Source organism: Streptomyces sp. NPDC005004 (genome assembly GCF_053600675.1).
Genome location: NZ_JBSGAH010000001.1, coordinates 114,160 through 226,508, shown reverse-complemented (window position 1 = coordinate 226,508; position 112,349 = coordinate 114,160). Strand labels below are relative to the sequence as shown.

The 112,349-nt window shown below is 72.1% G+C and carries 102 protein-coding genes, 3 tRNA genes and 2 pseudogenes (1 of these 107 running past the window's edge); 59 read left to right on the top strand and 48 right to left on the bottom strand.

Annotated features, from left to right (window positions below):
* Positions 1 to 2 precede the first annotated feature (2 nt).
* A complete protein-coding gene (locus ACWEEU_RS01030) occupies positions 3 to 194 on the top strand; it encodes a DUF397 domain-containing protein (RefSeq protein WP_161182085.1) in 192 nt (63 codons plus the stop codon).
* A gap of 210 nt (positions 195 to 404) precedes the next feature.
* Here the strand turns inward: ACWEEU_RS01030 and ACWEEU_RS01025 are convergent, their stop codons facing one another.
* Positions 405 to 911: a glutathione peroxidase gene (locus ACWEEU_RS01025; RefSeq protein WP_451727118.1), complete on the bottom strand. Its 507-nt coding sequence runs from the start codon at positions 909 to 911 to the stop codon at positions 405 to 407.
* Positions 912 to 958: 47 nt separating this feature from the next.
* Positions 959 to 1,942: a helix-turn-helix domain-containing protein gene (locus ACWEEU_RS01020; protein ID WP_451727115.1), complete on the bottom strand. Its 984-nt coding sequence runs from the start codon at positions 1,940 to 1,942 to the stop codon at positions 959 to 961.
* A gap of 76 nt (positions 1,943 to 2,018) precedes the next feature.
* Here ACWEEU_RS01020 and ACWEEU_RS01015 point away from each other — a divergent pair, with 76 nt between their 5' ends.
* Positions 2,019 to 3,203 (top strand): MFS transporter, encoded by a 1,185-nt coding sequence (locus ACWEEU_RS01015; RefSeq protein WP_385745866.1) that lies wholly within the window; start codon positions 2,019 to 2,021, stop codon positions 3,201 to 3,203.
* On the opposite strand, the gene ACWEEU_RS01010 is transcribed toward ACWEEU_RS01015, so the two are convergent.
* The gene (locus tag ACWEEU_RS01010; protein WP_451727112.1) at positions 3,154 to 4,086 is read right to left on the bottom strand and encodes a slipin family protein; all 933 of its coding nucleotides are present in this window, start codon (positions 4,084 to 4,086) and stop codon (positions 3,154 to 3,156) included. The genes ACWEEU_RS01015 and ACWEEU_RS01010 overlap by 50 nt on opposite strands.
* Positions 4,087 to 4,259: 173 nt before the next feature.
* Here ACWEEU_RS01010 and ACWEEU_RS01005 point away from each other — a divergent pair, with 173 nt between their 5' ends.
* From ACWEEU_RS01005 to ACWEEU_RS00995, 3 genes are all read left to right on the top strand, one after another.
* The gene (locus ACWEEU_RS01005) at positions 4,260 to 4,622 is read left to right on the top strand and encodes a TraR/DksA family transcriptional regulator (RefSeq protein ID WP_385745870.1); all 363 of its coding nucleotides are present in this window, start codon (positions 4,260 to 4,262) and stop codon (positions 4,620 to 4,622) included.
* A gap of 213 nt (positions 4,623 to 4,835) precedes the next feature.
* Entirely contained in the window at positions 4,836 to 6,434 is a 1,599-nt protein-coding gene (locus ACWEEU_RS01000) for a sulfite oxidase (RefSeq protein ID WP_451727108.1), read from the top strand.
* A 92-nt stretch (positions 6,435 to 6,526) separates the two neighbouring features.
* Entirely contained in the window at positions 6,527 to 7,183 is a 657-nt protein-coding gene (locus ACWEEU_RS00995) for a fasciclin domain-containing protein (RefSeq protein ID WP_385745873.1), read from the top strand.
* A gap of 97 nt (positions 7,184 to 7,280) precedes the next feature.
* Here ACWEEU_RS00995 and ACWEEU_RS00990 read toward each other — a convergent pair whose 3' ends face one another.
* Together ACWEEU_RS00990 and ACWEEU_RS00985 are read right to left on the bottom strand one after the other, a co-directional pair.
* Complete coding sequence (locus ACWEEU_RS00990; RefSeq protein WP_451727105.1) at positions 7,281 to 8,030, bottom strand: anti-sigma factor; 750 nt, start codon at positions 8,028 to 8,030, stop codon at positions 7,281 to 7,283.
* A complete protein-coding gene (locus ACWEEU_RS00985) occupies positions 8,027 to 8,611 on the bottom strand; it encodes a sigma-70 family RNA polymerase sigma factor (RefSeq protein WP_385749308.1) in 585 nt (194 codons plus the stop codon). The genes ACWEEU_RS00990 and ACWEEU_RS00985 overlap by 4 nt, the downstream gene beginning before the upstream one ends.
* Positions 8,612 to 8,756: 145 nt before the next feature.
* Between ACWEEU_RS00985 and ACWEEU_RS00980 the strand changes: the two genes are divergently transcribed.
* Positions 8,757 to 10,166, top strand: coding sequence for a hypothetical protein (locus tag ACWEEU_RS00980; protein WP_451727102.1), 1,410 nt, complete (start codon positions 8,757 to 8,759; stop codon positions 10,164 to 10,166).
* Positions 10,167 to 10,228: 62 nt separating this feature from the next.
* Here ACWEEU_RS00980 and ACWEEU_RS00975 read toward each other — a convergent pair whose 3' ends face one another.
* Complete coding sequence (locus ACWEEU_RS00975) at positions 10,229 to 10,846, bottom strand: hypothetical protein (protein WP_451727099.1); 618 nt, start codon at positions 10,844 to 10,846, stop codon at positions 10,229 to 10,231.
* 229 nt (positions 10,847 to 11,075) lie between these two features.
* On the opposite strand from ACWEEU_RS00975, the gene ACWEEU_RS00970 reads away from it, so the two are divergent.
* Positions 11,076 to 11,693, top strand: coding sequence for a hypothetical protein (locus ACWEEU_RS00970; RefSeq protein WP_451727096.1), 618 nt, complete (start codon positions 11,076 to 11,078; stop codon positions 11,691 to 11,693).
* Positions 11,694 to 11,752: 59 nt separating this feature from the next.
* On the opposite strand, the gene ACWEEU_RS00965 is transcribed toward ACWEEU_RS00970, so the two are convergent.
* Positions 11,753 to 11,828, bottom strand: a tRNA-Arg gene (locus tag ACWEEU_RS00965).
* Positions 11,829 to 12,034: 206 nt separating this feature from the next.
* On the opposite strand from ACWEEU_RS00965, the gene ACWEEU_RS00960 reads away from it, so the two are divergent.
* Entirely contained in the window at positions 12,035 to 12,796 is a 762-nt protein-coding gene (locus tag ACWEEU_RS00960; RefSeq protein ID WP_451727093.1) for an SDR family NAD(P)-dependent oxidoreductase, read from the top strand.
* 6 nt (positions 12,797 to 12,802) lie between these two features.
* Here ACWEEU_RS00960 and ACWEEU_RS00955 read toward each other — a convergent pair whose 3' ends face one another.
* On the bottom strand, positions 12,803 to 14,140 hold the full coding sequence (locus tag ACWEEU_RS00955) for a M6 family metalloprotease domain-containing protein (protein WP_385749295.1): 1,338 nt from the start codon (positions 14,138 to 14,140) through the stop codon (positions 12,803 to 12,805).
* A 341-nt stretch (positions 14,141 to 14,481) separates the two neighbouring features.
* Here ACWEEU_RS00955 and ACWEEU_RS00950 point away from each other — a divergent pair, with 341 nt between their 5' ends.
* Both ACWEEU_RS00950 and ACWEEU_RS00945 read left to right on the top strand, forming a co-directional pair.
* A complete protein-coding gene (locus tag ACWEEU_RS00950) occupies positions 14,482 to 15,123 on the top strand; it encodes a TetR/AcrR family transcriptional regulator (protein ID WP_385749292.1) in 642 nt (213 codons plus the stop codon).
* Between the two features lie 221 nt (positions 15,124 to 15,344).
* Positions 15,345 to 16,886, top strand: a complete 1,542-nt coding sequence (locus ACWEEU_RS00945) for an MFS transporter (RefSeq protein WP_385749290.1) — start codon at positions 15,345 to 15,347, stop codon at positions 16,884 to 16,886.
* Between the two features lie 36 nt (positions 16,887 to 16,922).
* Here ACWEEU_RS00945 and ACWEEU_RS00940 read toward each other — a convergent pair whose 3' ends face one another.
* Positions 16,923 to 17,432, bottom strand: a complete 510-nt coding sequence (locus tag ACWEEU_RS00940) for a MarR family winged helix-turn-helix transcriptional regulator (RefSeq protein WP_451727088.1) — start codon at positions 17,430 to 17,432, stop codon at positions 16,923 to 16,925.
* 119 nt (positions 17,433 to 17,551) lie between these two features.
* Here ACWEEU_RS00940 and ACWEEU_RS00935 point away from each other — a divergent pair, with 119 nt between their 5' ends.
* Entirely contained in the window at positions 17,552 to 18,358 is an 807-nt protein-coding gene (locus ACWEEU_RS00935; protein WP_451727085.1) for a dioxygenase family protein, read from the top strand.
* Between the two features lie 22 nt (positions 18,359 to 18,380).
* Here the strand turns inward: ACWEEU_RS00935 and ACWEEU_RS00930 are convergent, their stop codons facing one another.
* On the bottom strand, positions 18,381 to 18,905 hold the full coding sequence (locus ACWEEU_RS00930; RefSeq protein WP_451727082.1) for an N-acetyltransferase family protein: 525 nt from the start codon (positions 18,903 to 18,905) through the stop codon (positions 18,381 to 18,383).
* 193 nt (positions 18,906 to 19,098) lie between these two features.
* Here ACWEEU_RS00930 and ACWEEU_RS00925 point away from each other — a divergent pair, with 193 nt between their 5' ends.
* Together ACWEEU_RS00925 and ACWEEU_RS00920 are read left to right on the top strand one after the other, a co-directional pair.
* The gene (locus tag ACWEEU_RS00925) at positions 19,099 to 20,097 is read left to right on the top strand and encodes a sigma-70 family RNA polymerase sigma factor (RefSeq protein WP_385749283.1); all 999 of its coding nucleotides are present in this window, start codon (positions 19,099 to 19,101) and stop codon (positions 20,095 to 20,097) included.
* A gap of 487 nt (positions 20,098 to 20,584) precedes the next feature.
* Positions 20,585 to 21,409 carry a TetR/AcrR family transcriptional regulator gene (locus ACWEEU_RS00920; RefSeq protein ID WP_451727576.1) on the top strand — a complete coding sequence of 275 codons (825 nt, stop codon included), beginning with the start codon at positions 20,585 to 20,587 and terminating at the stop codon, positions 21,407 to 21,409.
* A 34-nt stretch (positions 21,410 to 21,443) separates the two neighbouring features.
* Here the strand turns inward: ACWEEU_RS00920 and ACWEEU_RS00915 are convergent, their stop codons facing one another.
* Positions 21,444 to 22,418, bottom strand: a complete 975-nt coding sequence (locus ACWEEU_RS00915; protein WP_451727079.1) for a helix-turn-helix transcriptional regulator — start codon at positions 22,416 to 22,418, stop codon at positions 21,444 to 21,446.
* Positions 22,419 to 22,655: 237 nt separating this feature from the next.
* On the opposite strand from ACWEEU_RS00915, the gene ACWEEU_RS00910 reads away from it, so the two are divergent.
* The 4 genes from ACWEEU_RS00910 to ACWEEU_RS00895 are packed head-to-tail and all read left to right on the top strand — an operon-like array spanning position 22,656 to position 26,639.
* Positions 22,656 to 23,417 carry a DeoR/GlpR family DNA-binding transcription regulator gene (locus ACWEEU_RS00910; RefSeq protein WP_385749274.1) on the top strand — a complete coding sequence of 254 codons (762 nt, stop codon included), beginning with the start codon at positions 22,656 to 22,658 and terminating at the stop codon, positions 23,415 to 23,417.
* The gene (pfkB, locus tag ACWEEU_RS00905; protein ID WP_385749271.1) at positions 23,414 to 24,361 is read left to right on the top strand and encodes a 1-phosphofructokinase; all 948 of its coding nucleotides are present in this window, start codon (positions 23,414 to 23,416) and stop codon (positions 24,359 to 24,361) included. The genes ACWEEU_RS00910 and pfkB overlap by 4 nt, the downstream gene beginning before the upstream one ends.
* Positions 24,358 to 24,513: a hypothetical protein gene (locus ACWEEU_RS00900; protein ID WP_451727074.1), complete on the top strand. Its 156-nt coding sequence runs from the start codon at positions 24,358 to 24,360 to the stop codon at positions 24,511 to 24,513. The genes pfkB and ACWEEU_RS00900 overlap by 4 nt, the downstream gene beginning before the upstream one ends.
* Positions 24,510 to 26,639 (top strand): PTS fructose transporter subunit IIABC, encoded by a 2,130-nt coding sequence (locus ACWEEU_RS00895; RefSeq protein ID WP_451727071.1) that lies wholly within the window; start codon positions 24,510 to 24,512, stop codon positions 26,637 to 26,639. The genes ACWEEU_RS00900 and ACWEEU_RS00895 overlap by 4 nt, the downstream gene beginning before the upstream one ends.
* 101 nt (positions 26,640 to 26,740) lie before the next feature.
* Here ACWEEU_RS00895 and ACWEEU_RS00890 read toward each other — a convergent pair whose 3' ends face one another.
* The 3 genes and pseudogenes from ACWEEU_RS00890 to ACWEEU_RS00880 form a co-directional block, all read right to left on the bottom strand.
* A complete protein-coding gene (locus tag ACWEEU_RS00890; RefSeq protein WP_385743275.1) occupies positions 26,741 to 27,490 on the bottom strand; it encodes a DUF6227 family protein in 750 nt (249 codons plus the stop codon).
* A 202-nt stretch (positions 27,491 to 27,692) separates the two neighbouring features.
* Positions 27,693 to 27,905, bottom strand: a pseudogene (locus ACWEEU_RS00885) (P1 family peptidase); the annotation flags it as partial.
* Positions 27,906 to 27,945: 40 nt separating this feature from the next.
* A complete protein-coding gene (locus tag ACWEEU_RS00880) occupies positions 27,946 to 28,590 on the bottom strand; it encodes a flavin reductase family protein (RefSeq protein ID WP_451727068.1) in 645 nt (214 codons plus the stop codon).
* 74 nt (positions 28,591 to 28,664) lie between these two features.
* Here ACWEEU_RS00880 and ACWEEU_RS00875 point away from each other — a divergent pair, with 74 nt between their 5' ends.
* Positions 28,665 to 28,841, top strand: a complete 177-nt coding sequence (locus ACWEEU_RS00875) for a hypothetical protein (protein ID WP_199585518.1) — start codon at positions 28,665 to 28,667, stop codon at positions 28,839 to 28,841.
* 19 nt (positions 28,842 to 28,860) lie between these two features.
* Here the strand turns inward: ACWEEU_RS00875 and mscL are convergent, their stop codons facing one another.
* The 6 genes from mscL to ACWEEU_RS00845 form a co-directional block, all read right to left on the bottom strand.
* Positions 28,861 to 29,385: a large conductance mechanosensitive channel protein MscL gene (gene mscL, locus ACWEEU_RS00870; protein ID WP_451727063.1), complete on the bottom strand. Its 525-nt coding sequence runs from the start codon at positions 29,383 to 29,385 to the stop codon at positions 28,861 to 28,863.
* Between the two features lie 141 nt (positions 29,386 to 29,526).
* Positions 29,527 to 30,117: a hypothetical protein gene (locus ACWEEU_RS00865; protein ID WP_451727060.1), complete on the bottom strand. Its 591-nt coding sequence runs from the start codon at positions 30,115 to 30,117 to the stop codon at positions 29,527 to 29,529.
* A gap of 239 nt (positions 30,118 to 30,356) precedes the next feature.
* A complete protein-coding gene (locus tag ACWEEU_RS00860; protein ID WP_385743265.1) occupies positions 30,357 to 31,190 on the bottom strand; it encodes an S-methyl-5'-thioadenosine phosphorylase in 834 nt (277 codons plus the stop codon).
* A 148-nt stretch (positions 31,191 to 31,338) separates the two neighbouring features.
* Positions 31,339 to 31,650: an FmdB family zinc ribbon protein gene (locus ACWEEU_RS00855; protein ID WP_385743263.1), complete on the bottom strand. Its 312-nt coding sequence runs from the start codon at positions 31,648 to 31,650 to the stop codon at positions 31,339 to 31,341.
* 67 nt (positions 31,651 to 31,717) lie between these two features.
* On the bottom strand, positions 31,718 to 33,019 hold the full coding sequence (locus tag ACWEEU_RS00850) for an MFS transporter (protein ID WP_451727055.1): 1,302 nt from the start codon (positions 33,017 to 33,019) through the stop codon (positions 31,718 to 31,720).
* Positions 33,020 to 33,293: 274 nt separating this feature from the next.
* Positions 33,294 to 34,808 (bottom strand): potassium/proton antiporter, encoded by a 1,515-nt coding sequence (locus ACWEEU_RS00845; protein WP_451727573.1) that lies wholly within the window; start codon positions 34,806 to 34,808, stop codon positions 33,294 to 33,296.
* 271 nt (positions 34,809 to 35,079) lie between these two features.
* Between ACWEEU_RS00845 and ACWEEU_RS00840 the strand changes: the two genes are divergently transcribed.
* Complete coding sequence (locus ACWEEU_RS00840; protein ID WP_451727052.1) at positions 35,080 to 37,878, top strand: penicillin acylase family protein; 2,799 nt, start codon at positions 35,080 to 35,082, stop codon at positions 37,876 to 37,878.
* A gap of 93 nt (positions 37,879 to 37,971) precedes the next feature.
* Here ACWEEU_RS00840 and ACWEEU_RS00835 read toward each other — a convergent pair whose 3' ends face one another.
* On the bottom strand, positions 37,972 to 38,616 hold the full coding sequence (locus ACWEEU_RS00835; protein ID WP_451727049.1) for a 5-formyltetrahydrofolate cyclo-ligase: 645 nt from the start codon (positions 38,614 to 38,616) through the stop codon (positions 37,972 to 37,974).
* Between the two features lie 79 nt (positions 38,617 to 38,695).
* On the opposite strand from ACWEEU_RS00835, the gene galU reads away from it, so the two are divergent.
* The 8 genes from galU (at position 38,696) to ACWEEU_RS00795 (ending at position 45,242) form a co-directional block, all read left to right on the top strand.
* A complete protein-coding gene (galU, locus tag ACWEEU_RS00830; RefSeq protein ID WP_385743255.1) occupies positions 38,696 to 39,607 on the top strand; it encodes a UTP--glucose-1-phosphate uridylyltransferase GalU in 912 nt (303 codons plus the stop codon).
* Complete coding sequence (gene glp / locus ACWEEU_RS00825) at positions 39,604 to 40,926, top strand: molybdotransferase-like divisome protein Glp (protein WP_385743253.1); 1,323 nt, start codon at positions 39,604 to 39,606, stop codon at positions 40,924 to 40,926. Before galU ends, glp begins: the two co-directional genes overlap by 4 nt.
* A gap of 142 nt (positions 40,927 to 41,068) precedes the next feature.
* Positions 41,069 to 41,548, top strand: a complete 480-nt coding sequence (moaC, locus tag ACWEEU_RS00820) for a cyclic pyranopterin monophosphate synthase MoaC (protein WP_018548209.1) — start codon at positions 41,069 to 41,071, stop codon at positions 41,546 to 41,548.
* Entirely contained in the window at positions 41,545 to 42,102 is a 558-nt protein-coding gene (locus ACWEEU_RS00815) for a MogA/MoaB family molybdenum cofactor biosynthesis protein (RefSeq protein WP_385743251.1), read from the top strand. Before moaC ends, ACWEEU_RS00815 begins: the two co-directional genes overlap by 4 nt.
* On the top strand, positions 42,099 to 42,746 hold the full coding sequence (locus ACWEEU_RS00810; protein WP_199585675.1) for a GNAT family N-acetyltransferase: 648 nt from the start codon (positions 42,099 to 42,101) through the stop codon (positions 42,744 to 42,746). The genes ACWEEU_RS00815 and ACWEEU_RS00810 overlap by 4 nt, the downstream gene beginning before the upstream one ends.
* 173 nt (positions 42,747 to 42,919) lie before the next feature.
* Positions 42,920 to 44,140, top strand: coding sequence for a divisome protein SepX/GlpR (sepX, locus tag ACWEEU_RS00805; RefSeq protein WP_451727043.1), 1,221 nt, complete (start codon positions 42,920 to 42,922; stop codon positions 44,138 to 44,140).
* Positions 44,141 to 44,213: 73 nt separating this feature from the next.
* Positions 44,214 to 44,287: transfer RNA gene (locus tag ACWEEU_RS00800), tRNA-Ala, on the top strand.
* A gap of 103 nt (positions 44,288 to 44,390) precedes the next feature.
* A complete protein-coding gene (locus ACWEEU_RS00795; RefSeq protein WP_451727040.1) occupies positions 44,391 to 45,242 on the top strand; it encodes a DUF1963 domain-containing protein in 852 nt (283 codons plus the stop codon).
* Positions 45,243 to 45,251: 9 nt separating this feature from the next.
* Here the strand turns inward: ACWEEU_RS00795 and ACWEEU_RS00790 are convergent, their stop codons facing one another.
* A complete protein-coding gene (locus tag ACWEEU_RS00790) occupies positions 45,252 to 45,728 on the bottom strand; it encodes a GNAT family N-acetyltransferase (protein WP_385743245.1) in 477 nt (158 codons plus the stop codon).
* A 69-nt stretch (positions 45,729 to 45,797) separates the two neighbouring features.
* Here ACWEEU_RS00790 and ACWEEU_RS00785 point away from each other — a divergent pair, with 69 nt between their 5' ends.
* On the top strand, positions 45,798 to 46,604 hold the full coding sequence (locus ACWEEU_RS00785; protein ID WP_385743244.1) for an exodeoxyribonuclease III: 807 nt from the start codon (positions 45,798 to 45,800) through the stop codon (positions 46,602 to 46,604).
* 16 nt (positions 46,605 to 46,620) lie between these two features.
* Here ACWEEU_RS00785 and ACWEEU_RS00780 read toward each other — a convergent pair whose 3' ends face one another.
* The gene (locus tag ACWEEU_RS00780) at positions 46,621 to 47,241 is read right to left on the bottom strand and encodes a MerR family transcriptional regulator (protein WP_199585676.1); all 621 of its coding nucleotides are present in this window, start codon (positions 47,239 to 47,241) and stop codon (positions 46,621 to 46,623) included.
* A gap of 188 nt (positions 47,242 to 47,429) precedes the next feature.
* Between ACWEEU_RS00780 and ACWEEU_RS00775 the strand changes: the two genes are divergently transcribed.
* The 4 genes from ACWEEU_RS00775 (at position 47,430) to ACWEEU_RS00760 (ending at position 51,135) form a co-directional block, all read left to right on the top strand.
* A complete protein-coding gene (locus ACWEEU_RS00775; protein WP_385743243.1) occupies positions 47,430 to 48,980 on the top strand; it encodes a flavin-containing monooxygenase in 1,551 nt (516 codons plus the stop codon).
* Positions 48,977 to 49,912: an alpha/beta fold hydrolase gene (locus tag ACWEEU_RS00770; protein ID WP_385743242.1), complete on the top strand. Its 936-nt coding sequence runs from the start codon at positions 48,977 to 48,979 to the stop codon at positions 49,910 to 49,912. The genes ACWEEU_RS00775 and ACWEEU_RS00770 overlap by 4 nt, the downstream gene beginning before the upstream one ends.
* Positions 49,909 to 50,793: an SDR family oxidoreductase gene (locus tag ACWEEU_RS00765; RefSeq protein ID WP_385743241.1), complete on the top strand. Its 885-nt coding sequence runs from the start codon at positions 49,909 to 49,911 to the stop codon at positions 50,791 to 50,793. Before ACWEEU_RS00770 ends, ACWEEU_RS00765 begins: the two co-directional genes overlap by 4 nt.
* Before the next feature lie 90 nt (positions 50,794 to 50,883).
* A complete protein-coding gene (locus tag ACWEEU_RS00760; protein ID WP_385743239.1) occupies positions 50,884 to 51,135 on the top strand; it encodes a hypothetical protein in 252 nt (83 codons plus the stop codon).
* Between the two features lie 75 nt (positions 51,136 to 51,210).
* Here ACWEEU_RS00760 and helR read toward each other — a convergent pair whose 3' ends face one another.
* Together helR and ACWEEU_RS00750 are read right to left on the bottom strand one after the other, a co-directional pair.
* A complete protein-coding gene (gene helR / locus ACWEEU_RS00755) occupies positions 51,211 to 53,391 on the bottom strand; it encodes an RNA polymerase recycling motor ATPase HelR (RefSeq protein WP_385743279.1) in 2,181 nt (726 codons plus the stop codon).
* Positions 53,392 to 53,564: 173 nt separating this feature from the next.
* On the bottom strand, positions 53,565 to 56,846 hold the full coding sequence (locus ACWEEU_RS00750) for a S41 family peptidase (protein WP_451727032.1): 3,282 nt from the start codon (positions 56,844 to 56,846) through the stop codon (positions 53,565 to 53,567).
* Positions 56,847 to 57,106: 260 nt separating this feature from the next.
* Between ACWEEU_RS00750 and ACWEEU_RS00745 the strand changes: the two genes are divergently transcribed.
* From ACWEEU_RS00745 to ACWEEU_RS00720, 6 genes are all read left to right on the top strand, one after another.
* Positions 57,107 to 57,706, top strand: a complete 600-nt coding sequence (locus ACWEEU_RS00745) for a TetR/AcrR family transcriptional regulator (RefSeq protein WP_385743235.1) — start codon at positions 57,107 to 57,109, stop codon at positions 57,704 to 57,706.
* A 127-nt stretch (positions 57,707 to 57,833) separates the two neighbouring features.
* A complete protein-coding gene (locus ACWEEU_RS00740) occupies positions 57,834 to 60,038 on the top strand; it encodes an MMPL family transporter (protein WP_451727028.1) in 2,205 nt (734 codons plus the stop codon).
* Positions 60,039 to 60,223: 185 nt separating this feature from the next.
* Entirely contained in the window at positions 60,224 to 61,069 is an 846-nt protein-coding gene (locus ACWEEU_RS00735; protein WP_451727025.1) for an EamA family transporter, read from the top strand.
* Between the two features lie 144 nt (positions 61,070 to 61,213).
* Positions 61,214 to 62,335: an FAD-dependent oxidoreductase gene (locus tag ACWEEU_RS00730; RefSeq protein WP_451727022.1), complete on the top strand. Its 1,122-nt coding sequence runs from the start codon at positions 61,214 to 61,216 to the stop codon at positions 62,333 to 62,335.
* 46 nt (positions 62,336 to 62,381) lie between these two features.
* Positions 62,382 to 63,341 (top strand): NAD(P)-dependent oxidoreductase, encoded by a 960-nt coding sequence (locus ACWEEU_RS00725; protein ID WP_385743277.1) that lies wholly within the window; start codon positions 62,382 to 62,384, stop codon positions 63,339 to 63,341.
* Between the two features lie 84 nt (positions 63,342 to 63,425).
* Positions 63,426 to 63,701, top strand: a complete 276-nt coding sequence (locus ACWEEU_RS00720) for a DUF1876 domain-containing protein (protein ID WP_199585545.1) — start codon at positions 63,426 to 63,428, stop codon at positions 63,699 to 63,701.
* A gap of 194 nt (positions 63,702 to 63,895) precedes the next feature.
* Here ACWEEU_RS00720 and ACWEEU_RS00715 read toward each other — a convergent pair whose 3' ends face one another.
* The 4 genes from ACWEEU_RS00715 to ACWEEU_RS00700 all read right to left on the bottom strand — a co-directional run bounded on the left by ACWEEU_RS00715 (position 63,896) and on the right by ACWEEU_RS00700 (position 67,716).
* Positions 63,896 to 65,065, bottom strand: a complete 1,170-nt coding sequence (locus tag ACWEEU_RS00715) for a serine hydrolase domain-containing protein (protein ID WP_451727018.1) — start codon at positions 65,063 to 65,065, stop codon at positions 63,896 to 63,898.
* 84 nt (positions 65,066 to 65,149) lie between these two features.
* Complete coding sequence (locus ACWEEU_RS00710; RefSeq protein ID WP_451727015.1) at positions 65,150 to 65,911, bottom strand: energy-coupling factor ABC transporter ATP-binding protein; 762 nt, start codon at positions 65,909 to 65,911, stop codon at positions 65,150 to 65,152.
* Positions 65,912 to 65,924: 13 nt separating this feature from the next.
* Entirely contained in the window at positions 65,925 to 66,686 is a 762-nt protein-coding gene (gene cbiQ / locus ACWEEU_RS00705) for a cobalt ECF transporter T component CbiQ (RefSeq protein ID WP_451727012.1), read from the bottom strand.
* Position 66,687: 1 nt separating this feature from the next.
* Positions 66,688 to 67,716, bottom strand: coding sequence for an energy-coupling factor ABC transporter permease (locus ACWEEU_RS00700; RefSeq protein ID WP_451727009.1), 1,029 nt, complete (start codon positions 67,714 to 67,716; stop codon positions 66,688 to 66,690).
* 162 nt (positions 67,717 to 67,878) lie between these two features.
* Between ACWEEU_RS00700 and ACWEEU_RS00695 the strand changes: the two genes are divergently transcribed.
* On the top strand, positions 67,879 to 68,223 hold the full coding sequence (locus ACWEEU_RS00695) for an SsgA family sporulation/cell division regulator (protein WP_385743220.1): 345 nt from the start codon (positions 67,879 to 67,881) through the stop codon (positions 68,221 to 68,223).
* A 42-nt stretch (positions 68,224 to 68,265) separates the two neighbouring features.
* On the opposite strand, the gene ACWEEU_RS00690 is transcribed toward ACWEEU_RS00695, so the two are convergent.
* The 3 genes from ACWEEU_RS00690 to hchA all read right to left on the bottom strand — a co-directional run bounded on the left by ACWEEU_RS00690 (position 68,266) and on the right by hchA (position 73,112).
* Positions 68,266 to 69,927 (bottom strand): penicillin-binding transpeptidase domain-containing protein, encoded by a 1,662-nt coding sequence (locus tag ACWEEU_RS00690; protein ID WP_451727006.1) that lies wholly within the window; start codon positions 69,925 to 69,927, stop codon positions 68,266 to 68,268.
* A 95-nt stretch (positions 69,928 to 70,022) separates the two neighbouring features.
* Positions 70,023 to 71,654 carry a penicillin-binding transpeptidase domain-containing protein gene (locus ACWEEU_RS00685; protein ID WP_451727003.1) on the bottom strand — a complete coding sequence of 544 codons (1,632 nt, stop codon included), beginning with the start codon at positions 71,652 to 71,654 and terminating at the stop codon, positions 70,023 to 70,025.
* A gap of 579 nt (positions 71,655 to 72,233) precedes the next feature.
* Complete coding sequence (gene hchA / locus ACWEEU_RS00680) at positions 72,234 to 73,112, bottom strand: glyoxalase III HchA (protein WP_385743214.1); 879 nt, start codon at positions 73,110 to 73,112, stop codon at positions 72,234 to 72,236.
* Positions 73,113 to 73,630: 518 nt separating this feature from the next.
* Here hchA and ACWEEU_RS00675 point away from each other — a divergent pair.
* Positions 73,631 to 74,014 carry a hypothetical protein gene (locus ACWEEU_RS00675; protein ID WP_385743212.1) on the top strand — a complete coding sequence of 128 codons (384 nt, stop codon included), beginning with the start codon at positions 73,631 to 73,633 and terminating at the stop codon, positions 74,012 to 74,014.
* 264 nt (positions 74,015 to 74,278) lie between these two features.
* Here the strand turns inward: ACWEEU_RS00675 and ACWEEU_RS00670 are convergent, their stop codons facing one another.
* Positions 74,279 to 76,024 (bottom strand): dolichyl-phosphate-mannose--protein mannosyltransferase, encoded by a 1,746-nt coding sequence (locus tag ACWEEU_RS00670; RefSeq protein ID WP_451726998.1) that lies wholly within the window; start codon positions 76,022 to 76,024, stop codon positions 74,279 to 74,281.
* A gap of 105 nt (positions 76,025 to 76,129) precedes the next feature.
* Between ACWEEU_RS00670 and rsmI the strand changes: the two genes are divergently transcribed.
* From rsmI to ACWEEU_RS00640, 6 genes are all read left to right on the top strand, one after another.
* The gene (rsmI, locus tag ACWEEU_RS00665) at positions 76,130 to 76,978 is read left to right on the top strand and encodes a 16S rRNA (cytidine(1402)-2'-O)-methyltransferase (RefSeq protein WP_385743208.1); all 849 of its coding nucleotides are present in this window, start codon (positions 76,130 to 76,132) and stop codon (positions 76,976 to 76,978) included.
* Positions 76,979 to 77,413: 435 nt separating this feature from the next.
* Complete coding sequence (locus tag ACWEEU_RS00660; RefSeq protein WP_385743206.1) at positions 77,414 to 77,800, top strand: hypothetical protein; 387 nt, start codon at positions 77,414 to 77,416, stop codon at positions 77,798 to 77,800.
* 25 nt (positions 77,801 to 77,825) lie between these two features.
* Entirely contained in the window at positions 77,826 to 78,719 is an 894-nt protein-coding gene (locus ACWEEU_RS00655) for a TatD family hydrolase (RefSeq protein ID WP_451726993.1), read from the top strand.
* 114 nt (positions 78,720 to 78,833) lie between these two features.
* The gene (locus tag ACWEEU_RS00650; protein ID WP_451726990.1) at positions 78,834 to 80,234 is read left to right on the top strand and encodes a ubiquitin-like domain-containing protein; all 1,401 of its coding nucleotides are present in this window, start codon (positions 78,834 to 78,836) and stop codon (positions 80,232 to 80,234) included.
* A 115-nt stretch (positions 80,235 to 80,349) separates the two neighbouring features.
* Complete coding sequence (gene rsmA, locus ACWEEU_RS00645) at positions 80,350 to 81,219, top strand: 16S rRNA (adenine(1518)-N(6)/adenine(1519)-N(6))-dimethyltransferase RsmA (RefSeq protein ID WP_385743200.1); 870 nt, start codon at positions 80,350 to 80,352, stop codon at positions 81,217 to 81,219.
* Positions 81,216 to 82,109 (top strand): 4-(cytidine 5'-diphospho)-2-C-methyl-D-erythritol kinase, encoded by an 894-nt coding sequence (locus ACWEEU_RS00640; RefSeq protein WP_385743198.1) that lies wholly within the window; start codon positions 81,216 to 81,218, stop codon positions 82,107 to 82,109. Before rsmA ends, ACWEEU_RS00640 begins: the two co-directional genes overlap by 4 nt.
* Before the next feature lie 5 nt (positions 82,110 to 82,114).
* On the opposite strand, the gene ACWEEU_RS00635 is transcribed toward ACWEEU_RS00640, so the two are convergent.
* Positions 82,115 to 82,708, bottom strand: coding sequence for a Uma2 family endonuclease (locus tag ACWEEU_RS00635; protein ID WP_385743196.1), 594 nt, complete (start codon positions 82,706 to 82,708; stop codon positions 82,115 to 82,117).
* 124 nt (positions 82,709 to 82,832) lie between these two features.
* On the opposite strand from ACWEEU_RS00635, the gene ACWEEU_RS00630 reads away from it, so the two are divergent.
* From ACWEEU_RS00630 to ACWEEU_RS00610, 5 genes and pseudogenes are all read left to right on the top strand, one after another.
* A complete protein-coding gene (locus tag ACWEEU_RS00630) occupies positions 82,833 to 83,804 on the top strand; it encodes a hypothetical protein (RefSeq protein WP_451726985.1) in 972 nt (323 codons plus the stop codon).
* A 1-nt stretch (position 83,805) separates the two neighbouring features.
* Positions 83,806 to 85,611, top strand: coding sequence for an ABC-F family ATP-binding cassette domain-containing protein (locus ACWEEU_RS00625; RefSeq protein ID WP_385743192.1), 1,806 nt, complete (start codon positions 83,806 to 83,808; stop codon positions 85,609 to 85,611).
* Between the two features lie 183 nt (positions 85,612 to 85,794).
* On the top strand, positions 85,795 to 87,618 hold the full coding sequence (locus ACWEEU_RS00620) for an outer membrane protein assembly factor BamB family protein (RefSeq protein ID WP_451726980.1): 1,824 nt from the start codon (positions 85,795 to 85,797) through the stop codon (positions 87,616 to 87,618).
* Between the two features lie 607 nt (positions 87,619 to 88,225).
* Positions 88,226 to 90,115, top strand: a pseudogene (locus ACWEEU_RS00615) (outer membrane protein assembly factor BamB family protein); the annotation flags it as partial.
* 193 nt (positions 90,116 to 90,308) lie between these two features.
* Complete coding sequence (locus ACWEEU_RS00610) at positions 90,309 to 91,004, top strand: response regulator transcription factor (RefSeq protein WP_451726977.1); 696 nt, start codon at positions 90,309 to 90,311, stop codon at positions 91,002 to 91,004.
* A gap of 85 nt (positions 91,005 to 91,089) precedes the next feature.
* Here the strand turns inward: ACWEEU_RS00610 and ACWEEU_RS00605 are convergent, their stop codons facing one another.
* The gene (locus ACWEEU_RS00605; RefSeq protein ID WP_385751231.1) at positions 91,090 to 91,428 is read right to left on the bottom strand and encodes a hypothetical protein; all 339 of its coding nucleotides are present in this window, start codon (positions 91,426 to 91,428) and stop codon (positions 91,090 to 91,092) included.
* 21 nt (positions 91,429 to 91,449) lie between these two features.
* Positions 91,450 to 93,162, bottom strand: coding sequence for a sodium:solute symporter family protein (locus tag ACWEEU_RS00600; RefSeq protein WP_385751228.1), 1,713 nt, complete (start codon positions 93,160 to 93,162; stop codon positions 91,450 to 91,452).
* 194 nt (positions 93,163 to 93,356) lie between these two features.
* On the opposite strand from ACWEEU_RS00600, the gene galT reads away from it, so the two are divergent.
* From galT to galK, 3 genes are read left to right on the top strand one after another with little or no spacing between them, the layout of a single operon-like run.
* Positions 93,357 to 94,448 carry a galactose-1-phosphate uridylyltransferase gene (gene galT, locus ACWEEU_RS00595; RefSeq protein ID WP_385751234.1) on the top strand — a complete coding sequence of 364 codons (1,092 nt, stop codon included), beginning with the start codon at positions 93,357 to 93,359 and terminating at the stop codon, positions 94,446 to 94,448.
* Entirely contained in the window at positions 94,445 to 95,407 is a 963-nt protein-coding gene (gene galE / locus ACWEEU_RS00590; protein WP_451726973.1) for a UDP-glucose 4-epimerase GalE, read from the top strand. The genes galT and galE overlap by 4 nt, the downstream gene beginning before the upstream one ends.
* Entirely contained in the window at positions 95,407 to 96,561 is a 1,155-nt protein-coding gene (galK, locus tag ACWEEU_RS00585; protein ID WP_451726970.1) for a galactokinase, read from the top strand. Before galE ends, galK begins: the two co-directional genes overlap by 1 nt.
* Positions 96,562 to 96,570: 9 nt before the next feature.
* On the opposite strand, the gene ACWEEU_RS00580 is transcribed toward galK, so the two are convergent.
* Complete coding sequence (locus ACWEEU_RS00580) at positions 96,571 to 97,023, bottom strand: GNAT family N-acetyltransferase (RefSeq protein ID WP_451726967.1); 453 nt, start codon at positions 97,021 to 97,023, stop codon at positions 96,571 to 96,573.
* Positions 97,024 to 97,290: 267 nt separating this feature from the next.
* On the opposite strand from ACWEEU_RS00580, the gene ACWEEU_RS00575 reads away from it, so the two are divergent.
* On the top strand, positions 97,291 to 98,058 hold the full coding sequence (locus ACWEEU_RS00575) for a LuxR C-terminal-related transcriptional regulator (protein WP_385748567.1): 768 nt from the start codon (positions 97,291 to 97,293) through the stop codon (positions 98,056 to 98,058).
* Here ACWEEU_RS00575 and tamR read toward each other — a convergent pair.
* Positions 98,017 to 98,514: a MarR family transcriptional regulator TamR gene (gene tamR, locus ACWEEU_RS00570; protein WP_199585574.1), complete on the bottom strand. Its 498-nt coding sequence runs from the start codon at positions 98,512 to 98,514 to the stop codon at positions 98,017 to 98,019. The two genes, ACWEEU_RS00575 and tamR, sit on opposite strands and share 42 nt — an antisense overlap.
* Before the next feature lie 89 nt (positions 98,515 to 98,603).
* On the opposite strand from tamR, the gene ACWEEU_RS00565 reads away from it, so the two are divergent.
* Together ACWEEU_RS00565 and ACWEEU_RS00560 are read left to right on the top strand one after the other, a co-directional pair.
* A complete protein-coding gene (locus tag ACWEEU_RS00565; RefSeq protein WP_451726962.1) occupies positions 98,604 to 99,416 on the top strand; it encodes a trans-aconitate 2-methyltransferase in 813 nt (270 codons plus the stop codon).
* 3 nt (positions 99,417 to 99,419) lie between these two features.
* Positions 99,420 to 99,824: a VOC family protein gene (locus ACWEEU_RS00560; protein ID WP_385748572.1), complete on the top strand. Its 405-nt coding sequence runs from the start codon at positions 99,420 to 99,422 to the stop codon at positions 99,822 to 99,824.
* On the opposite strand, the gene ACWEEU_RS00555 is transcribed toward ACWEEU_RS00560, so the two are convergent.
* On the bottom strand, positions 99,821 to 100,498 hold the full coding sequence (locus tag ACWEEU_RS00555) for a TetR family transcriptional regulator (protein ID WP_385748575.1): 678 nt from the start codon (positions 100,496 to 100,498) through the stop codon (positions 99,821 to 99,823). The genes ACWEEU_RS00560 and ACWEEU_RS00555 overlap by 4 nt on opposite strands.
* Positions 100,495 to 101,490 carry an acyl-CoA desaturase gene (locus tag ACWEEU_RS00550; protein WP_385748577.1) on the bottom strand — a complete coding sequence of 332 codons (996 nt, stop codon included), beginning with the start codon at positions 101,488 to 101,490 and terminating at the stop codon, positions 100,495 to 100,497. Before ACWEEU_RS00550 ends, ACWEEU_RS00555 begins: the two co-directional genes overlap by 4 nt.
* A 309-nt stretch (positions 101,491 to 101,799) precedes the next feature.
* On the opposite strand from ACWEEU_RS00550, the gene ppc reads away from it, so the two are divergent.
* Positions 101,800 to 104,532 carry a phosphoenolpyruvate carboxylase gene (gene ppc / locus ACWEEU_RS00545; protein WP_451726957.1) on the top strand — a complete coding sequence of 911 codons (2,733 nt, stop codon included), beginning with the start codon at positions 101,800 to 101,802 and terminating at the stop codon, positions 104,530 to 104,532.
* A gap of 76 nt (positions 104,533 to 104,608) precedes the next feature.
* Here the strand turns inward: ppc and ACWEEU_RS00540 are convergent, their stop codons facing one another.
* The 7 genes from ACWEEU_RS00540 to ACWEEU_RS00510 all read right to left on the bottom strand — a co-directional run bounded on the left by ACWEEU_RS00540 (position 104,609) and on the right by ACWEEU_RS00510 (position 110,359).
* Positions 104,609 to 105,103, bottom strand: a complete 495-nt coding sequence (locus tag ACWEEU_RS00540; RefSeq protein ID WP_385748582.1) for a hypothetical protein — start codon at positions 105,101 to 105,103, stop codon at positions 104,609 to 104,611.
* 63 nt (positions 105,104 to 105,166) lie between these two features.
* Positions 105,167 to 105,763: an aminoacyl-tRNA hydrolase gene (pth, locus tag ACWEEU_RS00535; RefSeq protein WP_385748584.1), complete on the bottom strand. Its 597-nt coding sequence runs from the start codon at positions 105,761 to 105,763 to the stop codon at positions 105,167 to 105,169.
* Positions 105,764 to 105,864: 101 nt separating this feature from the next.
* On the bottom strand, positions 105,865 to 106,461 hold the full coding sequence (locus ACWEEU_RS00530; protein WP_385748587.1) for a 50S ribosomal protein L25/general stress protein Ctc: 597 nt from the start codon (positions 106,459 to 106,461) through the stop codon (positions 105,865 to 105,867).
* Between the two features lie 203 nt (positions 106,462 to 106,664).
* A complete protein-coding gene (locus ACWEEU_RS00525; RefSeq protein WP_385748590.1) occupies positions 106,665 to 107,645 on the bottom strand; it encodes a ribose-phosphate diphosphokinase in 981 nt (326 codons plus the stop codon).
* 172 nt (positions 107,646 to 107,817) lie between these two features.
* On the bottom strand, positions 107,818 to 109,266 hold the full coding sequence (gene glmU, locus ACWEEU_RS00520; protein WP_385748593.1) for a bifunctional UDP-N-acetylglucosamine diphosphorylase/glucosamine-1-phosphate N-acetyltransferase GlmU: 1,449 nt from the start codon (positions 109,264 to 109,266) through the stop codon (positions 107,818 to 107,820).
* A gap of 133 nt (positions 109,267 to 109,399) precedes the next feature.
* A tRNA-Gln gene (locus ACWEEU_RS00515) sits at positions 109,400 to 109,475 on the bottom strand.
* A gap of 14 nt (positions 109,476 to 109,489) precedes the next feature.
* Complete coding sequence (locus ACWEEU_RS00510) at positions 109,490 to 110,359, bottom strand: hypothetical protein (protein ID WP_451726951.1); 870 nt, start codon at positions 110,357 to 110,359, stop codon at positions 109,490 to 109,492.
* Between the two features lie 165 nt (positions 110,360 to 110,524).
* Between ACWEEU_RS00510 and ACWEEU_RS00505 the strand changes: the two genes are divergently transcribed.
* The gene (locus ACWEEU_RS00505; protein ID WP_385748598.1) at positions 110,525 to 111,832 is read left to right on the top strand and encodes a sensor histidine kinase; all 1,308 of its coding nucleotides are present in this window, start codon (positions 110,525 to 110,527) and stop codon (positions 111,830 to 111,832) included.
* A gap of 43 nt (positions 111,833 to 111,875) precedes the next feature.
* Here ACWEEU_RS00505 and ACWEEU_RS00500 read toward each other — a convergent pair whose 3' ends face one another.
* Positions 111,876 to 112,349, bottom strand: partial view of an SUKH-3 domain-containing protein gene (locus ACWEEU_RS00500; protein ID WP_451726947.1) — the 3' portion only. Its footprint extends 57 nt past the window's final position; only the last 474 of its 531 coding nucleotides appear in the window; the start codon falls outside the window, past its right edge; the stop codon is at positions 111,876 to 111,878.

The following is a 112,349-nucleotide window of genomic DNA, read 5'->3' as shown; positions in this document are numbered from 1 at the left end:
ACATGGCACTGATTCAGGGCGCTTCGGAGACGTGGATGAAGTCCTCCTATTCCGCGGGCAACGGCGCCTGCGTCGAGGTCAAGTCGCCGACCGCCGCCGAACTCGCCGTTCGCGACTCCAAGGTCACCGAGGGGCCCGTGCTGGCCTTCCCGGCCGCGGCCTGGAACACCTTCGTGGCCTCGGTCAAGGCGTAAGGGACCGTCCCCGGTCCTCCGCCCTCGTAGAAGCGCGACCCATGCTTCGACGACAACAGCACACGCACCACCCCGTGAAGCCCTCTCGGCCTGACGCCGTCCTCGCCGAGGGGGCTCCGCGTTCCGAGTGAGCGGCCTCGGCCGTCCGGACACCCGCACGCCGGCCTCCCCGCCGACACCCTTGGTGCCCGGACCGCCCGAGGCGACCGCTCAGCCGAGCTGGGCCTCGATCGCGGTCACGATCTCCGCCGACTCCGGCTCGGTCTGCGGGGAGAAGCGGGCGACGACGCCGCCGTCGCGGCCGATCAGGAACTTCTCGAAGTTCCAGCGGATGTCACCGGTGTGGCCCTCGGCGTCCGTGACCTCCACGAGCCGCTGGTAGAGCGGGTGACGGTCGGCGCCGTTCACCTCGACCTTCTCGGTCAGCGGGAAGGTCACGCCGTACGTCGCCGAGCAGAACTCCGCGATCTCCTCGGCGGAGCCGGGCTCCTGCCCCATGAACTGGTTGCAGGGCACCCCGACCACGGTGAACCCGCGGTCGCGGTAGCGCTCCTGCAGCCGCTCGAGACCGGTGTACTGCGGGGTCAGCCCGCACTTGGAGGCCACGTTCACGATGAGGACGGCCCCGCCCGCGTACTGCGCGAGATCGGCTTCGCCGCCCTGGAGGGCGCCGATGGGGGTGTCCAGTACGGCGGTGTTGTCATCGGTTGTCGTCATGGGCGGATGCTAACCGGGGGAGTGGCCGTCGGGGGTGACCAGCCCGGTCACCCCGCCCTGGCGGCGGGCCGTCCCGCCGCCACCAGCCCGTCCCCGGCCGCCGTGCGCTCGTACAGCACCGAGCGGCCCGCCCGGCGGCGTACCAGCAGGCCCGCGTCCAGGAGCACCTTCAGGTGGCGGCCGACCGAGCCGAGGGTCTGGCCGGTGACGGCGGTCAGCTGGGTGGTGCTCATGGGGGAGTCCAGGAGGAGCAGGACGCTCGCGCGACCGGAGCCGAGCAGGGTGGCCAGGGCGGCGGGGGCCGAGCGGTCCCGGTGCCAGGCGAGGGAACCGGCGCAGGGGTAGATCTTGGCGTAGCGCAGCCCGTCCTCCCAGGCCACCCAGCCACCGCGCTGCGCGGTCACGGGAACGAAGGACAGCTCGGCGCCCGTGATGTCGCGCGGGGGGTACGACTGAAGGTTGACCTGGAGCCGGCTGTCCCCGAGCCACCGCGTCCGTCCCGGCCGGAGCGAGTCGAGCACCCCGGCCCAGCCCTCCCGGCTCACCCGCGCCGTGCGCGCCAGCACATCCGCCTCCAGGACCTTCCGGCGCCGCTCCCAGGTGGGCCGCACCGTCTCCTCCCACACCCACTCGAGGAGCGCGGCCGCCCGCTCGGGCAGGTCGTCGCGCTCCAGTACGGCGGGGAGCGGTCCCTCCAGCGAGAGCAGGAGGTGGGCGCGGGCGTCCGCGGGACGGGCGGCGCGTACCCGCGCGACCTCGGTGGCGAAGTCCTCGCCGGGGCGGGGAGCCGGGGTCAGGAAGTCGGCGGTCCAGTTACGGCCGAGCCCGGCCCGGACGAGGCGTGCGGTGACCGGCTCCGAGTCCAACAGGGCGCGGTAGCCCGGGAGATGCGTCGTCAGCCACTCCCGCTCCCCGGGATGCGAGCCACTCCCCGTGTGCAGCAGCCACAGCGCCGCGAAGGTCTCGGCGAGCGGTGAGATCACGAACCGTCCGCGTGCGAGCGTGTCGGCGTCGAGCTGCCACCATCCCAAGTCGGCGTCCCCTCACTACCTTTCGCGCACCGGCGAAACAATATCGGCGCGGGCGAGGGCCTTCGAGACTCCCGGCATGTCCAGTTACCGATCCCTGTTCCGCACCCCGGAGTTCACCCCGCTCTTCCTCGGCTCGGCCGCCCAGACCGCCGCCCAGACCCTCGGCGGACTCGCCCTCGGCACCCTCGTCTACCGCGCCACCGGCTCCCCGCTGCTCGCGGCGGTCAGCATGTTCGGCTCCTCCCTCGCCCAGGTCCTCGGCGCGACCGTGCTGCTCTCCGGCGCCGACCGGCTGCCCCCGCGCACCGCCCTGTCCGTCATCGCGCTGACCTTCGCGGCGGGTACGGCACTCCAGGCGCTGCCCGGCCTGCCCGCGGGGCTCCTCGTCCTGATCGTCCTGCTGCTGGGCCTCGTCGCCTCGCTCGGCGTCGGCGTCCGCTGGGGCCTGCTGAACGAGATCCTGACCAAGGACGGCTATCTGCCCGGGCGTTCGCTGTTCAACATGATGAGCGGCCTGACGCAGATCACCGGGTACGTCACCGGCGGCGCCCTGCTGACCGCCCTCTCCCCGCGCGTCTGCCTGCTCCTGGCCGCGGCCCTGTATCTGTCGGCCGCGCTGCTGCTGCGCCTCGGCCTGACCCCTCGCCCGCCCCGCCTCGGCGGCCGCCCGTCCCCGGCGGTGACCTGGCGCACCAACGCCCGCCTGTGGGCGGACCGTTCGCGCCGCCTGACCTATCTGGGACTGTGGGTGCCCAACGGCCTGGTCGTCGGCTGCGAATCGCTCTACGTGTCGTACGCCCCCGGCGCGGCCGGCACGCTGTTCGCCTGCGCGGCGCTCGGCATGTTCGCCGGGGACGTGTCCGTGGGCCGCCTGATCCCGCCCGGGGTGCGTACCCGCCTCGCGACCCCGCTGCTGCTCCTGCTGGCGGGCCCGTATCTGCTCTTCGCCGCGCACCCGCCGCTGCCGGTGGCGGTGGTGTGCGTGACGCTCGCCTCCGTCGGCTTCGGCGCGAGCCTGGTCCAGCAGGAGCGGCTGATGAGCCTGACCCCGGACGAACTCGCCGGTCACGCCCTGGGGTTGCACTCGGCGGGAATGCTGACCCTCCAGGGCGTGAGCGCGACACTGGCCGGTACGGTCGCCCAGCTCACCTCTCCGGCGACGGCGATGACCGTGATGGCGGCGGCCTCGGCGACCGTGACGCTGGCCCTCGCTACGGCCGGCCGGAGTCTTCCCGCGGCCGCGGCTCGGGAAGCTGCTTAGCCTCGGGCGAGGTCAGCTCGGGAGCGGCGGGAGAGGGGGCGACCTCGGGAGCGGCGGCGACTTCGGGAGCCGGAGCCGGCTGGGGTGCGGCGGCACCGGAGCCGGCCCCCGACCCGCCCGCGAACTGCTGCGCCGCCTTGTCGAAGTACCGCAGCAGCTCGACCGGGAACGGCATGACCAGCGTCGAGTTCTTCTCCGCGGCCACCTCGACGACCGTCTGGAGCAGCCGGAGCTGCATCGCCTCCGGCGTGTCCGACATGATCCGCGAGGCGTTGGCGAGCTGCTGCGCGGCCTGGAACTCGCCGTCGGCCGTGATGACCCGCGCCCGCCGCTCCCGCTCGGCCTCGGCCTGGCGGGACATCGACCGCTTCAGCGACTCGGGCAGCTGGACGTCCTTGATCTCGACCCGGTCGATGTGGATGCCCCAGCCCGCTGCCGGACTGTCGATCATCAGGGCGAGCCCCTCGTGCAGCCGCTCACGGTCGCTGAGCAGGTCGTCCAGGTCGCTCTTGCCGATGATGGAGCGCAGCGAGGACTGGGCGACCTGGCCGACGGCGAACACGTAGTCCTGCACCTCGATGGCGGCCCGCACCGGGTCGACCACCCGGAAGTACACGACGGCGTCGACCTTCACCGAGACGTTGTCCTTGGTGATGCCCTCCTGCGTGGGCACCGGCATCGTCACGACCTGCACGTTCACCTTGCGCATCCGGTCGGCGAACGGCACCAGGAAGGTGATCCCCGGCTGCCGTGCCCCCGGCAGCGCCTTCCCCAGCCGGAACACCACCCCGCGCTCCACCTGGTTGACCACCCGCATCCCGCTCTTCAGCACGAGCAGCAGGAACACGGCCACGACCACCACTGCGACGACGGCGCCGTCCATGGCACTCCATTCTCCGACGCGACTTGTCCGGTCGGCCCGGACAAGGAGAAGGACTCGACAGGGAGGCGCACGGATGCGAGCGCGCGGGTCATGACCGCGCAAAGAATCAGCGCACGGCATACGCCCGCGCGACGGAACGGAATACGCCCGCGAAAGGCATCGTTTGCGGTGAAATGACCGACTGGACGACGGAGGTCCGCGACCGCCTGGCAGCGGAGCGCGAGGCCACGAACGCCCGGATCAAGGCGCTGAGCAGGGACTTCCAGGCGATCGTCGAGGCGAACGCCCTGGTGGCGGTGGACGACGAACACGACCCGGACGGCTCCAGCACCGCCTTCGAGCGGGCCCACGTCGCCTCCCTGCTCAAGCAGGCCGAGGCTCACCTGGACACCCTGGACGACGCCCTGACCCGCCTCGCCGAGGGCACCTACGGCCACTGCGAGACGTGCGGCCGCCCGATCCCGCCGGAACGGCTGGCGATCCGGCCCGCCGCCACGATGTGCGTGGAGTGCGCGGGCGCGAAGCGGCGGCGTTAGCGGGGGCGGAGGCTGATCCCGAGGGCGGCAGCGCCGGCGGCCCGGCGCGGGCGACGAACAGGGTCCTTGCCCTCGGGACCCCGAGCAGGTGACCCTCACGACCCCGAACAGGTAATACGTGGCCGCGCACCGGCCCGGATGGGTCCCGGATCGATTTTCACCTGATCCGGGGAACGCACCCATCCGCCCAGGTCACAGCGCCGGATTCCCCTCGTGAGAGACGAGGAGAAAGATCCCGCGGCCCACCCGGGCCCGCTGCGCCGGGCACTTGGCGCGCTGAGCGGGCTGCTCGCCGGTTTCGGCGCGCTGGCGACGGCCGAGCTGACCGCCGCCGCCGTGCGTCCGCAGTCCGGTCCCGTCGTCGCCGTGGGCGGCGCGGCCATCGACGGCACGCCCGCCGCCGTGAAGGACTGGGCGATCCGCCAGTTCGGGACCGCCGACAAGCTGGTGCTCCAGGCGGGCATCGTGGTCGTGCTGGCCGTCCTGGCGGCCGGGCTGGGCGCGCTGGCGTCACGGTTCCGGCGCGCGGGGGCGGCCGGGGTCCTGCTCTTCGGGGCCGTCGGCGCGGTGGCCGCGACCGGCCGCCCCGACTCCACGGGACTCACCGACGCCCTGCCGTCCCTGGTCGGCGCCGCGGCGGGAGCGCTGCTCCTGTACGCCCTCGCGGGCCGCCTCCGGCACCGGCGCGACGAGTCCGGCCCCACCCGCGCGACCACCGGCGCCTTCGACCGCCGCGGCTTCGTCCTCACGGCGGCGGCCACCGCGGCCGCGTCGACCGCCGCCGGGGCGACCGGCAGGTACCTGAACCGAGCGAGCGGCAGGGGCGCGGTCGCCTCCCGCGCGGCCGTCGTCCTGCCCCGCCCCGGCTCACCCGCCCGGCCCGTCCCCGCCCGCGCCGGGCTCCGCATCCCCGGGATCAGCCCGTTCGTCACCGGGAACACGGACTTCTACCGGGTCGACACCGCCCTGGTCGTGCCGAAGATCGACGCGGACACCTGGCGGCTGCGCGTGCACGGCCGGGGCGTACGACGGCCCGCCGTCTTCACCTACGACAGCCTGCTGCGCAGGGAACTGGTCGAGCGGGACATCACGCTGACCTGCGTCTCCAACGAGGTCGGCGGCCCCTACACGGGCACCGCCCGCTGGCTCGGCGTACGGCTCGCGGACCTGCTCGCCGAGTGCGGGGTGCGCCCGCCGTCCCGGGGCGGCCCGGCCGACCAACTGGTGGCCCGCTCGGTCGACGGCATGACGCTGGGCACGCCGGTCGAGGACGTGCTGGACGGCCGCGACGCGCTGCTCGCCCTCGGCATGAACGGCGAACCGCTGCCCTTCGCCCACGGCTTCCCCGTCCGCATGGTGGTGCCGGGCCTGTACGGCTACGTCTCCGCCTGCAAGTGGATCGAGGAACTCGAACTCACCACCTTCGACGCCTACGACCCCTACTGGGTGAAGCGGGGCTGGGCGCGCCGGGCCCCGGTCAAGACCCAGTCACGGATCGACACCCCGAAGCCGTTCGCCCGCCCGAAGGCCGGTCCGGTGATGGTCGCCGGCGTGGCCTGGGCTCAGCACCGGGGCATCGACAAGGTCGAGGTGCGCGTCGACGACGGCCCCTGGCAGGAGGCCCGACTGGCGGAGGACGCCGGCCGGGACACCTGGCGGCAGTGGTCCTTTCCGTGGCAGGCCACCAAGGGCGGACACACCCTCACCGTGCGCGCGACCGACCGCACCGGCGCCGTGCAGCCCGCACGCCGTACGCGCACGGTTCCCGACGGCGCCGACGGGCGGCACTCGGTGGTGGTCACCGTCGAGTGAGACCAGGGGCGTTCACGCCCCCTCCGGACCAACTCCCTTTCCCTTCAACCCTGAACGCGGCAGTCCGCCGCACCCTCAAGAGGAGATCTCTGATGAACACCCGTGCCCGCCGTATCGCCGTCACCCTCGCCGCGACCGCGGTGCTGCCGCTGGCGCTGAGCGCCTGTTCCGGCGACAAGGACGGTGACTCCGGCAAGCCGAGCGCGTCGGGCAAGTCCTCCGCCTCCGCCTCCGCTTCGCAGAGCAGCGGCGACATGGGCGGTTCCGCCATGGGTCAGCCCTTCGGCTCCGCCTGTGCCGCCGTGCCGAAGAACGGCGCCGGTTCCTTCGACGGCATGGCCAAGGACCCGGTGGCCACCGCCGCCTCCCACAACCCCGCCCTGTCCACGCTCGTGTCGGCGGTGAAGAAGGCCGGGCTGGTCGACACCCTCAACAACGCGCAGGACATCACGGTGTTCGCGCCGACCAACGACGCCTTCAAGAAGATCCCGAAGGCGACCCTGGACAAGGTCCTGAACGACAAGGCCGAGCTGACGAAGATCCTCACCTACCACGTCGTCGGCAAGCAGCTCATGCCCGCCGACCTGGCGAACGGCTCCTTCGACACCCTGGAGAAGTCGAAGCTGACGACCTCCGGCTCGGGTGAGTCGTACACCGTCAACGGTTCCGCGAAGGTCGTCTGCGGCAACGTCAGCACCGCCAACGCCCGTGTGTACATCGTCGATTCGGTCCTGATGCCGAAGAGCTGACGCCCGCGCCGGATGCGGAAACGCGCCGTACGGTCTCCTTCCCGGAGGGACCGTACGGCGCGTTCGTCGTCGTGCCGGGGTGGCGCCGTCGTCCGGCTCAGGACGGCATGGTCAGCAGACCGACCGGAGCGCTGGTCGGCCGGGGCGAGCCACCGGCGGGCTCGACGGTGATGCCGATGGCGGAGGCGCCGTCCACCCGTCCCCGCATCAGCACGGTCTGCGCGGCGCGGTCGGCGTTCATCAGGCCCGCGGGACGCATCCGGTCACCGTCCGCGAACCAGAGCTGATACACCTTGCCCTTCGGCGGCGCGGGCATCTCCGACGCCACGAACACCGCCCGGTCCCGGCCGGCGGACACCACCAGGGTGCCGGTGCCGCCCGCGACCCGCGCCGACCGGCTCCGCGCGTCCGGCGCGCTGATCACCCCGGCCACCTCGTCGGCCTGCCGCTCGGCGCGCGCCGCCTGCTGCCGGGCGTCCTGGGCGCGCTCGTACTGCCACACCGCCGTACCGCCGAAGCCCACCGCGGCCGCGAGGCAGGCGGCCAGCGCCCAGCGGGCCGGCCCGCGCCCGCGCGGCAGTCGGCGCCGGACCTCGTCCAGGGGCGCGGTGGCCGGAGGCACCTGGCGCACGGTGGTGACCCGGTGCAGCACCTCGCGGCGCATCGCGTCGCGCACGGGCACGGCGGACGCCGAGGCGAGCCGGGCGGCCGTGGCGGTGAACTCCGCCACCTCCTGGGCGCAGGACGCGCATCCCGACACATGGCGTTCGAAGGCGGCGCGCTCCTCGTCGGGCAGCGCGTGCAGGGCGTAGGCACCCGTCAGCAGGTGCGGATCGGCGGTGGTCACGCGGTCACCCCCAGGCAGTCGCGCAGCCGGACGAGTCCGTCGCGCAGACGGGTCTTCACCGTGCCGAGCGGCAGCGCGAGCGACTCGGCGACCTGGCGGTAGGTCAGTCCCCGGTAGTAGGCCAGGGTGACCGCCTGCCGCTGCAGGTCGGTCAACGTGCGCAGACAGCGCCGTACCTGCTCCTGCTCCAGGCGGTTCTCGACCTGCTCGGTCACCTGGTCGTACGCCGGTGTCCGGTCCAGCAGGGCGGCCTTGGTGTCGCGGGCGGCGGCGGCCTCGACCGACCGGACCCGGTCCACCGCGCGCCGATGCGCCAGCGTGAGGATCCAGTTGACGGCGGTCCCGCGCTCGGGGCGGTAGCGGGGCGCCGTACGCCACACCTCCACCAGGACCTCCTGCGCGACCTCCTCCGACTGCGCCTGGTCCCGCAGCACGGCCCGGACGACCCCCAGCACGGAACCGGCCACCGCGTCGTAGAGCGCCGTGAACGCCTCCTGGTCCCCGAGAGCCACCTCGTGCACCAGGCGCTGGAGATCAGGTTTGGACGACGGACTTGGGCCGATGTGGACGGCTTCCTTCACTGCGGAACTCCCCGGGCGCGACGAACCAGAACATCTCCGCGTAATCCGAGACCGCGGGCGCGGTGGATTGGTCCCGAGTACAACCAAGAGCGAATCCTGCCGGTCTGCTGTGCGTCCCTTCCCGTCAGCCCAGGAGAAGACACACATGCACTCCCGTATACGCCTCACCCTGGCGACCGCCGCCGCGGCCGCCCTCACCGGCGGGCTCCTGGCGGCCGGTGCCGCCCCGGCCACCGCGGCCGGGGCCGCCAAGGCGTACGACTTCAACGGCGACGGCTACCGCGACCTCGTGATCGGCGTCCCGCGCGGCACGGTGAACGGCGCGAAGTCGGCCGGCTACCTGGTCGTGATCCCCGGCTCCGAGAAGGGGCTCGACACCGCCGCCCGGCGCGTCATCAGCCAGGCCAGTCCCTCGGTCCCCGGCGCCCCGGAGGCGAACGACTCCTTCGGCGCGAAGCGAGGCAGCGCCGACCTCAACCGGGACGGCTACGCCGACCTCGTGGTCTCCGCCTCCGGCGAGGCCGGTGCCGACGGCGTCCAGAACGGCCGGACCACCATCCTGTGGGGCAGCGCCTCCGGACTCGCCGGGGGCACGTTCCTGCCCGCCCCCGCCTCGAACGTCAACTCGCTCGGCAGCGGAGGGCTGTTCCCCGCCGACGTCGACGGCGACGGCGCCACCGACCTGGTCAGCCTCAACGTCGCCCCCGACCCCAAGTTCCACAGCGTGAGCGTCACGTCCGGTCCGTTCACGCCGGGCACCACCCCGCCCGCCGCCCACGAGGTCTTCCGCGACCAGCTCCACGAACCCCGGGGCACGGTCGGCGACTTCGACGGCGACGGCCGCGCCGACCTGTTCCTCAACCAGATCGGCTACCAGCACGGCACCCCCTCCGGGCTGGCCCCGGAGCCCTCCTGGACCTACCCCTCGGCGGGCGCCGTGGCCTTCACGAGCGGCGACTTCGACCACGACGGCTACGCGGACATCGCCTCCGGCGGGGGCGGCGGCTCCGAGCTCTCCCACGGCGGCTCCGTCCACGTGGTGTACGGCGGCCCGGACGGCCCCGCGCGCTCCGCCGACTTCAGCCAGGCGACCCCCGGGGTGCCCGGCACCGACGAGGTGAACGACTACTTCGGCGCGGCCCTCTCCGCCGGGGACGTCAACGGCGACGGCTACGACGACCTCGCGGTGGGCGCCCCCTTCGAGACCATCGGCTCCGCGGGGAACGCGGGCTCCGTCACCCTCCTGTACGGCTCCGCGAAGGGCCTCACCGGCAAGGGCGCGGCGGTGTTCCACCAGGGCACGCCCGGTGTCCCCGGCGGCAACGAGACCAACGACGTCTTCGGCCGCGCCGTCTCCCTGCGGGACGTGAACGGCGACGGCCGCGCCGACCTCACCGTCGCCGCACCCGGCGAGGACCACGACACCGGCCGCGTCTGGGAGTTCCCCGCCACCGCCTCCGGCATCACCGCCTCGGGCACGACCGTCTTCGACGCGAAGTCCCTGAAGCTGACGGACCCGACGGGGGGTCTGTTCGGCGCGAGCCTGAACGGCTGACGCCTGACCCCTCACGGGAACGGCCCCGGACGAGAAGTCCGGGGCCGTTCCCCTGCCGTACGTCAGTGGGGGAAGTGCGGGGCGACGGGCGCACCGTTCGCGAGAACGAGCTGGAGCAGGGCGGCGTCGTGGGGGCGCAGCCAATACGACGCGTCGCCGAGGTCCACGGCCGCGGTGTACCCCATACGGGCCTGAACGGCGTTCTGCTGCTGCCGCTCCGGACGTACGACCACCGGCCACTGGACGTTGATCGGCTCGTCGGCAGCGCCCTTCTTGCGCCCGCGCCAGGCCAGCCGGACCGTGCCGTCCCCCGACTGGTCGAGAAGCAGATGCCCGAGGGTCTGGCTCCCGTCGCGCAGCCCGTACGTGAGCATGCTGAGCCGCACGCCCGTCCGCAGCCGTACGGCGTCCGCCTGCACCGTGCGGGAGGGCCCCGTCCCCAGACGGAGAGCTACCTTCGCTGCCCACCCCCGGTACAGAGCGCAGGTGGCCTGCGCCCCTCGCGGAGCCGGGAAGAAGGACGGCGGAAACAGGGCTTGGACCAGCGGGACGAGCACGAAGAGGGAGAACACCATCCCCAGCAGACCGAGCATCATCCCGCCCTCCGCCATACCGGCGAAGAACAGACCGAGGGCTATGGCCATCATGACCACGAACTGCATGAGAAGACGGACGTTCACGTTTCTACCGGCACGCTTTCTGTTTCCGACGGGCGAGGCGGCAGGTTATCCGGCGTCAGAGCGATGTGACCATGGAATTACAGGCTCAAGGCGGCGATCAATACGCACCCTTTACCTGAAGCCCCCGCGGCCTGACCGGTGCTCAAAAAATCTTGGTGGAGCGTACAACCACACAACTCCTCCACGAGTCATACATGCGCACTGCACACTCGTAGCCCTCGGGGGACCCATGGACCAGCAGTACCCGCAGCAGCCTCAGCCGCCTCAGCAGCCCGGCTGGAACGGGCCGCAGCAGCCCGGCCAGCCCCCGGCCGGATGGGCGGGTCCCGGGCCGCAGCAGCAGTGGGGCGTGCCGCCGCAGCCGCCGAAGAAGTCGAGCGCGGGGAAGATCGTCGGCTTCGGCTGTCTCGGTGTGGTGGCTCTGGTCGTCGTCCTGGGCATCGCCGGAGCGGCGATGAGCGGCGGCGACTCGAGTGACAGCGGCAAGGACAGGACGATCGCCGCGCCGAAGGCGGGAGCACCCAAGAAGGCCGAGAAGCCGGCCGAGAAGCCCGCCGAACAGAACAAGTCGCAGGCCGACCAGTTCAAGGCGTGTGTCGCCAAGACCGGCACCCCCACCGAAAAGGCCGCCGTCAAGCACGTCACCAAGGTGACCGGCACCGACAAGCGCAATGACCTCCTCGACAGCGCCGAGGTCTACACCGACTTCACCGGCGGCTTCATGAGCGCCGACGCCGGCGACGCCAAACTCATCGCCAGCGCCTTCACCTCCTGCTACAAGTCCGACAACGGCCTCGTCACGGTTTACGGCTCGGACGGCGACATGATCTCCAACGCCAACTACTGACCGACGCGGACCGCCACAACGGAGAAAGCCCCCGTCCGGACGGAACGGGGGCTTTCCTCTGGTGCCCCCGGCAGGATTCGAACCTGCGACACCCGCTTTAGGAGAGCGGTGCTCTATCCCCTGAGCTACGAAGGCGGGGCCTTGCGGAGCGGTGGGGCTCCGGCAAGGGTGTGGGCGGCCACGTCGTGGCTGCCCATGACAGCGTAGCGGATCGAGGGGTGGGGAGTGGGGAGAGATCAGGGCGGGATCGGCCGGGTGGATTAACTCGGGTCCCACGCGCGTTGGTTGATCTCGCGCGTCGTCGGCCGGCGGCGTGGGGGTGCACGCGGCTGGGAGTGCGTATGGGCGGGCGGTTCGAGGGCAAGGTCGTCGTCGTCACCGGGGGTGGCGCGGGGATCGGGCGGGCCAGTGCCAGGGGGTTCGCGGGGGAGGGGGCCAGGGTGGTCGTCGCCGGACCCCGGGGGGAGTCGCTCCAGGAGACCGTGGGGATCATCGAGGGAGAGGGCGGCGTCGCCAGTGCGGTGGTCGCCGATGTGACCCGCGCCGAGGACATGGCGCGGCTCGTGCGGACCACCGTGGAGCGGTACGGCGCGCTGCACGTCGCCCACAACAACGCCGGGATCTTCGGCAGGCCCACCCCCGTCGGGGATCTCGACCCCGCCGACTGGCAGCACGTGCTCGACGTCAACCTCAACGGCGTGCTGCTCGCCCTGCGCGAGGAGATCGGCCACATGCGGGCACACGGGGGTGGCGTCATCGTCAACACCGCGTCCAACATCGGCTATCACGGGCGCCGTCCCGGCATGGCCGCCTACGCCGCCTCCAAGGCGGCCGTCAGTGCGCTCACCCGCGTGGCCGCCCTCGACCACATCGGGGACGGAATCCGGATCAACGCCGTCAGCCCCGGGGCGACCGACACCACCATGTCCCTGCGGCCGGGGGAGAGCGAGGCAGACCGGGCCGCGCGGCTCGCCACCGCCGTACCCGCCGGGCGGGTCGCCTCCACGCGGGAGATCGTCAACGCCGTGCTGTGGCTCGCGTCGGAGGAGTCGAGCTTCGTCGTCGGGCACGATCTCGTCGTCGACGGCGGCGTCACCGCCTGAGGGCCCTCACCTGCGACCCAGTGTCTCCGGCACCGCCCCCGCGGCTCCCGTCCCCTCCGGCACCCCCTTCGCCCGCGTCACCCGCACCCGGTACTTCCCGGACCCGTCCGCGCTCATGACCCGCACGGTGATCCCGTGTCCGCGGTCCCTGAAGGTCTCGCCGGGGGTGTAGGCCGCGTCGGAGAGTTCGGCCTGGACGTTGGGGCTGCGGGTGCAGCCGCCGCTGTCGGGGTGGGCGTCGGCGACGGTCACCGGTCCCCGGCCGGTGTCGATGTCGGCGTCCACCTTGTACACGAGGACACCCGGGCGGCACACGTCCTCGTCGTTGCCCCCCTCGGTGCGCAGCTCCAGCGCGTACGCGGTGCGGCCGTCGACCGGGACCAGGATCAGCTTGCCGCCGCCCTTCTCGTGCAGCGGGGTCAGCGTGTACTCCGTGCTGCCCTTGGCCGTCGCGCAGGCGACCTGGGAGGTGTCGAGCCAGCCGAGCTTCCACTTGTGCCAGCCGAGCAGGTCGTTGCCGGCGCCCCAGTCCTCGCTCATGATGTCCCAGTGGCCCACCGAGCCGCCGCCGTCCTGGGTGTAGAGGTCGGGCAGCCCGAAGGTGTGGCCGTTCTCGTGCGGGAGCACCCGGTATCCGGTCTTGTCGTAGGTGCCGGAGCCGTCGTCCTGGCGGGAGTAGACGAAGGAAGCGTTGGCGACGGGCGTGCCGTCGGCGATGGGGGCGTCCCCGTTGCCGGCGAAGGTCACGGAGAGCACGGTGTCCAGGGCGGAGGGCCCGGCGTTGGGGGTGACCAGGACGTTCAGCAGGTCGTACGAGCGGAAGTCCACCTCGGGGTCGGCGGCGGCCACGATGTCGTGGACCAGGTCGCGGTAGCCGGGGTCGAAGGGGGCGCCGCGTTCTATGCCGTAGTCCTTGAACGGTTTCGGCATCCGCAGCCAGTGGGTGATCGGGGTCTCGGCCCGGTAGTCGAGGCGGCCGTACGACGCCTTGCGGAACCACTCCTGGGTCTGCGGGAAGAACTCGTGGAAGCGGTCGAGCGCGCTGCCCCGGCCCTTGGCGTCGGGGAAGTCGATCATCAGGGTCAGCGCGTGGACGGTGCCGGTGGAGCGGGCGTAGCCGCCGGTGGTGGGCACGCCTTCGGTCATCTGGACGTCGGAGCCGCCGTGGATCATGCAGGGAGCCAGGGCGGCGCTGGTGCGGGTGAGGCCCGTGGGGCCCGCGGAGTGATGCGCCGTGAGCGGTCCCGACCCGGCCGAGGTGCTGACCGCGAAGGTCAGGACGGTCACGGAGGCCAGGGCGGCCACACGGCGCGAGCGTATGCGGCGGGGTGACTGCGGCTGCATACATGGACCTCTCGCTCCACGGCAGCCACCCGTCTCCGGCTGCACCCATGCGCTCACCCTGTGTCGGGCGTGTCGGGGTCGCGCGCTGGGAGAGACCGATCGTGGGATTTCCGTACGAGCAGGTGTGAATCGCATACGCTGGGGGTGAATCGCGGCAAGTGAGACAGAGGTCCACGGCGGCGTGACCCAGGTCACATTGAAAATTTCCCCCGACGGGAAATAACCGGGGAACCCCTCCCCGTTTAGACCTGTGTCCGCGCGAAACGGGGAAGCGCTCCCCGGAACGCCGGATCGGCAAGCCTTCTGTCCACCCACCCGACTCGTCCGAAGTGGAGTTCGCCGTGCAGACCGCAGCCCCCGCCCGCAAGGCGTCCCGGCCCCGCGCCGACGCGCTGCGCAACAGGGAGCGGATCGTCACCGCCGCCCGCGAGATGTTCGTCGAACACGGCCTGCACGTGCCGCTCGACGAGATCGCCCGCCGGGCCGGCGTCGGCAACGCCACGCTGTACCGCAACTTCCCGGACCGCGACGCCCTGGCCCGTGAGGTCGTCTGCTCCGTGATGGACCGCACGGCCCGCGCGGCCGAGCAGGCCCTCACGGAGACCGGCGACGCCTTCGCCGCGCTGGAGCGCTTCGTGCACGCCGCCGCCGAGGAGCGGATCAGCGCGTTGTGTCCGATGATCTCCAGCGACTTCGACCACGACCACCCCGACCTGGAGGCCGCGCGCCGACGGATCGAGGGGCTGGTCGCGGAGATCATGGACCGCGCGAAGGCCGCCGGGCAGTTGCGGACCGATGTCGGCGTCGGTGACCTGCTGGTCGCCGCGGCGCAGCTCAGCCGGCCCCCGGCCGGCACGGCCTGCTTCAGCGTCGACCGCTTCGTCCACCGTCATCTCCAGTTGTTCCTGGACGGTCTGCGGGCCCCGGCCCGTTCCGCCCTGCCGGGTACGGCCGTGACCATGGAGGACCTGCGCCGGCCCTGACCGAACCGATCTGACCGCCTGACCGACCGGTCCGGCCGGGCCCGCGCCCCGGCTCCGCGACCCACACGCTTCCGGCCGCCCCGAGGGCGCGCCGCCGATACCGCACGCCTCGCGTCCGTACAGCGCCGTACGAATCGCCCGCGAGGTGCTCGCCAGCCTCACGAATCCTCACGAATTCCGTTGCGAATTCCTCCTCACGAAGTACCGGAGTGGGTACCCCCATGTCTCAGACAGCCGACAAGGCTCCCGTCGCCGCGTCCGGCGGCGACAGCAACCGCTGGAAAGCGCTCGTCTTCATCGCGCTCGCCCAGCTGATGGTCGTCCTCGACGCCACCATCGTGAACATCGCCCTGCCGTCCGCCCAGCGCGACCTCGGCATCTCCGACGGCAACCGGCAGTGGGTCGTCACCGCCTACGCCCTCGCCTTCGGCGGCCTGCTGCTCTTCGGTGGCCGCATCGCCGACAAGTGGGGCCGCAAGCGCGCCTTCCTGATCGGTCTCATCGGCTTCGCCGCCGCCTCCACGCTCGGCGGCATCGCCACCAGCGGCGTCATGATGTTCGGCGCCCGCGCCCTGCAGGGTGTCTTCGGCGCCCTGCTGGCCCCGGCCGCGCTCTCCCTGCTCGCCGTGATGTTCACGGACGCCAAGGAGCGGGCCAAGGCGTTCGGCATCTACGGCGCCATCGCGGGCGGCGGCGGCGCCGTCGGCCTGATCCTCGGTGGCTTCCTCACCGAGTACCTGGACTGGCGCTGGACCTTCTTCGTCAACGTCCCGTTCGCCGTCGTCGCCGCGCTCGGCGCCTGGTTCGTCATCCGTGAGCCGGAGGGCGGCCGCAACCGCTCCCCGCTGGACGTCCCCGGCGTCATCCTCTCGACCCTGGGCCTGGTCGCCCTGGTCTACGGCTTCACCCGCGCCGAGTCCGACGGCTGGGGCGACGGCCTGACCATCGGCATGTTCGTCGGGTCCGCCGTGCTGCTGCTGGCGTTCGTGCTGGTCGAGTCCCGCGTCAAGGCCCCGCTGCTCCCGCTGCGCGTGGTCGCCGACCGCAACCGCGGCGGCATCTACCTCTCGCTCGGTCTCGCCATCATCGGCATGTTCGGCCTGTTCCTCTTCCTGACCTACTACCTGCAGATCGTGAAGGGCTACACCCCGGTCAAGACCGGCTTCGCGTTCCTGCCCATGGTCGCGGGCATGATCACCGGCTCGACCCAGATCGGCGCCCGCCTGATGACCCGCGTCCCGGCGCGCTTCCTCATGGGCCCGGGCTTCTTCGTCGCCGGCGTCGGCATGCTGCTGCTGACCCAGCTCGAGGTCGGCACCTCCTACGCCACGACGCTGCTGCCCGCCATGGTGCTGCTCGGCCTCGGCATGGGTACCGCGTTCATGCCCGCGATGTCGCTGGCGACCATGGGCGTCGAGCCCCGCGACGCCGGTGTGGCCTCCGCGATGGTCAACACCTCGCAGCAGGTGGGCGGCGCGATCGGCACCGCCCTGCTGAACACCATCGCCGCGTCCGCGACCACGTCGTACATCAAGGACCACATCGCCGGTGCGGCCTCCAAGCCGCAGGCGCAGCTCGTCCAGCTCCAGGGCATGGTGCACGGCTACAGCACGGCGATCTGGTTCGCGGTCGGCATCCTGGCGCTGGCCTCGCTGATCGCGTTCACCTTCGTCAACGCCGGACGTCCGGGTTCCACCAAGGTGGCCTCCGGCGACGGTGAGGGCGTGGCGGACGAGGTGCAGATCCCGGTGGTCGCGCACTGAGCCGCCGGCCCCTGACGTGAGGAGGGCCTGCCCGGCTCAGCGCAGCCAGGGCAGGTCGGCACCCGCTTCGCTCGGCTGAAGACCCTCGGCGACGATCTGCATGATCTCGCCGAGGGTCTTCTGCTGTTCCGGCGTGAGCCGGTCGAACAGCGCCTGCCGTACGGCGGTCACATGGCCGGGCGCGGTCCGGCGCAGCACCTCCGCGCCCTCGTCGGTGAGCACCGCGAACTGGCCGCGCCTGTCTGAGGGGCAGTCCTCGCGCCGCACCCAGCCGTTCTTCTCCAGGCGGGCGACGGCGTGCGAGAGCCGGGAGCGGGTGATCTTCGACTTCCGGGCCAGCTCGGTCATCCGCAGCCTGCGGCGCGGTGCCTCGCCGAGGCTGACGATCAGGCCGTAGTACATGTGGGGCATACCGGCGTCGCGCTGGAGCTGCCGGTCGAGATGGTCGTCCAGAAGCGTCGTGGCATGCAGGTACGAGCGCCAGACGCGCTGTTCCTCGTCGGTGAGCCAGCGGTGCCGGTCGGCGGAGTCCGATGCCGTGTTCATGCCTCCCACTGTACGAGGCGTGTCCTTGAAAGTTGAACAACCGGGGCGTACGCTGTTTCCATAAAGCTTGAGAGTTAAAGTATTCCTCTCAGGGTGACCGACCACCGGGAGCCGCCGTCATGTCCGCCGTGTCCGCCGCCGTCCAGCAGGAGCCCGCCCGCCCGGACCGTATGCCCGCGCTCTACCTCAGCCACGGTGCCCCGCCGCTCGCCGACGACCCCGTCTGGCCCGGCCAGCTCGCCGCCTGGTCCGCCAAGCTGCCCCGGCCACGCGCGATCCTCGTCGTCTCCGCCCACTGGGAGGAGGCCCCGCTCGCGCTCGGTGCCACCAGCACCGTCCCGCTGGTCTACGACTTCTGGGGCTTCCCCGAGCACTACTACCGCGTCCGCTACGCCGCCCCCGGCGCCCCCGAGCTGGCCGACTCCGTCCGCAAGCTGCTCCGCGCCCCCGGCACGCCCGTCCAGGACATCCCCGACCGGGGTCTGGACCACGGCGCCTACGTCCCGCTGGTCGAGATGTTCCCGGACGCCGACATCCCCGTCCTCCAGGTCTCGCTGCCCACCCTCGACCCGGCCCGCCTGATGGACCTCGGGCGCAAGCTGGCCCCGCTGCGCGACGAGGGGGTGCTGATCGTCGGCTCCGGCTTCTTCACCCACAACCTGGCCGCCCTGCGCCACGCGGGCGTGCCGAGCTGGTCCGCCGAGTTCGACGACTGGGGGCGGCGGGCGCTGGAGGCCCGCGACTGGGACGCGCTGCTGGACTTCCAGGCGACCTCTCCGGCCGGGCGCTACGCCCACCCCCGCACCGAGCACTTCGCGCCGCTCTTCGTCGCCATGGGCGCGGCCGACGGCGACCTGGACGGGCCGCGCTCGGTGATCGACGGCTTCTGGATGGGGCTGGCGAAGCGGTCGCTGCAGTTCGGGTGACCGCTCGCCGGCGAGGGCGGCGTCAGCGGCCCGGCAGCTCCTTCTCGTACCAGGCCACGTCCCAGTAGCGGCCGAACTTGCGGCCCACCTCGCCGAAGGTGCCCAGGTGCCGGAAGCCGAAGCGGGTGTGCAGCCGGACGGACGCCTCGTTGGGCAGCGCGATCCCGGCGAAGGCGCGGTGCACGTCCTCCTCGGCCAGTGCCGCGAAGAGGGCGGTGTAGAGCAGGGTGCCGACACCCCGGCCCGTCGCGCCCGGAGCGAGGTACACCGAGGTCTCCACGGAGGTCGCGTACGCCGCCTTCGGCCGGTGCGGGCCGGAGGTGGCGTACCCGAGGACCCGCCGGGAATCCGGGTCCGTGGCAACCATCAGGCGGTGCGGGCCGTCTTCCGGGTGGGAGAGCAGCCAGTGCCGTCGGGCCTCCTGGGTGAATTCCGCCGTGTCGAAGGTGACGGCCGTCTCACGTACGTAGTGGTTGTAGAGGTCCGTGAGGGCGCCGAGGTCGGCCTCCGTGCTGGGTCTGACCTGCGCCTGCGTGCGTCCGGACACCGTCGCCCCTCCCTGTGTGGCCCGCAGGGTACTGCATGATCAGGAAATTCGGGGGGCGGGTGGGGAATTCTGTCCGGATTCCAGTCGTTGTTTCCCACGGATGCAGGGCACTCGAGGAGAGTCCCGAGAGAGAGTCCCGGGAGTGCTGAGCGTTCATTTCAAGACCTACCCGCCCAATCGCAAGGGAGCACGCATGGCAACCCGTGCCGTCGCCCGTCGTAGGTCGGTCACCGGCGAGACGGCCGACTCGGCAAGCAGCGTTCGCGTCCACAGCGGCGAGATAGCCGACCGGGACCTGGTCGGCATGTACCTCGACGAGATCGCGCGCACGCCGCTCCTCGATGCCGCCAAGGAGGTCGAGCTGTCCCAGGCCATCGAAGCGGGTGTGTTCGCGCGGCAGGTGCTCGACGGAGCGGAGCAGACCGCCGCCGAGGCGAGCCGCGCAGAGCTGGAGACGCTGGTCGAGGAGAGCGAGCGGGCCAAGGACGTCTTCATCCGCTCCAACCTCCGCCTCGTCGTGGCCGTGGCCCGGCGCTACCCGCGCAGCGGTCTGCCCCTGCTCGACCTGATCCAGGAGGGCAACGCCGGCCTGGTGCGCGCGGTCGAGAAGTTCGACTACCGCAAGGGCTTCAAGTTCTCGACGTACGCCACCTGGTGGATCCGTCAGGCCATCACCCGCTCCATCGCCGACCAGTCCCGCACCATCCGGCTCCCCGTCCACCTGGTGGAGGAGCTGGGCCGCATCCGACGTGTCCAGCGCGAGTTCAACCGGGAGAACGGCCGCGAGCCGGAGCCCGCGGAGATCGCCGCCGAGCTGGGGTCGACGCCGGAGCGCGTGACGGACGTGCTCGACTGGTCCCGCGACCCGGTCTCGCTGAACATGTCGGTGGACGACGAGGGCGAGACCCAGTTCGGCGACCTGCTGGAGGACACCTCGGCGGTCTCCCCGGAGCAGTCGGTGCTGAGCCTGCTGCGCCGCGAGGAACTGGACGACCTGATCGGCCGTCTGGACGAGCGCACGGCCTCCATCATCAAGATGCGGTACGGCATCGAGGACGGCCGTGAGCGCACCCTCACCGAGGTCGGCAAGGAGCACGGTCTGACCCGCGAGCGCATCCGGCAGATCGAGAAGCACGCCCTGCTCGAACTGAAGAAGCTGGCCCGCGACACCGGGTTCGACGCGGCCGCCTGATCGTCACGTCCAGTGCGGCCGGGTGGCGGAGGACCGCGCCAACATGGCGCGGTACCGCCGCTTCAACGCCCGGCCCCGGGGGAACAACCCTTCCGGGCCCAGGAGTTCGAATGCTCCCGGGGCCGCACTCCCCACCTGAGATTGCCGCACTTCCCCCACGCACCACCTATGAGCCAGTTCCGGCGCCATCCCCCCCGGCGCCGGGACTCCCCAGCCGGGCTCGGCGCCTACCCCCCCCAGGCGCCGGGCCCGGCTTTTGCGTGGGACGGGGCGGCGCGAGAATTCTGTGGAGAGACGGGCCACCCCGCACCTGAACCGCGGGGTGGCCCATCGAATGGCAGATTCTGCCACATGGGCATAGCCTGCCGACGTGAGCACCACCCGTACCACCGGCACCACCGGCACCACCGGCACCACCGCACACCGGCAGCGTTTTCCGGCCTCGCCCTCGGCGTCCCTGACCGAGCGCCGGAAGGCCGAGACCCGTATGGAGATCGCCCGCGCCGCGGCCACCCTCTTCGTCCGGCAGGGCCTCAAGGCGACCCGCGCCGAGGACATCGCGGCGGCGGCCGGCATCGCCCCGCGCACCTTCTACCGCTACTTCGCCTCCAAGGAAGAGGCAGTCGCCCCGCTCTACGCGGCCGGCGCCGAGTGCTGGACCCAGGCGGTCCGCGCCGCCCCGGCGCACCTCACCATCCCGGGGGCGCTGCGTCACGCGGTCGAACACACCCTCGCCCCCGGCAGCGGAGTCTCCGCCTCCACCTGGGAGTGGGCCCGCACCCTCGTCCGCATGGCCCACACCGGGCCCGCCCTGCGGAAGGTGTGGGCGGAGGTCTGCCAGGAGGCGGAGGAAGAGCTGGCACGGGCGCTGGCGGAGCGGCGTACGGGGGCGGCGGCGCCGACCCGGTCGGCCGAGGAGTCCGACAACGTTGCCGGGCCCGGGGCGGACGCCGGGTCCTCGACGGCCACGGGCTCCGCGGCCGGCGCCGGATCCTCGGCGGGCGCCGGCGCCGCGACGGGTGTCGGGCTCGCGGCGGATGCCGGTCCGGTGGCGGGCGCCGGTCCCGTATCGGGCACGGGCTCCTCGGCGGGAGCCGGGTCTCCCGTCGGCGTTGAGGGGCAGCCCGCCCCCGTCACTCCCCGCCTCCGCTTCGCCGCGGCCGTCGCGGGCGCCGCCGTACGGGTCGCCGTCGAGTCCTGGGCCCACACCACCGCCCCGCACACCGGTGCCACGGGTCCCGCCGCGCTGGCCCTGCGGAACCTGGACGCGCTGACGGGGTTCGACTGGGAGGAGGAGCCGGGGAGGGGCTAGGAGTGGGGGGAGGGCGGGAATGGTCAGACAGGCCCTAGGTGCCGGACGCGTCCGTCGCCCGGCTCAGGCGCGCGCCCAACTCCCGCACGCAGGAGACCAGTTCTTCCGGCTCCAGGACCGTGAAGTCGTACCCCGCGAGCCCGAGCCGTACCGCCAGCCACTCCACCGGCTCGCTGCTCGTCCCCGTGAGCACCGAGCCGCCGTCCCTGTGACTCTCGAGTGCGCCGAGCCGCCTGGGCAGGCGGGTGGCGACCGTCTCGGGCGGCTCCGTGAAGCGGACGGTGAAGGTGTAGCTGCCCTGGTGGAGGTGGATCGAGCGGCGCAGGTACTCCTCGACGCCGCCCTCGGGCAGGTCCCGGGGGGTGAACCGGGCTCCCGTGGCGAAGGGTTCGCTCACCCGGTCCACCCGGAAGGTCCGCCAGTCCTCGCGCTCCAGGTCGTAGGCGACCAGGTACCACCGCGTGCCCGTGGACACCAGCCGGTACGGCTCGGTCAGCCGGTGGGACTCGCCGCCGTCCCCGGCGCGGTAGGCGAAGCGCAGCCGTTCGCGTCCGGTGACCGCCGAGGCCAGCGCGGTCAGGGTCTCCGGCGTGATGCGTGGGCCGCTGCCGCCGGTCAGCGGGGTGGTCGCGGCCTGGAGGGTGGTCACGCGGTGGCGCAGCCGGGCGGGCAGCACCTGCTCCAGCTTCGCGAGCGCCCGTACCGACGCCTCGTCCACGCCCGCCACCGCGTGCCCCGCCCCCGCGCGCAGCCCGACCGCGATGGCCACGGCCTCCTCGTCGTCCAGCAGCAGCGGGGGCATCGCCTTGCCCGCGACCAGCCGGTACCCGCCTTCGGAGCCCAGGGTGGCCTGCACCGGGTAACCCAGCTCGCGCAGCCGCTCGATGTCCCGGCGCACGGTACGGCGGGAGACCCCGAGCCGGTCCGCCAGCTCCCCGCCGGGCCACTCGCGCGGGGTCTGGAGCAGGGAGAGGAGGCGGAGCAGGCGGGCGGGGGTGTCCGTCGTCATGGATCGAGGATGACGGAGAACGAGGACAGAAGCTGGCCGCTTTCCCGGGAGGTTTCCGTTCCTGTCCGCCTGGAAGTCCGTTCATGCCCGAATCACGTCCGAACCCGTTTACTTTCCGGAAATCTCGGCGTAGCCTCCGAGTGAAACCACACGTTCGGGCATCAATGGCGATGTCCGGACGGTGGGAACCGTACGACGACCGAACAGCGGTCCGGAGACGACGCGGAGGCGGCGGAGATGTACGCACCGGAGCGGCAGCAGGCGATCCTCCGGCTGGCCCGTGAGGGCGGCCGGGTGGACGTGCTGTCGCTGGCCGAGGAGTTCCAGGTCACGGCCGAGACGATCCGCCGCGACCTCAAGGCCCTCGACCGCGCGGGCCTGGTCCGCCGGGTGCACGGCGGGGCCATCCCGTCCGGGCGTCTCGACTTCGAGCCCGACCTCACCGAGCGCGAGTCCACCGCCGCCGACGAGAAGGACCGCATCGCCAAGGCGGCCCTCGCGGAACTGCCCGTCGACGGCACGGTGATCCTCGACGCCGGTACGACCGTCGCCCGGCTGGCCGCCGCGATCCCGCTGGAGTCCTCGCTCACCGTCGTCACCCACAGCCTGCCCATCGCCGCCCGTCTCGCGGACCACCCGGGCATCCAGCTCCATCTGATCGGCGGCCGGGTCCGGCACCGTACCCGCGCCGCCGTGGACGCCTGGGCGCTGCGCGCCTACGGCGAGATCCGCGCCGACGTGGCCTTCGTCGCCGCCAACGGCTTCTCCGCCGAGCACGGGCTGACCACCCCCGACCTCGCGGAGTCCGCCGTCAAGCGCGCGGCCGTCGCCGCCGCGCGCCGGGTCGTCCTCCTCGCGGACTCCGCCAAGCACGGCCAGGAGCACTTCGCCCGCTTCGCGGGACTGGACGACGTGGACCTGCTGATCACCGACAGCGGGCTGAGCCCCGACGACGCGGCCGCCATCGAGCGCGGCGGCACGGAAGTAGTACGCGCATGATCCTCACCGTCACCCCGAACCCGTCCCTGGACCGCACCTACGAGGTCCCCGCCCTGGAGCGCGGCGAGGTCATCCGCGCCTTGGGTGACCGCATGGACCCGGGCGGCAAGGGTGTGAACGTCTCGCGCGCGGTCGCCGCCGCCGGACGGCGCACGGTCGCCGTACTGCCCCTGGGCGGCGCCCCCGGCGCGCTCATCTCCGAACTCCTCGACGCGCAGGGCATCGAGGTCGCGCCGGTGCCGATCGCCGGGGCCACCCGGTCCAACATCGCGCTCGCGGAGGCCGACGGCGTCCTCACGAAGATCAACGCGCCGGGACCCGAACTCTCCCCGGACGAGCAGGAGTCGCTCCTCGACACCGTCCGCGCGCACGCCGCCGGTGCCGACTGGATCGCCTGCTGCGGGAGCCTGCCCCGGGGCCTGGCCCCCGCCTGGTACGCCGACCTCGTCACCCGGGCGCACGCCGCGGGCAAGCGCATCGCCCTGGACACCTCGGGACCCGCGCTCTTCGAGGCGCTGCGCGCCCGGCCCGACGTGGTCAAGCCCAACGCCGAGGAACTGTCCGAGGCCGTCGGACGCCCCCTGCTCACCGTGGGCGACGCGGTCAAGGCCGCCGAGGAACTCCGCGAGATGGGCGCCCGCGCCGTGCTCGCCAGCCTCGGCGCCGACGGCCAGTTGCTCGTGGACGGTGACGGCGCCTGGTTCGCGACCGCGCCCGTCGACGCCGTACGCAGCAACGTCGGCGCCGGTGACTCCTCGCTCGCCGGGTTCCTGATCGCGGGCGGCAGCGGACCGGAGGCCCTGGCCTCCGCCGTCGCGCACGGCGCGGCCGCCGTGCAGTTGCCCGGCAGCGTGATGCCGACGCCCGCCGACCTGGACCCGGCGGGTGTGACGGTCACGGCGGACATCCCGTCCGACCGCCCGCTCAGGGAGCCGGTGTCATGAGCGCCACGTTCCCGTCCCGACGGTCCGCCCGGGCGGCCGACGCCGTGACCGCCCTGTTCCACACCTCCCCCTTCCCCCACAGCAGCACCCTCGTCCCCCGTCACGCCCACCCCACCCCCTGGGCGATACGCGAGCAAAGGAGCCCGCGATGAGCGAGATGATCACCGCGGACCTGGTCGACCTCGACCTGTCCGCCGAGAGCAAGGAAGCGGCGGCGCGTGCCCTCGCCGAACGGATGGTGGCCAAGGGCCGGGTGACCGACCTGGAGGGCTTCCTCGCCGACGTGGCCGCCCGTGAGGCGCAGATGCCGACCGGCCTCGACGGCGGCATCGGCATCCCGCACTGCCGCAGCGAACACGTCACCGAGCCGACACTCGCCTTCGGGCGCAGCGCGGCCGGGATCGACTTCGGCGCGGCGGACGGCCCGGCCGACCTGATCTTCCTGATCGCGGCGCCCGCCGGTGCCGACGACGCCCACCTCACGATCCTCTCCTCGCTGGCACGCCAGCTCATGAACACCGAGTTCACCGACGCGCTGCGGGCGGTCTCCGACCCGGGTACGGCGGCGGCGCTGATCCGGGGCGAGGAGTCTCCGGCGCAGGCGCAGGCGCAGGCGCAGGCGCGGACCGCGGAAGCCGAGGTCGCGGACCCGGGCGCGAAGGGCGCCCCCGAGAACACCGCCACGGCGTCGGCGGCGGCCTCCGCCGACGCCGCGGCGGGCAGTACGGCTCCGGCGGCCCCGGACGAGACGGCGGCCGAGAAGACTCCGCAGCCCTTCCGGATCGTCGCCGTCACCTCCTGCCCCACCGGCATCGCCCACACCTACATGGCCGCCGAGTCGCTGGAGAACGCGGGCCGCGAGGCGGGCGTCGAGCTGGTCGTGGAGACCCAGGGCTCGGCGGGCTTCACCCGGCTCGACCCGGCCGTGATCGCGGCGGCGGACGCCGTGATCTTCGCCCACGACGTGCCGGTGCGCGAGAAGGACCGCTTCGCGGGCAAGCCCACCGTGGACGTCGGCGTGAAGGCGGGCATCAACCGGCCCGCCGACCTCATCACCGAGGTCCGGGCCAAGGCGGAGCGCGGCGAGCGGACCGCCCCCGCGGGTGCCGCGGCCGGAGGAACCCCCGTGGAACGCGCTGGCGACTCCACCGAGGGCTACGGCACCAAGCTCCGCAAGTGGCTGATGTCCGGCGTCAGTTACATGGTCCCGTTCGTCGCGGCGGGCGGTCTGCTCATCGCCCTCGGCTTCGCGATCGGCGGTTGGACGGTCAACAAGGCCCCCTCCGTCATGGACCACTTCGTGTGGACCCAGGCCGACAGCTGGGGCGCGCTGCTGTTCCAGATCGGCGGCATGGCCTTCAACTTCCTGGTCCCGGTCCTGGCCGGTTACATCGCCTACGGCATGGCCGACCGGCCCGGTCTCGTCCCCGGCTTCGTCGGCGGCGCGATCTCGCTCAGCATCAACGCGGGCTTCCTCGGAGGTCTCGCGGCCGGTCTGATCGCCGGTGGCGTGGTGATGGCGATCCAGCGGGTGAACATCCCGGCGGCGCTGCGCGGCATCATGCCGGTGGTGGTGATCCCGCTGATCTCCTCGGCGATCGTCGGGTTCCTGATGTTCGTGGTGATCGGCAAGCCCATCGCCGCCGCCCAGAAGGGCATGACCGACTGGCTCAACGGCCTCACCGGCACCAACGCCATCCTGCTCGGAGCCCTCCTCGGTCTGATGATGTGCTTCGACCTCGGCGGCCCGGTCAACAAGGTGGCCTACACCTTCGCCACCGCCGGTATCGCCGTCGCGAGCCCCAGTGACTCCGCGATGAAGATCATGGCCGCGGTGATGGCGGCCGGCATGGTCCCGCCGCTGGCGATGGCCCTGGCGACCACCGTGCGCGGCAGGCTCTTCACCCCGACCGAGCGCGAGAACGGCAAGGCCGCCTGGGTGCTCGGCGCCTCCTTCATCTCCGAGGGCGCCATCCCGTTCGCGGCGGCCGACCCGCTGCGGGTCATCCCGTCCGCGATGGTCGGCGGCGCGGTCACCGGTTCGCTGTCGATGATGTTCGGCGCGACCCTGCGCGCCCCGCACGGCGGCATCTTCGTGGTCCCGCTGATCGGCAACGCGTTCCTCTACCTGGTCGCCATCGCGGCGGGCGTCTGCGTCAGCACCGCCTTGGTGATCCTCCTCAAGGGCACCCGCAAGCAGCCCGGCGACAATGCCTCCGGCTCCGCCGGAACGCCGGCCGAGGACAAGCCGGGCGCGAAGCAGCCGATAGCCGCCTGAGGCTGCCGCCTTCGACGCGAGGCGTCACGGCCCGGACCTCCGAGTCCCGGGCCGTGACGCCTTTTCGGCACCCGGGGTACGTCTCGGGCGGGGGTGAACCGTCAGCCGTGCGTGGCCGCCCGCCGCTCCATGGCGTCCCGGGCCGCGTCCTGGCTCGTGTACACCTCGCACATGTGCCGCCCGTCGGGCGTCGCCGTGTGCTCGACCTCCCACAGGGAGATCTCCCGGCCGTCCCGCAGCAGGAACGCGTGCTCGTACAGCGCGAAGCTCAGCCCGGCCCGCGCCGTCTTCCGGCCGGGGCGGCCGAACGCCTGGGTGATCTGGTGCGCGGCGGTCGTCGCGAGCAGCGCCGCCGTCTCCGCGTCCGGCCGGTCCGGGTTCTCCGCCCGGCGCAGCAGCCGGCGGGCGTGGTCCGCCGAGTTGTCCGCGACGTACACATGGCGCGGCTCGGGGACCGCCGACAGCTCGGCCAGCAGCGGCAGTTCGAAGTCGGGCGTCTCCTGGGGGAGCGCGAGGCGTGCGGTGGCCGTCTGGAGTTCCTCCTCGTCGATGTACACCTCGTGCTGGGCGTCGCCGCCCGGGGCGGTGTTGTGGACCAGCTCCCACAGAGTGACCGCCGAACCGTCCGCGAGGAGCCAGGTGTGGCGGTACGTCTCGCGGTGCAGCCCCGCGCTGTGGTGCGCGGAGTGCAGCGAACTGTCGTGCGCCAGCGCGCAGTCGAGTCGGCGTATCACCTCGTCGGGCAGCTCGAAGGAGTTCAGGGTGCGGCCGAGGAGCCGCTCGAGGTGCTCCTCGGGAGACTCGGGCGACTCGGCGGATTCGTACTCCGCCGTCTCGTACGGAACGCTCAAGGTTTCTCCCGGCGTCGCTGCATGTCACCTGGTGGGTGCATACCGTAGCCCCTCGGTCGGACATCGTGCCCGGGAACCGAGAAACGTACTAGGGGTAAACGCCCGCCGGGCGCGGATGGTTCCCGCGAGCTGGGCTTCCGTGAAAAAAATCCGTCCGTTTCTTCTGTCACGGCAGCCCCAACCACCCTGGAAAAAGCGGGCGTTACCGGACCGCCCCGCCCACGCGCCGCGCTCCGTACAGCTCCTCGTGCGACGGCCGCTCCCCGCCCGGACCGGCCACCGGGCGCGCAGCATGCACGGCGCGCACGATCGCGCGCGTCACCAGATCCGCGCCCGCATCGAGGAGCCCGTTGAGCGCCAGGGGCTGTTCGGGGTCGAGCGGCCGGGCACCGGTCGCCCGGGCGAACAGCCCGTCAGCCGTCATGCCCCTCAGTCTGACCCGGCGCCCCGGGCGCTCACACCGCTTCCGCCGCCCCCGTGGCCCGGGGCGTCCGCGTGCGGTACGAGTGGCCCAGCTCCGGGCCCAGTCCGAAGTAATGGCGGAAGTTGTAGATCAGCGGGCTCCAGGCGGCGGGGTCGATGTGGTGGCTGCCCGGGACGAGGAGGCGGGGGTCCGCGTGGACCTTGTGGACCCGGGCCTCGACGACGAGGTGGTCGCCCGAGACGTCGAGGCGGACGCGCTCGGCGCGTGCCTCCATCTGGAGGGGGCATTCCGCCACCCGGGGCGGGCGGACCAGATGGGAGGGTTCCGGGCGCAGACCGGAGGCGGCGAACTTGTCCGGTTCGTACCGGAAGCCGTGCGCCTTCGCCGGCGGGACCGGATGGCGGCCGGTGAGCGGGGCCAGGCGCTCCACCGCCTGCCACTGCTGCGGACCGGGGAGGCTGATCACCAGGTCCGGGCGGCTGCCCAGGTTGCGCGCGGTCTGGCCCTCTCGGCCGAGCCCCAGGACGATGGTCCGGCCGAGCGCCCAGGCGGAGGACATCGGGGCGAGGTTGACCGAGCCGTCCTCGTTCTCCGTCGTCAGGAGCACCACCGGTGTCCCGAAGTAGAGGATGCTCGGCTCGATGGTCACATGGTCGGAAACTGTCGCTGTGTTCATGACGGGAGCCTAGGAACCGGTCGGTTCGGTGAGCGCCGAACCGTGGCCGGGCGGGGCGGTCGTACCCTGGTGCCATGAGCACCGCCCCCGCACCCGAGCCGCGCGACCCGAAGGCCGCGCTCGTCTTCGACGACCCGCTGAGCCAGCAGTCCTCCGACGACACCGACCGGGGGTGGGGCGAGCGCCCGGACGGCGACAGCGCCGCCGACCTGAAGCGCTTCCTCGACGAGAAGCCGCCCCACCACTTCTGAGCGGCACGGAAGGGCGCCGCTAGCGCTCGTCCGGCCCGGCGGTGCGCTGCTGCGTGACCGCGCCGTCCGCGCTGCCGTTGCGCTGCGCGATCAGCAGGTCGCGGATGTCCTGGAGCACGTCCACCTCGGTCACCGGGGTCTGCTCGGTCGCCGCCTGGCCCTCGCGGGCCTTCTTGCGGGCCTCCTGGCGGGCCAGGTACTTGGCCATCGGCAGCACCATCAGGAAGTAGACCACCGCCGCGGTGATCAGGAACTGCAGCGCGGCGCCCGCGACCGAGCCCCACAGGATCGGCACACCGCTCTTGACCGTGCCGTCCGCGGCCATCTTGCACGGGTCCTGCAGACACAGGCTGTAGTGGTCCAGGTTCTGCGAACCGAACGCGCCGACCAGCGGGTTGATGACGCCCTTCACCACCGAGTTGACGATGTTCGTGAAGGCGGCACCGATGACCACCGCGACCGCCAGGTCGATGACGTTGCCGCGCATCAAGAACGCCTTGAAGCCGTCCAGAATGCTCGCGGCTTCCTTCTTCGTCTTGCTCACCTCGGTGACTCTCCTCGTCGTGTGCACAGGTTGTGGAACAAAGCGCTCCGCAACCTACGGCACCGCGCGGCCATCGTGTCCAATCCCATCGCTCGATCGAGCGACTTGACAGCGAGCCTGCGAGCAGCGGGCGCGGGCCGCTCACCATAGCGTCACCGCCAGCCGCGCCGAGGGGTCCGCGCCCACCAGCCGGGCCGCCGTCGCACGTGGCACGGCCAGCACCACCAGCGCGCCGCCCGCGCTCACCTCGTCCTCGGGCCGGCCCAGCGGCTCCGGCAGCCGCGTCACCCGCGCGCCGCGCGCCAGTACCTGGGCACCCCCGCCCGTGGGCCGTTCCTCGGCGGCGATCACATCGACCCGGTCGCCGGGCCGCAGCAGCCGCACCGTCGCCGCGTCCGCGATCCGCACCGGTGCCCGCACCAGCTCCGCCGGGCCGTGCCGGCGCGGCGGCTCCGCGGCAGGGCGGCCGCGTGGTCGCTCTGGGCCCGCGTCCCGCGGTCCGGACATCGCCCGCGGCCCCGCCGCGACCAGCGCCGCCGCCGTCACGGCCAGTCCGGCCGCGACCGCCCGCCTGCGGCTCCGCAGCAGTCGCCGCGCCGCGTACCGTCCCCCGCCGCGTACGCACACCGGCGCGAAGCCGGGCACCTCACGGGTCGCGGGGACGTCCGTGCCGGGCGGACGCGGGACACGGAACGCCGGGGCGTGGGAAGGAACGAGGTTGACCGAAGGCATCGGGATCACCGCCTGCTGCGAGGGAATCGGCTGCTTGCGATGCCCACGATGACGGCTTTCGCCGAGGCTCGTCGGGAGCTGTGAACGGCCGGACGCCTGTGGAAAACTGCGTCACCCGAACGAGGCGGCGAGCACCCAGGAAGCCCCCGCAAGCGTCCGCAAGCCCCCGCAAGCCCCCGGGAACACCCCGGAAAGCCCCCGGCGTCAGCCCCCGCGGCCCCCGTACGGCCCGCAGACCCCTACGGCAGCGCGAACCCCGGCTCCAGCCCGCCCAGCGCCCCCACGCACAGACAGTCCCGCTCGTCCGTCGCGGGCAGCGCCGCCACCGCGTCGAACAGCACCCCCCGCAACCGGTCCACGTTGGCCGCGAACACCCGCAGCACCTCCTCGTGGGAGACGCCCTCGCCGGTCTCGGCGCCCGCGTCGAGGTCGGTGACCAGGGTCAGCGAGGTGTAGCAGAGCTCCAGTTCACGGGCGAGGGCCGCCTCGGGATGCCCCGTCATGCCCACCACCGACCAGCCCTGCGCCTGGTGCCACAGCGACTCGGCGCGGGTGGAGAAGCGCGGACCCTCGACCACGACCAGCGTGCCGCCGTCCACCGCCTCCCAGTCCCGTCCGCGCGCCGCCTTCAGCGCGGTGGCCCGGCCGTTGGGGCAGTACGGGTCGGCCAGCGACACGTGCACCACGCCCGGCACCGTGCCGTCCGGCAGCGGCAGCCCGTCGAAGTAGGTCTGCTCCCGCGACTTGGTGCGGTCCACCATCTGGTCCGGCACCAGCAGCGTGCCCGGGCCGTACTCCGGGCGCAGCCCGCCCACCGCGCAGGGGCCGAGGACCTGGCGGACCCCGACGGAACGCAGCGCCCACAGATTGGCGCGGTAGTTGATGCGGTGCGGCGGGATGTGGTGGTCCCGGCCGTGCCGGGGCAGGAAGGCGACCCGCCGGCCGGCGATCTCACCGAGGAAGAGGGAGTCGCTGGGCGCGCCGTAGGGGGTGTCCACCCGGACCTCGGTCACGTCCTCCAGAAAGGAGTAGAAACCCGACCCGCCGATTACGCCGATCTCTGCGTTCGCCATGCCGAGCACCCTAGCCGGAGCCGAAAACGGGTCCCAGGGGTCATCGGGAACGGTTCGAGAACGTCAGCGCCAGGCCGACCGGAACCTGGGAACGCCGAAGACCCCACCGTCACGGACAGCCGGACGGCAGGGTCGAAAAGCGCGGTTCTCAGGCGGCGGAGCCGGACGAGGACGACGAGGACGCCGAAGACGACGACGTGGACGCCGAAGAAGACGAGGACGTCTTCGAGTCGGACGACGACGAGGACGACGACTTCGTGGCCGGGCTGCTGCTCGACGACGCGCCACGCGAGTCGTTGCGGTAGAAGCCGGAGCCCTTGAAGACAATGCCGACCGCGGAGAACACCTTCTTCAGGGGGCCGCCGCAGTTGGGGCACTCGGTCAGGGCGTCGTCGGTGAACTTCTGCACCGCCTCGAGGCCCTCGCCACAGTCCTTGCACTGGTACTGATAGGTAGGCACTGTCTTCCTCCTGGCACTCTCACTCAATGAGTGCTAACGACGGTCCATCTTGACGCATTCCCGGGGATCAGTCCACCGCGACCGGCGCGCGGTGACCCACGCCACGTGCCACGGTACGGTTCAGCGGCCGGGGCACGAGCCGCGAACGCAGCAGCAACAGGGTCGCCAGCGCGGGCACCGTACCGGCCATCGGCACCAGGAATCCGGCGCCGCCCCACAGCCGGTCCTCCAGTTGCCCGGCGACGGTGACGGCGGCCGCCTGGCCCAGTGCGACCGCGCCGGTCAGCCAGGTGAACGCCTCGGTGCGCGCGCCCGCCGGAACGAGCGCCTCGACCAGCGTGTAGCCGGTGATCAGCGCGGGCGCGATGCAGACGCCGACCAGCAGACCGAGCCCGGCCAGCAGCGGCAGCGAGTGCGCCGTCCACAGCGCGGACGCGGTGAGCGCGAGCCCGGCGTATCCCACCGCGAGCCGTCGCCGGGGCGTGGCGCGCCAGGCGACGGCGCCGCAGACGAAGCCGGAGAGCATGTTGCCCGCCGCGAAGACGCCGTACAGGACGCCGTTCAGGCCCGGTTCACCGATCGACTCGGTGAACGCGGCCAGCGAGACCTGCATCCCGCCGAAGACCGCCCCGATGCCGAGGAACGTCACGATCAGCACGCGTACGCCGGGCACGCGCAGGGCGGAGCTGTGCGGTACGCGCGCGTGCTCGTCGGCGGTATGCGCGTCCACGGAGGGCTGCGTTCCCCGCTGCGCCGCGAAGAGCAGGCCGCCCACCAGGGTCAGCAGCGCCTCGGTGACCAGCCCGGCCGAGGGCGTGACGGTCGTGCACAGGGCCGTCGCGAGGAGGGGGCCGACCACGAAGGTCAGCTCGTCCGTGACGGACTCGAAGGCCGCCGCCGTGCTCATCAGCGGCGACCCCTGGAGCTTCACGCCCCAGCGGGCGCGCACCATGGGGCCCACCTGCGGCACCGAGGCACCGGTCGGTACGGCCGCCGCGAACAGCGCCCACAGGGGCGCGTGGGACAGGGCGAGCGCGGTCAGGCCGAGCCCGGCCAGCGCGTGCACGACGACACCGGGGACCAGGACGGCCCGCTGGCCGTAGCGGTCCGCGAGACGGCCGCCGTAGGGCGCGCAGAGCGCCATGGAGACGCCGGTGACGGCGGCGGCTGCACCGGCGGCGCCGTACGAGCCGGTGGTGTGCCGTACGAGCAGCACGATGGAGATGGTGAGCATCGCGAACGGCTGGCGCGCGGCGAAGCCCGGGACCAGGAAGGTCCAGGCGCCCCGGGTGCGCAGCAGTTGTCCGTAGCCCGGACGGGACGGAGCCGGCCGCTGCCCGGCCGGCTCGGTGATGACCGTGGACTCCACGGCCCGTGCCTTCCTTCCACCTGGTAGCGCGCCCGTGCGGGGGGCACCGAGAGCTGTCCTCTTGCGCGGGACTGCGGTAGATACCGGTGCTGCACTACGAAAGAGGCGTTCCGGCCGCCATACGGTCGCGCCAGCTCTGCGTCAGACGGATCAGACAGAGTTGGTTCGATCAGATGCCTTGATCGTACAGCGGGCTCCCGGCACGCGGCCTGTGAGAACGGGCACCTCACGGCGCCCGCGGCGGCACTCCCCGGCACCCCGGAGGCGCCCCGCCTCACCGCCGGGGACGTCCGCCGTCCGGCTGTCCCGTTCCCAGCCAGTCCGCCAGCTTGCCGCCCTTGGTGACCGCGCGCAGCCGCCGCTCGGCCTGGTCGCGCACCGGGTCGGTGGCGACCACGAGGAGCTCGTCCCCGTGCCGCAGCGCGGTCGTCGGGGAGGGCACGAAGGACTTGCCGTCGCGCACGACCAGGGTGACGGCGGCGCCGGGCGGCAGCCGCAGCTCGCCCACTTCCACGCCGTGCATCCTGGAGTCCTCGGGGATCGCGACCGAGAGGAGATGGCCGCGCAGCCGCTCCAGGGGCGCCGACTCGATCCCGAGGTCGGACGCCTCGCCCTCCTCGCCGAGCCGCAGTTTGCGGGCGAGCCAGGGCAGGGTCGGGCCCTGGACGAGGGTGTAGACGACGACCAGGACGAAGACGACGTTGAAGATGCGGCGGCTGCCCTCGATGCCGCTCACCATGGGGATCGTCGCCAGGATGATGGGGACCGCGCCGCGCAGTCCCGCCCAGGACATCAGCGCCTGCTCCTGCCAGGGCACCCGGAACGGCGTCAGGCTCAGCACCACGCTCAGCGGACGCGCCGCCATGGTCAGCACCAGGCCGATGACCAGCGCGGGAACGATGTCGTCGCCCAGCTCGTGCGGGGTCACCAGCAGACCGAGCAGGACGAACATGCCGATCTGCGCGATCCAGCCGAGCCCGTCCGCGAAGCCCCGGGTGGCCGGCCAGTGCGGCAGCTTGGCGTTGCCGAGCACCATGGCGGCCAGATACACGGCGAGGAAGCCGCTGCCGTGGGCCAGGGCGCCCGCCGCGTACGCGGTGACGGCGATGGCCATGACGGCGATCGGGTAGAGGCCGGAGGCGGGCAGCGCGACGTGCTTGAGCCCCCAGGAGCCGAGGAAGCCCACCGCGAGACCGAGGGCGGCGCCGATGGCCAGCTCCAGGAGGATCTCGCCGAGGAGCACGTACCAGTGGTCGATCGGGCCCGTCTGGGAGAAGGCGACGACCAGGATGACGACGGGGGCGTCGTTGAAGCCGGACTCGGCCTCCAGCGTGCCCGTCACGCGCGCGGGCAGCGGGATGCGCCGCAGCACGGAGAACACGGCCGCCGCGTCCGTCGAGGACACCACCGCACCGATGATCAGCGCCTGCCGCCACTCCAGCCCCACCAGATAGTGCGCGCCCGCCGCCGTGGCCCCGACGCTGACCGCGACGCCGAGCGTCGCCAGCACCGAGGCGGAGGGCAGCGCGGGTTTCACTTCCTTCCACTTCGTGCCCAGACCGCCCTCGGCGAGGATCACGACCAGGGCCGCGTACCCGATGACCTGGACCATCTCGGCGTTGTCGAAGTGGATGTGCGCGATGCCGTCGGAGCCGATGAGGACGCCGATCCCCAGGTACACGAGCAGGCTGGGGAGCCCGCTGCGCGAGGAGATCCGCACGGCCGCGACCGCGACCAGGAGCACGAGCGAGCAGGCGAGCAGGAGCTGGTTGAGGTGGTGGACAGTCAGCGGCGCTTCCCTTCCTCTGCCCCGCGTCCGGCGCGGGGGCGGGGCTCACTACACAAGACCCGAGGCTGCGGCGCACCGCACCCAAGTACTTCGTTACCTTACCTAACTCTTGACGTTTCCTTGACGCTCGCGTTGGCAAGATCGAACGCCCGTGCGCGCCAGTTCCCGACTCCGCGTCAAGTGGCTCGGGGCCCTGCGCCTATGGTTGCTCCAGCGCTCATTCAAAGTCATGGCCCGACCTGCCGCTCGCGTTAGGACAGCAAGGACAGCGATGCCCCCCAACACCACCGCCACAACAGGTGACAAGCCTGGCAAGTCCGGCAGGAAGAAGGGGCGCAAAGCCCGACTTATCGTGCTGGTCCTGGTTCTGGCCGTCATCGGCGGCATCGCCTTCGGCGCGTACTGGACCGTCAGCACCGTGCGCGCCTCCTTCCCGCAGACGAGCGGCTCACTCACGCTCAAGGGTCTGTCGGGCCCGGTGGACGTGAAGCGCGACGGCTACGGAATCCCCCAGGTATACGCCTCCTCCGACGCGGACCTGTTCATGGCGCAGGGCTACGTCCAGGCGCAGGACCGCTTCTACGAGATGGACGTGCGCCGGCACATGACCTCCGGGCGCCTGTCGGAGATGTTCGGCAAGGGCCAGGTCAAGAACGACGCCTTCCTGCGCACGCTCGGCTGGGACCGCGTGGCCAAGCAGGAGTACGACACCAAGCTGTCGCCCTCCACCAAGAAGTACCTCGACGCCTACTCCAAGGGCGTCAACGCCTACCTCCAGGGCAAGGACGGCAAGGACGTCTCCCTGGAGTACGCCGCCCTGAACCTCACCAACGACTACAAGCCCTCGGCGTGGACCCCGGTCGACTCGCTGTCGTGGCTGAAGGCGATGGCGTGGGACCTGCGCGGCAACATGCGGGACGAGGCCGACCGCGCCCTGATGACGAGCCGCCTCGGCCCGCAGCAGATCCGCGACCTCTACCCGGACTACCCGTACAGCCGGAACAAGCCGATCGTGCAGACCGGCCAGTACGACGAGCTGACCAAGACCTTCGGGGAGAACGGCACCTCGGGCGCCACGGGCACGGGCAGCACGGGCACGACGGGCACCACCGGGACCACGGGCACGACCGGCTCCACGGGCACCTCCGGCACCGCCGCGAACTCCGGCTCCGCCGTCACCAGCCAGCTCATGGGTCTCTCCAAGGTCCTGGACGACCTCCCGACCGCCGTCGGCGTCAACGGCCAGGGCATCGGCTCCAACTCCTGGGTCGTCTCCGGCGACAACACGATCACCGGCAAGCCGCTGCTCGCCAACGACCCGCACCTGTCCGCCACGCTGCCCTCGGTCTGGTACCAGATGGGTCTGCACTGCCGGACCGTCAGCAGCAAGTGCCAGTACGACGTCACGGGTTACACCTTTGCCGGAATGCCCGGTGTGATCATCGGGCACAACGGCCAGATCGCCTGGGGCATGACCAACTCCGGGGTCGACGTCACCGACCTCTACCTGGAGAAGATCACCGGCGACGGCTACCTCTACGACGGCAAGGTCCGCCCCTTCCGTACCCGCGAGGAGACCATCAAGGTCGCGGGCGGCCCGTCCCGGAAGATCGTCGTACGCCAGACCGCCGACGGGATGCCGCTGCTGTCGGACCGCGACGACGAACTGGTCGAGGTGGGCCGCAAGGCCGGTGTCGACACCGCCGCCCCCGACCGCGGCGACGGCTACGGCGTCGCCCTGAAGTGGACCGCGCTGCAGCCGGGCACCTCCATGGACGCCGTGTTCGCCATGGACAAGGCGTCCGACTGGAAGAGCTTCCGCTCCGCCGCCCGCCTGTTCGACGTGCCCTCGCAGAACCTGGTCTACGCCGACGCGAAGAACATCGGCTACACCCTGCCCGGCAAGATCCCCACGCGCTCCGCCGCCGACGACGGCTCGCTCCCGGCCCCCGGCTGGGACTCCAAGTACCGCTGGACGGGCTACATCCCGCAGGACGCGCTGCCGTACGAGTACAACCCCAAGCGCGGCTACATCGTCACCGCCAACCAGGCCGTGGTGGACAAGGACAAGTACCCGTACACCCTGACCACCGACTGGGGTTACGGCACCCGCAGCCAGCGCATCACCGACCTGATCGAGTCCAAGATCAAGGACGGCGGCAAGATCTCGACCGACGACATGCGCCAGATGCAGACGGACAACAGCAGCGAGATCGCGCGGCTGCTGGTGCCGAAGCTGCTGAAGCTCAACCTGGACGACCCGGACGTCCGCCAGGCGCAGAAGCTCCTGGAGGGCTGGGACTACACCCAGGACGCCGACTCGGCGGCGGCCGCGTACTTCAACGCGGTCTGGCGCAACATCCTCAAGCTGGCGTTCGGCGACAAGCTCCCCAAGGAGCTGCGGGTCAAGGGCCAGTGCCTGTGGGTCGAGCGGGCCGACTCCACCGGTCCGGTGGACGACGACACCAAGGTGCGCGAGTGCGGTCAGCGCGATGCCGACCAGGCGCAGCCGGACGGCGGCGACCGCTGGTTCGAGGTCGTGCGCACCCTGATGGACAAGCCCGACAGCGACTGGTGGAAGGCCCCGAAGGCGGGCAACCGCCCGGCCGCCGGGAACCGCGACCAGCTCTTCACCCGCGCCATGATCGACGCGCGCTGGGAGCTGACCGCCAAGCTCGGCAAGGACATCGACACCTGGAGCTGGGGCCGGCTGCACCGGCTGTTCCTGAAGAACCAGACGCTCGGCACCGACGGCCCCGAGTTCCTGCGGTACGCGCTCAACCGCGGCCCCTGGAAGCTCAGCGGCGGCGAGGCCACCGTGGACGCCACCGGCTGGAACGCGGCGGGCGGCTACGGCGTGGTCTGGGTGCCGTCCATGCGGATGGTGGTCAACCTGGCCGACCTGGACAAGTCCAAGTGGATCAACGTCTCCGGCGCCTCCGGTCACGCCTTCAGCGCCCACTACACCGACCAGACGGACAAGTGGGCCAAGGGCGAGCTGCTGCCCTGGTCGTTCACCGGCAAGGCGGTCGACGGGAGCACGAAGGACACCCTGGTCCTCAAGCCGTGATCCCCTGACGGCACTCGGCCCCGCGACGGCCCTCCACGCGTGCGTGGAGGGCCGTCGCGCATGTCCCGGGGAAAGTCCGCTGATCGGGTTCGCTCAGGGGCGTACGAAGCGGCGCACGCCCGTCGGGGTCACCACGGCGTGCACCGGGCGGTCGTGCGGCTCGGCGGGCACGCGCGCGACGACCTCCGTGTCGTACAGCAGCACCACGAGCGCCGGGTACGCGCCCGCGCTCTCCAGGCGCGCGAGCACCCGGTCGTACGACCCTCCGCCGCGCCCGAGCCGCATCCCGCGCGCGTCCACCGCGAGTCCGGGCAGCAGCACCGCGTCGGTGGTGGTGACGGCGTCCGGGCCGAGCCGGGGCCCGGAGGGCTCCAGCAGCTCCATGCGGCCGCCGTGCCGGACCGGGAGCAGCGAGCCGGGGCCGGTGTACTCCGCCCAGTCCAGGTCGTTGTCGGGCAGCAGGGCGGGCAGCAGGACCCGCACGCCCCGCGCGCGCAGTGCGTCGAGGAGCGCGCGGGTGCCGGGTTCACTCCCCACCGAGACGTACGCCGCCACCGTGCGGGCTCCGGCCAGCTCCGGCAGGAGCAGCGCCTGCCCGGCGAAAGCGGCGGCTGACGACCGGATGTCATCCTCCGGCAATGCGCTCCTCACCTGGAGGAATTCCCGCCGCAACGCACGCTTGTCAGGCTCGTCGACACGTCCTCGGCGTCCCACGGGACCGGTCTGTTCTTCTGGCATGTCACTCAATCCACTCATATGAGGGTCAGCCAACCGGAGTAGCGGATTCCCTGCCAAGACACCGGATAGGGTTGCCGGCATGACTCAGTCGCACCCAAGGATCAGCAAGGCTGTCATCCCGGCGGCGGGCCTCGGCACCCGGTTCCTGCCGGCCACCAAAGCCACTCCCAAGGAGATGCTGCCGGTCGTCGACAAGCCGGCGATCCAGTATGTGGTGGAGGAGGCGGTGTCGGCGGGCCTCGACGACGTCCTCATGGTCACCGGACGCAACAAGCGCCCTCTCGAAGACCACTTCGACCGCAACTACGAGCTGGAATCGGCGCTCCAGAAGAAGGGCGACGCCCAACGGCTCGGCAAGGTGCGCGAGTCCAGCGACCTGGCGACCATGCACTACGTGCGCCAGGGCGACCCCAAGGGCCTCGGTCACGCGGTGCTGTGCGCGGCCCCGCACGTCGGCCACGAGCCCTTCGCCGTCCTCCTGGGTGACGACCTGATCGACCCCCGCGACCCCCTGCTCCAGCGCATGATCGACATCCAGGAGCAGCACGGCGGCAGCGTCGTCGCGCTCATGGAGGTCGCCCCCGAGCAGATCCACCTCTACGGCTGCGCCGCCGTCGAAACCACCGGCGAGAGTGACGTCGTCCGCGTGACCGGCCTGGTCGAGAAGCCCGACCCGGCGGACGCCCCCTCGAACTACGCGATCATCGGGCGCTACGTCCTCGACCCCCGCATCTTCGAGACCCTGCGCCGCACCGAGCCGGGCCGGGGCGGCGAGATCCAGCTCACCGACGCCCTCCAGCAGCTCGCCCAGGACGAGAAGGCGGGCGGCCCCGTGCACGGCGTCGTCTTCACCGGGCGCCGTTATGACACCGGTGACCGTGGCGACTACTTGCGCGCCATTGTCAGACTCGCGTGCGAACGTGAAGACCTGGGCCCGGACTTCCGGGCCTGGCTTCGCACGTACGTAGCCGAGGAGATGCAGGAACGTTGAGCGCCGCCCCGAACCGTCCCGCCGGACCGGACCACGTGTGGTCGGTGGACGAGCACCTGGAGGACATCCTCACCACCATCCGCCCGCTCGAACCCATCGAGCTGCCGGTCCTGGAGGCCCAGGGCTGCGTCCTCGTGGACGACGTGGTGGTGCCGGTGTCCCTGCCCCCGTTCGACAACAGCTCCATGGACGGGTACGCGGTCCGGGTCGCGGACGTGTCCGGGGCGAGCGAGGAGTACCCGGCCGTCCTGGAGGTCGTCGGCGACGTCGCGGCCGGTGCCGCCGACCTCGTGCGGGTCGGCCCGGGGCAGGCCGCCCGCATCATGACCGGCGCCCCGCTGCCGCCCGGCGCCGAGGCGGTCGTCGCCGTCGAGCAGACCGACGCCGGGCTCGGGGAGGGTCCGGCGACCGGGATGCGCGCCCGCTCGCAGGCACCCGAGGGAGCCGAGGGCCAGGTGCGGATCTACGAGGCCGTCGAGTCCGGCGCCCATGTGCGCCCCAGCGGCAGCGACGTACGGGCCGGCGACCTCGCCCTCGCCGCCGGGACGGTCCTCGGGCCGCCTCAGGTCGCGCTGCTCGCCGCGATCGGCCGGGGTTCGGTGCGCGTGCGCCCGCGCCCGCGCGTGGTCGTCATGTCCACCGGCAGCGAACTCGTCCAGCCCGGCGAGGCGTTGGGCCCCGGACAGATCCACGACTCCAACAGCTTCGCGCTGACCGCGGCCGCCCGGGACGCGGGCGCCATCGCCTACCGCGTCGGCGCCGTCGAGGACGACGCCGACGTGCTGCGCTCCACCATCGAGGACCAGCTCGTCCGCGCCGATCTGCTGGTCACCACGGGCGGGGTGAGCGTCGGCGCGTACGACGTGGTCAAGGAGGCGCTCTCCGCCGTCTCCGACGAGGACGAGGCGGGCGGCGGCGTCGACTTCCGCAAGCTCGCCATGCAGCCGGGCAAGCCGCAGGGCTTCGGCTCGGTCGGCCCCGACCACACCCCGCTCCTCGCGCTGCCCGGCAACCCGGTGTCGTCGTACGTCTCCTTCGAGCTGTTCGTGCGCCCCGCGATCCGCGCCCTGATGGGCCTGGAGGACGTGCACCGGCCGCGCACCCGGGCGATCTTGAAGACCGGGGAGCCGCTGCGCTCGCCCAAGGGCCGCCGCCAGTTCCTGCGCGGCAGGTACGCCGACGGCGAGGTCACCCCGGTGGGCGGCGCGGGCTCGCATCTGATCGCCGCGCTGGCCCACGCCGACTGCCTCATCGTCCTTCCCGAGGACGTGGATTCGGCCGAGCCCGGCACCGAGGTGGAGGTCGTGCTGCTCGGCTGACCGGGCACCTTCCGCGCGGTCCTGGCAGGGGCCGCGCGGGGTCTCGACCCGGTGCGCGCGCCGACTTGGAGGTACCGTGTCGCGCACACAGGCCCGTAGAACCAGCATCGGCGACGGGCCGGGACCGGGAGCACGGCACACCATGAGTACGCAGGACCGACTGACGCACATCGACGAGGCGGGCGCGGCCCGCATGGTCGACGTATCCGGCAAGGACGTGACGGCACGCACCGCGCGCGCCACCGGCCGGGTGCTCGTCTCACCCCGCGTGATCGAGCTGCTGCGCGGCGAGGGTGTGCCCAAGGGCGACGCGCTCGCCACGGCCCGCATCGCCGGGATCATGGGCGCCAAGCGGACCCCGGACCTGATCCCGCTCTGCCACCCGCTGTCGGTCTCCGGCGTGAAGCTGGACCTCGCGGTCGTGGACGACGCCGTGGAGATCGCCGCCACGGTGAAGACCACCGACCGCACGGGCGTCGAGATGGAGGCCCTGACCGCGGTGTCGGTCGCCGCGCTCACCGTGATCGACATGATCAAGGCCGTGGACAAGGGCGCCGTCATCACCGACGTCCGGGTCGAGACGAAGACGGGCGGCAAGTCGGGCGACTGGAGCCGGGCGTGAGGGCGGATTCGCCGCTGGGCGGCGCCCTGACCGCGCCGTACAGCGCGCTGGTCGTCACTGCCTCCAACCGGGCCGCCGCCGGGGTCTACGCCGACAAGGGCGGCCCGATGGTCGCCGAGGGTCTGCGCGGTTTCGGCTTCGCCGTGGACGGACCCCGGGTGGTGCCCGACGGCGAGCCGGTGAAGGCGGCGCTGGGAGAGGCCGTGGCGGCCGGGTACGACGTGGTCGTGACCACCGGCGGCACCGGCATCTCGCCCACCGACCGCACCCCCGAGGCGACCCGCGAGGTCCTCGACTACGAGGTGCCGGGCATCGCGGAGGCGATCCGGGCGTACGGCCGGGAGAAGATCCCCACCGCCGTCCTCTCGCGGGGCCTCGCCGGCGTCGCGGGCGGCACGGTGATCGTGAACCTGCCCGGTTCGACCGGGGGAGTGCGCGACGGCCTCGCCGTCCTGGAGCCGCTGCTGATCCACGCCGTGGACCAGATCCGCGGCGGCGACCACCCCCGTCCCGCCGCGGCGGAGCCCGCCGCCGGTCCCGGGGGTGCGAGCTGACCGGCCGGTCCTGGCCCGTCGCGCTGGCGGACGCGGATGTCGTCCTCCGGCCGATAAGACTGCGCGACCAGCGGGCCTGGCGCGAGGTGAACCGGCGCAACCGCGACTGGCTGCGGCCCTGGGAGGCGACCATCCCGCCGCCCACTCCGCAGGGCCCGATCACGCACCGGCCGACCTACCGCCAGATGGTCCGCCATCTGCGCTCGGAGGCGCACGCGGGGCGGATGCTGCCGTTCGTCATCGAGTACCAGGGCCGTCTCGTCGGCCAGCTCACGGTCGCCGGGATCACCTGGGGCTCCATGTGCTCCGGGCACATCGGCTACTGGGTGGACGAGTCGGTCGCCGGGCGCGGGGTGATGCCGACCGCCGTCGCGCTGGTGGTGGACCACTGTTTCCGCTCGGTCGGGCTGCACCGGCTGGAGGTGTGCATTCGCCCCGAGAACCGGCCCAGCCGCCGGGTCGTGGAGAAACTCGGATTCCGCGAGGAGGGGCTGCGCCCGCGCTATCTGCACATCGACGGCGCCTGGCGCGACCACCTCGTCTACGCCCTCACGGCGGAGGAGGTCCCCGACGGGCTGCTCTCCCGCTGGCGGCGCACCCGCGCGGAGAACGCGTCCGGAAATCAGCCGACCCCTGGAAATTGAATAAGTGTTCGAATTTGATCGGTCACCGACCGTTCCGAGGCATATCAATTCATGACTTCGGCGGTCGGCTGATCGCATCGGTCGCAAAAAAAGCTCGGAATATCAACCGGATCGTGCGACACACCGGCGCAATTGGCGGATGGCTCCATACAAACCCCTCTACCGTGTGAGGCGTGAGCAGCAGCGGCCTCATTTACGCAGTCATCGTCGGGGCCTGGGCCGCCTACTTGGTGCCGATGTGGCTCCGTAGGCAGGACGAGCTGAACGAGGCCCGTCCGACGGAACGCTTCAGCACCGCCATCCGGCTGCTGTCCGGACGGGCGGGGATGGAGCGCCGGTACGCCAAGGACCTGCGGGCGCGCTCCGCCGAGGAGGGGGAGCCGGACGCCGGTGACCCGGACACCGCCACCGACTCGGTGGACGTCCGGGCCTTCGCCATGCCTCCGACCCGTCGTCAGGCGCGCGCGGACGTCCTCGCGGAGGAGCCCGGGCATCCCGAGCCGGCCCCCAAGTCCCCCTCGGCCCAGGCACACCACTCCGGCTCGCACCCGGCGCCCGCGTCGGCGCCGGTGCCGGCGCGACAGCGGGGTACAAGCCCCGCCTCCGGCCGGTCCCAGGGCGCCCGGCGCGCCCCGGCACCGCAGACGGCCGCCGCCCGTGCCCAGCGCTCCAAGGTGCTCGCGCGCCGCAGACGCACCACCGTGGTGCTCTTCCTCGCCTTCACCTGCGGCGCGATCGTCGCCGCCGTCGGCGGGCTCGCCTTCCTGTGGGCGCCCGCCGTGCCCGCCCTCCTGCTCAGCGGCTACATCGCCTATCTGCGCACCCAGGAACGGCGCCGCTTCGCCTACCAGATGGACCGCCGCCGCGCCGAGGACGCCGCCCGCCAGTTGCGCGAGAACGCGCGCCGGCCGCGCCGCCGCGCCGCCGCGGTCGACTCGGGTGCCGTCGCCGACGAACCGGAGGAGGGATCAGGGCCGAAGACCGACCCCGCCCTGTCCGCCGCGCTCGCCGCCGACCGCCGCGCCCTCGTCGAGCAGACCGACCACGCCGAGTGGGTCGACCAGCAGCGCGAGCGCACCCGGCCGCCCGGCCACGGCGAGAGCTGGGACCCGGTCCCGGTCCCGCTGCCCACCTACGTGACCGCCCCGGTCGCCCCGCGCGCCACCCCCGACGTCGACCTCGGCGCCCCGGACACCTGGAGCTCCGCCCGCTCCGGGCCGGTGGTGTCGGAGCACGAGGCGGAGACGCCGGAGGAGGGCGCGGAGCCCCGCGCCGAGGACGCCCGCGACGCCGCCCGCCGCGCCGCCTCCGCCCGCCGCTCCCGCGAGCGCGGGCGCACCCCCCTCTTCGACCAGTACGAGACCGACGAGCGCCCCCGCGCCGCCAACGAGTGACCCCCACCCTGACCAGTCCGGGAGCGGATTTCCGAGCACCCGGATCGGGATGCTAGAGTTTCACTCGTTGCAAGGGCCTGTGGCGCAGTCCGGTAGCGCACCTCGTTCGCATCGAGGGGGCCAGGGGTTCAAATCCCCTCAGGTCCACGCAGCGCCGCCTTCGAGGCGGTCACGAGATCCCCGTCCGATTCATCGGACGGGGATCTCGGCGTTTGCGGGGTCTGTCGGACCCTCCCCCTACGGTTCCCCCATGACTCCTGATCTGTGGGACCGCTCAAGTCCCTTCCGCGACATGGCGCTTGGGCGCGGCATACCCGGCGAGGACGTGGAGCGGTGGCTCGGGCTCGCCCGGTCCTGTGTGACGTTGGCCGAGGGCGGGGACGGGCCGGTGGTGGGGTGGTTCGGGGGGCCGGTGCCCTTGCCGGTCGGCACCGAGCCGCCGTTCCATCCCTTCGTCGCCGCCCTCGATCTCGCGGCGCTGCCCACCGGGGCGACCGGCCTGCCACTGCCGTCCGAGGGGCAACTCCTGCTGTTCGCCGTGCCGGAGGGCGGCGACTACGGGAACAGGGGCAGCGTGGTGTACGTCCCGGCCGGCGCGGAGGTGGAGGAGCGGGACCGGTACGCGTGCGGGCTCGCCGGAACCGAGGAGTACCGGAGGATGGTGGAGGCGTTTCCGGAAGGGGAGTTGAGGGCGACCGCCGACGTGTCGCTGCCGTACCACTGCGCCATCGAGCTGACCGCGGAGCCCTGGAGCGAGCCGCTGCCCGGCCATCCGCGCGCCGAGGAGCTGGTGGAGGTCTGGGACGAGGTCCGCGGGGACGTGGCGAGCCGGGGACCGCTGCAGATCGGCGGGTACGCCTCGGAGGAGGCCGTCTGCACCGACCCGCTGGCCGGAGCCGTGTACTGCGCGTGGAAGGAGGCGGAGGCGGGCCGGTGGGGCGGCCCGGTGTCCGAGGACGTCTCCGACTGGGTGCTGCTCGCCGACTGGAGCCCCGGGATCGAGGGGTGGGAAGGTGCCACCGTGCACTGGGCGATCCAGCGCGCGGATCTGGTCGCCCGGCGCTTCGACCGTACGTTCACCACGGTGTACTGGAACCCCTGAGGCGCCCGTTCACAGCGCCTTGGCGAAGCAGCGGCTGCTCTCGTACTCCCGGTAGAACCCGAACTTGGTGCACGGGGTGTAGCCGGCGGAGGTGTACAGGGCGATGGCCTCCGGCTGGCGGGTGCCGGTCTCCAGGACCATGCGGCGGCGGCCGGCCGCGCGGGCGTCGTCCTCCAGGGCGGTGAGCATCAGCCGGGCGAGGCCGCGGCCGCGCATGTCCTCGACGACGAACATGCGCTTCAGTTCGGCGTCGCCGTCCTCGTTGCCCTCACCGTTGCTGTCCTGGCCGCGCCAGCCGCCGGTGGCGACCGGACGGTCGCGCTCGTCGTAGGCGATCAGATAGACGCCCCGGGGCGGGTCGAAGTCGGTGACGTCCAGCGCGGTGGCGTCGCCGCCGTCGCCGTAGCGCACGTGGTACTCGGCCTGGACCTCGTCGTTGAGCTTGACGGCGTCGGGGTGGTCGAAGCGGACGCGGCGTATGTTCATGCTGGTGACCGTACTTCCATGCGTGCTGTGGAGCGTCGTCGGGTTGTCGGGGTGTGCCGGTATCGTGCCATGGTGCTGACTGTTACCTCCGTGAACGTGAACGGGCTTCGCGCCGCCGCCAAGAAGGGCTTCGTGGAGTGGCTGGCGCAGACCCCGGCCGACGTGGTCTGCCTCCAGGAGGTGCGCGCCGAGCCGCACCAGTTGCCCGCGGAGGTCCGCGAGCCCGACGGCTGGCACGTCGTGCACGCCCCGGCGGCCGCCAAGGGCCGCGCCGGAGTCTCGCTGTACACGCGCCGTGAGCCCGACCGGGTCCGCACCGGCTTCGGCTCCGCCGAGTTCGACGGCTCCGGGCGCTACGTCGAGGCCGAGCTGCCCGGCGTCACCGTCGCCTCGCTCTATCTTCCCTCCGGCGAGGTGGGCACCGAGCGGCAGGAGGAGAAGGTCCGCTTCATGGGCGAGTTCCTGACCCACCTCAAGGAACTGCGCGAGCGCTCCGCCGCCGACGGCCGTGAGGTCCTAGTCTGCGGCGACTGGAACATCGCCCACCAGCAGGCGGACCTCAAGAACTGGCGCGCCAACAGCAAGAGCTCCGGCTTCCTGCCCGAGGAGCGCGACTGGCTGAGCCGCGTGCTCGCGCCCGAGGACGGCGGCTACGTCGACGTCGTGCGCGCCCTGCACCCCGGCGTGGCCGGCCCCTACAGCTGGTGGTCCTACCGCGGCCGCGCCTTCGACAACGACTCCGGCTGGCGCATCGACTACCACCTGGCCACCGCCGGACTCGCCGCCAGGGCCGTCAAGGGCTACGTCGAGCGTGCCGCCACCCACGCCGAGCGCTGGTCGGACCACGCGCCGGTGACGGTCGTCTACGAGCGCTGAGCCCCCGCGGGACGGTTCACTCCGGCTTCCTGAGCCGCCGGTCCATCGCCAGCGACAGCTCCGCCTCCACCACGCTCCGCGCCAGCGGACGCAGCCGGTGCAGGTCCTCCTCCGGGCCGTGACGCAGGACCAGGGAGGCGAAGAGGTCGGCCAGGGCGTCCACGTGCTCGCGGACGCGGGCGCCCGCCGCCAGGACCTCGGCCAGCGGGATGCCCTCGCGGACCAGGGCGGAGGAGACGTCGAGCAGACGGCGGCTGATGTGCACGATCTCGTCGCCGTCGGTGCCGACGTAGCCCAGCTCCAGGGCGGCGGCGAGGTTCTCCGGGGTGATGTGGTCCTCGAAGCGGGCGGCCAGTTCCTCGGGGGTGAGCCGGACCGGCTCCTCCTCGCTGGGCGGTCCCACGCCCAGCAGGTCGGCGACGTCGCGGCCGTTGTCGAGGGCCTCGGCCAGCTCGGCTATGCCGCTGAGGGTGTGGCCGCGCTCCAGCAGGGCCGAGATCGTGCGCAGCCGGGCCAGGTGGTGGTCGTCGTACCAGGCGATACGGCCCTCGCGGCGTGGCGGCGGGATCAGCTTGCGTTCGCGGTAGAAGCGCAGGGTGCGCACGGTGATGCCGGCCAGCCGGGCCAGCTCCTCCATGCGGTACTCGCGTACGCCGCCGGTCTGCTCCGCGCTGTGTCCGCCCTCTTCCGTCACGCCCGCAGCCTATGGCGTACCGCCGGTAACTTTCCTTCCGTGCCCCCTACCGCTCGGTACGGAGCTGCTCTACAGTCCCATTGCGCCAGTGTTCACTGGCAGAGTCCAAGCTGATGCGTGGAGGCTTCGGGATGGCCGAGCACGAGCATGTACGGGTGGCGGTGATCGGGTCCGGTTTCGGCGGCCTGGGGGCCGCCGTGCGGCTGCGCCGCGAGGGGATCACCGACTTCGTCGTCCTGGAGCGGGCGAGCGGGGTGGGCGGCACCTGGCGGGACAACAGTTACCCCGGCTGCGCCTGCGACGTGCCGTCGCACCTGTACTCCTTCTCCTTCGCCCCCAACCCCGACTGGCCGCGCACCTTCTCCGGGCAGGAGCACATCCGCGCCTACCTGGAGCACGTCGCGGACACCTTCGGGCTGCGCCCGCATCTGCGCTTCGACTCCGAGGTCAAGCTGATGACCTGGGACGCGGAGCGGCTGCGCTGGAACATCGAGACGGCGAGCGGTCCGCTCTCCGCCGACGTGGTGGTCTCCGCCACCGGGCCGCTGTCCGACCCGAAGATCCCCGCGATCCCCGGCCTGGACTCCTTCCCCGGCAAGGTGTTCCACTCCGCCCGCTGGGACCACGACTACGACCTGCGCGGCAAGCGCGTCGCCGTGGTCGGCACCGGCGCCTCCGCCATCCAGATCGTCCCCGAGATCCAGCCGGAGGTCGGGCGCCTCACCCTCTTCCAGCGCACCCCGCCCTGGGTGATGCCCCGCGTGGACCGCGCCATCAGCGGCGCCGAGCGGCGGCTGCACCAGGCGCTGCCCTTCACCACCCGGCTGCGGCGCGGGCTGCTGTGGGGCATCCGGGAACTCCAGGTGCAGGCGTTCACCAAGCACCCCGACGAACTCGGGCTGGTCGAGCGGCTCGCCCGGCGGAACATGGCGCGCGCGATCAAGGACCCGGTCCTGCGCGCCAAGCTCACCCCGGACTACCGCATCGGCTGCAAGCGCATCCTGCTGTCCAACGCCTACTACCCGGCGCTCGCCCGGCCCAACGTGGACGTGGTCGCCAGCGGGCTGGGCGAGGTCCGCGGCTCGACCGTGGTCGCCGCCGACGGCACCGAGACCGAGGTCGACGCGATCATCTTCGGCACGGGCTTCCACGTCACCGACATGCCCATCGCCGAGCGCGTGGTCGGCGTGGGCGGCGTCACGCTCGCGGAGTCCTGGAAGGGCGGGATGCAGGCGCTGCGCGGCGGCGCCGCCGCGGGCTTCCCCAACTGGCTGAGCATCATCGGGCCCAACACCGGCCTCGGGAACTCCTCGATGATCCTCATGATCGAGTCCCAGCTGAACTACCTCGCCGACTATCTGCGCCAGCTCGACGTGCTCGGCGGCCGGGCCGCCCTGGACGCCCGTCCGGCCGCCGTGGACGCCTGGAACGACCGGGTGCAGGAGCGGATGCGGCGCACGGTGTGGAACAACGGCGGCTGCACGAGCTGGTACCTCGACGCCAGCGGCCGCAACACCACCCTCTGGCCGGGCACGACCGCCGAGTTCCGCCGCGCGGTGCGCCGGGTGGACCTCGGGGAGTACGAGGTGATCCGCGCCCGGGAGGCGGTGCCACCCAAGGCGTCCGAGGCGGAGAAGCCCGCCGCCGAGAAGCAGGCCGCCCGCAGCGAGGCCGGCGCGTGAGCCGCCCCGCGCCGGTCGCCACCGGCCCCTACGCCCCGCCCGTTCCCGACCGCACCGTGGACGTGATCTCCGCCGACGGCGCCCGGCTGCACGTCGAGGTGCACGGGCCCGAGGGCGCCCCGGTCGTCGTCCTGGCCCACGGGTGGACCTGTTCCACCGCCTTCTGGGCCGCGCAGATACGGGACCTGGCGCGCGACCACCGGGTGATCGCCTACGACCAGCGCGGCCACGGACGCAGCCCGCTGAGCCCGGCCTGTTCCACGGACACGCTCGCCGACGACCTCGAAGCCGTCCTCGCCCACACCCTCGCGCCCGGCGAACAGGCCCTGATCGTCGGCCACTCCATGGGCGGCATGACCGTCATGGCCGCGGCCGGCCGCCCCCGCTTCCGCGAGCACGCGGCCGCCGTCCTGCTGTGCAGCACCGGCAGCTCGGGACTCACCGCCCGCGCCCGCGTCGTACCGCTGCCCGCCGGGCGGGTGCGCACCTGGCTGAGCGGGCGCGTCCTCGGCTCGCGCGCCCCGCTCGGCCCGGTCACGCCGGTGGCCCGCGCGGTCCTCAAGTACGCGACCATGGGCGCCGGTTCGGCCCCGGACATGGTGGACGCCTGCGCCCGCATCGTGCACGGCTGCCCGCGCACCGCCCGGTACACCTGGGGCGCGGTCCTGGACACCCTCGATCTTGACCACGGCGTACGGCAGTTGACCGTGCCCACCGAGGTGCTGCACGGCACCGCCGACCGGCTCACCCCCGTGGAGCACGCCCACGCGCTGGTCGCCGCGCTGCCCCGCTGTGCCGGCCTGAAGGAGCTGCCCGGCGCGGGCCACATGACCCCGGTGGAGGCACCGGCGGCTGTGACCGGCCGGATCAGGGAACTCGTCACCACGTACGTCGCGGGGAACGCCCCCGCATCGCTGGAGGAGGGCGCATGAGCAGGGTGGGTCTCGAAGGACAGGTCGCGGTCGTCACCGGGGCGGCGCGCGGCGTCGGGGAGCTGCTGGCGCGCAAGCTCTCCGCGCGCGGGGCGACGGTGGCGCTGGTCGGCCTGGAGGAGGAGGAGCTCAAGGCCGCCTCCGAGCGGCTGCACGGCGAGGGCGGCTACTGGTACGCCGACGTCACCGACCACGAGGCGATGAGCCGGGTCGCCCGGGAGGTCAAGGAGCGCTTCGGCAAGGTGGACATCGTGGTCGCCAACGCCGGTGTGGCGAACGGGGGTCCGTTCGCGGACTCCGACCCGGTGGCCTGGCGCCGGGTGATCGAGGTGAACCTGATCGGCTCGGCCGTCACCGCCCGCGCCTTCCTGCCGTTGCTCACCGAGAGCCGGGGCTATCTCCTCCAGGTCGCCTCGCTCGCCGCGATGACCCCGGCGCCGATGATGACGGCGTACTGCGCCTCCAAGTCGGGCGTGGAGGCGTACGCGCACAGCCTGCGCGCCGAAGTCGGCTACCAGGGCGTGCGGGTGGGCGTCGCGTATCTGTCCTGGACCGACACCGACATGGTGCGCGGCGCCGATCAGGACGACGTGATGCGGGAGTTGAGGCAGCGGCTGCCCTGGCCGTCGAACAAGACCTATCCGCTCGGCCCGGCGGTGGACCGTATCGCGGACGGCATCGAGCGGCGCTCGGCGCATGTGTACGGGCAGTGGTGGCTGCGCGGGATGCAGGGCGTGCGCGGCTACCTCCCGGCGCTGATCGGCACGGTCGGGCAGCGCGAGATGCGCCGCTACGCCGACCGCCTGGCGGGGATGCGCTCCGGCCTGGTGGGGGCGGGCGGAGCGGCGGACGAGGCGGAGAGGGCTACGCAGCGTAACTGATCGACATGCGCTCCGTGTTCGGTCGTGTGAATCTGGTCGAGGCCCAGCAAGGGCCGATTCCCCCTCACCCCACCAGGGATGTGAACCCACATGGGTATGAAGGACCAGATCCAGGAGAAGTCCCGCCAGGCTCAGGACCAGGCCAAGGAGAAGATGGGCCAGGCCCGCGAGAAGGCTGGGCAGGCCCGCGACAAGGCGACCCAGGGCCGCGAGAAGGCCGCCGGTCAGCGTGGTCAGCAGCAGCGTGACGGCCGTCCGGAGCGCGACGCCCGCCAGGCCGGTGCCCACGAGGCGCACCGCGACCACCGCGAGGACCGCTTCGACCCGGACCACAGCGCCTAAGGGCGACGTCCGGCGTCAGCCGTGAAGGCGGGGTGCCCGGTAGGCCACCGGGCACCCCGCCCCGGCCGTCCTGCGCTACGCGCCCGAGAGGACGACGAGCCGCTGCGTCGCCCGGGTCATCGCCACGTAGCGGTCCACCGCGCCCTCGATGCCCGCCCCGAACGCCTCCGGCTCCACCAGCACGACCAGGTCGAACTCCAGGCCCTTCGCCAACTCCGGTGTCAGCGACCGGACGCGGGGCCGTTCCGTGAATCCGGGATCGCCGATGACACAGGCGGTCCCTTCGGCGTGCCCGGCCAGCCAGTCGTCAAGGACCTCCTCCAGCTCGGACACCGCGCCGTAGGTGACCGGAATCCCGTTGGACCGCACGGAGACCGGCACGTTGGCGTCCGGCAGCGCGGCGCGGATCACCGGCTCCGCCTGCGTCATCACCTCTTCCGGCGTGCGGTAGTTGATGCTCAGCGAGGCCACCTCCGCCCGGTCGAGACCGACACGCGCGAGCCGCTCCTTCCACGACTCGGTGAAGCCGTGCCGTGCCTGGGCGCGGTCGCCCACGATGGTGAAGCTGCGGGACGGGCAGCGCAGCAGCAGCATCTGCCACTCGGCGTCGGTCAGTTCCTGGGCCTCGTCCACCACGATGTGCGCGAAGGGACCGGCCAGCTCGTCCGTGGTGAGGGCGGGCAGCGCGTCCTCGTCGACCAGGCTGTCCTTGAGGTCCTGGCCGTGCAGCATGGTCACCGCGCCCTCGCCGTCGGGGTCGGCCGCGATGACGCTGTCGATGACGGCTGCCATGCGCTCGCGCTCGACGGCCGCCGTGGCGGCCTGGCGGCGCTTGGTCCGGGCGGTCTCCGGGTCCCCCAGCCGCTGCCGGGCCGCGTCCAGCAGGGGCAGGTCGGACACCGTCCACGCCTGCGGGTCCGCGCGGCGCAGCAGGCGTACCTCGTCCGGGGTGAGCCAGGGGGCGCACATCCGCAGATAGGCGGGGACGGTCCACAGGTCACCGACCAGGTCGGCGGCTTCGAGCAGGGGCCATGCCTGCCGCAGGGTGCCGGTCAGCTCGGCGTCGGCGGCCAGCGCCCGGCGGAACAGCTTGAGCGGCACCTCCACGTCGAGCTTGTCCAGGAGGATCGTGATCAGGGCCTCCCAGACGAGGTCGCGGGCCTCGTTGTGCGGGACACCCGCCTCCGCGGCCTCGAACGCCTCGGCCCAGTCGGCGGCGGTCAGGTGCAGCTCGGCCCAGGGGGTGGAGACGGTGAGCCCCTCGCTGGGCGGGGTCTCGTAGAAACGCACCGCCTTCTCGATCGCCTTCACCATCTCCGCCGAGGACTTCAGGCGGGCCACGTCGGGGTCGGCCTCGGTGCCCGCTCCCGCGCCCTCCGCGACCAGGTCCCGCACGGTGCAGGTCCGCACCCCCTCCTCGCCGAGGCTCGGCAGCACGTCCGCGACGTAGTTGAGGTAGGGCTGGTGCGGGCCGACGAACAGCACCCTGCCCTTGCGGTGCCCGAGGCGCGGATCGGAGTGCAGGAGGTAGGCGGAGCGGTGCAGGGCGACGACGGTCTTGCCGGTGCCGGGGCCGCCGTCCACGACGAGGGCGCCGCGCGAGGAGGCGCGGATGACGGCGTCCTGGTCGGACTGGATGGTGGCGAGCACGTCCCGCATCCGCTCCGAGCGGTTGCTGCCGAGGGTGGCGATGAACGCGGACTGGTCGTCCAGGGCGGCGTGGTGCTCCAGGCCTTCGGCGGTGAACACCTCGTCCCAGTAGTCGCTGATCCTGCCGCGCGTCCAGCGGTAGCGGCGGCGGCTCGCGAGGCCCATCGGCCGGGCGTGGGTGGCGGCGAAGAACGGTTCGGCGGCGGGGGAGCGCCAGTCGACCAGCAGCCGTCGGCCGTCGCCGTCGGTGAGGCCGAGCCGTCCGATGTAGACGGGCTCGGCGCCTTCCGGGTCGTCGGCGTGGACGACCCGGCCGAGGCACAGGTCGAGCCCGAAGCGGCGCAGGGCGCGCAGCCGGGCGGTCAGCCGGTGGATCTCCAGGTCCCGCTCCAGCACCTCCCGGCCGACCCCGCCGGGCGCCCGGCGCAGCGCGTCGATGCTCGCGGACAGTTCGGCGACGGTCTGCTCCAGGCTCGCGGCGATGGCCGCGAAGTGCCGCTCGTCGGCGGCGATCAGTGCCGGATCGGCCTTGGCGGCGAGCCGGTCGGGCAGGTCGAACGCGCGGGACTCCGGCGCGGGCTCACGCTCGGACAGCAGCGCACACATGTAGTGGATCACTCATTTCCGCAGGTTCTGGGCTCGGCGAGCGATTCTGCGGCATGAGGGGGGCCTTGCCGCAAGGCCCCCCTTGCGCTATAGCTTGTAAGTGGCGGGGAGTGTGCACTCCTCCCGTGGCCTCCGCTTCGCGCCCCTCGTCCGGCGCCTTACTCGCGGCTCTCTCAACTCTCCTCGCGCGGTGGCAGCTTCGGCCGCGAGCGGTCCGGTACGTCGCTGTAGTCGGGCGGCACGGCGGCCGGAGTCGTCTCCAGCATGTCGAGCGCGAGACGCACCGCGTCGTCCAGTTGGGCGTAGCGGCCCTCGGCCCAGTCCAGCGGGGTGCGCAGCGCCTCCAGGTCGGGCGAGACGCCCCGGTTCTCCACGGACCAGCCGTACTCGTCGAACCAGGCCGCGTTCATCGGCACCGTGATGACCGTGCCGTCCCCGAGCCGGTGCCGCCCGGTCATGCCGACGACTCCGCCCCAGGTCCGCTGCCCGACCACCGGGCCGATCCCCAGCAGCTTGAACGCCGCGGTGATCATGTCGCCGTCGGAGGAGGTCGCCTCGTCGGCCAGTGCCACGACCGGACCCCGGGGCGCGTTGGAGGCGTACGAGACCGGCTGCGCGTCCCGGGTGAGGTCCCAGCCGAGGATCTTCCGGGTCAGCTTCTCGATGACCAGCTCGCTGATGTGACCGCCCGCGTTGCCGCGCACGTCCACGATCAGCGCCGGCCGCGAGACCTCGAGGCGCACGTCGCGGTTGAACTGCGCCCACCCCGAGCCGCCCAGGTCGGGGATGTGCAGATAGCCGCACTTGCCGCCGCTCAGCTCCCGCACCACCTGGCGGCGTCCCGCCACCCAGTCCTGGTAGCGCAGCGGGCGCTCGTCGATCAGCGGCACGACCGCGACCCGGCGCGGGGCGCCCGGCTCGCCCGGCGGCGGGGTGAAGGTCAGGTCCACGGTGGTGCCGCCGGAGCCCGCGAGCAGCGGGTACGGACCGGTCACCGGGTCGACCGGGCGGCCGTTGACGTGGGTCAGCACCGCGCCCTCGCGGATGCCGGTGCCGGCCAGCGGGGAGCGTGCCCGGGAGTCGGAGGAGTCGCCGTGCAGGATGCGCCGTATCACCCAGTTGCCGTCCCTGCGCACGAAGTTGGCGCCCAGCAGCCCCTGGCGCCGCTGGTAGTGCGGCGGGCCCTCGCTGCGCCGGGCGGGGGTGACGTAGGCGTGCGAAGTGCCGAGTTCGCCGAGGACCTCGCGCAGCAGGTCCGCGAACTCGTCGGGGGAGGCGACCCGTTCGACCAGCGGGCGGTACTGCTCCAGGACCCCCTCCCAGTCGACGCCGCACATGTTCGGCGCCCAGAAGTATTCCCGGATCAGCCGGCCCGCCTCGCCGTACGCCTGCCGCCACTCGGCGCCGGGGTCCACCTCGTGCAGGATGCGGCGCAGGTCCATCCAGACGGTGGTGTCGCTGTCGCCGGGCTCGGTCGAGGGCACCGCGCGCAGCTCGCCCTCGTCGACCACCACGAGCCGGGTGCCGTCGCCGCTGACCTCGAACCAGTCGAGATGGCCCACGAGTTCGGACTTCTTGGCCTTGCTGAGGTTGAAGTGCTCAAGCGTCGGGCGGCCGGAGATGTCGGCCGGGTTCACGAAGGTCTCCCCGAGCGCGCCGGAGATCGGCCAGCGCAGCCAGACCAGTCCGCCGCCCGCGACCGGGCGCAGCGCAGAGTACTTGGAGGCGATCACCGGGAAGGGCGTGACCCGGTTCTCCAGGCCCTCCAGCTCCACCGTCACCGTGCCGCCCTCGCCGCTCTCGCTCTCCAGCGGGTCGAGCCCGCCCGCCGCCGGGCGCCCCTCGGGGTTCAGCGCGAAGGGCGAGGGCGTCGCGGAGGACAGCGGGACGAGGTACGGGCGTGAGCCGAGCGGGAAGGACAGGTCGCCGGTGTGCACGTCGTAGACCGGGTCGAAGCCGCGCCAGGACAGGAAGGCGAGATAGCGGCCGTCGCTGGTGAAGACCGGGTTCTCGTCCTCGAAGCGGCCGTTGGTGACGTCCACGACCATCCGGTCCTTGATGCGGGCCAGCTTGATCTGCCGCAGCGAGCGGCCGATGCCCGGGTGGGACCAGGTGAGCCAGGCGCCGTCGGGGGAGAAGGCGAGGTCGCGCACCGGGCCGTTGACGGAGTGGACCAGCTCGGTGACGGTGCCCGGCTCGGGGCCCTCGGCGCGCTCGCCGTCCCCGGCGTTCTCGGCCACGTCGATCAGCAGCAGCCGCCCGTCGTTGGAGGCGACGGCGATCCGCTCGCCCTCCGGGTCCGAGACCATCTCCAGGACCCGCCCGAGCCTGCCCTGCGCCAGCAGCCGGGGCTCACGGTCGCCGCTCGCGCGGGGCAGCTGGGCGATGCCGATCGCGTCGTCGCCCTCGGCGTCGGTGACGTAGGCGATCTGGCCGGTGGAGCCGAGCATCTCCGGCAGCCGGACCCGGACGCCGGGGGTGTCGGCGATGGTGCGGGCGGGGCCGTCGCGGTGGGTGAGCCAGTACAGGCTGCCGCGCACGACGACCGCGCTGGCCCGCCCGGTCTCGTCCACGGACAGGCCGTCCACGTTGTGCGCGGCGGGCACCTGGTAGGGGCGGCGGCCGGGGCTGGGCCCGCTGAGCCGGACGTCCAGCTTGCGCGGGGTGCCGGTGGGGGAGAAGTCGTCCACGATCCACAGGTCGCCCGCGCACTGGTAGACCACCCGGTCGCCGTCGGTCGAGGCGTGGCGGGCGTAGAAGGCGTCGTGGTCGGTGTGGCGGCGCAGGTCGGAGCCGTCCATGGCGACGGAGTAGAGATTGCCGATGCCCTGGTGGTCGGAGAGGAACGCGATGCGCCCGGCGACGAACATCGGGGAGCCGAGCTGGCCGTCGAGGTCCTCCAGGAGCCGCTTCCCCTGGAGCCAGAGCCGGCCCGTGGCGCCGCCCCGGTAGCGCTTCCAGGAGGCCATCTCGTGCGGCGGGGTGCCGGTGAGCAGCAGCGTCATGTGCTCGCCGTCGATGTCGGCGACCTGGATGTCGCCGACCGGTCCCCAGGGCAGGCGGCCGCCCGGATCGCCGTCGGTGGGCACCTTGTGGGCCCAGCTGAAGTACGAGAAGGGCTGGCCGTGGGAGGCGACGGCCAGGATGTCGCTGCGGCCGCCCTGGTCCGGGGGCGTCCAGCCGCACACCTGGGTGTCGGCGGTGCCCCAGTACGTCAGTTGCCGCGCGGGGCCGCCGTCGGTGCCGACCAGGTGGATCTCGGGCATCAGACTGCGCCAGCTCGTGAACGCGATCCGGCTGCCGTCCGGCGAGAAGCGCGGGTGGCCGGCCTTGGTGCGGTCCGCCGTGAGCCGCCAGGGACGCCCCGGCGCGTCCAGGGGCGCCAGCCAGAGGTCGTCCTCGGCCACGAAGCACAGCTGATCGCCGTTGATGTGGGGAAGGCGCAGATAGCTCACCCATCCATGCTTTTCCGGCGGCGGGGGCGGGGCAACTCGGGCTTTCCCGTCGCGGCGGAGACGGGCTCTTCGGGGGACGCCGGGTGGGCCGCTCCGGTTGACCCGGGCGCCCGTGACGCAGGACACGTACGAAACGGTTTCGTTTCGCGGAGGGCTGCGCTACCTTCGTCCCATGCGAGGTCTCCTACGCTGTGCCGTAGCGACTTGTGCATGAAGTCCCCTACGGGACCGTGTCGTTGACCAGCGGGAGGGTGAGACTGATGACCGATGCCGCCACCGCGCGGCGCAGCAGGCTCACGCCGGAGCGCGCCGCCGAGCTGTACGAGGCCGTGCTCGACCTGCTGCGCGAGGTCGGTTACGACGCCCTCACCATGGACGCCGTCGCCGCCCGCACCCGCTCCAGCAAGGCCACCCTCTACCGCCAGTGGGGCGGCAAGGCCGAGCTGGTCGCCCGCGCCATACGGCACGGGAAGCCGGGCCGGATCTCCGACGTGGACACCGGCTCGCTGCGCGGCGACTTCCACGCGATCGTCGGTCACGAGGACGACTGCGCCATGGAGCAGAACAGCGCCCTGATGCGGGGCCTGGCCATGGCCGTCCACAACAACCCCGACCTGCTCGCGGCCTTCCGGGAGCATCTCGTCGAGCCCGAGATGACCGCGCTGCGCGCGATGGTCGCACGGGCCGTGGAGCGGGGCGAGGTGGCGCCGGACAACCCGGCGCTGCCGTTCGTGGTGCACATGATGATCGGCGCGTTCGCGACGCGCGCGCTCGTCGACGAACAGCCGCCGACGCAGGCGTTCCTGCGCTCGTACATCGACGCCGTGGTCCTCCCCGCCCTCGGCGTCCCCGCTTCCTGACCCCGCGTTCACCGACAACGCCCGAGAACTTCCCCAGCAAGCCCACCACCTGACGTCACCGCTCACGTCGCCGGGCTGATCCCCCCTGCCCAGATGCCCGTCACGACCTGACCGGGAGTACGCCCTCGTGGCCACCTATCTCTACAAACTAGGCCGGTTCGCCTTCCGGCGACGGCACTTCGTCGCCCTGCTGTGGATCGCGCTGCTCACCCTCGCCGGGGTGGGCGCCGCCTCCGCACCGCCCGCCGGGAACTCCTCCTTCTCCATCCCGGGCACCGAGGCGCAGCGCGCCTTCGACCTGCTGGAACAGCGCTTCCCCGGCATGAGCGCCGACGGCGCCACCGCCCGTGTCGTCTTCAAGGCGCCCGCCGGGCACAAGATGACCGAAGCCGCCGAGAAGAAGGCCGTCCAGAAGACGGTCAAGGAGCTGTCCTCCGGCTCCGAGGTCGCCTCCGTCGCCGACCCCTACGCCGGACACACCGTCAGCCGGGACGGCACGATCGCCTACGCCTCGGTGAAGTACAAGGTCTCCGGCATGGAGCTGAAGGACGCCTCCCGGGACGCCCTCAAGGAGGCCGCCGGGCACGCCCGCAAGGCCGGGCTCACCGTCGAGGTCGGCGGCGACGCGCTCAACGCCACCCCCGAGACCGGCTCCAGTGAGGTCATCGGCATCGGCATCGCCGCGGTCGTGCTGGTCATCACGTTCGGCTCGCTGATCGCGGCCGGGCTGCCGCTGCTCACCGCGATCGTCGGCGTCGGCATCGGCGTCTCCGCGATCACAGCGCTGGCCAAGCCGCTCGACCTCGGCTCCACCACCTCCACCCTGGCGACGATGATCGGCCTCGCGGTCGGCATCGACTACGCCCTGTTCATCGTCTCCCGCTACCGCGCCGAGCTGGCCGAGGGCCGCGAGCGCGAGGAGGCGGCGGGACGCGCCGTCGGCACGGCGGGCTCGGCGGTGGTCTTCGCGGGCCTCACCGTCGTCATCGCCCTGGTCGGCCTCTCGGTCGTCAACATCCCGATGCTGACCAAGATGGGCGTGGCCGCCGCGGGCACGGTCGCCATCGCCGTCCTCATCGCGCTCACCATGATCCCCGCGCTGCTCGGCTACGCCGGCCGTACGGTCAAGCCGGCGGGCGAGAAGAGCAGGCTGCTGGGCGGCGGTCGTGCGTCCGCGAAGGCGGGCCGCCCCAACATGGGCACCCGGTGGGCGAGTTTCGTCGTCCGCCGCCCGGTCGCCGTGCTGCTGCTCGGCGTCATCGGCCTCGGCGCCGCCGCCGTACCGGCCGCCTCCCTCGAACTCGGCCTGCCCGACGACGGCTCCCAGCCCGTCTCCACCACCCAGCGCCGCGCCTACGACCTGCTCTCCGAGGGCTTCGGGCCGGGCTTCAACGGCCCGCTGATGGTCGTGGTCGACGCCAAGAGGAGCGACGACCCGAAGGCCGCGTTCAACAAGGTCGGCGACGAGATCAAGGGCCTCAAGGACGTCGTCACCGTCACCCCGCCCACGCCCAACAAGGCGGGCGACACCGCGATCATCACGGTCGTACCGAAGTCCAAGCCGTCCTCGGCCACCACCGAGGACCTGGTGCACGCGATCCGCGGCAAGGGCGACGGGATCACCACCGCGACCGACGCGACGCTGCTGGTCACGGGAGCCACGGCGATGAACATCGACGTCTCCCAGAAGCTGAACGACGCGCTGCTGCCGTACCTCGCCCTGGTGGTCGGCCTCGCCTTCCTGCTGCTGATCGTCGTCTTCCGCTCGGTCCTGGTCCCGCTGAAGGCCGCCCTCGGCTTCCTGCTCAGCGTGCTCGCCGCCCTCGGCGCGGTCGTCGCGGTCTTCCAGTGGGGCTGGCTGTCCGGCCTGATGAACGTCGAGCAGACCGGCCCGGTCATGTCGATGATGCCGATCTTCATGGTCGGCGTGGTCTTCGGACTCGCCATGGACTACGAGGTCTTCCTCGTGACCCGGATGCGCGAGGCGTACGTCCACGGGGAGAACCCCGGCCAGGCCGTCGTCACCGGCTTCCGCTACGGCGCCCGGGTCGTCACCGCCGCCGCCGTCATCATGATCGCCGTGTTCTCCGGCTTCATCGGCTCCAGCGAGGCGATGATCAAGATGATCGGCTTCGGCCTCGCGATCGCCGTCTTCTTCGACGCGTTCATCGTCCGCATGGCCATCGTCCCGGCCGTCCTGTCCCTCCTCGGCCGCCGCGCCTGGTGGCTCCCGGCCTGGCTGGACCGGGCCCTGCCGAACGTGGACGTGGAGGGCGAGGGGCTGCGCACGCAGCCCGACGAGGACCCGAAGCCGGAGCTGGTCCACGCCTGAGCGGGGCCGGCGCCCGGGCTGTGGCTGGGCGCTCGTGAGGGGAACGGCCGGTGAGGAGCACCTCACCGGCCGTTCGCCGTTTCCGCCGGACACCCCACCGCCGCCCGGATGACACCCAAACCCCTTGTACAGGCCACGCAGTGATCCGTTAGCGTGCCGCGTATGACGACGACTGGTCCTGACCGGTGACGCCGCTCGTCACCGCCGCCGTCCTGCTCGCCGCGTTCACCCATGCCGGGTGGAACGCCATCGCGCACCGGATCGACGACAAGTTGACCGGGTTCACCCTCATCGCCGGGGGCGGTCTGATCATCGGGCTGCTGATGGCCCTGTTCGCACCGTTTCCCGCCGGACCCTCATGGCCGTTCCTGCTCGTGTCGGCCGGGGTGCACGTCGCGTACTACGCGCTGCTGATGACCTCGTTCCGGCTCGGGGACTTCGGGCAGGCGTATCCCCTCGCGCGCGGCACCGCCCCGCTCGTCGTGACCGTGCTCGCCGCGCTGTTCGCGCACGAGGTGCCGAGCGGCTGGGCGGCGGCCGGGGTGGTCGTCTCCTGCGTGGGCCTGACCGGGGTCAGCCTCTGGGGACTGCGCGGCCGGCGCCCCGACTGGAAAGCCATCGGCGCCGCCGTCGCCACCGGTCTCACCATCGCCTCGTACACCGTCCTCGACGGCCTCGGCGTCCGCCAGGCGCACACCCCGCTCGGCTACATCGCCTGGCTGATGGCCCTTCAGGGCGTGGTCATCCCGGCGTACACGTACCTGCGTGTACGCGGCGACATGGTGCGGCAACTCCGCCCCCACGCCGGCCTCGGCCTCCTCGGCGCCGCCCTCTCCGTCGCCGCCTACGCCCTCGTCCTGTGGGCCCAGACCCGCGCCCCCCTCGCCCCCGTCGCCGCCCTCCGAGAGTCCTCGATCATCGTCGGCGCGGCCATCGGAGCGCTCTTCTTCAAGGAACGCTTCGGCGCGCCCCGGATCGCGGCGGCGGGACTGCTGGTGCTGGGGATCGGGCTGATGCTGCACGCGGGGTGAACCGACGCCGGGAGACCGTGCCGTGTCGGCCGGGTGTCGGGGCTGTCAGGGGGATGTCGGCGGGGTGTCGGCCGCCGTTGACACGTTGGTGGAGCACCGGCCGGGCACCCGCCCGGCCGGCCCGCGATCGGCGAGGAGCTCTCCATGACCACTCATGCCACGATCATCGGCGCCGGACTCGGCGGACTGACACTGGCCCGGGTTCTGCGGGTGCACGGGGTGGCGGCCACCGTGTACGAGGCGGAGGCGTCCCCGGCGGCGCGTACGCAGGGCGGGATGCTCGACATCCACGACTACAACGGGCAACTTGCCCTCAAGGCGGCCGACTTGATGGACGAGTTCCGGGCCATCGTGCTGGAGGGGCGGCAGGCGATGCGGTTCGTCCGGCGGGACGGGAGCGTGCTGCTGGAGAAGGGTGACGACGGGACGGGCGGGCGGCCCGAGGCGCAGCGCGGGGAGCTGCGGCGGATGTTCCTCGACGCGTTGCCCGAGGGGACCGTCCGCTGGGGGCACAAGGTCACCGCCGTCCGCACGCTCCCCGACGGCCGGCACGAGGTGAGCTTCGAGAACGGCACCTCCGTGACGACCGGGCTGCTGGTCGGCGCGGACGGCGCGTGGTCGCGCGTACGGCCGCTGCTGTCCGACGCCACGCCCGCGTACGTCGGGGAGGCGTTCGTCGAGACCTATCTGTACGACGTGGAGACCCGGCACCCGGCCGTCGCGAAGATGGTGGGCGGCGGATCGTTCGGCGTGTTCGACCCCGACGACGACGCGCAGACCATCGCCGCGCACCGCGAGAGCGGCGAGACCATCCACACCTACGCCATGCTCACCAGGTCCCTGGAGTGGTTCGCGGGCGTCGACTTCACCGACACCGCCGAGGCCACCGCCCGGATCGCGGCCGAATTCGACGGCTGGGCAGCGGAGTACACCGCCCTCATCACCGACTCCGACACCGCCCCCGTCCTGCGCCCCCACTACGCGCTGCCCATCGGCCACCGCTGGGACCGCGTGCCCGGTGTGACCCTCGTCGGTGACGCCGCGCACCTCTCCGCGCCCAACGGCGAGGGCGCCAACCTCGCCATGCTGGACGGCGCCGAACTCGGTGAGGCCATCGCCGCACACCCCGGCGACGTCGAGGCGGCGCTCGCCGCGTACGAGCGGGTGCTGTTCCCGCGCAGCGCCGAGGCCGCAGCCGACGCGACGCGCAAGCCCACGGCCGAGGAACTGGCGGAGTTCTTCCAGCAGCATCGGCAGACCGGCTGAGCCGGGTCCGGATGCGCCGGATGCGTCACGGCCGGCCGTGCGGTGACTGCGGGCAGGATGGGGCACGAGCAACCGGAAGCACCTCCACCGCACCGACAGGGAGAGCCGTCACATGACGACCGCACAGCCGACCGTCGCCGTACTGGGCACCGGCATCATGGGCGCCGCCATGGCCCGCAACCTCGCACGCGCCGGACTCGGCGTCCGCGCCTGGAACCGCACCCGCGCCAAGGCCGAACCCCTTGCCGAGGACGGCGTCCGCGTCACCGGCACGCCCGCCGAGGCCGTCGAGGGCGCCGACGTGGTCCTGACCATGCTGTACGACGGCGGGACCGTCCTGGACGTGATGCGCGAGGCCGTACCCGCGCTGCGCCCCGGCACGGTGTGGGCCCAGTGCACCACCGCCGGGACCGAACGCACCGGCGAACTCGCCGCCTTCGCCCGCGAGCACGACCTCCTCTTCTACGACGCCCCCGTCCTCGGCACCCGCGAGCCCGCCGAGGCCGGGGCGCTCACCGTCCTCGCGGCCGGCCCCGAGGAGGGCCGGGCCACGCTCGCGCCCGTCTTCGACGCCGTCGGCTCCAGGACCGTGTGGACCGGTGAGGACGGCGCGGAGGCGAGCGCCAGCCGCCTCAAGCTCGTCGCCAACGACTGGGTGCTCGCCGTCACCGCCGCGACCGGCGAGGTGCTGGCTCTCGCCCAGGCGCTCGGTGTCGACCCGCAGTCCTTCTTCTCGCTGATCGAGGGCGGGCCGCTGGACATGGGCTATCTGCGGGCCAAGAGCGCGCTCGTGCTCGAGGGCAGGCTGACGCCGGCCTCCTTCGCCGTCGCCACCGCCGAGAAGGACGCGCGGCTGATCCTGGCGGCGGCCGAGCGCGGGGGCGTACGGCTCGACCTCGCCGAGGCGACGGCCGAGCGCTTCGCCCGTGCGGCCGCGCAGGGGCATGGGGCGGAGGACATGGCTGCGGCGTACTTCGCCAGCTTCGAGGAGAAGACGGAGGACTGACCGGGCGCCCTCCGCGGCCTCCGACATGAGATTCGCCGCGTGCTGACGCACCCTGGAAGCAGAGGTTTTCCGGAGGTGGTCGTCATGATGCACACCGCTGTGGGCTGGCACATAGAGCTGGAGTTCATGGAGGACGACCAGCACACGCGCGCGGTGGCCATGGTGCGTCTGCCCGACGGCAGCGAGGTGCGTGCGCACGGGCACGCGACCCGGCACCAGGTCGACAACAACCAGCCGCGGGTCGGCGAGGAGATCGCGGGCGCCCGTGCGCTCAACGAACTCGCCATGCGGCTGCTGGAGAAGGCGCACGAGGAGATCGACGAGGACTCGGGGCGGATCTCGCATCCGATCCACGTGTAGCGGGCGCGGGCGTCGTCCGTCGGGCGCCGTTCGTCGTCCGTCCTGCGGCCGTGGTCGCTTCCGTCGCGCCTGCGTGCGGTGCGGGGCCGGCCCGGCGGGCTGTGTCCCGAACCGGTGCGTCCGCCGTGCGGTTCGGGGGCACCCGTCTGGTTTCCGCCGTCGGCTGCGGGGCGTGGGTCTCTCCTGCGTTCCGCTCAGGCGCGCAGCGTCTCCCGTAGAGCCCGTACCAGTGCCTGGGCCCTCGGGTCCGCCGTCACGCCTGGCTGGAAGCCGTTGGTGACGTAGCCGAAGGCGATGCCGGACTCCGGGTCCGCGAAGCCCAGGGCGCCGCCTCGGCCAGGATGGCCGAAGGAGTCGGGGGTGAGGAGGGGAGAGGCGGGGCCGTGGAGCATCGGGCCCAGACCGAAGCGGGTGTTCACCACGAGGACCTGGTCCGGGCCCGCCGACTGTTCCGTGCGGGACAGCCGCATCGTTCGCGGGGTGAACAGGCGTACTCCGCCGTCCACTTCGCCGATCAGCGAGGCGTACACCCGGGCCAGGCCGTCCGCCGTGGCGATGCCGTTGGAGGCGGGGAGGGCGGCGGCTCGGTAGGCGGGGGCGTTCTCGTCCGGGAGCGGGGTGATCGCGGCGAAGGCGCGGCGGGTCAGCGAGTCCGGGTCGGCGTAGGCGTCGGCGACCGCCCGCTTGGGGCGGGTGCGGAGCGCGCCCTCGATGCGCGGCGGCTCCACCGGGCCTACCCGGCCGGCGCGGGACTGCTCCTGTCCGGGCAGGCCCAGCCAGAGGTCCGAGCCGACCGGAGTGGCGATCTCGTCCGCGATCCACTCGCCCACCGGGCGGCCGGTGACACGGCGGACGAGCTCGCCGGTGAGCCAGCTGTAGGTCTGCGCGTGGTAGCCGTGCGCGGTGCCCGGTTCCCACACCGGCGCCTGGGTGGCGACGGCCGCCGCGCCGACGCCGGGGTCGGCGGCCTGCTCGGGGGTGAGCGGGGTGTCGAGGACGGGCACGCCCGCGCGGTGTGCGAGCAGGTGCCGTACGAGGGTGCGCTCCTTGCCGTTCGCCTTGTACTCCGGCCAGTACTCGCCCACCGGGGCGTCCAGGTCCAGTTCGCCGCGCTGGTGCAGCAGGAGGAGCCCGGCGGCGACGACGCCCTTGGTCGCGGAGCGGATCACCTGGGCGGTGCCCTCCTGCCAGGGCTCGGTGCCGTCCACGTCCCGCGTGCCCGCCCAGAGATGGACGACCCGGTGGCCGTCCCGGTAGACGGTGACCGCCGCGCCGCGCTCACCGAGCCGGGCGAAGTTCGCCGCGAACGCCTCCCCGACCGCCTCGAAACCCTCGGCCACCGTGCCGTTCACGTTCGCTTCCACACCCGAGCCCCTTCACTGGCTTGCGCTCACGAGTGAAACACGGGGGCGTCGCCTTCGATTCCTCGGTGGGACACGGCTCACATGTCACGCGCCCCGCGTCACGGCCTTCGGGTCGAAGCCGAACGGCAGCTCCAGCCGGTGCGCCCGCATCACCGCGTCGTCGCCGAGCAGCTCGCCGGTCGGTCCGTCCGCGGCGATCACGCCGTCGCTGAGGATCAGCGAGCGGGGGCACAGCTCCAGGGCGTAGGGCAGGTCGTGGGTGACCATGAGGACGGTCACGTCCAACGAGCGCAGGATGTCGCCGAGTTCGCGCCGGGAGGCGGGGTCCAGGTTGGAGGACGGCTCGTCCAGGACCAGGATCTCCGGCTCCATGGCGAGGACGGTCGCGACCGCCACCCGACGCCGCTGCCCGAAGGACAGATGGTGCGGGGGACGGTCGGCGAACTCCGCCATGCCGACCCGCTCCAGCGCTCCGCGCACCCGCTCCTCCAGCGCGGCGCCCTTGACTCCGGCGGCGGCCGGGCCGAACGCCACGTCCTCGCGCACGGTCGGCATGAAGAGCTGGTCGTCGGGGTCCTGGAAGACGATGCCGACCCGCTGCCGGATCTCCGCCATGTGCCGCTTGCCGACCGGCATCCCGGCCACCGTCACCGTGCCGGTGCCGCCGCCCAGGATGCCGTTCAGATGCAGCACGAGCGTCGTCTTGCCCGCCCCGTTCGGACCGAGCAGCGCGACCCGCTCACCTCGAGCGATCGAGAAGTCGACCCCGAACAGTGCCTGATGACCGTCGGGATAGGCGAAGGCGAGGCCGGACACCTCGAGCGAAGCAGTACTCACGCCGACCATCCCAGCACACCCCTCACAGCGCCCACCCCACCAGGCAGACCACCAGCGCGGTCGCCGGGAGGGCCAGGGCGTACGACCACTGGGTGCGGGAGGCGGTGATCTCGTCGATGACCGGCATGGTGCCGGAGTAGCCGCGGCTCATCATGGCCAGGTGGACGCGCTCGCCGCGTTCGTAGGAGCGGATGAAGAGGGCGCCGGCCGACTTGGCGAGGACGCCCCAGTGCCGTACGCCGCGTGCCTCGAAGCCGCGGGACTCGCGGGCGATGCGCATACGGCGCATCTCGTCGGTGACGACGTCGCCGTAGCGGATCATGAAGGAGGCGATCTGGACCAGCAGCGGGGGGAGCTTGAGCCGCTGGAGGCCGAGGAGCAGTTCGCGCAGGTCGGTGGTGGCCGCGAGCAGGACGGAGGCGGCGACGCCGAGGGTGCCCTTGGCGAGGACGTTCCAGGCACCCCACAGACCGTCCACGCTCAGCGAGAGGCCGAGCCAGTGCACCCGCGCCCCCTCGGCCACGAACGGCATGAGCACCGCGAACGCCACGAACGGCACCTCGATGAGCAGCCGCCGCAGCAGGAACCCGGCGGGCACCCGGGCCCGGTGGGCGACGCCGGCCAGCAGCAGCGCGTACACCCCGAACGCCCACATCGCCTCGCGCGGGGTGGCCACCACCACGATCACGAAGGCGAACGTGGCGGCGAGCTTGGTGTGCGGGGGCAGGGCGTGCACGGGGGAGTGGCCGTGCCGGTAGAGACGATGCGCGTGACCGGCTCCCATCTCATGCCTCCGCGGGCACGGCGCGCCGCCTGCGCACCGCCCAGAACACCGCGCTGCCCGCCACCACCGTGACGCCGACGCCGATCACGCCCGCGAGTCCGCCGGAGAGGCGCGCGTCGGAGACGTCCTTGACGCCGTAGTCCGCGAGCGGGGAGTCCGCCGAGGCGTGCCGCTCCGCCTTGCGGTCGATGCCCTGGTCGTGGGCGACCTTCTCCAGGCCGTCGGGGTTCGCGGAGGCGTAGAAGCTGACGAACCCGGCGAGGACCAGCGAGGTGACCAGGCCGGTGATCCACAGGGTGCGCCGGGAGGTCCGCGCGGCCACCGGCGTGGGAGCGGGCGCGTCCACCAGCTCGCCGTTGACCCGCAGTTGGAGCCGCTGCCGCAGCCCGCGCCCGCCGTAGACGAGGTCGGGGCGTACGGCGACGACGGCTCCCACGGTGAGCGCGGTGATCACGGCCTCGCCGATGCCGATCAGCACATGGACGCCGATCATCGCGGTGGCGACCTTGCCGAGGGACACGTTCGTGGTGCCGCCGATCGCGTAGATCAGCGTGAAGACCACGGCGGCGGCCGGGACGGAGACCAGCGCGGCGACGAAGGACGCGGCGGTCACCGAGCGCCGCGTGCGCGGCAGCAGCGCGAGCAGCCCCCGGAAGACGGCGTACGAGACGACGGTGGTCGTGAGCGCCATGTCGGTGATGTTCACGCCGAGCGCGGTCAGCCCGCCGTCCGCGAACAGCACGCCCTGCATGAGCAGCACGACCGACACACAGAGCACGGCCGTACAGGGGCCGACGAGTATCGCGGCGAGCGCGCCGCCGAGCAGATGGCCGCTTGTTCCGGCCGCCACGGGGAAGTTGAGCATCTGTACGGCGAAGATGAACGCCGCGACCAGTCCGGCCAGCGGTGCGGCGCGTTCCTCGCCCAGCTCGCGGCGGGCACCGCGCAGGCTCACCGCGAGGGCGCCGGCGGCTACCACTCCGGTGACGGCGGAGGTCGGGGCGTCGATGAATCCGTCAGGTACATGCACAGGACGATTTTAGAGGCTTGTTGCGAACCCTTTGCAAGAGAGAGGGGGTCTCAGCTTCCGGTCTCGCGGCGCTCCGGGGGCGAAAATCGGAAAATATGGGACATTAGAGACGAGGTGGCTGGACGGCACCGGCGATGTCACCCCACGTGAGAGGGCGATCCGATGTCCGTAGTCGAGCAGTACACGCGCGCCCACATCGTCACGGACGCAGACGACCCCGGTGCCGTACCCGTGATGCTGACCTACGACCCCGACACCGACCCCTGGTCCGTCCGGGTGGGCCTGCCAGGCCCTCAGGAATGGACCTTCTCGCGCGCCCTGCTCGAGGAAGGGCTGCGCGCCCCCGCCGAGAGCGGCGACGGGGACGTACGGGTCTGGCCGTGCGGCCGGGTCCAGGCGGTCGTCGAGTTCCACTCCCCGCAGGGCGTCGAGGTCGTGCAGTTCGACGTCAAGGCGCTCATGCGTTTCCTGCGCCGCACCTACACGGCCGAGCCCGTCCGCAGTTGAACCACCTGCGAACGGGCCCGTCCTTCACGTGAGTCGCGCGGGTCAGCTTCCGAGCTTCAGCAGGGTCGCGACGATCGGACCCGCCGTGTCACCGCCGTGGCCGCCCGCCTGGACGACGCCCGCCGAGGCCATGTCGCCCTTGTACGCGGTGAACCAGCCGTTGGGCTTCTTCTGGTTGTCCACCTCGGCCGAGCCCGTCTTCGCGCCGTAGTCCGGGCCGAGCCCGGACATCGCCTCGGCGGCGGTTCCGTAGGCCGCGGTGAACTGCATCAGCTCGCGCAGATCGGCCAGCGTCTTCGCGGACAGGGTGCGCGAGGCGGTCGCCAGGGTGCGGTGGTCCACCGACGGCGCGACCAGGTACGGCTGGTGGAAGGTGCCGGTCTTCACGGTCGCCGCGACCGACGCCATGTTGAGCGGGTTCATCCGGACCCCGCCCTGTCCGATCAGCGAGGCCGCCATCGGCGCCCCCGACTGCACCGGCACCGAGCCGTCCAGCGTGGGCACGCCGATCTGCCAGTTGTTCATGGAGAGGCCGAAGACCTGCTGCGCCTGCTTGGTCAGGTCGTCGTTCTTCAGCTTCTTCGCCTGGCTGATGAAGGCGGTGTTGCAGGAGCGGCCGAAGCTCGCCTTGAAGGTGCCGCCCTTGATCGAGAAGTCGTCGTCGTTGTGGAACTTCCAGCCGCCGTACGAGTACGTCTTCGGGCACGGGTGCTTCTTGTCCGGCGACGCCAGCCCCTTCTCGATCAGCAGCGAGGAGGTGATGATCTTCATGGTGGAGCCGGGGGCCAGCGAGCCCTGGAACGCGGTGTTGAAGCCGTGCCCGCTGTTGGCGACCGCGAGGATCTCACCGGTCGAGGCGCGCAGGGCGACCACGGCGGCCTTCTCCTGCTTGTCCACCTGCTTCTCGGCGGCCGCCTGGAGCGTCGGGCTGAGCGTGGTCTTCACCGTGCCCGGGGTGCCCGCGCTGAGCGCCACCAGCGTCTTGTCGGACAGCCCGGCCTTCCCGGACGCCTTGCCGCGCACCACGCGCAGCTCCACGCCCGCCTTGCCGCCCGCCTGCTTGCCGAACTTCTCGCGCAGACCGTCCAGCACCGTGCCGAGAGAGGGGTACTTGGCCGCCGTCAGCTCGCCGCCGTCGCGGTCCAGGGCCTTGATCGGCGGGGTGCCGGACTCGCCGGTGACGAGCTTGTCGCCGTCCTTCAGGTCCGGGTGGACGACGGAGGGCCGCCAGTCCACCACCGCCGCGCCGTCGGACGTGCGGCGCACCACGGTCAGCGAACTGGCGTACGCCAGCGGCTTGTCGGTGCCCTCGAAGGAGACGGTCGCCTTCACCTTGAACGGCACCTTCGCGCCCGCCCGCCTGCCCGCGGTGAGCGTGACGTCCTTGAGGTGGGCGTCCTTGGTGTAGCCGGTGAGCAGGGCGGTGGCGGCGGGGGCGTCGTCGGTGACGGCGGCGGCCTTGGCCGGTTCGTTCTTCTGCCAGGCCGTCAGGAAACGGGTGGCGGCCGTCTTCACCTCGATGGCGCTCGGCGGGCCCGTCTTGACCTCCTTGTGGTCCGACAGGGTCCGGTCGTCGGCCGACGCGCCGCCCTCGTACAGCGCGTAGAGGCCGAAGCCCGCGCCGCCGACGACCACGGCGATCATCCCGCCGAGTACGGCGGGCCTGGTCTTCGGCCGCTCGGCGGCACGCCTTCTCTTGCCCACAGTTCCAAGTCCTCCGCGCTCTCCCCAGGGTCCCCGCAGCCCTCACACGTCCCAACGACGGCACCACACTAGAGTCCCCGCGCGCGGGGCCGCGCTCAGCCCATGCTCCGTAGCACTCTTGCGACAATCGGACCGGAGGCGTCGATGCCATGGCCGCCGTCCTCGGTGACCGCCGCGGCGGCCACGTCGTTGCGGTAACCGGTGAACCAACTGTTCGACTTCGTCTGGCTGTCCACCTCGGCGGAGCCGGTCTTGGCGCCGACGACGCCGGTCATCCGCCCCATCACGCCCGCGGCGGTGCCGGAGCGGGCGGTGCGGTTCATCATCTCGCGCAACTGCCGCGACGTGGCGGCGGGCAGCCCCCGCGCGGTGGCCGGCTTGCGGCCGTCCAGGCTCAGCGGCACGATCACCGGCTGGCGGAAGACCCCGGTCATCGCGGTCGCGGTCACCGAGGCCATGTTCAGCGGGCTCATCTGCACCTGGCCCTGGCCGATCAGCCCGGCCGCCGTGTCGGGGCCGCCCGGCGCGGGCACCCGGCCGTCGAAGGACGGCACGCCGATCTTCCAGTCGTCGCGTCCGATCCCGAAGCGCCGCGCGGCCTCGTCGGTCAGCCAGTCCGGCTGCACGTCGTCCGCGAACTTCACGAACGCCGTGTTGCAGGAGCGGGCGAAACTCTCGGAGAGGGTGGCGTGCTCGTCGGGCGTCAGGCCGGTGAGGTTGGTGAAGGTCTGGCTCTGCCAGACCGCGTTGGGCGGGCAGGGAGCCGGGCCGTTCGCCGTGGTCAGCCCGTGGTCGATGAGGGTCGCGGCGCTGACGATCTTCATGGTGGAGCCGGGTGCCAGCTCCCCGAGGAAGGCCGCGTTGAAGCCGTCGTCGCGGTGGTTGGCGACCGCCAGGATCTCGCCGGTGCTCGGTTTGACCGCCACGACCGAGGAGTTGGTGTAGTCGGCGACGGCCGACTCGGCAGCCGCCTGCGCGCCCGCGCTGAGGGTGGTCCTGAGCTTGCCGGTCCGCCCCTTCACCAGGGTCGTCAAGGTGGTGTCGGCTGCCGTCTCCCCGTCCGCCGCGTCCTGGTGACGGATCACCAGCTCCACCCCGCCACGGCCGCCCGCCTTGTCTCCGTAACGCTGCCGGAGTTCGTCGAGGATCGGGCCGAGCGAGGGGTACTTCTCCCGCGTCAGCACCCTGCCGTCCCGGTCCACGGCCTCGATCTGCGGGGTGGCGGCCTCCTCGATGGCCAGCGTGTCCCCCTTCTCCAGCCGGGGGTGGACCACCGAGGGCGCCCAGTCGACCAGCGGCCGGTGCGAGGTCATCCCGCGCACCACGGTCAACTTGCTGGTGTACGCGATCGGTTCGGACTTCGCGCCGTACGACACCTTCGCCGTCACCTTGAACGGCACGGTGGTGCCGTCGGCCCTGCCGGGGGTGATGCGGACACCGGTGATGTGCGCGTCGTCGCCGTACGCCGACAGCAACCGCTGGGCGTCCTCGGGGAAGTTGGTGTACGTCGCCGCCCGTGCGGGCTCGTTCTTCGTCCAGGCGGCGAAGAACGCCCTGCTGGTGTCGGCCACTTCGTCCTTGTCGGGCGGACCGGTCCTGACCTCGGGCGCACTGGTGCCCCCGACTCCGCCCAGTGCCGAGGCGACGTTGTACATCCCGTATCCCGCGCCGCCCAGCATCGCGACGCAGACCCCGCTGATGACCGCTACCTTGACTTTCCCGCCCATGACGCGTCCCTCCCCAGCCCCGTGTCCCCGTGTCCCCGTGGTGCGACCGAAGCGCCCCGAGGTACTGAACGCGTTCAAAAATCGGTGCGAGGGAACTGTATGCGTTCGTGAGCCCCTCGTGACGAGAGTTGTCGATTGTTGACCGAATGGAGATGTTGCGCGGCCGAGTGTCGTGGCGAGCGAGCATCCGTCGTGGCGCGGCGGCGTCCTCGCCGGGGCGCGCGGGGGTGAGTCCGGCCGACGTCGGACCGGCCGGACCCACCGGGGCCCCCGGCCGCCGGCCCGGCTCCGGGGTGCGTTCCGGAGCCGGGCCTCAAGGCACGGGGGCCGTGCGGGAGGCTCTCCCCCTGGGGCCTCCGGGAAGAGAGACAACCCCAACCGACCCCCCTCGCTCAAGCGTCCGGTGCCCGGCCCGAGAGGGGTTCGCCCCGGTTTGCCGGTGGCGGGTGCCGGGGTGTTCGACTGGCGCGTTCGGATGGCGAATGGAGAAACCGCAGGCGGGGGCCGTGCGGGGGTGGCGAAACCTGGCGTATGGACGGGTGCCGCGCCGCCTCCTCCGCCCTGGTCCCGTCCCGCCTCTCACCCCTCGTCCCGTGTCGCCTCCACCAGGGCGTCCGCCGCCAGCAGGCCGAGGGCGTTGGCGGCGAGCGGGCTGTCACCGGTGAGGAGTCTGCGGTCCTGGTGGACCTGGCCGGTCATCTTGTCGTTGAGGACGTTCAGACCCTGCTCGCGCAGCAGGCCCGCGACCAGCCACTCCAGGCGTCCGGGCAGATAGCCGATCTCCAGGTTGGGTCCCTCGTCGAGCGCGTCGGGGAAGACGCAGACCGAATAGCCCTTGAACGGCGACTCCGTCTTGCCCAGGGAGGCCGCCAGCAGCGCCGCGGGGCCGTGGCACAGGGTGATGACGTGCTTGTCGTTCTCCAGGGCCCAGTCCAGCGTCCGTGTCACCTCCTCGCTCCTCGGCAGCCCCACCACGGCCCCGTGCCCGCCGGGGATGAACACGGCGAGGTACGGCGAGTCCTCGCCGAGGTCGTTCGCGACGACGTCCGCGAGGTCCAGGGGTTTCTTGAGCTTCGGCTTGAGCGCCTCATAGGTGGACGTGACGGCCTCGTCCTCCTCCGGCATCGCCCACAGCTCCAGCTTCGCCGGATAGCCGCCCACGGTGGCCACGTCGACGTCGAAGCCCGCCTCCATCAGATGGTGCGCGGGCAGCAGCATCTCGACGGGATGATTGCCCGTGGAGAACATCTTGCCGTTCTGCAGCAGGACGTAACGTTCCGCCGAGGCGATCATCAGGACCTTTTTGTCGCCGGAATAGGCGTCCTTGTGCTTCACGCCGGCGAAATCGGTCTTCGGTGAGGTGTATTGACTCAGCGAATACGGCGAGGGGAAATAGGCGTTGTCCTCGGCGCGATCCGGAGTCGGGTCCTTGCTGAGCTCGCCGGAAGCCGTTGCCATCCTGCTCACACCCTTGTGTCGGCGATGGTTCGGGACACCCCTCGCCCAGGCTAACCCGCGTGAACGGGCCTGTCGCAGGGGTCGCGCGGCGGTCGATGGCGAGCCTCTTCGCCAGGTGCGCAGTGACCGCGCGGGTCTTCCATTCCGATCACGCAGGCTTTCGCCGGCAAAGATCCGGACCTGGCGTGGAACCTTTTCGTACGGCACGGGGACGACCCGGCACCTGTGGCGGCGCAACAGTTCCTGAACCGCTGGTACCCGATTGGGCTCACGGAATCACACCAGGGTTACGCCCGACATGCCGGTCATGGGAGCTGTCGGTACGTTCACCGCAGGTCGGTTGCCCGGCCGACGTCCGTCCGACAGAGAGAAGTGACATGCCTCCGCGTATTCATGCTGTGCTGGGCACCGGAATAGGCGCGACCGCCCTTGCAGCCGCCGGCATCATCTACGCCCCGACCGCCGGATCCGCCCCGGCCTCCCCGTCCGTCCACCGAGTGGTCCGACCCGCACACCCCATGCCTGTGCACCGAGCTGCTCCGGTCGCGGCTCCCTCGGGCGACAGGAGCGCGAGCGGTGAGCGGAACGAGGGCCACGACGAGGGCGGACGCGACTACGGTCCCAAGGAAGACGGAAGGATCTACTTCAACGAACGTTCGTACTCCGCCGCCGCCGACGGCTGCATCACCGCGGCCGGCTCCAGCAGCTTCAGCATCTTCAACGACAGCCGGCAGACCGTCGCGGTCTTCCGAGGCTTCAACTGTGCCAGTTCTCCGGTCGCCGTCGTGGGTCCCCACGGCGAGACCTCTGGCGCTGTGCCCCGCACCAACCTCGTCGGCCTGTTCGGTGACGATGGTGTCGTGGCCAGCTTCCTGGTGATCAACGACCACGACGAGTGGTGACAGCGGCGCCCGGCGCGGAGAAACCCTGACCCACCTGACATCCACAGCCGACAGGTGTCGCGGGCTCGCATCCCACCAGGGCACAGGGCACAGGGCACAGGGCGAAGGGCCGGCGCAGGAGGTTCGCCTCCCGGGCCGGCCCTTCGGCAGGTGCGGGGCCGTGCCGTACGCGTGGCACCACGACTGCCTCCCCGCCTCCCCGGCGTCTCCCGCGAGAACGGAACGGGTTTCGGCGGCGGGCGAGCCATGGCGGTGTCCGCCCGGCTACACCCAGGTGTCCAGCCACATCCGCGACCGCCACTGGTCCAGCGGGATCGCGGTGCCGGTGAACAGCGGCCAGAAGTAGATGAAGTTCCAGGCGATCAGCAGGACCAGGACGCCCGCTCCCGTCGCGCCGACCACGCGGCGGGTGTCACTGGAGTTCGCCGGGCCGATGATCGCGCCGATCATCATCGCCACCGCGAGACAGAGGAACGGCACGAATACGACCGCGTAGAAGAGGAAGATCGTGCGCTCCTGGTACATGAACCAGGGCAGATACCCGGCCGCGACACCGCAGGCGATGGCACCGGCGCGCCAGTCGCGGCGGAACGCCCAGCGCCACAGGACGTAGAGCAGTGCCGCGCAGCCCGCCCACCACAGCGCCGGGGTGCCGATGGCCAGCACCTCGCGGGCGCACTTGCCTGCAGTGTCCGCCGGGCAGCCGTCGGTGCCGGGGGAGGGGGACTCGTAGAAGTACGACACCGGGCGGCCCAGCACGAGCCAGCTCCACGGGTTGGACTGGTAGGTGTGCGGGGACGACAGGTGGACGTGGAACTCGTAGACCTCGTGCTCGTAGTGCCACAGGCTGCGCAGCCAGTCCGGCAGGAAGGTCCAGGAGCCGCCCTTGCCCGCGGTCGCGGCCCAGTCGCGGAAGTAGCCGCCGGTGCCGTCCGTGGGGGACAGGATCCAGCCGATCCAGGACGCCACGTACACGCCGATCGCCACCGGGATCATGATGAGGGCGAGGCAGGCGTCCGGGATGGTCGAGAGGTACGGGCTGCGGGCACCGGCGACCTTGCGGGCGCCGACGTCCCAGAGCACCGTCATCACACCGAACGCGGCCAGGATGTACAGGCCGTTCCACTTGGTGCCGAACGCGAGACCGAGGAACACCGCGGCCGCCCAGCGCCAGGGGCGCAAGCCGAGGAAGAGGGTGTCGGCGGTGCGCGCGTCCGGGCGGACGCGGCCGTCCGCGTCGGCGGGCAGCGCGTCCGCGAGCCGCTTCCGTGTCCGGTCCCGGTCGATGACCAGGCAGCCGAACGCCGCCAGCACGAAGAACATCAGCACGCCGTCGAGCAGCGAGGTCCGGCTCATCACGAAGTGCAGGCCGTCGAGCGCCATCAGCAGGCCCGCCAGGCAGCCCAGGAACGTCGAGCGGAACATCCGCCGCCCGATCCGGCACAGCATCAGCACGCTCAGCGTGCCGAGCAGCGCGGTCATGAACCGCCAGCCGAACGGGTCGAACCCGAAGAGCAGCTCGCCCAGACCGATCACGTACTTGCCGACCGGGGGATGCACGACGTACGCCGCGTCCAACGGGATGGAGAGGTGGCCGTGCGTCTGGAGGACCGCGTCGTTGGCGTTCTTGTCCCAGTTGACCTCGAAGCCGCGGTGGACGAGGGCCCACGCGTCCTTGGCGTAGTACGTCTCGTCGAATATCACCGCCCGGGGGCTGCCCAGGTTCCAGAAGCGCAGCACGCCCGCCAGCAGGGTGACGAGCAGCGGGCCGCCCCACGCCGACCAGCGGGTGATCCGGTCCGCGAGCAGCGGGGGCGCGCCGAGCACCTGCCACAGGCGCGGCGAGGGCTCGGCGTACGGCGGCACCAGGCGGTCCCGCACGTCCCCTCCCGGCGCGCCTCCCGCGGGCGCGTAGCCGAATCGGCGCAGCCGCCGCTGCCAGGAGGGCCGCTCGTCGTCGGGCGGCGCCTGGCCCTGCCGGAGGTCCGTGGAGGACGCGGTACTGGTCACCGCGCCATGGTAGGGAAACGTGCTGTGGGAGTCCCGCGCATGTGCGGTACCGATTGGGACGCGATCGTTTTCCGTCCGCCCCGGGGGCCCTGGGAGGATGGGGGCGTGACTGGAACTCTTGTCCTCGCAGGTACCCCCATCGGCGACGTCGCGGACGCCCCGCCCCGGCTGGCCGAGGAGCTGGCGGGCGCCGACGTGATCGCCGCCGAGGACACGCGCCGGATGCGCCGTCTCACCCAGGCCCTGGGGGTGACGCCGCGCGGGCGCGTCGTGTCGTACTTCGAGGGCAACGAGTCCGCGCGCACCCCCGAACTGGTCGAGGAGCTGCTCGGCGGGGCGCGGGTGCTGCTCGTCACGGACGCGGGGATGCCGTCGGTCTCCGACCCCGGGTACCGGCTGGTCGCGGCGGCCGTCGAGAAGGACGTCAAGGTCACCGCGGTGCCCGGGCCCTCCGCCGTCCTCACCGCGCTCGCCCTGTCCGGGCTGCCGGTGGACCGCTTCTGCTTCGAGGGCTTCCTGCCCCGCAAGGCGGGCGAACGGCTCTCCCGCCTGCGCGAGGTCGAGAACGAGCGCCGCACCCTCGTCTACTTCGAGGCTCCCCACCGGCTGGACGACACCCTCGCCGCGATGTCCGAGGTCTTCGGCCCCGACCGCCGCGCCGCCGTCTGCCGCGAGCTGACCAAGACCTACGAGGAGGTCAAGCGCGGGGGTCTCGCCGACCTCGCCGCCTGGGCCGCCGACGGCGTCCGCGGCGAGATCACCGTCGTCGTCGAGGGCGCCCCCGAACCCGGTCCCGAGGACCTGGACGCCACCGAACTCGTCCGCCGCGTCCGCGTCCGCGAGGAGGCCGGCGAACGCCGCAAGGAAGCGATCGCCGCGGTCGCCGCCGAGGCGGGGCTGCCCAAGCGGGTGGTGTTCGACGCGGTGGTGGCGTCGAAGAAGTCCGCCGAGTAGCGCTTCCCACCGAGGGCGGCCGCCGGGCGGGACGCCCCCCCCGGCGGGTACGCACCGGCGGGACGCACCGCGAAGGTGCGCTGATCCGAGGTGTGCTGCCGCCCGAGTGCGGTCGGCCGGCCTGCCGCCCGGAGGTGCCACCACCCCGCCCGGCGAGCGGCACCGCCGCGTCCGCACAGGCTCGGTGACCGAGTCCCCGTCGCCCGGCCGGCGCGTCCGGCACGCGCCGGTGTCGCGCCAGGGGTGCGCCCCAAGCACGGGCAAAAGCGGCGGGCGGCAGGCAAAGGGCTGACCCCGCGAGGAGGGGCGTTTCGGCAAGGGCGGGCCAAAACGGGTCCAACACTCGACAGGACGGATGCGCTCGCTCACCGTCCGGCGTCCACTGGTCGAAGGGACCACCTCGTCCCTCGCCTCCGGCGGACAAGAGGAGCGGGCATGAGCGAGATCGCAGAAACGGTCGGCCTCCGGGCGACGGCCGGCGCCGTTGTTCACGAGTCGTATTCCTTCGCCTGCATGAGCTGCGGGCACGGCTGGGAGCAGTCGTACGAGATAGCCCACCACACCGACACCGAGGGCCACGAGTGCGTCCGGTACGTGGCGGAGGGGCGGGTCGTGCCGTCCCCGCTGAGCCGTCCGGCGTGCCAGAACTGCGACGGACACGTGGTGCGGATCATGCGCGCCGGCCAGGTGTCGTCGGTGCGTGCCTGCGCCCAGCCCGGTCCGCATGCCGTACGGCCGGTCGCCGCGCCGCCCCCGGAGGCCGAGCCGCACCACTGGCACCTCTCCGACCTGCTGCATCCCTTCCAGCGCCGGGCGAGCTGAGGGCAGGTTTCCGTAGGATCGGCACATGCCTTCGAACGCCGGTCCCGCCCAGGACGACAAGCACGCGGCCCCGCCGCTCCCGGCACCCCTGGCGGTGCCCGTGGCCGACTCGCACACCCACCTCGACATGCAGTCCACCGCCGTCGAGGAGGGTCTGGCGAAGGCCGCGTCCGTGGGGGTGACGACCGTCGTCCAGGTCGGCTGCGACCTCGCGGGCTCCCGCTGGGCCGCCGAGACGGCCGCCGCGCACGACAACGTCCACGCGGCCGTCGCCCTTCACCCGAACGAGGCCCCGCGCATCGTCCATGGCGACCCCGACGGCTGGTCGCGCCAGGGCGCGCGGGTCGCGGGCGGCGACGCCGCGCTGGACGACGCCCTCGCCGAGATCGACCGCCTCGCCGCGCTTGCGCAGGTCAGGGGCGTGGGCGAGACCGGGCTCGACTACTTCCGCACCGGCCCGGAGGGCAAGGAGGCCCAGGAGCGCTCCTTCCGCGCCCACATCGAGATCGCCAAGCGGCACGGCAAGGCCCTCGTCATCCACGACCGCGACGCCCACGCCGACGTCCTGCGCGTCCTGAAGGAGGAGGGCGCCCCCGAGCGCACCGTCTTCCACTGCTACTCCGGCGACGCCGACATGGCCGAGATCTGCGCCCGCGAGGGCTACTACATGTCCTTCGCGGGCAACGTCACCTTCAAGAACGCCCAGAATCTGCGCGACGCGCTCGCCGTGGCCCCCGCGGAGCTGATCCTGGTCGAGACCGACGCGCCCTTCCTGACTCCGGCGCCGTACCGGGGCCGCCCGAACGCGCCGTACCTGATCCCGGTCACCGTGCGCGCCATGGCCGCCGTACGCGGCACCGACGAGGACACCCTCGCCACCGCGCTGGCCGCGAACACGGCGCGCGCCTTCGGCTACTGAGCGCCCGTTCGAGACGCGACGGACCGTAGTCGCGTCGCTTTGGAGAGTGACGCCCGCTCCGCTAGGTTCTGGGGGCCCGATCCGGACCCCTGGCCTCCTGGAGCGTGTGTCGGCGTGACCAAGTCGCAGTACGAGACGTACGGCCCCGTGGGTCCGCACGGCACCCACGGGACCGTCGCGCCCATGGTGCCCGACCCCGGCACCGCCCTGCACAGCGCGGACACCCTGCCGTACGACCTGCCCGGCGGCCGGGACACCTACCGCCCCGCCTACGAGGCCGAGGCGTACCTCGCCACCGAGCCCGCGCTGCCGGTGCCGAGACCGGCGCGGGACGTGTACGGCGAGGCGGCGGCGGGCGGACGCGCGTCGCGCAGAAGGGCCAGGGCCCGTGCCCGGTCCGGCTCCTGGTCCGGCGAGCGCCCCGACTCCGCCGTGCGCAGGCTCCTCCCGCAGGCCCTCGTCGTCGCCTTCCTCGCGGGCGGCACCAGCGCGTTCGTCGCCGAGGACAAGTCCGTCGAGCTGACCGTGGACGGCGGCCACCGCACCCTGCACACCTTCGCCGACGACGTGTCCGGGCTGCTCCAGGACGAGGGCGTCCACCTCGGCCGGCACGACGTGGTCGCCCCCGCCCCCGGCACCCCGCTGACCGACGGCGACGAGATCACCGTCCGGCACGGCCGCCCCCTCCGGCTCACCATCGACGGCGAGCGGCGCACGGTGTGGACGACCGCCGGCACCGTGGAGGAGGCGCTGAGGCAGTTCGGGGTGCGCGCCGAGGGCGCCTACCTCTCCGTCTCCCGCTCCCAGCCCATCGGGCGCGCCGGTCTCCGCTTCGACGTCCGCACCGAGCGCACCGTCACCGTCGTCGCCGACGGCCGCAGCCGCACCGTCCGCACCAACGCCGCCACCGTCGCGGAGGCGCTGGACGACGCCGGGATCGAGCTGCACGGCGAGGACACCACCTCCGTCCCCGCCACGAGCTTCCCGCGCGACGGCCAGACGGTCACCGTGCTCCGCGTGACCGGCACCCGCGAGGTCCGCGAGGAACCCATCGCGTACGCCGTGGAGCGCACCGAGGACCCGGACCTCTTCCAGGGCACCGAGGTCGTCGACCGCCAGGGCAGCCCCGGACTGCGCCGGTCCACCTATCTGGTGCGCACCGTCAACGGCGTACGGCAGCGCCCGCGCCTGGAGGGCACCGAGGTGGTGCGCGAGCCGCGCCGCGGGAAGGTCCGGTTCGGCACCCGGCCGCGCCCCGCCTCCCCGAGCGGCGGCGACCACCTCGACTGGCACGCCCTCGCCGTCTGCGAGTCAGGCGGCCGCCCCGACGCCGTCGACCCCTCCGGCACCTACGGCGGCCTCTACCAGTTCGACGCCCCCACCTGGCACCGCCTCGGCGGCCACGGCCGCCCCCAGGACGCCCCGGCCGAGGAGCAGACCTACCGTGCCAAGAAGCTCTACCAGCGCCAGGGGGCCAGTCCCTGGCCGCACTGCGGGGGACGGCTGCGCGGCTGAACGGGCGCTCCGCGCGGCCGTACGGAGCGGGGACCGGCCGCTCCCGCGACGCCGTACGGCGTCGTCGTACCGTCCGCCGCGCGGGAGGCGCCCCGCCGCCCCGTACCCTTGTTCCGTGAGTAGCCCCACCCCCGACGCCCTGCTCGGACCCGCCGACATCCGCGAACTGGCGGCCGTGCTCGGCGTCCGGCCCACCAAGCAGCGCGGTCAGAACTTCGTGATCGACGCCAACACGGTCCGCCGCATCGTCCGCACCGCCGGCGTGCGCGACGACGACGTGGTGGTCGAGGTGGGGCCCGGTCTCGGCTCCCTCACCCTCGCCCTGCTGGAGGCCGCCGACCGGGTCACCGCCGTCGAGATCGACGACGTGCTCGCCGCCGCGCTGCCCGCGACCATCACCGCCCGGATGCCCGAGCGCGCCGGCCGGTTCGCGCTGGTCCACTCCGACGCGATGCTCGTCGAGGAGCTGCCGGGGCCGCCGCCCACCGCGCTGGTCGCGAACCTGCCCTACAACGTCGCCGTTCCCGTGCTGCTGCACATGCTCGACACCTTCCCGAGCATCGAGCGCACCCTGGTGATGGTCCAGTCCGAGGTCGCCGACCGGCTCGCCGCCGCGCCCGGCTCCAAGGTGTACGGCGTGCCCTCGGTGAAGGCCAACTGGTACGCCGAGGTCAAGCGGGCCGGTGCCATCGGGCGCAACGTCTTCTGGCCCGCGCCGAACGTCGACAGCGGGCTCGTCTCGCTGGTCCGGCGGACCGAGCCGATCAAGACCACCGCCACCAAGAAGCAGGTCTTCGCGGTCGTGGACGCGGCCTTCGCACAGCGCCGCAAGACCCTGCGCGCCGCGCTCGCGGGCTGGGCCGGTTCGGCCGCCGCCGCCGAGGCGGCTCTCGTCGCGGCCGGGGTCTCCCCGCAGGCGCGCGGCGAGTCGCTGACGGTCGAGGAGTTCGCGCGGATCGCGGAGCACAAGGGGGCGGGCGCGTGAGCGTCACCGTACGGGTACCGGCCAAGGTCAACGTCCAGCTCGCGGTCGGCGCCGCGCGCCCCGACGGCTTCCACGACCTCGCCAACGTCTTCCTCGCGGTCGGCCTCTACGACGAGGTCACCGTGACCCCCGCCGACGAGCTGCGGATCACCTGCGAGGGCCCGGACGCCGCGTCGGTCCCGCTGGACCGCACCAACCTGGCCGCGCGTGCCGCGATCGCCCTCGCCGGGCGCCGGGGCATCGAACCGGCCGTCCACATCCACATCGCCAAGGACATCCCGGTCGCCGGGGGCATGGCGGGCGGCAGCGCTGACGGCGCGGGCGCGCTGGTCGCCTGCGACGCGCTGTGGCGTACGGGGGCGTCCCTGCCGGAACTCCTCGACATCTGCGCCGAGCTGGGCAGCGACGTGCCCTTCAGCCTGGTCGGCGGCGCCGCCCTCGGTCTCGGCCGCGGCGAACGCCTCACCCCGCTCGACATCGGCGGCGCCTTCCACTGGGTCTTCGCGATGGCGGAGCGCGGTCTGTCCACCCCGGCGGTCTTCCGCGAGTTCGACCGGCTTGCCGAGGGGCGCGAGATCCCCGAACCGGTCGCCTCCCCGGACCTCCTGGACGCCCTGGCCAAGGGCGACCCGGACGCCCTGGCGGCCACCCTCTCGAACGACCTCCAGCCCGCAGCGCTTTCCCTCTACCCGGAACTCGCCGCCACCCTGGCCGCGGGCCACGACGCGGGCGCCCTCGCCACCCTGGTCTCCGGCTCGGGCCCCACGACGGCCTTCCTGACCCGGGACGCGGAGTCCGCGGCGAAGGTCGCGGAGGCGCTGCGGGTCTCCGGCACGTGCCGGACGGTACGGGTGGCGTCCGGTCCTGCGCCGGGGGCGTTGGTGGTCTGATCCGGTCAGCGCCGTCCGATCGCGGTCAGGTCGATGCCGATTGGGTAGGGCTTGTCGACCTTGAGGTTGTCCCGGTGCAGGCCCATGTGCACGTAGGACTTGGTGAGCGGGTCGATCTCGTACGCATGGACGAGGGGGTTGCCGGTGGGTCCGTCCTGCTCGACACGCCAGAAGATCGGGATACCCGCGGCGGCGTACTTCTGCGGTTTGGTCGTACGGTCGCGGGAACCGGACTCGGGGGAGACGACCTCCACGGCGAGCAGGACGTCCCGAGCCTGAAATCGGGTCTGATCCAGCCCGGTCACCGCGTCGGCACGGACCACACATACATCGGGTTCAGGGCCGTTGCGGTCGTCGAGGACGACGGCCATCTCCCGTTCGACGCTGAACTCCGGGGGGAGAGCAGCGCGCAGCCCGCTGAACAGCAGGTCGATCGCAAGGTAATGAAAACGACGCTGCGGGCTCACGAAGATCAGGCTCCCGTCGATCAGCTCGGTGTGCGGCGGGAGATCGGGCAGCGTGAACAGGTCGTCCACGGTGTAGCCGTCCTGCGGCGGCACCGGCCACTGGACGTGGTGCTCGACGGACTCGGCGGTCATGGTTCCTCCTATGAACGGGGATCCTGCTGCCTGCCCACCACGGTAGCCGCCGGATCCCGATCACGTCATCACAAAGGGTGACCAGGCGTTGGGTGTTGCCCTAAGGTCCCCGGAGAGGTGAGGCATGAGCAGCGAAGACGGGGATGCCGGGCAGGTCCGGGAGGCGCTGCTGCGGGCCGTGGACAGTGGCTCGTCGGCGCTGGTCGAGGACGTGCTGCCCGAGCCGGTGCACATTCCCGGGCCGCTCCGGGAGGAGCTGCTGAGCCGCGCCCGGCGGCACGGGCGGCTCGCCGTCCTCACCGCCCTCGAACGGCGCTTCCGGCGGCCCGCCCCCTTCGACGAGCTGAAGGACCGTGCCCTGGCCCACCCCGACCGCGAGCACGACGTGTGGACCGAGGTGATGTACGAACTCGGGCACCGCCCGGCCGACGAGACCTGGGACGCCGCCGTCCGGCTGAGCACCGACCCCGATCCGGTCGCCCGTCTCTTCGCAGCCGACGTCCTGCTCTCCCAGGTCATCGAGGAGATCAGGCGCGGGGACGTCCTGTACTCCGAGCGGGCCGCGCTGCTCCTGCCCTGGGCCCGGCGGGAGCCCGACGCGGCCGTCCTGGAGGTGCTGCTCAACGGGCTGACCTGGGCAGGTGGCCCGGAGCCCGAGCAGGTGGGGCTGGCGTACGCCGGGCATCCGGAGCCGCGGATCCGGGGCTGGGTGCCGATGCTGCTGGACACCGACGGGCATCCGCTGCGCCCCGAGGCACTGGCCACCGTGCTCACCCTGGCGGGTGACCCCGACCCGGAGGTGCGCGGCCGGGTGTGCGCCTGGCTGGAGGGATACCCGGGCCGGGAGCCCGAGGTCGGGGACGCGCTGGTCGTGCTGAGCCGGGACGAGCGGCAGCGCACCCGGATCGACGCCGTCGCCGCGCTGGCGCACCGCGACGATCCCCGGTGCGTTGCGGCCGAGCGGCACATCGGGCCGCTGGAGCCCGGGCTCGATCCGGAGACGCTGCCGTTGCTCGCGGTGTGGTACCACCAGCGAAGAGTGCGGGAGCGCGGCGACTACCCTGGAGGGTCGATCCGTCCCCCGGTGCAGGAGTGAAATGGCCGTCAACCTGGTCAATGTCGAGAACGTCAGCAAGGTCTACGGCACCCGTGCCCTGCTGGACGGCGTCTCGCTCGGTGTGTCGGAGGGGGACCGCATCGGCGTCGTCGGGCGGAACGGTGACGGCAAGACCACCCTGATCCGGATGCTCGCACGGCTGGAGGACGCCGACAGCGGGCGCGTGACGCACTCCGGCGGACTGCGCCTCGGCGTGCTGACGCAGCACGACTCGCTCGACCCCGAGGCCACCGTCCGCCACGAGGTCATCGGGGACATGGCCGACCACGAGTGGGCGGGCAACGCCAAGGTCAGGGACGTGCTGACCGGACTGTTCGGCGGCCTCGACCTGCCCGGGTTCCCCAAGGGGCTCGACACCGTCATCGGCCCGCTCTCCGGCGGTGAGCGGCGCCGTATCGCGCTGGCCAAGCTGCTCATCGAGGAGCAGGACCTCATCGTCCTGGACGAGCCCACCAACCACCTCGACGTCGAGGGCATCTCCTGGCTGGCCCGGCACCTGCGCGAGCGCCGCTCGGCGCTGGTGTGCGTCACCCACGACCGCTGGTTCCTCGACCAGGTGTGCACCCGCATGTGGGACGTGCAGCGCGGTGACGTGTACGAGTACGAGGGCGGCTACTCCGACTACGTCTTCGCCCGTGCGGAGCGCGAGCGCATCGCCGCCACCGAGGAGGCCAAGCGGCAGAACCTCGTCCGCAAGGAGCTGGCCTGGCTGCGCCGGGGCGCCCCGGCCCGTACCTCCAAGCCCCGCTTCCGCGTCGAGGCCGCCAACGAGCTGATCAAGGACGTGCCGCCGCCGCGCGACTCCGGCGAGCTGATGAAGTTCGCCTCCTCGCGGCTCGGCAAGACGGTCTTCGACCTGGAGAACGTCACCATCGAGGCGGGCCCCAAGCTGCTGCTCCAGCACGTCACCTGGCAGCTCGGCCCCGGCGACCGCATCGGTCTGGTCGGCGTCAACGGCGCGGGCAAGACCTCCCTGCTGCGCGCCATGGCCCAGGCCGCCCGCACCGAGGGCGAGGCCCAGCCGGCCGCCGGACGCATCGCGGTCGGCAAGACCGTCAAGCTCGCCTACCTGTCCCAGGAGGTCGCCGAACTCGACCCCAGCACCCGGGTGCTGGAAGCCGTGCAGCAGGTGCGCGAGCGCGTCGACCTCGGCAAGGGCCGCGAGATGACGGCGGGCCAGCTCTGCGAGACCTTCGGCTTCGGCAAGGAGAAGCAGTGGACGCCGGTCGGCGACCTGTCCGGCGGTGAGCGCCGCCGCCTGCAGTTGCTGCGCCTCCTCATGGACGAGCCCAACGTCCTCTTCCTGGACGAGCCCACCAACGACCTCGACATCGAGACCCTGAACCAGTTGGAGGACGTCCTCGACGGCTGGCCCGGCTCGATGATCGTGATCTCCCACGACCGCTTCTTCGTGGAGCGCACCACCGACAAGGTGTACGCCCTCCTCGGCGACAGCACGCTGCGGATGCTGCCGCGCGGCATCGACGAGTACCTGGAACGAAGGCAGCGGATGGAGGAGGCGGTGGCCACGTCCGCCCCCGCCCCGAAGAGCGCCGCCGCCCCCGAGCGCAGCGCCGCCGACCAGCGCGCCGCGAAGAAGGAACTCCAGAAGATCGAGCGCCAGTTGGACAAGATCTCCGAGAAGGAGACCAAGCTCCACGCGGCCATCGCGGAGAACGCCACCGACTTCGGCAAGGTGGCCGAACTCGACGCCCAGCTCCGCGGACTCGGCGACGAGCGCGAGGAACTGGAGATGCGCTGGCTGGAGTTGGCCGAGGACGCGTAACGACGGCATCACGGGCCGGTCCTCCCTTGGGAACGCTTGGGAGGACCGGCTCTTGTGCGCTCGGGTGCTGTCGGCGGCGGGTGATAGAAAAGAGCCGTTCGGGGGAGCGCGCGCCGGCCTGCGGGTCGGCCACCGCCTCGGAGCACTTGGCTAAAAATCAGTGGACGAGGGGGAGCAGCGCTGATGACTCAGCCACCCGGTCAGCCGCCGCAGGGCGGATTCGGAGCACCGCAGGACCAGCCGCCGCAGGGCCAGCAGCCCCCGCCGCAGCCGCCGCAGGGACAGCAGCCCCCGCCGCAGGGCCAGCCGCCCCAGGGTCCGCCGCAGCCCGGCTTCGGCGCTCCGCACAACGCCCCGCAGGGCCCGCCGCCCCCGGCCCAGCCGCCGAACACCCCGCCGCAGCAGCCCGGTTACGGCTTCCCGCAGCAGCCGCCCGGCCCCTACGCGCAGCCGGGTCCGTACGCCCAGCAGCCGGGCCCCTACGGCTACCCGCCCCAGCCCGGCGGCCCGTACCCCCAGCAGCCCGGCCCCTACGGCTACCCGCCCCAGCCGTACCCCGGCGCCCCCGGCACCCCGCCCGGCCCCGGCGGCAACGGCAAGAAGGCGGCCGTCATCGCGGGCGCCGTCGCGGCCGCCCTGCTCCTCGTCGGCGGCACGGTCTACGCCGTGACCTCCGGTGACTCCGGCGGCAAGAAGCCCGTCGCGCACAAGAGCGACGACCCCAAGCCGACCGTCACCGCCCCGGTCGACCCGGGCGACGGCAGCGGCGACGGCGGCTCCGACACCGACGACCTCAACGCGGGCCGCAAGCCCGGCGAGGCGAAGGTCCTCTGGTACAAGACCGCCCCCGACGCCCCCGGTTCGGGTGCGGACGCCCCGGGTATGTGGATCACCGGCCGTACGGCGGTGAAGGCCGCGTACAAGCAGGTCTTCGCCTACCGCGTGGCCGACGGCGCCCCCGCCTGGGCCCCGGTCTCCTTCCCGCAGAAGATCTGCGCGGTCACCCCGGACCCGGCCGACGGCAAGATCGTCGTCGGCTACATGAACGGCGTCAGCGACCGCGCCAAGTGCAACCAGCTCCAGCAGCTCGACCTCGACACCGGCAAGAAGGGCTGGCACGGCGAGGTCCCCGAGGGCGGCCTGTTCGACAGCGCGATGAACGTGCAGCTCATCACCAGCGGCAACACCCTGCTGGTGGGGCGCTCGCAGTCGGGCGTCGCCTTCGACGTCCGCACCGGGCACAAGATGTACGAGTCCAAGAAGTACGGCGAGGACTGCTTCCCGGTCGGCTTCACGGGCGGCGGCGGACGGCTGGTCCAGGTGGCCTCCTGCGGCGTCGGCGGCGACGACGAGCACGACGAGGTACGACAGCTCGACGCGGCCACCGGCAAGGTGAAGTGGACGCGGAAGATAAAGAAGGGCTGGCGGGTCCAGCACGCGTACTCGGTGAACCCGCTGGTGCTCTACCTCGTCAACGACGACAAGAAGGCGTGGAACATCTCCACCCTCACCGACGGCGGCACGTTCCGCTCCGAGGTGAAGGTGGACGAGAAGTTCACCACGAGCTGCGGGTGGGCGGTGCTCAACCGCGCGCTCCAGGGCTGCCAGGGGGCCGTCGTCTCCGACGACACGCTCTATCTGCCGACCAGCAGGACCACCGGGCCCAACGAGGTCGTCGCCGTCAGCCTCGCCACCGGCAAGGAGAAGTGGCGCGTCAAGTCGCCCACCGACGAGTCGATGACGCCGGTCAAGGTGGAGGGCGGCAAGCTCGTCGCCTACGTGCACGCGTCGTACGACACGGGGGGCCGGGTCGTCGCGATCCCGACCACCGGGTCCTCGCACAAGCCGGGCACCCTGCTCCAGAACCCGTCCTCCACCGCGGAGATCGAGGACACCTTCTTCAGCAGCTCGATCGCCTGGGCCGACGGCCGGTTCTACCTCTCCTCGAACCGGCTGACCGGCAACGACGACGACAAAGAAAAGCTGATGATGGCGTTCGGCAAGTGACCCAGGCCCCGCCTCCCCACCCCGAGGTACCCACCCCATGACCCAGCCACCCCCCAACGACCCCCAGCGGGACACCTCCGGTGAGGTGCAGCGGGTTCCGGCACAGGACGAGCCCACCGCGGCCGCTCCGCAGCCGGACACCTCCGCCACGCCCGGGCCCCCCGCGAAGGCCACGCCGGACCAGCCTGCCGCGGCCGCCCCGCGGCAGGACGTCTCCGACGCGCCCGCCGCCGAGGACGCCCCGAAGCCGCCCCCGGCCGACGGTCCCGCCCCGCAGGACCCGCCGACCACCCGGCTCGCCCCCGTCCCGCCGGCGGACGCCCCCGAGGCGCCCCGGACTGCGCCTCCGGCCGCGGAGTCGGACAACTCCGTTGCCGGGCAGGGGAGTTCCAAGGCGTCCCTGAGCAAGCAGCCCGAGGCCGAGGACCCGCCGACCACGCTGCTGAAGCCGGTCCCTCCCGCGGACCCGGCCCCGGCAGCTCCTGCGGACAACTCCGGTGCGGACACGGCGGGTTCGCAGGCATCCCCGGGCGGGCAGTCCGGCGCCCAGGACCCCCCGACCACGCAACTCGCGCCCGTCCCGCAGTCGGGCGGCTTCGGCCCGCCCCAGTCCCAGCCGCCCGCCGCTCCCGCGTCCGCGCCCCAGCCGCCCGTCGCCGGGCCCCCGCCGGGGTTCGGCGCGCCTCAGCCACAGCCGGCCGCCGCCGCCCCGCAGCCCGGCGGATACGGTGCGCCGCAGCCGCCCGCCGCCGCGCCCCAGCCCGGTTTCGGCGCGCCCCAGGGCCAGCCCCCCGCCGCCCCCCAACCGGGCGGTTACGGCACGCCCCCCGGCTACGGCCCCGTCCCGCAGGGCAACCCCACCCCCGGCTACGCCTACCCGCAGCCGTACGCCCACCCGACCGCCCCGCAGCCGCACCCCACCGCCCCGCCCCAGGCCCCCTACGGCTACCCCCAGGCGCCGCCGCCCACCGGCTACGCCTACCCGGGGCAGCCGCAGCAGCCGTACGGCTACCCGGGCGGGCCGCAGCCGCCGTACACGCAGCACCCCACCGCTCCGTACCCCGCGCCGAAGGCGTCCGGGCAGCGGACCGTGGTGTACATCGTCGTGGCCGCCGTGCTCGCGATCGCGCTGATCGCGGGGCTCGGGTTCTGGTACGCCCACTCCGGTGACGACGGCGGGAAGCGGAACACCGCGCACTCCTCCGGCGGGACCGGCGGGAAGAACGGCTCCGGCGCGGCCGGCGGCGGCAAGGAGAAGGCCCCGGCCGACCCCGGTGCCAAGCTGCTGTTCCAGGTGCCGCTGCCCCAGACCAAGAGCACCGTCGTGACGGCGGGTTCCTGGCTGACGGACACGGTCTACGCCAAGTCGGGCGTCGCGGAGATCACCGGGTACGACCCGGCCGACGGCACCCGCAAGTGGACGCTCAAGCTGCCCGGCCCGGTCTGCTCGGCCAGCAGCCGGCTCACCGACGACGGCCGTACGGCGATCGTCTTCCAGCCGAAGATGAACGACCCCCGGGCGGGCTGCACCCAGGTCGCGGCCGTGGACCTCGTCAAGGGCACGCGGCTGTGGACGAAGACGGTGGGCGAGGGCGACTTCCCCGTCACCTTCGACAACGTCACCGTCTCCGGCCGTACCGTCGCGGCGGGCAGCAACGAGGGCGGCGCCGCGTTCGACATCGACTCCGGCAAGGCGCTCTGGCAGCCCAAGCCGTCCGACGGCTGCTACGACGCCGGGTACGGCGGCGGCGCCAAGCTCGTCGCGGTCCGCAAGTGCGGCGGCTACGACAACCCGACGCTGCACATCCAGACCCTCGACGCGAAGTCCGGCAAGGTGCTCTCCGAGTACAAGATGGCCCCCGGCATCGAGTACGCCTCCGTGATCTCCACCGAGCCCCTGGTCGTCGCCGCCGACGTGGGCGACAGCGCGGGCGACGGCAGCGGGATCTCGGACTACTTCTCCATCGACGACAAGACCGGCAAGCTGCTCACCCGGATCTCCGCCCCCGGCGACACCTACGCCGGCAAGTGCAACAGCATCACCCGGGTCGAGGACTGCCGGGGCGTGGTCGCGGGCAACGGCAAGCTGTACCTGGCCACCGAGGAGCACGACGGCACGGGCGACAAGTACAGCAAGACCAACGAGATCGTCGCCTTCGACCTGACCACCGGCAAGCAGACCGGACAGCGCGCCCCGGCGGGCAACGGCTACACGCTCTACCCGCTGCGCATGGACGGCACCAACCTGCTCGCCTACAACCACCCGCCCTACGACAAGGGCGGCCAGGTCCTCAGCATCGACGGCTCCTCCTTCAAGGCGACCAGGCTGCTGGAGAACCCGGCCACCCGCGACGTGCACCAGTCGGAGGCCACCATGCCGCCCGACTACGCGGAACTCCGGTTCGCGAACGGCCGCCTGTTCATGTCCGCGGTCTTCGCGCACAAGGTGACCTACGGCAAGGAGTACCTGGTGCTCGCCTTCGGCACCGGCGGCTGAGCGCGCCCCTTCCCGTCCCGAGTGCCCCGGATTTCATCGGTCCGGGGCACTTCTCCGCATAGTGGCGGCGCAGCGTCGAACAAGCGTGTAACTTCCGGGACATGGGGGACGAGGCGCCGGGGGGCCCTCTGTCCCCGGGGACCGGTGGGCGTCCATAGTGGGGCATCCACCGGGGGACTGGGGGGTTTGCAGTATGGGAGTGCGGCTGATGGTCGTCGACGACCACCGCCTGCTCGCGGAGGCGCTGGCCTCCGCGCTCAAGCTGCGCGGGCACCGGGTGCTCGCGGCGGCGGCACCGGCGGCGGGCGCGGCCGAGCTGGTGATCACACGGGCGCCCGAGGTGTGCCTGCTCGGTACTGCGGCACCGGCCGAACCGGGCGCCTTCGACCCGGTGGTCCGGATCAAGCGGGAGCGCCCGCAGGTGGCCGTGGTGGTCCTCGGGCCCGTGCCGTCCCCGCGCGGTATCGCGGCGGCCTTCGCGGCCGGCGCCTCGGGGTACGTACGCCACGACGAGCGCATCGAGGGCGTCGAGCGGGCCCTGATGAAGGCGCGGGCGGGGGAGGCGGTCGTGGCGCCGCAGCTCCTCCAGGGCGCCTTCGCGGAGCTGCTCAACCCCGCCGCCCAGCCCGACGACGAGGGGCAGCGGCTGCTGCGGCTGCTCACCCCGCGCGAGGTCGAGGTGCTGGTCAGGGTGGCGGAGGGCGAGGACACGCGCCGTATCGCGGCGGGCATGGGGATAGCGCCCAGCACCGCCCGTACCCATGTGCAGCGTGTCCTGATGAAGCTCGGCGTCGGCTCCCGCCTGGAGGCCGCCGCCCTGGCCGCCCGCACCGGTCTGCTGGACAGAGCGGGTCCCCTGCCGCACACGACGACGGGGCCGGAGCTGTGACGCACAGCTCCGGCCCCGCACGGTGCCCGGTTCAGGGGGTGTCTCCCCGGTCTTCGCGGGCTCGCGAAGACCGGGAAGACGCCCCCTAGTGGGCCGGGTCCTCCTCGGTCACGCCCTCCGCGGGGAGCGGGGGCGGGGTCGGGCGGAGCTTGAGCCAGGCCAGGAAGAAGACGCCGAGGATCAGCATCCCGATGCCGGTCCACAGGTTGATGTTGACGCCCTCGGCCTTGTCGATCGCGGCCTTGGAGTCGGTGATGCCGGCGATCGTGACGATGACGCCGTAGACGACGAACAGGCCGCCGATGATGCGCCGCAGGTCGAAGATGCGGGCCGCGGTCGCGGACTTGCCCTCCAGCTCGGTGACCTCGCGCTGGACGTCGTGCTCGGTCGCGCCGTGCTCGGGGCGGGGGGATTCTTCGGTCATGGTTTCCTCATCCTCCCGCGATCAGAACGAGAACGGGATGTAGCAGGCGGCGGCCAGGACGACGGCGCCCCAGCCGAGCAGGGCGGGCTTGCGGTACCAGGCGTCGTCGCCCTCGGCCGGTGCCTCGGACATGCCCGGCGAGGTGGTGCCGTAGACCAGGCCCTGGAGCTCCTCGGCGGGCTTGGCCTTGGTGAACAGCGACACCGCGACCATGACGACCGCGCCCGCGACGAAGCCCGCGATGGCGGAGACGAAGTTGGCGCCCTGGTCGGAGGGGATCGAGATGATGCCCTGCTTGTAGAACACGAAGTAGTTGACCATCGCGGTCGCGGTGCCCGCGAGCAGGCCCCAGAAGCCGGACTTGGCCGAGGCGCGCTTCCAGAACATGCCGACGATGAAGACCACGAACATCGGGACGTTGAAGAAGGAGAACAGCGTCTGGAGGTAGCTCATGATGTTCGAGAACGAGGACGCCAGGAACGCCGTGCCGACCGACGCGGCGACACCGATCACGGTGATCAGCCGGCCGAAGCGGACGTAGTAGCCGTCCTCCTGGCCGGGCTTGACGTAGCGCGCCCAGATGTCGGTGGTGAACACGGTGTTGAAGGACGACACGTTGGCCGCCATGCCCGCCATGAACGCCGCGAGTAGACCGGTGACGGCGATGCCGAGCACGCCGTTGGGCAGCAGCTCCTGCATCAGATAGGGGATCGCGTCGTTGTACTGGAGCCCGGAACCGGCGGTGCCGATCTTGGGGACCAGGGCGGCGGCGACCAGGCCCGGGATCATCACCAGGAAGACGATGAAGATCTTCGGGTACGCGGCGATCAGCGGGGTGCGCTGACCGGCGGAGAGGTTCTTCGCGGACAGGGCGCGCTGCACCTCGGCGAAGTTGGTGGTCCAGTAGCCGAAGGACAGCACGAAGCCGAGGCCGAGGACGATGGTCAGCCAGTTCGCGCCGAGCGGGTTGGTGCTGCCGATGCCGGTGCCGCCCCAGGCGGTGGTGAAGTTGTGGCCGTGGGTGGCGTCCAGCTTGTGGGTCAGACCGTCCCAGCCGCCGACCTTCTTCAGACCGAGGAAGGTGATCGGGATGAGGGCCGCCAGGATCACGAAGAACTGGAGCACCTCGTTGTAGATCGCCGAGGAGAGACCGCCGAGCGTGATGTACGCGAGCACGAAGGCGCCCGCGACCACGATCGCCACCCACTGCGGCCAGCCGAGGAGTGCCTCGACCACGATCGCGAGGGCGTACAGGTTGACGCCCGCGATCAGGATCGCCGCGAACGCGAACAGGATCGAGCTGAGCAGATGGGCGGCCTTGTCGAAGCGCAGCAGCAGGAACTCGGGGACCGAGCGGACCTTGCTGCCGTAGTAGAAGGGCATCATCACGAGGCCCAGGAAGACCATCGCGGGGATGGCGCCGATCCAGTACCAGTGCACCGTGTACGCGCCGTACTGCGCACTGTTGGCCGCCATGCCCAGGATCTCGGTGGCCGCCAGGTTCGCCGAGATGAAGGCGAGGCCGGTGATCCAGGCGGGCAGCGAGCGTCCGGAGAGGAAGAAGTCCAGGCTGGTCTTCACCGAGCGGCGGGCCGCGAAGCCGATGCCGAGGACGACGACGAAGTAGATGGCCAGGATCGTGTAGTCGAGCCAGTTGGTGGGGAGCCGTAGCTCCGCGGCCAGGTAGGTGTGGCCCGCCGCCAGGGGCGCGGGGCCGGTCGGGGACGTCTGCATGAGAACTCGCTTCGTTGCGCGAACTGATCCAGAGCGGAACCTACGCCGCGGCCTTCAGTATTTGAACAGTTCTGTTGGTGTTCTTTGTTTGATTGTGATCGTACGACCCGTTGTCGAGTTGTGGTTTGTTATGTTTGATTGTGTTGAGTGATTGGGTGAGGACGCCCTGCGGGATGTCGATCAAGGAGTCCGGCGTGAAGAAGACCCCGACGCGGCTGGCCGACGGGCGTGAGCTGATCTACTACGACCTGCGCGACGACACCGTGCGCGACGCGGTGGACCGGCGCCCGCTGGAGCCCACGGTCACCCGTTCCGAGATCCGCCGCGACCCGCTGCTCGGCGACTCGGTCGCCGTCGCCTCCCACCGCCAGGGCCGCACCTACCACCCCCCGGCCGACGAGTGCCCGCTGTGCCCGAGCCGCGGCGAGCGGCTGAGCGAGATCCCCGACTCCTCCTACGACGTGGTGGTCTTCGAGAACCGCTTCCCCTCGCTCGCCGGGGACTCCGGGCGCTGCGAGGTCGTCTGCTTCACCTCCGACCACGACGCGTCCTTCGCCGACCTCACCGAGGAACAGGCCCGGCTCGTGCTTGACGCATGGACCGACCGCACCGCCGAACTCGCGCGACTCCCCTCTGTGAAGCAGGTGTTCTGCTTCGAGAACCGGGGCGCCGAGATCGGGGTGACCCTCGGGCACCCCCACGGGCAGATCTACGCCTATCCGTTCACCACGCCCCGCACCGCGCTGATGCTCCGCTCCGTCGCCGCGCACAAGGAGGACAGCGGCGGGGAGAACCTCTTCGACGTCGTCCTCGCGCGTGAACTCGCCGGTGAGCGGGTCGTCCTGGAGAGTGAACACTGGGCGGCCTTCGTGCCGTACGCCGCGCACTGGCCGTACGAGGTCCACCTGTATCCCAAGCGCCGGGTGCCCGATCTGCTCGCGCTCGACGAGGACGCGCGCACGGAGTTCCCCCGGGTCTATCTGGAACTCTTGAGGCGCTTCGACCGGATCTTCGAGCGGGAGGAAGGGGAGGGCGCCGCGGGCGAGGGCGTGGGAGAGCCCCCGACGCCGTACATCGCCGCCTGGCACCAGGCGCCGTTCGGGCCGACCGGCGTGGACGGCGTGGAGCGCGAGGACTTCGCGCTGCACCTGGAGCTTTTCACCATCCGACGCACTTCCGGCAAGCTGAAGTTTCTCGCGGGTTCCGAGTCCGGCATGAACGTGTTCATCAACGACGTGCCGCCGGAGCGCGCGGCCGAGCGACTGCGAGAGGTAGCGAGTTCATGAAGTACCTGGTGACGGGTGGCGCGGGTTATGTCGGCAGCGTGATGGCCCGGCATCTGCTGGAGGCGGGGCACGAGGTCACCGTCCTCGACAACCTCTCCACCGGCTTCCGCGCGGGCGTCCCCGAGGGAGCCGCGTTCGTCGAGGGCGACATCCGCGACGCCGCCAAGTGGCTCGACTCCTCCTACGACGGTGTGCTGCACTTCGCCGCGTTCTCGCAGGTCGGCGAGTCGGTCGTGAAGCCCGAGAAGTACTGGGAGAACAACGTCGGCGGCACCATGGCGCTGCTCGCCGCGATGCGCGAGGCGGGCGTGCGCCGCCTGGTCTTCTCCTCCACCGCCGCGACCTACGGCGAGCCGGAGGAGGTCCCGATCCGGGAGTCCGCCCCGACCAGGCCCACCAACCCCTACGGCGCCTCCAAGCTCGCGGTCGACCACATGATCACCGGCGAGGCGGCGGCGCACGGACTCGCGGCGGTCTCGCTGCGCTACTTCAACGTGGCGGGCGCGTACGGCAGTTACGGCGAGCGGCACGACCCCGAGACCCATCTCATCCCGCTCGTCCTCCAGGTCGCCCAGGGACGCCGCGACGCCATCTCCGTCTACGGCGACGACTACCCGACCCCCGACGGCACCTGCGTACGCGACTACATCCACGTCGCCGACCTCGCCGAGGCCCACCTCCTCGCCCTCGACGCCGCCGAGACCGGCGAACACCTGATCTGCAACCTCGGCAACGGCAACGGCTTCTCCGTGCGCGAGGTCATCGAGACCGTCCGCGAGGTCACCGGGCACCCGGTCCCCGAGATCACCGCCCCGCGCCGGGCCGGCGATCCGGCGGTCCTGGTGGCGTCCGCCGAGACGGCACGCGCCACACTGGGCTGGAACCCTTCCCGCGCGGACCTCGCCGGGATCATCGCGGACGCCTGGCAGTTCGCGCGTCGGACGCACAAGGAGCAGTAGTGGGCGCAGAGTCGGTCCGGGAACGCTTCGCCGAGCTGTACGGAGCCGAGCCGGAGGGGGTGTGGGCGGCGCCGGGCCGGGTGAACCTGATCGGCGAACACACCGACTACAACGACGGCTTCGTGATGCCGTTCGCACTTCCCCACCAGGTGACGGCGGCGGTCTCGCGCCGCTCGGACGGCGTGCTGCGGCTGCACTCGGCGGACGTCGAGGGCGGCCCCGTCGAGCTGCGCCTCGACACCCTGGAGCCGGGCACGGACCACGACTGGACGGCGTACCCGGCGGGCGTCGTCTGGGCGTTGCGCGAGGCGGGCCACGCCCTGACCGGCGCGGACATCCATCTGTCCTCCACGGTGCCGACCGGCGCGGGTCTGTCCTCCTCGGCGGCCCTGGAGATCGTCGTCGCCCTCGCCCTGAACGACCTCCACGAACTCGGCCTGCCCCGCTGGCGGTTGGCCCGCCTGTGCCAGCGCGCCGAGAACGTCTACGTCGGCGCCCCCACCGGCATCATGGACCAGACCGCCTCCGCCTGCTGCGAGGAGGGCCACGCCCTCTTCCTCGACACCCGCGACCTCTCCCAGCGCCAGATCCCCTTCGACCTCGCCGCCGAGGGCCTGCGCCTCCTGGTCATCGACACCCAGGTCAAGCACGCCCACAGCAGCGGCGAGTACGGCAAGCGCCGCGCGGGCTGCGAGAAGGGCGCGGCGCTGCTGGGGGTGGACGCGCTGCGGGACGTTCCGTACGCCGACCTGGACGCGGCCCTGTCGGACCTCGGCGACGAGGAGGAAGTCCGCCGACTGGTCCGCCATGTCGTCACGGAGGACCACCGAGTGGAACGGGTGGTGGAGTTGCTGACGGAGGGCAACGTCCGCGACATCGGTCCCCTCCTCACCGAGGGCCACGCCTCCCTCCGCGACGACTTCCGCATCTCCTGCCCCGAGCTGGACCTCGCCGTCGACACGTCCTTGTCAGCGGGAGCCCTCGGCGCCCGCATGACCGGCGGCGGCTTCGGCGGCTCCGCCATCGCCCTGGTGGACGCCTCCTCGGTGGACACCATCACCAAGGCGACCGAGGAAGCCTTCGCGAACGCCGGCCACCCGACCCCCCGCGTCTTCGAAGCGGTCCCGTCCCCGGGGGCCCGCCGCCTGCTCTGAGCGGCCCGCTCACCCCAGCTTTTTCGTCAGTGTGTACTCCGTGACCCCCGGTGGGTAGTCCGGGATCTCGCAGACGATGCCGTAGCCCTGTTTGCGGTAGAAGGCGGGGGCCTGGAAGTCCCAGGTCTCGACGCGGGCGGCGGTGCAGGCGCGGTGGAGGGCGAGGTATTCGGCCTCGGTGAGGAGGCGGGTGCCGAGGCCGGTGCCCCGATGGGGGGTGTCGACCCAGAGGTGGGTGATGTGGAGCCAGCCGGCCCAGGTGTGGGCCACCAGGCCGCCGGACAGCTGGCCCGCGTCGTCCAACGCCCAGACGTGGAGCGGGGTTTCCCGCGCACCGGGGGTGCCGCGCAGGGCGGCCAGGACGGGGGAGGCAGCTGTGTTGGTGTCCCGTAGCCGCGCCCGCAGCAGAGCACGTCGGTCCTTGTCGACTTCCGTCTCGATACGAAACATGCGGCACACCATAAACGCGCAGCCCGGTCAGTTCCGCCAATTCGCCCGCCCCCGACGACCCCCGCCCGTACGCTGAGAAGCGGTGCCGGTGGGGGCCGGTGCCGATTCAGGGGGCGAGACAGGCGGGTACGGCACCCGCGAGGGGGGTAGCACTGTCCGCGACGGCTGGGGCCGCGCGGTCGGTGGCCCCTTCGCGGGTGCCGTGACCGCGAGCCGTCGTCGTTCTCCCAACCTGGGGTCTCCCCCGCTCCCACGCGGAGCCTGGGGATAGGGGGTTACGTGGTTCGCATCCGAGTCCTGGTCGTCGACGATCACCGCATCTTCGCCGAGTCGCTCGCCGCCGCGCTCGCCGCGGAGCCGGACGTCGACGTCTTCGCCGCCGGCAGCGGTCCGGCGGCGCTGCGCTGCCTGGAGCGGGCCGCCGCCGAGGGCCGCAGGTACGACGTCCTGCTGGTCGACGCCGACCTGGGCAGGACCCTGCCGGCCGGCCGCGCGGCCATCCCCGTGCAACTGGGCGACGCCGAGGGACCGGTGGACGGGATCTCCCTGGTCGCCGGGGTCCGCACCGCTCAGCCGGGCGTGCGCTGCGTGGTCCTCGCGGAGAGGGACGAGCCCCGCCGGGCCGCCCTCGCGCTCCAGGCGGGCGCCTGCGGCTGGGTCGCCAAGGACTGCTCGCTGTCCCGGCTGCTCACCGTCATCCGGGGTGTCCTGCGCGACGAGACGCATCTGCCGCCCGCGTTGCTCACCGGCGTCCTCAAGGAACTCACCGCCGCACGCAAGCACCGCAGCGAGAGCGAGCGACTGGTGGAGTCGCTGACCCCGCGCGAGCGGGAGGTGCTGCGCTGCATGGTCGCGGGGCTCGGCCGCAAGGCGGTCGCGGAGCGGCTGTTCCTCTCCCCGCACACCGTGCGCACCCATATGCAGAACGTCCTCGGCAAACTCGGCGTCCACTCCACCCTCGCCGCCGTGGCGCTCGCCCGCAGGGCAGGGGTGGGTCCGGTGGACCTAGCCGGGGACGTTGTCGAACGGGGCGGTCAACTGGCGTAGCAGCCCCGCCAGTTCGGAGCGCTGCGCGGTGGACAGCTCGCCCAGGATCGCCCGCTCCTGCGCCAGCAGCCCGGCCAGCGCCTCGTCGGCCCGGTCGCGCCCGGTGTCGGTCAGCCGCACCAGCACGCCCCGCCGGTCGCTCGGGTCGGGCAGCCGCTCGACCAGGCCCTTCTTGGCGAGCCGGTCGATCCGGTTGGTCATCGTGCCCGAGGTGACCAGCGTCTGGGTGAGCAACTGGCCGGGGGAGAGCTGGTACGGCGTCCCGGCGCGCCTGAGCGCGGTCAGCACGTCGAACTCCCAGGGCTCCAGCTGATGCTCGGCGAAGGCGAGCCGCCGCGCGCGGTCCAGGTGCCGGGCCAGCCTGCTCACCCGGCTCAGTACTTCCAGCGGCTCCACGTCGAGGTCCGGGCGCTCCCGGCGCCACGCTGCGACCAGCCGATCGACCTCGTCCTCCATGGAGATCAGTGTAGTGGTTGTGTCGACATGAAGTCTCTTGATGTCGAGTGTCTTGACATCGAGAGATCGGCGGCGCCACGCTGGACCACATGACGACGCCGCACTGGAATCCCGCCCAGTACCTCCGCCACGCCGGTCACCGCCTGCGCCCCTTCACCGACCTCGTCGCCCGCGTCCCCGACCCGCCGGGCGCCCGCCCGCGTGTCGCCGACCTCGGCTGCGGCCCCGGCAACGCCACCGCCCTGCTGGCCGCCCGCTGGCCCGCCGCGCACATCACCGGCTACGACAACTCGCCCGAGATGCTCGACCGCGCCCACACCGAGCACGAGGGCCCCACCGAGGGCGGCGGCCGTCTGGACTTCGCCCCCGCCGACGCCCGCACCTGGACCCCGGACGAGCCCTGCGACGTGATCGTCTCCAACGCCACCCTCCAGTGGGTGCCGGGCCATCTCGACCGCTTCGCCGACTGGACCTCCGCCCTGAACCCCGGCGGCACCTTCGCCTTCCAGGTCCCCGACAACACCGACGCCCCGCTGCACACCCTCATGCGGGAACTCGCGGACACCCCGCGCTGGAAGTCCCGCCTCGCCGGTGTACTGCGCCGCCCGGACTCCGTGCACACCCCCGGCGTCTACCTCGACCGCCTCGCCCGCCTCGGTCTGGCCGCCGACGTGTGGCAGACGACGTACCAGCACGTCCTCACCGGTCGGGACCCGGTGCTCGACTGGGTCAAGGGCACCGGCCTGCGCCCCGCCCTGACCGCGCTCGCCGACGATCCCGAGGCGCGGGACGCCTTCCTCGCCGAGTACCGCGACCTGCTGCGCACGGCCTACCCGAGCGCGCCGTACGGGACCCTGCTGCCCTTCCGCCGTCTCTTCGCCGTCGCCGTCCGGGAGGCGTGAGCCGTGCTCGTCGCCGTCGACCACGTCCAGCTCGCCGCCCCCGCGGGGAGCGAGGACGTGCTGCGCGCCTTCTACACCGGCGCCCTCGGCATGACCGAGGTCGCCAAGCCCCCGGTGCTCGCCGCGCGCGGTGGCTGCTGGTTCCAGGCGGCCGGGGTACAGCTCCATCTGGGCGTCGAGGACGACTTTCGCCCCGCCCGCAAGGCCCACCCCGGGCTCCGGGTCCGGGACATCGAGGCGTACGCCGCCCGGCTCACCGCCCACGGCGCCCCCGTGACCTGGGACGGCGACCTCCCCGGCCACCGCCGCTTCTACACCGAGGACCCGGTCGGCAACCGCCTGGAGTTCCTGGAGCCGACAGCAGCGACGGCGCCGACAGCGCCCGTGCTCCCGCAGGAAAGACGCTAGTTCTTCCGGTGCCCTATCAGCCGCGGCTTCTGCTCGAGCCCGTCCAGGCCGTGCCACGCCAGGTTCACCAGATGCGCCGCGACCTCCGCCTTCTTCGGGCGGCGCACGTCCAGCCACCACTGCCCGGTCAGCGCGACCATCCCGACCAGCGCCTGCGCGTAGAGCGGGGCCAGCTTGGAGTCGAAGCCGCGGCTCTTGAACTCGCGGCCCAGGATGTCCTCCACCTGGGTCGCGATGTCCGAGATGAGCGAGGCGAAGGTGCCGGTGGACTGCGGGATGGGCGAGTCGCGCACGAGGATGCGGAAACCGTCCGTGTACTCCTCGATGTAGTCCAGCAGCGCGAAGGCCGCCTGCTCGCACAGCTCGCGGGGATGCCCCGCCGTCAGCGAGCCGGTCACCATGTCGAGCAGCCGCCGCATCTCGCGGTCGACCACCACCGCGTACAGCCCCTCCTTGCCGCCGAAGTGCTCGTACACCACCGGCTTGGACACCCCGGCCTTCGCCGCGATCTCCTCCACCGACGTGCCCTCGAAGCCCTTCGCCGCGAAGAGGGTGCGACCGATCTCCAGCAACTGCTGGCGGCGCTCGGCACCGGTCATACGGGTCCGGCGTGCCCGCCGCTGCTTGTCGTTGCCCTGGATGCTGCTGGAGTCGGTCGCCACGCCGTCAATCATGCCGCCTCGGCGCCGGCCTTCCCGCGCGGGGAGGAGTCCGCACCGTCGCTGCGGCGCGAATCGATACGCGAGCGTGACGGCCAGCGCACGTCGTACGCCCAGCCGAGCTTCTCGCACCAGCGGATGATCCGGGCCGAGGAGTCGATCTGGCCGCGCTCCACACCGTGCCGCGCCGCCGTCGGGTCCGCGTGGTGCAGGTTGTGCCAGGACTCGCCGCAGGACAGGATCGCCAGCCACCACACGTTGCCCGAGCGGTCGCGCGACTTGAACGGCCGCTTGCCCACCGCGTGACAGATCGAGTTGATGGACCAGGTCACGTGGTGCAGCAGGGCCACCCGGATGAGTGAACCCCAGAAGAAGCCGGTGAAGGCACCCCACCAGGACATCGTGACCAGGCCGCCGATCAGCGGCGGCAGCGCCAGCGAGATCGCCGTCCACATCACGAACTGCCGGGAGATCGTCCGGATGGCCCGGTCCTTGATCAGGTCCGGCGCGAACTTGTCCTGCGGGGTCTGCTCCTCGTCGAACATCCAGGCGATGTGGGCCCACCACAGGCCCTTCATCAGCGCCGGGAGCGTCTCGCCGTAGCGCCAGGGCGAGTGGGGGTCGCCCTCGGCGTCGGAGAACTTGTGGTGCCTGCGGTGGTCGGCCACCCAGCGCACGATCGGGCCCTCGACCGCCATCGAACCCATGATCGCCAGGGCGATCCGCAGGGGCCGCTTGGCCTTGAACGAGCCATGGGTGAAGTACCGGTGGAAACCGATGGTGATGCCGTGGCAGCCGATGAAGTAGAAGAGCGCCAGCAGGCCCAGATCGAGCCAGCTCACTCCCCAGCCCCAGGCCAGCGGCACCGCTGCCACCAGGGCCAGGAACGGCACCACGATGAACACGAGCAGGGCGATCTGCTCGATCGAGCGCTTCTTCTCGCCGCCCAGCGTGGCGAGGGAGGCATCGGGTGAGGCTTCGTCGATCACATCGGAACTTGAGGTCATGCGCGTCCCCTGTGGGGTCGAGGGTCGGGGCAGGTGCCGGGCCGCCGGGACCGGACGGGAATGAAGGGGGTCCTTCCCTACGGTTCCGTAACCTACGGCGTCGTAAGTATGGCAGCGAGTCGGGGTGCGGCAAGGGCCCCCAACCCTGCGCGTCCCGGTGGACACCTATCCTTGGAAGCGGTCGGACAGCGCCGTCCGCTCTGTTTACTTCCCGGACGATCCAGGCCGTATGCGACGTTTTGCGCCGCGATGGATGGATGACCCGGGTTCCCTCCCAGTTGAGCTTCAACACTGCAAGGAGCCGCACCTGTGAGCAGTGCCGACGACCAGACCACCACGGCCGGCAGCGAGCTGCGCGCCGACATCCGGCGCCTGGGCGACCTGCTGGGCGAGACCCTCGTACGGCAGGAGGGTCCCGAACTCCTGGAACTGGTCGAGAAGGTCCGCCGCCTGACCCGCGAGGACGGGGAGGCCGCCGCCGAGCTGCTGCGCGGCACCGAACTGGAGACCGCCGCCAAGCTCGTCCGCGCCTTCTCCACCTACTTCCACCTCGCCAACGTCACCGAGCAGGTGCACCGCGGCCGCGAGCTGCGCGCCCGCCGCGCCGCCGAGGGCGGCCTCATCGCCCGCACCGCCGACCGCCTCAAGGACGCCGACCCCGAGCACGTCCGCGAGACCGTCCGCAACCTCAACGTCCGGCCCGTCTTCACCGCGCACCCCACCGAGGCCGCCCGGCGCTCCGTGCTCAACAAGCTCCGGCGCGTCGCGGAACTCCTGGACACCCCCGTCCTCGACTCCGACCGCCGCCGCCACGACGTGCGCCTCGCCGAGAACATCGACCTCGTCTGGCAGACCGACGAACTGCGCGTGGTGCGCCCCGAGCCCACCGACGAGGCCCGCAACGCCATCTACTACCTGGACGAACTCCACGCCCACGCCGTCGGTGACGTCCTGGAGGACCTCACCGCCGAGCTGGAGCGCGTCGGCGTCCAGCTGCCCGACGACACCCGGCCGCTCACCTTCGGCACCTGGATCGGCGGCGACCGCGACGGCAACCCCAACGTCACCCCCCAGGTCACCTGGGACGTCCTCATCCTCCAGCACGAGCACGGCATCAACGACGCCCTGGAGATGATCGACGAGCTGCGCGGACTGCTCTCCAACTCCATCCGCTACACCGGCGCCACCGAGGAACTCCTCACCTCCCTCGACGCCGACCTGGATCGCCTGCCGGAGATCAGCCCCCGCTACAAGCGCCTCAACGCCGAGGAGCCCTACCGGCTCAAGGCCACCGCGATCCGCCAGAAGCTGGAGAACACCAAGCAGCGCCTGGCCCGCAACACCCCCCACCAGGAGGGCCGCGACTACCTCGGCACCGCCGAGCTCCTCGACGACCTGCGGATCATCCAGACCTCCCTGCGCGTGCACCGCGGCACCCTCTTCGCCGACGGCCGCCTCGCCCGCGTCATCCGCACCCTGGCCGCCTTCGGCCTCCAGCTCGCCACCATGGACGTCCGCGAGCACGCCGACGCCCACCACCACGCCCTCGGGCAGCTCTTCGACCGCCTCGGCGAGGAGTCCTGGCGCTACGCCGACATGCCCCGCGACTACCGCGCCAAGCTCCTGGCCAAGGAACTGCGCTCGCGCCGCCCGCTCGCCCCGAGCCCGGCGCCCGTCGACGCGGCCGCCGCCAAGACCCTCGGCGTCTTCCAGACCGTCAAGCGCGCCCTGGAGGTCTTCGGACCCGAGGTCATCGAGTCGTACATCATCTCCATGTGCCAGGGCGCCGACGACGTCTTCGCCGCGACCGTGCTGGCCCGCGAGGCCGGACTGCTCGACCTGCACGCCGGCTGGGCGAAGATCGGCATCGTGCCGCTCCTGGAGACCACCGACGAGCTGAAGGCCGCCGACACCATCCTGGAGGACATGCTCTCCGACCCCTCCTACCGGCGCCTGGTCGCGCTGCGCGGAGACGTCCAGGAGGTCATGCTCGGCTACTCCGACTCCTCCAAGTTCGGCGGCATCACCACCAGCCAGTGGGAGATCCACCGCGCCCAGCGCCGGCTGCGCGACGTCGCCCACCGCTACGGCGTCCGGCTGCGCCTCTTCCACGGCCGCGGCGGCACCGTCGGCCGCGGCGGCGGCCCCTCGCACGACGCGATCCTCGCCCAGCCCTGGGGCACCCTGGAGGGCGAGATCAAGGTCACCGAGCAGGGCGAGGTCATCTCCGACAAGTACCTGATCCCCTCCCTCGCCCGGGAGAACCTGGAACTGACGGTCGCCGCCACCCTCCAGGCGTCCGCCCTGCACACCGCCCCCCGCCAGTCCGACGAGGCGCTCGCCCGCTGGGACGCTGCCATGGACGTCGTCTCCGACGCCGCCCACGCCGCCTACCGCCGGCTCGTCGAGGACCCCGACCTGCCGACGTACTTCCTCGCCTCCACCCCGGTCGACCAGCTCGCCGACCTGCACCTGGGCTCGCGACCCTCCCGCCGCCCCGGCTCGGGCGTCTCGCTCGACGGACTGCGCGCCATCCCCTGGGTGTTCGGCTGGACCCAGTCCCGGCAGATCGTCCCCGGCTGGTTCGGCGTCGGCTCCGGCCTCAAGGCCCTGCGCGAGGCGGGCCTGGACACCGTGCTCGACGAGATGCACGAACAGTGGCACTTCTTCCGCAACTTCATCTCCAACGTGGAGATGACCCTCGCCAAGACCGACCTGCGGATCGCCCAGCACTACGTCGACACCCTCGTCCCCGACGAGCTGAAGCACGTCTTCGACACCATCCGCGCCGAGCACGACCTCACCGTCGCCGAGATCCTGCGCGTCACCGGCGAGAAGGAACTCCTCGCCGCCCAGCCCGTCCTCAAGCAGACCTTCGCCATCCGCGACGCCTACCTGGACCCGATCTCCTACCTCCAGGTCGCCCTGCTCAAGCGCCAGCGCGACGCGGTCGCCGAGGGCACCGAACCCGACCCGCTCCTGGCCCGCGCCCTGCTCCTGACCGTCAACGGCGTGGCGGCGGGCCTGCGCAACACCGGCTGACCCGCTGGGTCGCACCACACGACGACGCCCCCGGCAGCCGCGAGGCTCCGGGGGCGCCGTCCGTTGCGGGAAAGGCTCACTGCGCCGTCACGAACGCCCCCGTCAGCAGCACCACGCCCAGCACCCCCAGCACCCAGCCGGTCCGCGTCAGCCGCATCCCGCCCGCCACCACCACCGAGGCCAGCACCAGCGCCCCGCCCAGCGGCAGCCAGGCGAACAGCGTCCCCGCCAGACCCGAGCGCACCACCACGTCCGTACCGGGCTCCACCGTCACGTCGTAGGACCGGCCCTCCCGCACCGCGACGGTCCTCGCCAGCACCACCCGGTCCCGGCGCACCGCACCGGCGGACGTCGGCGAGAACGGGCCCGTACAGCGGTCGCCGGAACAGTCCGTCACCCGCATCGTGCCGTGCTCACGGCCCTTGGGCAGCATCACGTGCTGCGCGGTGCCCCAGGAACCCCACGCCCCGGCGAAGAGGATCAGCGCGGCACACACGCCCATCAGCACGGCCCGCCCCACCCCCAACGCGGTCACGGAAGCCCGGCGTACGGAACTGGCTCTGGCAGGCATGGCCGGGATCATTGGCCATACCCCTACGACCGGTCAACTCCGGCGCGGAGCACTCCCGACAAGTCAGGAGTTGTACGCCGACTGCGCCCGCTCCAGACCCTCCGTCACCAACGACTCCACCGCGTCCGCCGCCCGGTCCACGAACCAGTCCAGCTCCTTGCGCTCGGCGGACGAGAAGTCCTTCAGCACGAAGTCCGCCACCTGCATCCGCCCCGGCGGCCGGCCGATCCCGCACCGCACCCGGTGATAGTCGGCACCCATCGCCTTCGTCATCGACTTCAGACCGTTGTGCCCGTTGTCCCCGCCGCCCAGCTTCAGCCGCAGCGTCGCGTAGTCGATGTCCAGTTCGTCGTGCACGGCCACGAGGTGATCGACCGGCACCTTGTAGAAGTCCCGCAGCGCGTTCACCGGGCCGCCCGACAGATTCATGAACGACATCGGCTTCGCCAGGATCACCCGGCGGCTGCCCGGACCCGCGGGACCGATCCGGCCCTCCAGCACCTGCGCCTGTGCCTTCGACGCCCGCTTGAACTTCCCGCCGATCCGCTCCGCGAGCAGATCCACCACCATGAAACCGACGTTGTGCCGGTTCATCGCGTACTCAGGACCCGGATTGCCGAGCCCGACGACCAGCCAGGGGGCACTCTCGGACGTGCTCACGTCCCAGTCTCCTCACGTGCGACAGCCGCTGCTCCCCCAAGGGAAGCAGCGGCTGGAGCGAAAACGGCTGCCGCCACGGACGCGGCGGCAGAACCGGGGCCTTACGCCTCGGCGGCCTCGTCACCCTCGGCGGCCTCGGCCTCCGGGGCCTCCTCGGCCTGGGCGGCCAGGACCTGCAGGACGACGGCGTCGTCCTCGACGGCCAGCGAGACACCGGCCGGCAGCTTGATGTCCTTGGCGTGGACCGAGGCACCGGCCTCCAGGCCCTCGACGGAGACCGTCACGGACTCGGGGATGTGCGTGGCCTCGGCCTCGACCGGCAGGGCGTTCAGCACGTGCTCGAGCAGGTTGCCGCCCGGGGCCAGCTCGCCCTCGGCGACGACCGGGACCTCGACGGTGACCTTCTCGCCGCGCTTGACCAGCAGCAGGTCGACGTGCTCCAGGAAGCCCTTAATGGCGTCGCGCTGGACGGCCTTCGGGATCGCCAGCTCGTTGGTCTTGCCGTCGATGTCCAGGGCGATCAGGACGTTCGGCGTACGCAGCGCGAGGAGCAGCTCGTGGCCCGGGAGGGTCAGGTGCAGCGGCTCGGAACCGTGGCCGTAGAGGACACCGGGAACCTTGTTGTCACGGCGGATGCGACGGGCCGCACCCTTGCCGAACTCGGTGCGGGTCTCGGCGGCGATCTTCACCTCGGACATGTGAATCACTCCTCGTAGAGGTTGTAGGGACGGTCACCCGGCCACGAACGGCCTGCTACGAAGAGCGCGTCGATAACGGACAGCCACCTCGTGAGAACACGAGTGCGGCCTCCCTCGCCGAGCAACTGTCGCAGTCTACTCGGCAGGGGAGGCCGCACCCAAAAGGATCTTCAGCTAGCCCGCGGAACCGGCCAGCAGAAACCTCACTGCTCGTCGAAGAGACTCGTCACCGAGCCGTCCTCGAAGACCTCACGCACCGCGTTCGCGATCGTCGGAGCGATCGACAGCACCTTGATCTTCTCCAGGTCCGCCGCCAGCTCACCCGGCGTCGGCAGCGTGTTCGTGAACACGAACTCGCTCACCCGCGAGTTCTTCAGCCGGTCCACCGCCGGACCCGACAGCACACCGTGCGTCGCCGTCACGATCACGTCCTCCGCGCCGTGCGCGAAGAGCGCGTCCGCCGCCGCGCAGATCGTGCCGCCCGTGTCGATCATGTCGTCGACCAGCACGCACACCCGGCCCTCGACCTCACCCACGACCTCGTGGACGGTGACCTGGTTCGCCACGTCCTTGTCCCGGCGCTTGTGCACGATCGCCAGCGGCGCGCCCAGCCGGTCGCACCACCGGTCCGCCACCCGCACCCGGCCCGCGTCCGGCGAGACCACCGTCAGCTTGTTCCGGTCCACCTTGTCGCCCACGTAGTCCGCCAGCAGCGGCAGCGCGAACAGGTGGTCCACCGGACCGTCGAAGAAGCCCTGGATCTGGTCCGTGTGCAGATCCACCGTCAGGATGCGGTCCGCACCCGCCGTCTTCATCAGATCCGCGATGAGACGCGCCGAGATCGGCTCACGGCCACGGTGCTTCTTGTCCTGGCGGGCGTAACCGTAGAACGGCACGATCACCGTGATGGAGCGGGCCGACGCGCGCTTCAGCGCGTCGATCATGATGAGCTGCTCCATGATCCACTTGTTGATCGGAGCCGTGTGGCTCTGGATCAGGAAGCAGTCGGCGCCACGCGCCGACTCCTGATAACGGACGTAGATCTCACCGTTGGCGAAGTCGAAAGCCTTCGTCGGGACGACCCCCACACCGAGTTCGCGGGCGACCTCCTCGGCAAGCTCGGGGTGGGCGCGGCCGGAGAAGAACATCATCTTCTTCTCGCCGGTCGTCTTGATCCCGGTCACAGCACTGTCTCCTCAGAGGTGTGTCGGCCAGCCTCGGCCAAGCGGCCTCTCGGCTGGGCACGAGAGGGCCGAATTAGCTGGTAGGGGGTGCGGTTGTGCACTTATCACGGTACGCCGTGTTTGACGCACTCGTGTCCGGACGGGGTCCGGACGAGCCCTGCCGGGGCCCGCCTCAGCCCTCGTCCCCGGCCGGACCGGATGCCGCCCCGGCCGCCTTCGCCGCCGCGCTCCCGGGCCGCTTACGGGCCACCCAGCCCTCGATATTGCGCTGCTGGCCGCGCGCCACGGCCAGCGAACCCGGGGGCACATCCTTGATGATCACGGACCCGGCGGCGGTGTACGCACCGTCCCCGACCGTGACAGGCGCCACAAACATGTTGTCCGCACCCGTCCGGCAATGCGAGCCGATCACCGAGTGGTGCTTGTCCTGACCGTCGTAGTTCACGAACACGCTCGCCGCCCCGATGTTCGTGAAATCACCGATCGTCGCGTCCCCCACGTACGACAGATGCGGAACCTTCGTCCCCTCACCGATCGACGCGTTCTTCGTCTCCACGTACGTCCCGATCTTGGACTTCACGCCGAGACGCGTCCCCGGCCGCAGATACGCGAACGGACCCACCGACGCGCCCTCCCCGACCCGCGCACCGTCCGACACCGTGTTGTCCAGCCGCGCGCCCGCACCCACCCGCGTGTCGTGCAGCCGGCTGTTCGGACCGACCTCCGCGCCCTCGCCGACATGCGTCGCACCGGTGAGCTGCGTCCCCGGGTGCACCAGCGCGTCCCGGCCGAACGTGACCGTCACGTCCACCCACGTCGTCGCCGGGTCCACCACCGTCACACCGTCCAGCATCGCGGCCGTCAGCAGACGGTCGTTCAGCGTCCGGCGAGCCTCCGCCAACTGCACCCGGTTGTTGATCCCGGCGATCTCCCGGTGATCGGCGGCCACCGACGCGCCCACCCGGTGCCCCGCCTCCCGCAGGATGCCGAGCACGTCCGTCAGGTACTCCTCGCCCTGGCTGTTGTCGGTGCGCACCTGCTTCAGCGCGTCCGCCAGCAGCCGCCCGTCGAACGCGAACACACCGCTGTTGATCTCCCGGACCGCCCGCTGCGCCTCCGTCGCGTCCTTGTGCTCCACGATCGCCGTCACCGCGCCGGTCGCCTCGTCCCGCACGATCCGGCCGTACCCGGTCGCGTCCGGCACCTCGGCGGTCAGCACGGTCACCGCGTTGCCGTCGGCGTGGTGCGTGCCGGCCAGGTCCCGCAGCGTGTCCGCCGTCAGCAACGGGGTGTCACCGCACACGACGACGACGGTGCCCTCCAGCGGGCCGCCCAGCTCCTCCAGCGCCATCCGCACCGCGTGACCGGTGCCGTTCTGCGTCTCCTGCACGGCGGTGCGGACGCCGGGGTCGATCTCCGCCAGGTGCGCGGCGACCTGCTCACGGGCGTGGCCCACGACGACGACGAGGTGCTCCGGGTCCAGCTCACGGGAGGCGGCCAGCACATGACCGACCAGGGACCGGCCGCAGATCTCGTGCAGCACCTTCGGTGTGGCGGACTTCATACGGGTGCCCTCACCCGCTGCGAGAACGACGACGGCTGCCGGGCGAATGGCGCTCACGGGGTTGCCTTTCGGCTCATGAAGGGTGTGGGGGGTGACGAGCGCAGGATACCGGGGTGAATTCCGGGGGACATGAGAGCGGGTCCCGCCGGGGGGATGCCGGTCGGGACCCGAACTGAGATCTGGTGTGCTGTGGCTCCCCCGCAAGGATTCGAACCTTGTCCTACTAGATCCAAAATCTAGTGTGCTGCCAGTTACACCACGGGGGACAGCGCTTCAGACCTTACCCGAGGCGTGCCCGCGCCTGGGTCACGATTCCACCCCACCAGCCCTCAATGCGGTTGTACAGATGCCCGCTTCGGGCGACTGTCACCACCAGGCACCCGTGATAGGTCTCGCCCGTGTTCTTGCGGACCGTCCGCGGGTTGTGCTTCTTCAGGGTCGGCTTGGCGAAGACGGACACGTCGACGCCGGCCACCTCGGCCCAGAAGCGGTGGGCGGCCGGGATGTCCGCCGACTCGTGGATGAGCACGCGGTAGCCCCGGCGCTCACGGTCGACGTCGAGGAGGTCCAGCCAGGCGAGATAAGTCTGGATCACTCCCGGGTCGCTGTTGACGAAGACCGCGCGCTCGCGCCGGTCGTACGGCTTGCTCTTCGCGCCCTCCGCCCAGTAGAGCGCCACACCCGCCACGAACAGCTCGCGGTCCGTGAGCCCGGCGACGTCCCGCACGGCCGAGTTCCGGGACTCCTCGCGCTTCGACCGCTCGACCGCCCGGGAGCGCGCCAGGCCATCGCGCATCAGCGCCTGCTGTTCCTCCGGGGTGTAGCGGGGACTCGGCTTCGGCAGGTCCCGCACCCACAGGGACACCGAGCTTCTGGAGCAGCCCAGCTCCAACTGGATCCGGTCGTACGTGAACCCCTGCCGCCTCAGTTCCCGGGCCCGCTCGCGCATCTCGTCCTTCGCGTTCGGGCGTTTCGTCCAGTCCGGGGCCGGTTCCCCGTGGACGAGGCGGTTGAGGAGGTCGTTGTTGAAGACTTTCAGTTCGTCGCGGATCTGCCGGAGGCTGAGCCCCGCGCGGCGGAGGGCGAGTGCTCGCTCCCGCAACGCGTCGAAGTCCGCGCGCCGTCCGTCGTTGCCTGGTGAATGTGCCATGTGCATACCGTCCGGGTGGAACGGGTAGGTCCGGTGGTGATGAGCCGGGGTTCAGCAGTTCGAGCGATTTCAGACGGTTTCGAGGACATTCGATTACGGTGTGTGATCCGGGCGGAGGGTGAAACTCGCCGGAAAAGCCGCCCCGGGCGCCCGTAGGCTGGAGGCATGACCACGACGGGGGAAGACCGCGCCAGGGCCCTGACCGGCCCATGGTGGTGGGAGAGGCGGCGCGGCGCGGCGCTGGACGGTGCGCTGGCCCTGGCGTCCGCGGTGGAGTGCGGCGCGGAGGGCATCCCGTTCGCGCGGGACGCGGGTGTGCCGCTGTCGGTGGGGATCGTGTTCGGTCTGCTGGCCGGTGCGGTGTTGCTGGTGCGCAGGAAGTGGCCGGTGGCCGTGGTGCTCGTCGCGATCGCGATCACCCCGGCCCAGATGGGCTTCCTGATGGGCATCGTCGGGCTGTACACGCTGGCGGCGTGCGAGCTGCCGCGCCGGACCATCGTGGCCCTCGCGGGCATGTCGCTGGTGGGCACGATGATCGTGACGTTCGTGCGGGTGCGCCAGGACATGGCGCGGGGTGATCTGACGCTGGGCGACTGGTTCGTGCCGTTCGCGGCGGTCACGACGTCGCTGGGTCTGACGGCGCCGCCGCTGCTGCTGGGGCTGTACGTGGGGGCGCGGCGCCGGCTGATGGAGAGTCTGCGGGAGCGGGCGGACAGTCTGGAGCGGGAGCTTCAGTTGCTCGCGGAGCGGGCGGAGGAGCGGGCGGAGTGGGCGCGGGGCGAGGAGCGGACGCGGATCGCCCGTGAGATGCACGACGTGGTGGCGCACCGGGTGAGTCTGATGGTGGTGCACGCGGCGGCGTTGCAGGCGGTGGCGCGCAAGGATCCGGAGAAGGCGGTGCGGAACGCGGCGCTGGTGGGGGACATGGGCCGGCAGGCGTTGACGGAGTTGCGGGAGATGCTGGGCGTGCTGCGGTCGGGGGACGCGGGGCGGCGTGCCGCGGAGCCGGTGCCGTTGGCGGCAGTGGGGGCTGCTGCCGCGGAGGCGGCGTCGCGGGCTGCGGCCGAGGAGGTCCTTGACGGGCCGAGTCTGGCGGAGCTGGAGGAGTTGGTGGGGCAGTCCGCGGCGGCGGGGATGGTGGTGGCCCTGTCGGTGGAGGGGGAGGTGCGTTCGTATGCGGCGGAGGTGGAGCAGACGGCGTACCGGGTGGTGCAGGAGGCGTTGACGAACGTGCACAAGCACGCGGCGGGTGCGCGGACGTTCGTGCGGCTGGCGCATCGGCGGGCGGAGATCGCGATGCAGGTGGAGAACGAGTCTCCGCCGGAGGTGGCGTCGGCGTCGGCGGGTCTGCCGTCGGGCGGCAACGGCCTGCTGGGGATGCGGGAGCGTGTGGTGGCGCTGGGGGGTGTGTTCGTGTCGGGGCCGACGGAGAAGGGCGGTTTCAGGGTGTCGGCGGTGATTCCGGCGGTGTGAGGGGCTCCCCGGTGGTGTGGTGCTGTCGGGGAGCGGTTCGCGCTCAGCCCGCCGTCAGCCGTACCGGACGGGTGCCCATGATCAGCGTGGCCAGGGCGTGGTCGATGTCGGGGCCGAGGTACCAGTCGCCGGTGTGGTCGAGGGCGTAGACGCGGCCTTCGGCGTCGATGGCGAGGAGGGCGGCGGTGGCGGTCTCCTCGCCGAGGGGGCTGACCTCGGTGCCGAGGGCGCGGCCGAGGTCGCCGAGGGTGCGGGCGAGGTGGAGGCCGTGCAGGGGGTCGAGGTGGAGGGTGGCGGGGGCGATCTGGCGGCCGGTGCCGGTGGGGGTGACGTGCAGTCCGCCGAATTCGGCCCAGGCTTCGACGGCGGCGGGGAAGACGGTGTGGCGGTGGCCTGCGGGGGAGAGGTGTTCGCGCAGGGTGTCGGCCCAGATCTCGGCCTGTTTTATGTCCCAGCGTCCGGGGTGCCAGCCGGCGGTGCGCAGGGCGTTGTCGGCGGCGCCGGGGAAGCGGGGGGC

What these genes read in the sequence shown, in the direction of transcription:
- ACWEEU_RS01030 (WP_161182085.1), top strand. Translation starts at nt 3, where the DNA reads ATGGCACTGATTCAGGGCGCTTCGGAGACGTGGATGAAGTCCTCCTAT.
- ACWEEU_RS01025 (WP_451727118.1), bottom strand. Translation starts at nt 911, where the DNA reads ATGACGACAACCGATGACAACACCGCCGTACTGGACACCCCCATCGGC.
- ACWEEU_RS01015 (WP_385745866.1), top strand. Translation starts at nt 2,019, where the DNA reads ATGTCCAGTTACCGATCCCTGTTCCGCACCCCGGAGTTCACCCCGCTC.
- ACWEEU_RS01010 (WP_451727112.1), bottom strand. Translation starts at nt 4,086, where the DNA reads ATGGACGGCGCCGTCGTCGCAGTGGTGGTCGTGGCCGTGTTCCTGCTG.
- ACWEEU_RS01005 (WP_385745870.1), top strand. Translation starts at nt 4,260, where the DNA reads ATGACCGACTGGACGACGGAGGTCCGCGACCGCCTGGCAGCGGAGCGC.
- ACWEEU_RS00995 (WP_385745873.1), top strand. Translation starts at nt 6,527, where the DNA reads ATGAACACCCGTGCCCGCCGTATCGCCGTCACCCTCGCCGCGACCGCG.
- ACWEEU_RS00980 (WP_451727102.1), top strand. Translation starts at nt 8,757, where the DNA reads ATGCACTCCCGTATACGCCTCACCCTGGCGACCGCCGCCGCGGCCGCC.
- ACWEEU_RS00970 (WP_451727096.1), top strand. Translation starts at nt 11,076, where the DNA reads ATGGACCAGCAGTACCCGCAGCAGCCTCAGCCGCCTCAGCAGCCCGGC.
- ACWEEU_RS00960 (WP_451727093.1), top strand. Translation starts at nt 12,035, where the DNA reads ATGGGCGGGCGGTTCGAGGGCAAGGTCGTCGTCGTCACCGGGGGTGGC.
- ACWEEU_RS00955 (WP_385749295.1), bottom strand. Translation starts at nt 14,140, where the DNA reads ATGCAGCCGCAGTCACCCCGCCGCATACGCTCGCGCCGTGTGGCCGCC.
- ACWEEU_RS00945 (WP_385749290.1), top strand. Translation starts at nt 15,345, where the DNA reads ATGTCTCAGACAGCCGACAAGGCTCCCGTCGCCGCGTCCGGCGGCGAC.
- ACWEEU_RS00940 (WP_451727088.1), bottom strand. Translation starts at nt 17,432, where the DNA reads ATGAACACGGCATCGGACTCCGCCGACCGGCACCGCTGGCTCACCGAC.
- ACWEEU_RS00935 (WP_451727085.1), top strand. Translation starts at nt 17,552, where the DNA reads ATGTCCGCCGTGTCCGCCGCCGTCCAGCAGGAGCCCGCCCGCCCGGAC.
- ACWEEU_RS00925 (WP_385749283.1), top strand. Translation starts at nt 19,099, where the DNA reads ATGGCAACCCGTGCCGTCGCCCGTCGTAGGTCGGTCACCGGCGAGACG.
- ACWEEU_RS00920 (WP_451727576.1), top strand. Translation starts at nt 20,585, where the DNA reads ATGGAGATCGCCCGCGCCGCGGCCACCCTCTTCGTCCGGCAGGGCCTC.
- ACWEEU_RS00915 (WP_451727079.1), bottom strand. Translation starts at nt 22,418, where the DNA reads ATGACGACGGACACCCCCGCCCGCCTGCTCCGCCTCCTCTCCCTGCTC.
- ACWEEU_RS00910 (WP_385749274.1), top strand. Translation starts at nt 22,656, where the DNA reads ATGTACGCACCGGAGCGGCAGCAGGCGATCCTCCGGCTGGCCCGTGAG.
- pfkB (WP_385749271.1), top strand. Translation starts at nt 23,414, where the DNA reads ATGATCCTCACCGTCACCCCGAACCCGTCCCTGGACCGCACCTACGAG.
- ACWEEU_RS00900 (WP_451727074.1), top strand. Translation starts at nt 24,358, where the DNA reads ATGAGCGCCACGTTCCCGTCCCGACGGTCCGCCCGGGCGGCCGACGCC.
- ACWEEU_RS00895 (WP_451727071.1), top strand. Translation starts at nt 24,510, where the DNA reads ATGAGCGAGATGATCACCGCGGACCTGGTCGACCTCGACCTGTCCGCC.
- ACWEEU_RS00880 (WP_451727068.1), bottom strand. Translation starts at nt 28,590, where the DNA reads ATGAACACAGCGACAGTTTCCGACCATGTGACCATCGAGCCGAGCATC.
- ACWEEU_RS00875 (WP_199585518.1), top strand. Translation starts at nt 28,665, where the DNA reads ATGAGCACCGCCCCCGCACCCGAGCCGCGCGACCCGAAGGCCGCGCTC.
- ACWEEU_RS00865 (WP_451727060.1), bottom strand. Translation starts at nt 30,117, where the DNA reads ATGCCTTCGGTCAACCTCGTTCCTTCCCACGCCCCGGCGTTCCGTGTC.
- ACWEEU_RS00860 (WP_385743265.1), bottom strand. Translation starts at nt 31,190, where the DNA reads ATGGCGAACGCAGAGATCGGCGTAATCGGCGGGTCGGGTTTCTACTCC.
- ACWEEU_RS00840 (WP_451727052.1), top strand. Translation starts at nt 35,080, where the DNA reads ATGCCCCCCAACACCACCGCCACAACAGGTGACAAGCCTGGCAAGTCC.
- ACWEEU_RS00835 (WP_451727049.1), bottom strand. Translation starts at nt 38,616, where the DNA reads ATGCCAGAAGAACAGACCGGTCCCGTGGGACGCCGAGGACGTGTCGAC.
- galU (WP_385743255.1), top strand. Translation starts at nt 38,696, where the DNA reads ATGACTCAGTCGCACCCAAGGATCAGCAAGGCTGTCATCCCGGCGGCG.
- moaC (WP_018548209.1), top strand. Translation starts at nt 41,069, where the DNA reads ATGAGTACGCAGGACCGACTGACGCACATCGACGAGGCGGGCGCGGCC.
- ACWEEU_RS00795 (WP_451727040.1), top strand. Translation starts at nt 44,391, where the DNA reads ATGACTCCTGATCTGTGGGACCGCTCAAGTCCCTTCCGCGACATGGCG.
- ACWEEU_RS00790 (WP_385743245.1), bottom strand. Translation starts at nt 45,728, where the DNA reads ATGAACATACGCCGCGTCCGCTTCGACCACCCCGACGCCGTCAAGCTC.
- ACWEEU_RS00785 (WP_385743244.1), top strand. Translation starts at nt 45,798, where the DNA reads ATGGTGCTGACTGTTACCTCCGTGAACGTGAACGGGCTTCGCGCCGCC.
- ACWEEU_RS00780 (WP_199585676.1), bottom strand. Translation starts at nt 47,241, where the DNA reads ATGGAGGAGCTGGCCCGGCTGGCCGGCATCACCGTGCGCACCCTGCGC.
- ACWEEU_RS00775 (WP_385743243.1), top strand. Translation starts at nt 47,430, where the DNA reads ATGGCCGAGCACGAGCATGTACGGGTGGCGGTGATCGGGTCCGGTTTC.
- ACWEEU_RS00765 (WP_385743241.1), top strand. Translation starts at nt 49,909, where the DNA reads ATGAGCAGGGTGGGTCTCGAAGGACAGGTCGCGGTCGTCACCGGGGCG.
- ACWEEU_RS00760 (WP_385743239.1), top strand. Translation starts at nt 50,884, where the DNA reads ATGGGTATGAAGGACCAGATCCAGGAGAAGTCCCGCCAGGCTCAGGAC.
- helR (WP_385743279.1), bottom strand. Translation starts at nt 53,391, where the DNA reads ATGTGTGCGCTGCTGTCCGAGCGTGAGCCCGCGCCGGAGTCCCGCGCG.
- ACWEEU_RS00745 (WP_385743235.1), top strand. Translation starts at nt 57,107, where the DNA reads ATGACCGATGCCGCCACCGCGCGGCGCAGCAGGCTCACGCCGGAGCGC.
- ACWEEU_RS00730 (WP_451727022.1), top strand. Translation starts at nt 61,214, where the DNA reads ATGACCACTCATGCCACGATCATCGGCGCCGGACTCGGCGGACTGACA.
- ACWEEU_RS00720 (WP_199585545.1), top strand. Translation starts at nt 63,426, where the DNA reads ATGATGCACACCGCTGTGGGCTGGCACATAGAGCTGGAGTTCATGGAG.
- ACWEEU_RS00710 (WP_451727015.1), bottom strand. Translation starts at nt 65,911, where the DNA reads ATGGTCGGCGTGAGTACTGCTTCGCTCGAGGTGTCCGGCCTCGCCTTC.
- cbiQ (WP_451727012.1), bottom strand. Translation starts at nt 66,686, where the DNA reads ATGGGAGCCGGTCACGCGCATCGTCTCTACCGGCACGGCCACTCCCCC.
- ACWEEU_RS00695 (WP_385743220.1), top strand. Translation starts at nt 67,879, where the DNA reads ATGTCCGTAGTCGAGCAGTACACGCGCGCCCACATCGTCACGGACGCA.
- ACWEEU_RS00685 (WP_451727003.1), bottom strand. Translation starts at nt 71,654, where the DNA reads ATGGGCGGGAAAGTCAAGGTAGCGGTCATCAGCGGGGTCTGCGTCGCG.
- hchA (WP_385743214.1), bottom strand. Translation starts at nt 73,112, where the DNA reads ATGGCAACGGCTTCCGGCGAGCTCAGCAAGGACCCGACTCCGGATCGC.
- ACWEEU_RS00675 (WP_385743212.1), top strand. Translation starts at nt 73,631, where the DNA reads ATGCCTGTGCACCGAGCTGCTCCGGTCGCGGCTCCCTCGGGCGACAGG.
- ACWEEU_RS00660 (WP_385743206.1), top strand. Translation starts at nt 77,414, where the DNA reads ATGAGCGAGATCGCAGAAACGGTCGGCCTCCGGGCGACGGCCGGCGCC.
- ACWEEU_RS00655 (WP_451726993.1), top strand. Translation starts at nt 77,826, where the DNA reads ATGCCTTCGAACGCCGGTCCCGCCCAGGACGACAAGCACGCGGCCCCG.
- ACWEEU_RS00635 (WP_385743196.1), bottom strand. Translation starts at nt 82,708, where the DNA reads ATGACCGCCGAGTCCGTCGAGCACCACGTCCAGTGGCCGGTGCCGCCG.
- ACWEEU_RS00630 (WP_451726985.1), top strand. Translation starts at nt 82,833, where the DNA reads ATGAGCAGCGAAGACGGGGATGCCGGGCAGGTCCGGGAGGCGCTGCTG.
- ACWEEU_RS00625 (WP_385743192.1), top strand. Translation starts at nt 83,806, where the DNA reads ATGGCCGTCAACCTGGTCAATGTCGAGAACGTCAGCAAGGTCTACGGC.
- ACWEEU_RS00620 (WP_451726980.1), top strand. Translation starts at nt 85,795, where the DNA reads ATGACTCAGCCACCCGGTCAGCCGCCGCAGGGCGGATTCGGAGCACCG.
- ACWEEU_RS00610 (WP_451726977.1), top strand. Translation starts at nt 90,309, where the DNA reads ATGGGAGTGCGGCTGATGGTCGTCGACGACCACCGCCTGCTCGCGGAG.
- ACWEEU_RS00605 (WP_385751231.1), bottom strand. Translation starts at nt 91,428, where the DNA reads ATGACCGAAGAATCCCCCCGCCCCGAGCACGGCGCGACCGAGCACGAC.
- ACWEEU_RS00600 (WP_385751228.1), bottom strand. Translation starts at nt 93,162, where the DNA reads ATGCAGACGTCCCCGACCGGCCCCGCGCCCCTGGCGGCGGGCCACACC.
- galE (WP_451726973.1), top strand. Translation starts at nt 94,445, where the DNA reads ATGAAGTACCTGGTGACGGGTGGCGCGGGTTATGTCGGCAGCGTGATG.
- ACWEEU_RS00580 (WP_451726967.1), bottom strand. Translation starts at nt 97,023, where the DNA reads ATGGTGTGCCGCATGTTTCGTATCGAGACGGAAGTCGACAAGGACCGA.
- tamR (WP_199585574.1), bottom strand. Translation starts at nt 98,514, where the DNA reads ATGGAGGACGAGGTCGATCGGCTGGTCGCAGCGTGGCGCCGGGAGCGC.
- ACWEEU_RS00565 (WP_451726962.1), top strand. Translation starts at nt 98,604, where the DNA reads ATGACGACGCCGCACTGGAATCCCGCCCAGTACCTCCGCCACGCCGGT.
- ACWEEU_RS00555 (WP_385748575.1), bottom strand. Translation starts at nt 100,498, where the DNA reads ATGATTGACGGCGTGGCGACCGACTCCAGCAGCATCCAGGGCAACGAC.
- ACWEEU_RS00550 (WP_385748577.1), bottom strand. Translation starts at nt 101,490, where the DNA reads ATGACCTCAAGTTCCGATGTGATCGACGAAGCCTCACCCGATGCCTCC.
- ACWEEU_RS00540 (WP_385748582.1), bottom strand. Translation starts at nt 105,103, where the DNA reads ATGCCTGCCAGAGCCAGTTCCGTACGCCGGGCTTCCGTGACCGCGTTG.
- ACWEEU_RS00530 (WP_385748587.1), bottom strand. Translation starts at nt 106,461, where the DNA reads ATGTCCGAGGTGAAGATCGCCGCCGAGACCCGCACCGAGTTCGGCAAG.
- ACWEEU_RS00510 (WP_451726951.1), bottom strand. Translation starts at nt 110,359, where the DNA reads ATGGCACATTCACCAGGCAACGACGGACGGCGCGCGGACTTCGACGCG.
- ACWEEU_RS00505 (WP_385748598.1), top strand. Translation starts at nt 110,525, where the DNA reads ATGACCACGACGGGGGAAGACCGCGCCAGGGCCCTGACCGGCCCATGG.